Source organism: Stappia sp., assembly GCF_965276915.1.
Taxonomy (GTDB): domain Bacteria; phylum Pseudomonadota; class Alphaproteobacteria; order Rhizobiales; family Stappiaceae; genus Stappia.
This window is the reverse complement of sequence record NZ_OZ255709.1, coordinates 468,362-577,570: the sequence shown is the minus strand read 5'-3', so window position 1 is coordinate 577,570 and position 109,209 is coordinate 468,362. Positions and strand designations below refer to the sequence as shown.

General features: G+C 67.9%; 108 protein-coding genes and 1 tRNA gene (2 of these 109 only partly in view). 52 read left to right on the top strand and 57 right to left on the bottom strand.

The annotated features are described in order from the left end of the window. From ACQY46_RS02660 to htpX, 5 genes are all read right to left on the bottom strand, one after another. A protein-coding gene (locus ACQY46_RS02660; protein WP_428698775.1) for a YkvA family protein crosses the window boundary here: on the bottom strand, positions 1–357 show its 5' portion. 30 nt of this gene lie to the left of the window's left edge; 357 of the gene's 387 nt are visible here — the first part of the coding sequence; its start codon is at positions 355–357; its stop codon lies off the left edge, out of view. Positions 358–495: 138 nt separating this feature from the next. After that, complete coding sequence (gene purH / locus ACQY46_RS02655; RefSeq protein ID WP_428698774.1) at positions 496–2,112, bottom strand: bifunctional phosphoribosylaminoimidazolecarboxamide formyltransferase/IMP cyclohydrolase; 1,617 nt, start codon at positions 2,110–2,112, stop codon at positions 496–498. Between the two features lie 127 nt (positions 2,113–2,239). Then, positions 2,240–3,955: a heparinase II/III family protein gene (locus tag ACQY46_RS02650; protein WP_428698773.1), complete on the bottom strand. Its 1,716-nt coding sequence runs from the start codon at positions 3,953–3,955 to the stop codon at positions 2,240–2,242. Between the two features lie 204 nt (positions 3,956–4,159). Further along, positions 4,160–5,533: an RsmB/NOP family class I SAM-dependent RNA methyltransferase gene (locus tag ACQY46_RS02645; RefSeq protein ID WP_428700390.1), complete on the bottom strand. Its 1,374-nt coding sequence runs from the start codon at positions 5,531–5,533 to the stop codon at positions 4,160–4,162. A 213-nt stretch (positions 5,534–5,746) separates the two neighbouring features. Continuing rightward, positions 5,747–6,739: a zinc metalloprotease HtpX gene (gene htpX, locus ACQY46_RS02640; protein ID WP_428698772.1), complete on the bottom strand. Its 993-nt coding sequence runs from the start codon at positions 6,737–6,739 to the stop codon at positions 5,747–5,749. Between the two features lie 163 nt (positions 6,740–6,902). Between htpX and ACQY46_RS02635 the strand changes: the two genes are divergently transcribed. The 8 genes from ACQY46_RS02635 (at position 6,903) to ACQY46_RS02600 (ending at position 14,775) form a co-directional block, all read left to right on the top strand. After that, entirely contained in the window at positions 6,903–7,136 is a 234-nt protein-coding gene (locus ACQY46_RS02635) for a DUF1674 domain-containing protein (protein WP_428698771.1), read from the top strand. Positions 7,137–7,326: 190 nt separating this feature from the next. Then, entirely contained in the window at positions 7,327–8,580 is a 1,254-nt protein-coding gene (locus ACQY46_RS02630; RefSeq protein ID WP_428698770.1) for an aminotransferase class I/II-fold pyridoxal phosphate-dependent enzyme, read from the top strand. A gap of 3 nt (positions 8,581–8,583) precedes the next feature. After that, positions 8,584–11,358 carry a DNA translocase FtsK 4TM domain-containing protein gene (locus ACQY46_RS02625; RefSeq protein WP_428698769.1) on the top strand — a complete coding sequence of 925 codons (2,775 nt, stop codon included), beginning with the start codon at positions 8,584–8,586 and terminating at the stop codon, positions 11,356–11,358. Positions 11,359–11,484: 126 nt separating this feature from the next. Beyond that, the gene (locus ACQY46_RS02620) at positions 11,485–12,126 is read left to right on the top strand and encodes an outer-membrane lipoprotein carrier protein LolA (RefSeq protein ID WP_428698768.1); all 642 of its coding nucleotides are present in this window, start codon (positions 11,485–11,487) and stop codon (positions 12,124–12,126) included. Positions 12,127–12,178: 52 nt separating this feature from the next. After that, a complete protein-coding gene (locus ACQY46_RS02615) occupies positions 12,179–13,264 on the top strand; it encodes an ATP-dependent carboxylate-amine ligase (protein ID WP_428698767.1) in 1,086 nt (361 codons plus the stop codon). A 111-nt stretch (positions 13,265–13,375) separates the two neighbouring features. Further along, positions 13,376–13,642 carry a hypothetical protein gene (locus ACQY46_RS02610; RefSeq protein ID WP_428698766.1) on the top strand — a complete coding sequence of 89 codons (267 nt, stop codon included), beginning with the start codon at positions 13,376–13,378 and terminating at the stop codon, positions 13,640–13,642. After that, entirely contained in the window at positions 13,635–14,195 is a 561-nt protein-coding gene (locus ACQY46_RS02605) for a hypothetical protein (RefSeq protein ID WP_428698765.1), read from the top strand. The genes ACQY46_RS02610 and ACQY46_RS02605 overlap by 8 nt, the downstream gene beginning before the upstream one ends. Further along, positions 14,164–14,775, top strand: a complete 612-nt coding sequence (locus ACQY46_RS02600) for a hypothetical protein (protein ID WP_428698764.1) — start codon at positions 14,164–14,166, stop codon at positions 14,773–14,775. Before ACQY46_RS02605 ends, ACQY46_RS02600 begins: the two co-directional genes overlap by 32 nt. Positions 14,776–14,918: 143 nt before the next feature. On the opposite strand, the gene ACQY46_RS02595 is transcribed toward ACQY46_RS02600, so the two are convergent. Next, positions 14,919–14,994 (bottom strand) — tRNA-Ala (locus ACQY46_RS02595). A 463-nt stretch (positions 14,995–15,457) separates the two neighbouring features. On the opposite strand from ACQY46_RS02595, the gene ACQY46_RS02590 reads away from it, so the two are divergent. Genes ACQY46_RS02590 through folD form a run of 3 tightly spaced genes read left to right on the top strand, consistent with a single transcriptional unit; the run spans position 15,458 to position 17,072 of the window. Next, positions 15,458–15,748, top strand: coding sequence for a YggT family protein (locus tag ACQY46_RS02590; RefSeq protein WP_428698763.1), 291 nt, complete (start codon positions 15,458–15,460; stop codon positions 15,746–15,748). A 43-nt stretch (positions 15,749–15,791) separates the two neighbouring features. Continuing rightward, on the top strand, positions 15,792–16,148 hold the full coding sequence (locus tag ACQY46_RS02585; protein WP_428698762.1) for a DUF167 family protein: 357 nt from the start codon (positions 15,792–15,794) through the stop codon (positions 16,146–16,148). Positions 16,149–16,178: 30 nt separating this feature from the next. Beyond that, on the top strand, positions 16,179–17,072 hold the full coding sequence (folD, locus tag ACQY46_RS02580; protein WP_428698761.1) for a bifunctional methylenetetrahydrofolate dehydrogenase/methenyltetrahydrofolate cyclohydrolase FolD: 894 nt from the start codon (positions 16,179–16,181) through the stop codon (positions 17,070–17,072). 94 nt (positions 17,073–17,166) lie between these two features. Here the strand turns inward: folD and ACQY46_RS02575 are convergent, their stop codons facing one another. After that, on the bottom strand, positions 17,167–17,823 hold the full coding sequence (locus ACQY46_RS02575; RefSeq protein WP_428698760.1) for a VUT family protein: 657 nt from the start codon (positions 17,821–17,823) through the stop codon (positions 17,167–17,169). Between the two features lie 165 nt (positions 17,824–17,988). Next, positions 17,989–18,285: a 50S ribosomal protein L28 gene (rpmB, locus tag ACQY46_RS02570; protein WP_306030865.1), complete on the bottom strand. Its 297-nt coding sequence runs from the start codon at positions 18,283–18,285 to the stop codon at positions 17,989–17,991. Positions 18,286–18,788: 503 nt separating this feature from the next. Here rpmB and ACQY46_RS02565 point away from each other — a divergent pair. The 3 genes from ACQY46_RS02565 (at position 18,789) to ACQY46_RS02555 (ending at position 22,237) form a co-directional block, all read left to right on the top strand. After that, the gene (locus ACQY46_RS02565) at positions 18,789–19,646 is read left to right on the top strand and encodes a DUF3108 domain-containing protein (protein WP_428698759.1); all 858 of its coding nucleotides are present in this window, start codon (positions 18,789–18,791) and stop codon (positions 19,644–19,646) included. 193 nt (positions 19,647–19,839) lie between these two features. Beyond that, on the top strand, positions 19,840–20,793 hold the full coding sequence (locus ACQY46_RS02560; RefSeq protein WP_428698758.1) for an acetyl-CoA carboxylase carboxyltransferase subunit alpha: 954 nt from the start codon (positions 19,840–19,842) through the stop codon (positions 20,791–20,793). 241 nt (positions 20,794–21,034) lie between these two features. Next, positions 21,035–22,237 carry a L,D-transpeptidase family protein gene (locus tag ACQY46_RS02555; RefSeq protein WP_428698756.1) on the top strand — a complete coding sequence of 401 codons (1,203 nt, stop codon included), beginning with the start codon at positions 21,035–21,037 and terminating at the stop codon, positions 22,235–22,237. 34 nt (positions 22,238–22,271) lie between these two features. On the opposite strand, the gene ACQY46_RS02550 is transcribed toward ACQY46_RS02555, so the two are convergent. From ACQY46_RS02550 to ispG, 3 genes are read right to left on the bottom strand one after another with little or no spacing between them, the layout of a single operon-like run. Next, entirely contained in the window at positions 22,272–23,015 is a 744-nt protein-coding gene (locus ACQY46_RS02550; RefSeq protein ID WP_428698755.1) for a DUF429 domain-containing protein, read from the bottom strand. Between the two features lie 11 nt (positions 23,016–23,026). Continuing rightward, positions 23,027–23,896 (bottom strand): pyridoxal kinase PdxY, encoded by an 870-nt coding sequence (gene pdxY, locus ACQY46_RS02545; RefSeq protein ID WP_428698754.1) that lies wholly within the window; start codon positions 23,894–23,896, stop codon positions 23,027–23,029. Continuing rightward, complete coding sequence (gene ispG / locus ACQY46_RS02540) at positions 23,893–25,146, bottom strand: flavodoxin-dependent (E)-4-hydroxy-3-methylbut-2-enyl-diphosphate synthase (protein ID WP_428700389.1); 1,254 nt, start codon at positions 25,144–25,146, stop codon at positions 23,893–23,895. Before ispG ends, pdxY begins: the two co-directional genes overlap by 4 nt. A gap of 250 nt (positions 25,147–25,396) precedes the next feature. Between ispG and ACQY46_RS02535 the strand changes: the two genes are divergently transcribed. The 4 genes from ACQY46_RS02535 to ACQY46_RS02520 all read left to right on the top strand — a co-directional run bounded on the left by ACQY46_RS02535 (position 25,397) and on the right by ACQY46_RS02520 (position 29,232). After that, complete coding sequence (locus ACQY46_RS02535) at positions 25,397–26,308, top strand: 4-hydroxy-3-methylbut-2-en-1-yl diphosphate synthase (RefSeq protein WP_428698753.1); 912 nt, start codon at positions 25,397–25,399, stop codon at positions 26,306–26,308. Positions 26,309–26,348: 40 nt separating this feature from the next. Further along, on the top strand, positions 26,349–27,230 hold the full coding sequence (locus tag ACQY46_RS02530) for a hypothetical protein (protein ID WP_428698752.1): 882 nt from the start codon (positions 26,349–26,351) through the stop codon (positions 27,228–27,230). A 176-nt stretch (positions 27,231–27,406) separates the two neighbouring features. Beyond that, the gene (locus ACQY46_RS02525) at positions 27,407–28,189 is read left to right on the top strand and encodes a 3-hydroxybutyrate dehydrogenase (protein ID WP_428698751.1); all 783 of its coding nucleotides are present in this window, start codon (positions 27,407–27,409) and stop codon (positions 28,187–28,189) included. Continuing rightward, the gene (locus ACQY46_RS02520; RefSeq protein ID WP_428698750.1) at positions 28,186–29,232 is read left to right on the top strand and encodes a patatin-like phospholipase family protein; all 1,047 of its coding nucleotides are present in this window, start codon (positions 28,186–28,188) and stop codon (positions 29,230–29,232) included. The genes ACQY46_RS02525 and ACQY46_RS02520 overlap by 4 nt, the downstream gene beginning before the upstream one ends. A 385-nt stretch (positions 29,233–29,617) precedes the next feature. On the opposite strand, the gene ACQY46_RS02515 is transcribed toward ACQY46_RS02520, so the two are convergent. After that, positions 29,618–30,124, bottom strand: coding sequence for a L,D-transpeptidase (locus ACQY46_RS02515; protein ID WP_428698749.1), 507 nt, complete (start codon positions 30,122–30,124; stop codon positions 29,618–29,620). A gap of 236 nt (positions 30,125–30,360) precedes the next feature. Here ACQY46_RS02515 and ACQY46_RS02510 point away from each other — a divergent pair, with 236 nt between their 5' ends. Together ACQY46_RS02510 and gluQRS are read left to right on the top strand one after the other, a co-directional pair. Next, positions 30,361–31,218 (top strand): pentapeptide repeat-containing protein, encoded by an 858-nt coding sequence (locus tag ACQY46_RS02510; RefSeq protein WP_428698748.1) that lies wholly within the window; start codon positions 30,361–30,363, stop codon positions 31,216–31,218. 65 nt (positions 31,219–31,283) lie between these two features. Next, entirely contained in the window at positions 31,284–32,159 is an 876-nt protein-coding gene (gene gluQRS / locus ACQY46_RS02505) for a tRNA glutamyl-Q(34) synthetase GluQRS (protein WP_428698747.1), read from the top strand. A 27-nt stretch (positions 32,160–32,186) separates the two neighbouring features. Here the strand turns inward: gluQRS and ACQY46_RS02500 are convergent, their stop codons facing one another. Then, positions 32,187–33,140, bottom strand: a complete 954-nt coding sequence (locus ACQY46_RS02500; protein ID WP_428698746.1) for an AEC family transporter — start codon at positions 33,138–33,140, stop codon at positions 32,187–32,189. A gap of 124 nt (positions 33,141–33,264) precedes the next feature. Between ACQY46_RS02500 and ACQY46_RS02495 the strand changes: the two genes are divergently transcribed. Continuing rightward, on the top strand, positions 33,265–34,533 hold the full coding sequence (locus ACQY46_RS02495) for a response regulator (protein WP_428698744.1): 1,269 nt from the start codon (positions 33,265–33,267) through the stop codon (positions 34,531–34,533). 33 nt (positions 34,534–34,566) lie between these two features. Here ACQY46_RS02495 and ACQY46_RS02490 read toward each other — a convergent pair whose 3' ends face one another. From ACQY46_RS02490 to ccmA, 7 genes are all read right to left on the bottom strand, one after another. Next, entirely contained in the window at positions 34,567–35,454 is an 888-nt protein-coding gene (locus ACQY46_RS02490; protein ID WP_428698743.1) for a cation diffusion facilitator family transporter, read from the bottom strand. A 142-nt stretch (positions 35,455–35,596) separates the two neighbouring features. Then, positions 35,597–36,319: a DUF1223 domain-containing protein gene (locus ACQY46_RS02485; RefSeq protein ID WP_428698742.1), complete on the bottom strand. Its 723-nt coding sequence runs from the start codon at positions 36,317–36,319 to the stop codon at positions 35,597–35,599. A gap of 229 nt (positions 36,320–36,548) precedes the next feature. After that, a complete protein-coding gene (locus ACQY46_RS02480; protein ID WP_428698741.1) occupies positions 36,549–37,187 on the bottom strand; it encodes a DsbE family thiol:disulfide interchange protein in 639 nt (212 codons plus the stop codon). Next, positions 37,184–37,402: a heme exporter protein CcmD gene (gene ccmD / locus ACQY46_RS02475; protein WP_428698740.1), complete on the bottom strand. Its 219-nt coding sequence runs from the start codon at positions 37,400–37,402 to the stop codon at positions 37,184–37,186. The genes ACQY46_RS02480 and ccmD overlap by 4 nt, the downstream gene beginning before the upstream one ends. Beyond that, positions 37,399–38,157: a heme ABC transporter permease gene (locus ACQY46_RS02470; RefSeq protein WP_428698739.1), complete on the bottom strand. Its 759-nt coding sequence runs from the start codon at positions 38,155–38,157 to the stop codon at positions 37,399–37,401. Before ACQY46_RS02470 ends, ccmD begins: the two co-directional genes overlap by 4 nt. 101 nt (positions 38,158–38,258) lie before the next feature. After that, positions 38,259–38,948, bottom strand: coding sequence for a heme exporter protein CcmB (ccmB, locus tag ACQY46_RS02465; RefSeq protein ID WP_428698738.1), 690 nt, complete (start codon positions 38,946–38,948; stop codon positions 38,259–38,261). Beyond that, positions 38,945–39,589, bottom strand: coding sequence for a heme ABC exporter ATP-binding protein CcmA (gene ccmA / locus ACQY46_RS02460; protein ID WP_428698737.1), 645 nt, complete (start codon positions 39,587–39,589; stop codon positions 38,945–38,947). Before ccmA ends, ccmB begins: the two co-directional genes overlap by 4 nt. Before the next feature lie 364 nt (positions 39,590–39,953). Between ccmA and acnA the strand changes: the two genes are divergently transcribed. From acnA to acs, 4 genes are all read left to right on the top strand, one after another. Beyond that, the gene (gene acnA, locus ACQY46_RS02455) at positions 39,954–42,701 is read left to right on the top strand and encodes an aconitate hydratase AcnA (protein WP_428698736.1); all 2,748 of its coding nucleotides are present in this window, start codon (positions 39,954–39,956) and stop codon (positions 42,699–42,701) included. 146 nt (positions 42,702–42,847) lie between these two features. Then, positions 42,848–43,474, top strand: a complete 627-nt coding sequence (locus ACQY46_RS02450) for a hypothetical protein (RefSeq protein ID WP_428698735.1) — start codon at positions 42,848–42,850, stop codon at positions 43,472–43,474. A gap of 54 nt (positions 43,475–43,528) precedes the next feature. Further along, positions 43,529–43,927 carry a DUF1761 domain-containing protein gene (locus tag ACQY46_RS02445; protein WP_428698734.1) on the top strand — a complete coding sequence of 133 codons (399 nt, stop codon included), beginning with the start codon at positions 43,529–43,531 and terminating at the stop codon, positions 43,925–43,927. A gap of 180 nt (positions 43,928–44,107) precedes the next feature. Then, positions 44,108–46,048, top strand: coding sequence for an acetate--CoA ligase (gene acs / locus ACQY46_RS02440; protein ID WP_428698733.1), 1,941 nt, complete (start codon positions 44,108–44,110; stop codon positions 46,046–46,048). 802 nt (positions 46,049–46,850) lie between these two features. Here the strand turns inward: acs and ACQY46_RS02435 are convergent. The 11 genes from ACQY46_RS02435 to ACQY46_RS02385 form a co-directional block, all read right to left on the bottom strand. Then, on the bottom strand, positions 46,851–48,260 hold the full coding sequence (locus ACQY46_RS02435) for a pilus assembly protein TadG-related protein (protein WP_428698732.1): 1,410 nt from the start codon (positions 48,258–48,260) through the stop codon (positions 46,851–46,853). A gap of 170 nt (positions 48,261–48,430) precedes the next feature. After that, positions 48,431–49,003 (bottom strand): HNH endonuclease, encoded by a 573-nt coding sequence (locus tag ACQY46_RS02430; protein WP_417767884.1) that lies wholly within the window; start codon positions 49,001–49,003, stop codon positions 48,431–48,433. Positions 49,004–49,179: 176 nt separating this feature from the next. Beyond that, positions 49,180–50,592, bottom strand: a complete 1,413-nt coding sequence (gene leuC, locus ACQY46_RS02425) for a 3-isopropylmalate dehydratase large subunit (RefSeq protein WP_428698731.1) — start codon at positions 50,590–50,592, stop codon at positions 49,180–49,182. A gap of 105 nt (positions 50,593–50,697) precedes the next feature. Then, entirely contained in the window at positions 50,698–50,835 is a 138-nt protein-coding gene (locus ACQY46_RS02420) for a hypothetical protein (RefSeq protein WP_428698730.1), read from the bottom strand. A 203-nt stretch (positions 50,836–51,038) separates the two neighbouring features. Next, on the bottom strand, positions 51,039–52,331 hold the full coding sequence (locus ACQY46_RS02415; protein WP_428698729.1) for a TRAP transporter large permease: 1,293 nt from the start codon (positions 52,329–52,331) through the stop codon (positions 51,039–51,041). Between the two features lie 94 nt (positions 52,332–52,425). Continuing rightward, a complete protein-coding gene (locus ACQY46_RS02410) occupies positions 52,426–52,950 on the bottom strand; it encodes a TRAP transporter small permease (protein ID WP_428698728.1) in 525 nt (174 codons plus the stop codon). Next, positions 52,947–53,960 (bottom strand): TRAP transporter substrate-binding protein, encoded by a 1,014-nt coding sequence (locus tag ACQY46_RS02405; protein ID WP_428698727.1) that lies wholly within the window; start codon positions 53,958–53,960, stop codon positions 52,947–52,949. The genes ACQY46_RS02410 and ACQY46_RS02405 overlap by 4 nt, the downstream gene beginning before the upstream one ends. A gap of 32 nt (positions 53,961–53,992) precedes the next feature. After that, positions 53,993–55,534, bottom strand: coding sequence for an AMP-binding protein (locus ACQY46_RS02400; RefSeq protein ID WP_428698726.1), 1,542 nt, complete (start codon positions 55,532–55,534; stop codon positions 53,993–53,995). Beyond that, on the bottom strand, positions 55,531–56,817 hold the full coding sequence (locus tag ACQY46_RS02395; protein WP_428698725.1) for an acyl-CoA dehydrogenase family protein: 1,287 nt from the start codon (positions 56,815–56,817) through the stop codon (positions 55,531–55,533). The genes ACQY46_RS02400 and ACQY46_RS02395 overlap by 4 nt, the downstream gene beginning before the upstream one ends. Next, a complete protein-coding gene (locus ACQY46_RS02390) occupies positions 56,814–57,620 on the bottom strand; it encodes an alpha/beta fold hydrolase (RefSeq protein ID WP_428698724.1) in 807 nt (268 codons plus the stop codon). Before ACQY46_RS02390 ends, ACQY46_RS02395 begins: the two co-directional genes overlap by 4 nt. After that, on the bottom strand, positions 57,617–58,663 hold the full coding sequence (locus ACQY46_RS02385) for a peptidase M29 (protein ID WP_428698723.1): 1,047 nt from the start codon (positions 58,661–58,663) through the stop codon (positions 57,617–57,619). The genes ACQY46_RS02390 and ACQY46_RS02385 overlap by 4 nt, the downstream gene beginning before the upstream one ends. A 226-nt stretch (positions 58,664–58,889) precedes the next feature. On the opposite strand from ACQY46_RS02385, the gene ACQY46_RS02380 reads away from it, so the two are divergent. The 3 genes from ACQY46_RS02380 to ACQY46_RS02370 all read left to right on the top strand — a co-directional run bounded on the left by ACQY46_RS02380 (position 58,890) and on the right by ACQY46_RS02370 (position 60,855). Beyond that, entirely contained in the window at positions 58,890–59,378 is a 489-nt protein-coding gene (locus ACQY46_RS02380) for a flavin reductase family protein (RefSeq protein WP_428698722.1), read from the top strand. Then, on the top strand, positions 59,375–59,860 hold the full coding sequence (locus tag ACQY46_RS02375) for a MarR family winged helix-turn-helix transcriptional regulator (protein ID WP_428698721.1): 486 nt from the start codon (positions 59,375–59,377) through the stop codon (positions 59,858–59,860). Before ACQY46_RS02380 ends, ACQY46_RS02375 begins: the two co-directional genes overlap by 4 nt. A 203-nt stretch (positions 59,861–60,063) precedes the next feature. Further along, positions 60,064–60,855, top strand: a complete 792-nt coding sequence (locus tag ACQY46_RS02370; RefSeq protein WP_428698720.1) for a class I SAM-dependent methyltransferase — start codon at positions 60,064–60,066, stop codon at positions 60,853–60,855. A gap of 36 nt (positions 60,856–60,891) precedes the next feature. Here the strand turns inward: ACQY46_RS02370 and metW are convergent, their stop codons facing one another. Further along, on the bottom strand, positions 60,892–61,521 hold the full coding sequence (gene metW, locus ACQY46_RS02365; protein ID WP_428698719.1) for a methionine biosynthesis protein MetW: 630 nt from the start codon (positions 61,519–61,521) through the stop codon (positions 60,892–60,894). Further along, positions 61,518–62,741, bottom strand: a complete 1,224-nt coding sequence (gene metX / locus ACQY46_RS02360) for a homoserine O-acetyltransferase MetX (RefSeq protein ID WP_428698718.1) — start codon at positions 62,739–62,741, stop codon at positions 61,518–61,520. Before metX ends, metW begins: the two co-directional genes overlap by 4 nt. Positions 62,742–63,026: 285 nt before the next feature. Here metX and hisC point away from each other — a divergent pair, with 285 nt between their 5' ends. After that, positions 63,027–64,133, top strand: coding sequence for a histidinol-phosphate transaminase (gene hisC / locus ACQY46_RS02355; protein WP_428698717.1), 1,107 nt, complete (start codon positions 63,027–63,029; stop codon positions 64,131–64,133). 57 nt (positions 64,134–64,190) lie between these two features. Next, a complete protein-coding gene (locus ACQY46_RS02350; protein ID WP_428698716.1) occupies positions 64,191–65,123 on the top strand; it encodes a prephenate/arogenate dehydrogenase family protein in 933 nt (310 codons plus the stop codon). A gap of 15 nt (positions 65,124–65,138) precedes the next feature. Here ACQY46_RS02350 and folK read toward each other — a convergent pair whose 3' ends face one another. The 4 genes from folK to ACQY46_RS02330 form a co-directional block, all read right to left on the bottom strand. Then, positions 65,139–65,642 carry a 2-amino-4-hydroxy-6-hydroxymethyldihydropteridine diphosphokinase gene (gene folK, locus ACQY46_RS02345; RefSeq protein WP_428698715.1) on the bottom strand — a complete coding sequence of 168 codons (504 nt, stop codon included), beginning with the start codon at positions 65,640–65,642 and terminating at the stop codon, positions 65,139–65,141. Further along, positions 65,639–66,535, bottom strand: coding sequence for a dihydropteroate synthase (gene folP / locus ACQY46_RS02340; RefSeq protein ID WP_428698714.1), 897 nt, complete (start codon positions 66,533–66,535; stop codon positions 65,639–65,641). The genes folK and folP overlap by 4 nt, the downstream gene beginning before the upstream one ends. 119 nt (positions 66,536–66,654) lie before the next feature. After that, entirely contained in the window at positions 66,655–68,013 is a 1,359-nt protein-coding gene (locus tag ACQY46_RS02335; protein ID WP_428698713.1) for a multidrug effflux MFS transporter, read from the bottom strand. After that, positions 68,010–68,465: a MarR family winged helix-turn-helix transcriptional regulator gene (locus ACQY46_RS02330; protein WP_428698712.1), complete on the bottom strand. Its 456-nt coding sequence runs from the start codon at positions 68,463–68,465 to the stop codon at positions 68,010–68,012. The genes ACQY46_RS02335 and ACQY46_RS02330 overlap by 4 nt, the downstream gene beginning before the upstream one ends. 166 nt (positions 68,466–68,631) lie before the next feature. Between ACQY46_RS02330 and typA the strand changes: the two genes are divergently transcribed. Next, positions 68,632–70,455 (top strand): translational GTPase TypA, encoded by a 1,824-nt coding sequence (gene typA, locus ACQY46_RS02325; RefSeq protein ID WP_428698711.1) that lies wholly within the window; start codon positions 68,632–68,634, stop codon positions 70,453–70,455. Positions 70,456–70,521: 66 nt separating this feature from the next. Here the strand turns inward: typA and ACQY46_RS02320 are convergent, their stop codons facing one another. Beyond that, entirely contained in the window at positions 70,522–71,943 is a 1,422-nt protein-coding gene (locus tag ACQY46_RS02320; RefSeq protein WP_428698710.1) for an MFS transporter, read from the bottom strand. Continuing rightward, complete coding sequence (locus ACQY46_RS02315) at positions 71,940–76,736, bottom strand: NAD-glutamate dehydrogenase (RefSeq protein ID WP_428698709.1); 4,797 nt, start codon at positions 76,734–76,736, stop codon at positions 71,940–71,942. The genes ACQY46_RS02320 and ACQY46_RS02315 overlap by 4 nt, the downstream gene beginning before the upstream one ends. A 236-nt stretch (positions 76,737–76,972) precedes the next feature. On the opposite strand from ACQY46_RS02315, the gene ACQY46_RS02310 reads away from it, so the two are divergent. From ACQY46_RS02310 to ACQY46_RS02295, 4 genes are all read left to right on the top strand, one after another. Beyond that, positions 76,973–77,545 carry a peroxidase-related enzyme gene (locus tag ACQY46_RS02310; protein ID WP_428698708.1) on the top strand — a complete coding sequence of 191 codons (573 nt, stop codon included), beginning with the start codon at positions 76,973–76,975 and terminating at the stop codon, positions 77,543–77,545. Positions 77,546–77,668: 123 nt separating this feature from the next. After that, positions 77,669–78,619, top strand: a complete 951-nt coding sequence (argC, locus tag ACQY46_RS02305) for an N-acetyl-gamma-glutamyl-phosphate reductase (RefSeq protein ID WP_428698707.1) — start codon at positions 77,669–77,671, stop codon at positions 78,617–78,619. Between the two features lie 33 nt (positions 78,620–78,652). Next, positions 78,653–79,258, top strand: coding sequence for a 3-isopropylmalate dehydratase small subunit (leuD, locus tag ACQY46_RS02300; RefSeq protein ID WP_428698706.1), 606 nt, complete (start codon positions 78,653–78,655; stop codon positions 79,256–79,258). Between the two features lie 216 nt (positions 79,259–79,474). Then, on the top strand, positions 79,475–80,383 hold the full coding sequence (locus tag ACQY46_RS02295) for a sulfite oxidase heme-binding subunit YedZ (RefSeq protein ID WP_428698705.1): 909 nt from the start codon (positions 79,475–79,477) through the stop codon (positions 80,381–80,383). Here ACQY46_RS02295 and ACQY46_RS02290 read toward each other — a convergent pair. Then, entirely contained in the window at positions 80,343–80,834 is a 492-nt protein-coding gene (locus tag ACQY46_RS02290) for a MarR family winged helix-turn-helix transcriptional regulator (RefSeq protein WP_428698704.1), read from the bottom strand. The genes ACQY46_RS02295 and ACQY46_RS02290 overlap by 41 nt on opposite strands. Before the next feature lie 245 nt (positions 80,835–81,079). Between ACQY46_RS02290 and ACQY46_RS02285 the strand changes: the two genes are divergently transcribed. Further along, positions 81,080–81,502: an organic hydroperoxide resistance protein gene (locus ACQY46_RS02285; protein WP_428698703.1), complete on the top strand. Its 423-nt coding sequence runs from the start codon at positions 81,080–81,082 to the stop codon at positions 81,500–81,502. A gap of 6 nt (positions 81,503–81,508) precedes the next feature. On the opposite strand, the gene ACQY46_RS02280 is transcribed toward ACQY46_RS02285, so the two are convergent. Together ACQY46_RS02280 and ACQY46_RS02275 are read right to left on the bottom strand one after the other, a co-directional pair. Then, a complete protein-coding gene (locus tag ACQY46_RS02280) occupies positions 81,509–82,030 on the bottom strand; it encodes a cyclic nucleotide-binding domain-containing protein (protein ID WP_428698702.1) in 522 nt (173 codons plus the stop codon). 75 nt (positions 82,031–82,105) lie between these two features. Further along, a complete protein-coding gene (locus tag ACQY46_RS02275; protein ID WP_306030808.1) occupies positions 82,106–82,789 on the bottom strand; it encodes a response regulator transcription factor in 684 nt (227 codons plus the stop codon). 423 nt (positions 82,790–83,212) lie between these two features. On the opposite strand from ACQY46_RS02275, the gene ACQY46_RS02270 reads away from it, so the two are divergent. The 6 genes from ACQY46_RS02270 (at position 83,213) to ACQY46_RS02245 (ending at position 89,158) form a co-directional block, all read left to right on the top strand. Further along, positions 83,213–83,788 (top strand): L,D-transpeptidase family protein, encoded by a 576-nt coding sequence (locus ACQY46_RS02270; protein WP_428698701.1) that lies wholly within the window; start codon positions 83,213–83,215, stop codon positions 83,786–83,788. Between the two features lie 159 nt (positions 83,789–83,947). After that, positions 83,948–84,865 carry a pirin family protein gene (locus ACQY46_RS02265; protein ID WP_428698700.1) on the top strand — a complete coding sequence of 306 codons (918 nt, stop codon included), beginning with the start codon at positions 83,948–83,950 and terminating at the stop codon, positions 84,863–84,865. 175 nt (positions 84,866–85,040) lie between these two features. Next, a complete protein-coding gene (dapF, locus tag ACQY46_RS02260; RefSeq protein ID WP_428698699.1) occupies positions 85,041–85,949 on the top strand; it encodes a diaminopimelate epimerase in 909 nt (302 codons plus the stop codon). Then, the gene (gene mtaB / locus ACQY46_RS02255) at positions 85,946–87,232 is read left to right on the top strand and encodes a tRNA (N(6)-L-threonylcarbamoyladenosine(37)-C(2))-methylthiotransferase MtaB (RefSeq protein ID WP_428698698.1); all 1,287 of its coding nucleotides are present in this window, start codon (positions 85,946–85,948) and stop codon (positions 87,230–87,232) included. The genes dapF and mtaB overlap by 4 nt, the downstream gene beginning before the upstream one ends. A gap of 4 nt (positions 87,233–87,236) precedes the next feature. Next, complete coding sequence (gene ftsY, locus ACQY46_RS02250) at positions 87,237–88,499, top strand: signal recognition particle-docking protein FtsY (protein ID WP_428698697.1); 1,263 nt, start codon at positions 87,237–87,239, stop codon at positions 88,497–88,499. Further along, positions 88,499–89,158: a septation protein A gene (locus tag ACQY46_RS02245; protein ID WP_428698696.1), complete on the top strand. Its 660-nt coding sequence runs from the start codon at positions 88,499–88,501 to the stop codon at positions 89,156–89,158. Before ftsY ends, ACQY46_RS02245 begins: the two co-directional genes overlap by 1 nt. 7 nt (positions 89,159–89,165) lie before the next feature. Here ACQY46_RS02245 and ACQY46_RS02240 read toward each other — a convergent pair whose 3' ends face one another. The 3 genes from ACQY46_RS02240 to yddG all read right to left on the bottom strand — a co-directional run bounded on the left by ACQY46_RS02240 (position 89,166) and on the right by yddG (position 91,313). After that, entirely contained in the window at positions 89,166–89,372 is a 207-nt protein-coding gene (locus tag ACQY46_RS02240; protein WP_417767922.1) for a DUF1737 domain-containing protein, read from the bottom strand. A gap of 35 nt (positions 89,373–89,407) precedes the next feature. Beyond that, positions 89,408–90,301 (bottom strand): HpcH/HpaI aldolase/citrate lyase family protein, encoded by an 894-nt coding sequence (locus ACQY46_RS02235; RefSeq protein WP_428698695.1) that lies wholly within the window; start codon positions 90,299–90,301, stop codon positions 89,408–89,410. A gap of 94 nt (positions 90,302–90,395) precedes the next feature. Beyond that, positions 90,396–91,313, bottom strand: a complete 918-nt coding sequence (gene yddG / locus ACQY46_RS02230) for an aromatic amino acid exporter YddG (RefSeq protein ID WP_428698694.1) — start codon at positions 91,311–91,313, stop codon at positions 90,396–90,398. A 174-nt stretch (positions 91,314–91,487) separates the two neighbouring features. On the opposite strand from yddG, the gene ACQY46_RS02225 reads away from it, so the two are divergent. Beyond that, positions 91,488–92,876, top strand: coding sequence for an HD domain-containing phosphohydrolase (locus ACQY46_RS02225; RefSeq protein ID WP_428698692.1), 1,389 nt, complete (start codon positions 91,488–91,490; stop codon positions 92,874–92,876). 88 nt (positions 92,877–92,964) lie between these two features. Then, entirely contained in the window at positions 92,965–93,426 is a 462-nt protein-coding gene (locus ACQY46_RS02220) for a GNAT family N-acetyltransferase (protein ID WP_306030925.1), read from the top strand. Positions 93,427–93,444: 18 nt separating this feature from the next. Here ACQY46_RS02220 and ACQY46_RS02215 read toward each other — a convergent pair whose 3' ends face one another. Then, complete coding sequence (locus ACQY46_RS02215) at positions 93,445–94,491, bottom strand: DUF2125 domain-containing protein (RefSeq protein WP_428698691.1); 1,047 nt, start codon at positions 94,489–94,491, stop codon at positions 93,445–93,447. A gap of 165 nt (positions 94,492–94,656) precedes the next feature. Here ACQY46_RS02215 and ACQY46_RS02210 point away from each other — a divergent pair, with 165 nt between their 5' ends. Beyond that, the gene (locus ACQY46_RS02210; protein ID WP_428698690.1) at positions 94,657–95,202 is read left to right on the top strand and encodes a gamma-glutamylcyclotransferase; all 546 of its coding nucleotides are present in this window, start codon (positions 94,657–94,659) and stop codon (positions 95,200–95,202) included. Between the two features lie 6 nt (positions 95,203–95,208). Here the strand turns inward: ACQY46_RS02210 and ureG are convergent, their stop codons facing one another. The 10 genes from ureG to ACQY46_RS02160 all read right to left on the bottom strand — a co-directional run bounded on the left by ureG (position 95,209) and on the right by ACQY46_RS02160 (position 102,020). Continuing rightward, complete coding sequence (ureG, locus tag ACQY46_RS02205) at positions 95,209–95,838, bottom strand: urease accessory protein UreG (protein ID WP_428698689.1); 630 nt, start codon at positions 95,836–95,838, stop codon at positions 95,209–95,211. 50 nt (positions 95,839–95,888) lie between these two features. Continuing rightward, positions 95,889–96,671: an urease accessory protein UreF gene (locus ACQY46_RS02200; protein ID WP_428698688.1), complete on the bottom strand. Its 783-nt coding sequence runs from the start codon at positions 96,669–96,671 to the stop codon at positions 95,889–95,891. Beyond that, a complete protein-coding gene (locus ACQY46_RS02195) occupies positions 96,625–97,164 on the bottom strand; it encodes an urease accessory protein UreE (protein WP_428698687.1) in 540 nt (179 codons plus the stop codon). Before ACQY46_RS02195 ends, ACQY46_RS02200 begins: the two co-directional genes overlap by 47 nt. Further along, positions 97,161–97,769 carry a glutathione S-transferase family protein gene (locus ACQY46_RS02190; protein ID WP_428698686.1) on the bottom strand — a complete coding sequence of 203 codons (609 nt, stop codon included), beginning with the start codon at positions 97,767–97,769 and terminating at the stop codon, positions 97,161–97,163. Before ACQY46_RS02190 ends, ACQY46_RS02195 begins: the two co-directional genes overlap by 4 nt. Before the next feature lie 30 nt (positions 97,770–97,799). Beyond that, a complete protein-coding gene (gene ureC, locus ACQY46_RS02185) occupies positions 97,800–99,512 on the bottom strand; it encodes an urease subunit alpha (RefSeq protein WP_428698685.1) in 1,713 nt (570 codons plus the stop codon). A gap of 52 nt (positions 99,513–99,564) precedes the next feature. Continuing rightward, the gene (locus ACQY46_RS02180) at positions 99,565–99,999 is read right to left on the bottom strand and encodes a lysozyme inhibitor LprI family protein (protein WP_428698684.1); all 435 of its coding nucleotides are present in this window, start codon (positions 99,997–99,999) and stop codon (positions 99,565–99,567) included. Positions 100,000–100,018: 19 nt separating this feature from the next. Next, positions 100,019–100,324, bottom strand: coding sequence for an urease subunit beta (locus ACQY46_RS02175; RefSeq protein ID WP_428698683.1), 306 nt, complete (start codon positions 100,322–100,324; stop codon positions 100,019–100,021). Positions 100,325–100,331: 7 nt separating this feature from the next. Then, the gene (locus tag ACQY46_RS02170; RefSeq protein WP_428698682.1) at positions 100,332–100,634 is read right to left on the bottom strand and encodes an urease subunit gamma; all 303 of its coding nucleotides are present in this window, start codon (positions 100,632–100,634) and stop codon (positions 100,332–100,334) included. Between the two features lie 32 nt (positions 100,635–100,666). Continuing rightward, complete coding sequence (locus ACQY46_RS02165) at positions 100,667–101,446, bottom strand: urease accessory protein UreD (RefSeq protein WP_428698681.1); 780 nt, start codon at positions 101,444–101,446, stop codon at positions 100,667–100,669. Between the two features lie 181 nt (positions 101,447–101,627). Continuing rightward, entirely contained in the window at positions 101,628–102,020 is a 393-nt protein-coding gene (locus ACQY46_RS02160) for a hypothetical protein (protein WP_428698680.1), read from the bottom strand. A gap of 51 nt (positions 102,021–102,071) precedes the next feature. Between ACQY46_RS02160 and ACQY46_RS02155 the strand changes: the two genes are divergently transcribed. Further along, positions 102,072–103,454 (top strand): D-alanyl-D-alanine carboxypeptidase family protein, encoded by a 1,383-nt coding sequence (locus ACQY46_RS02155; RefSeq protein WP_428698679.1) that lies wholly within the window; start codon positions 102,072–102,074, stop codon positions 103,452–103,454. Positions 103,455–103,563: 109 nt separating this feature from the next. Next, positions 103,564–104,733: a CobW family GTP-binding protein gene (locus ACQY46_RS02150; RefSeq protein WP_428700388.1), complete on the top strand. Its 1,170-nt coding sequence runs from the start codon at positions 103,564–103,566 to the stop codon at positions 104,731–104,733. On the opposite strand, the gene tesB is transcribed toward ACQY46_RS02150, so the two are convergent. Then, entirely contained in the window at positions 104,734–105,612 is an 879-nt protein-coding gene (gene tesB / locus ACQY46_RS02145) for an acyl-CoA thioesterase II (RefSeq protein WP_428698678.1), read from the bottom strand. A 140-nt stretch (positions 105,613–105,752) separates the two neighbouring features. Between tesB and ACQY46_RS02140 the strand changes: the two genes are divergently transcribed. From ACQY46_RS02140 to ACQY46_RS02120, 5 genes are all read left to right on the top strand, one after another. Beyond that, positions 105,753–106,982: a ubiquinone biosynthesis hydroxylase gene (locus tag ACQY46_RS02140; protein ID WP_428698677.1), complete on the top strand. Its 1,230-nt coding sequence runs from the start codon at positions 105,753–105,755 to the stop codon at positions 106,980–106,982. A gap of 52 nt (positions 106,983–107,034) precedes the next feature. Beyond that, positions 107,035–107,913, top strand: coding sequence for an SDR family NAD(P)-dependent oxidoreductase (locus ACQY46_RS02135; protein ID WP_428698676.1), 879 nt, complete (start codon positions 107,035–107,037; stop codon positions 107,911–107,913). A 41-nt stretch (positions 107,914–107,954) separates the two neighbouring features. Then, positions 107,955–108,152, top strand: a complete 198-nt coding sequence (locus ACQY46_RS02130; protein ID WP_428698675.1) for a twin transmembrane helix small protein — start codon at positions 107,955–107,957, stop codon at positions 108,150–108,152. 31 nt (positions 108,153–108,183) lie between these two features. Then, on the top strand, positions 108,184–108,759 hold the full coding sequence (locus tag ACQY46_RS02125) for a cob(I)yrinic acid a,c-diamide adenosyltransferase (RefSeq protein WP_428698674.1): 576 nt from the start codon (positions 108,184–108,186) through the stop codon (positions 108,757–108,759). Positions 108,760–108,852: 93 nt separating this feature from the next. Further along, positions 108,853–109,209, top strand: partial view of a rhomboid family intramembrane serine protease gene (locus ACQY46_RS02120; protein WP_428698673.1) — the 5' portion only. Its footprint extends 336 nt past the window's final position; the window shows 357 of its 693 coding nt (coding positions 1–357); its start codon is at positions 108,853–108,855; the stop codon falls past the right edge of the window.

The window sequence follows — 109,209 nt, the reverse complement described above, 5'->3', positions numbered from 1 at the left end:
CAATGCTTCGCGGGCGGCCTCCAGATGCTCGTCGCGCACATGGGCGCGCACCAGCGCCATGACGCCGAGCAGGACGCTCGCGTCGTCGGTGAAGCCGATGCCGATAATCATGTCGGGAATGCCGTCGAGGGGCAGGACGAAATAGGCCAGCGCCGCGAGGATCGCGCAGCGCACGCGCGTCGGTGTCACCGGATCCATGGCGCAGTAATAGGCGGCAACCACGTCCTCCATGAAGGGGATCTGGCCGGCCGCCTTGCGCGCCACGTCGAAGAAGCGGGCGCGGACCTTTTTCTCGCGCTCGTCCTCGGGACCGAGAAAGTCCGTGTCGAACTCCGGATTGTCGTAGCTGCCGGTCATGGCCTCTCGCCTCCCTTCGCCGTGTGCGGACCCGCGATCGCAAATCCGCCCGTCGGGCTTCTGTTCGCCCGACGGGTTATATGGGAAGGGCGGCGGCGAAATGCAAAAGAGGGCGCGCCGCCGGTCATGCTCGCCGGATCAATGGCGGAAGTGCCGCATGCCGGTGAAGACCATGGCAAGTCCCGCCTCGTCGGCGGCTGCGATCACGTCCGCGTCGCGCATCGAGCCGCCGGGCTGGATGATCGCCGTCGCGCCGGCCTCGGCTGCGGCCAGAAGACCGTCGGCGAAGGGGAAGAAGGCGTCCGAGGCAACCACCGATCCGATCGTCCGGGGCTCGGCATGGCCCGCGGCCTCGGCCGCGTCCTGCGCCTTGCGGGCGGCGATGCGGGAGCTGTCGATGCGGCTCATCTGCCCCGCGCCAACGCCCACCGTCGCACCGTCCTGGACATAGACGATGGCGTTCGACTTGACATGCTTGGCGACGCGGAAGGCGAATTTCAGGTCGGCCATCTCGCGCTCGCTCGGCGCCCGCTTCGTCACCACCTTGAGGTCGAGATCGTCGACCGTGCCGGTGTCCCGGTCCTGGACGAGCAGCCCTCCGGAGACCGACTTGACGACCCTGGCTCCGGCGCGCGGATCGGCGAGGCCGCCGGTGACGAGCAGGCGCAGGTTCTTCTTCGCCGCGACGATGGCCATCGCCTCCTCGCTTGCCTCCGGCGCGATGATCACCTCGGTGAAAATCTTGACGATCTCCGTCGCCGCGTCCGCGTCGAGCGGCCCGTTCAGCGCGACGATGCCGCCGAAGGCGGAGACCGGATCGCAGGCGAGCGCCTTTTCATAGGCTTCCCTGAGCGTCGTCCCCGTGGCGACGCCGCAGGGATTGGCATGCTTGATGATAGCGACCGCCGGGGCGATGCCGGGATCGAACTCGCTGACCAGTTCGAAGGCGGCATCGGTGTCGTTGATGTTGTTGTAGGACAGTTCCTTGCCCTGCAGCTGGCGCGCGGTGGCGACGCCGAAGCGCTTTTCCGGGGTCAGGTAGAAGGCGGCCTTCTGATGCGGGTTCTCGCCGTAGCGCATGACGGAGGAAAGCCTGCCGCCAAAGGCGACATGGGCGGGCGCGTCCTCGCCGATAGCGGCGGCGAACCAGCCGGAGACGGCCGCGTCATAGGCGGCCGTGCGGGCGAAGGCCTTCTGGGCGAGGCGCTTGCGCAGGGCGAGCGGCACCTGGCCTGAGTGGCCCGTGAGGGCCTCGATCACCGCCGGATAGTCGGCCGGATCGCTGACCATCGTCACATAGGCGTGGTTCTTGGCCGCCGCGCGGGTCATTGCCGGGCCGCCAATGTCGACATTCTCGATCGCGGTGGCGAAATCGGCGCCGGAGGCAACCGTTTCCTCGAACGGGTAGAGATTGACGCAGACGAGGTCGATGCCGGCAATGCCGTGCTCGCGCATGGCGGCGGCGTGCTCGGCGTCGTCGCGAATGGCGAGCAGCCCGCCATGCACCATCGGGTGCAATGTCTTGACGCGGCCGTCCATGATTTCCGGAAAACCCGTGACCTCGGAAATGTCGATCACCTCAAGACCCGCGTCGGCGAGCGCTGCGCGGGTGCCGCCGGTCGACACCAGCTCGACGCCGAGCCCGGAAAGGGCAGTGGCGAAGTCGACGAGGCCGGTCTTGTCGGAGACCGACAGGAGGGCGCGCTTGACGGGAACGAGATCGGGAACGGGAACGTGTTTCGACACCACGGCCATTGCGGAGGGTCCTTCGAAGGTCGGCGGGCTGATGATGCCCTGCGCCTATCACGAAGCACGCCAAACAGGAAGGTGCGCAAGCGGTGCGGCGGCACTTTTGTGCCGTTTCAGTCGATGGCCGGAGGGGTCAAAGGTCGAGTTCGCCGCCGGTCGTGTCGCTGACCCTGCGGCGTGCCGCCTTGGGCGCGGCCGTGCGGCAGAACTGCCAGGCCGCCTCGCGGCGATGGGTGACACGGCCATAGATGACGATCTGCTCGCAGCGGCGATGGCCATAGCTGTCGGAGAGATAGATGGATTCCTCGATGGCCGTCTCGCAGCCGGGGGCCACGAACTCCCACGCTTCCCCGTCGGGTGCGACCAGCAGGATCGCCGTGCCCGAACGGATCGTGCTTGCCTTGATCGACGGGTGCAGGTGGAAGCGGATCGCGTATTCGTCGCCGCGCGAGGTCTTGCCAAGCGCGCGGAAGCGGTCGACGCCGTCGAGCACGCTGCCATCCTCGGACAGGGTCAGGTCCCGCTCGTGGATCAGCCGGTGGGTGTCCTGGTAGCCGTTGTGGCTGGCGACGATGCGGATGCCGGAGGGGCTTTCCTCGCGGTCGACCGGCACCAGGGTCGGGCCGGCGAGGATCGGCGCACCGAGCCAGCCGCCATAGCGGGTTTCCGGCAGGAAGCGGGCGGAGGAGGTGTCGTCGATTGTTGCCGTCGAATGGGCGGCGGTCGAGCGGGAGACGGCGCGCCAGACGCCGCGCTCGCTGTTGGAAACGCCGCAATTGACGATGATCCGGGTGCGGCGCGACGACATCTCGAAGGACAGGCAGCCGGCATGGGCGCCAAGGCTGAGGGGGGCTTCCGGCGGCGTGCCCGTTTCCATCAGCACCAGCGTGTCGCCGGCGGACAGGCGCTGGTAGCCGGAATAGGGCGCGTTGACCGGCGGGCTGCCGCGCGCGTCGTCATAGGCCAGGATGGTGGCAACGAGATCGGCCGGGGTCGAGCCCATGCCGTTGAAATGCGCGAAGGTGCCGTCGCCGTGCCGGAAGAAGCGGATCATCGGCATCATCCGGTCGATCGCCTGCATCACGGTCGGCGAGGCGGGCATGCCCTGCATGGTGAGCGCCTGGCGCACCGGCAGCAGGTCGACCAGGATGTCGAGAAGGGCCGCCGGGTTGCGCGAGACATGGCCGCCATCGGCGAGGATCTGGCGGGCCAGTTCCTGGTCGAGCCGCCTCAGGCTCTGGCGCACGAAGCGGCCCTGGCCGGACATGGAAACGGTGGCGGCGGCCACCGCGATCGCCGCCTGCAGGCGCGGCACCCCGTCGGGCGTCTCGTTCATGGTGCGGCGCAGGTAGCGCACCTGGCGGGCGAGAGAGCGCAGGAAGCGGCGGTAGAACTCGCGGTCGCACCCGTTGAGGATGAGCGGCGACTGCGACAGCCAGGCGAGCACGCGGCGGGCGACGACCGCCTGTTCCCAGGCGGTGTCCTGCCAGTAGCCGCAGCTGCGGATCCAGTCGTCGACAAGGGCGCGGGCGTTTTGTCGCGCGACCACCGTGTCGGCCGCCTTGAGATGGCGCAGCCAGCCGAAGCCGTGCAGCGCCCGGGCCCAGTCGGCGGAGGGGGCGGGGATCTCGAAGGGGGACTGGCCGGAGGCCTCGACCATCTGCCCGGCGAAGAGGAAGCGTCCGGCATAGATGTCGGCGGCGTTGGTGCCGTCGGCGGTCCTCAGGTCCTGCGGTGCGATGAGCAGCCGCGCCGGCGAGCCGGCGAACGGGCGCCAGCGGAACATCGGTCCGCCATGAACCCAGCGCAACAGGGATTGCCAGGCGGTCTGCGCGAGGAGACGCCACACCCGAGCCCTTTCGGCAAAGGAGAGAAGCGTCGCTTGCGTCAATGTACCCCCTCGCACCTGTCTCGTCGTACCGGAGCCCTTTCGCGAATCCGATTCATCCGTAACCTAAAGTGTCCGGGAACAGGGTTAGCGATCCGTTACCGATTTGAGCGCGATTCGAAACAACAGACCTGCACAAAATGCAGAGCTTGCCGGGATGGGCGCCTAGCTCCGCACCAGGCGGGCGGCGAAGAAGCCGTCGAGGCCACCTCCGGCGACCGGGTCCATGGGCAGCGAAACCGGCAGCGTGCGGAGTTCCCCGCGGGCCGTGATGACGCCCTCGATGCCGACATCCTCCGGCGTCAGCGCCGAGATCCGGTACTCGGGACGGGCGGCCAGGAAGCGGGCGATCACGTCCTCGCCCTCGCCGGGCTCCAGCGAACAGGTGCAATAGACCAGAACGCCGTCCGGCGAGAGCCAGTCGGCGGCGCGCTCCAGCAGGGCGAATTGCTGTTCGGCGAGCGCGGCGGTGTCGCCCGGGCGCCGGTTCCAGGCAACGTCCGGATGCCGGCGGATGGTGCCGGTGGCCGAACAGGGAGCGTCGAGCAGGATCGCATCGAACGGGGCATCCGGCGTGTATTCGGCAAGGTCGGCGGCGAGAACCTCGGCCTCGAAGCCGAGCCTTGCGAGGTTCTCCGACAGGCGTTCCAGCCGCCGGGCGGAGATGTCGATGGCCGTGACGCGGGCGCCCCGCGCGCAAAGCTGCGCGGTCTTGCCGCCGGGCGCGGCGCAGAGATCGGCGACGCGCTTGCCCGCGACATCGCCAAGCAGGCGGGCGGGAAGGGCGGCTGCCGCATCCTGCACCCACCAGGCGCCTTCATTGTAGCCCTCCAGCGCCTCGACGCGGCCGCCCGGCCGGGCAAGGCGGACGGTGTTGCCGGCGATGACGCGACCGCCAAGCCGTTCGGCCCAGCCGTCCGCACCGTCCTTGACGGCGAGGTCGAGATTGGGCTCGTTGAGGTGCATGGCGGCGATGGCGAGCGCGGTTTCCTCGCCATAGGCCTTCTGCCATGCGGCGAAGAGCCAGACCGGCACGTTGCGCCAGGGCGCGGCATTGGCGGCAAGCAGCTCCTCGCGCTCCGCCGTCATCCGCCGGAGCACGGCGTTGATCAGCCCCTTGTAGCGGCGGGAGCGCCCGTCCCTGTCGGCGATGGCGACGGCGGTGGCGACGGCGGCGCGGTCGGGGATGTCCATGAACAGGATCTGGGCGGCGGCCACATGCAGGATATCGACGACCAGGCCGGTCTTCTCCGGCACGGGACGTTCGAGCAGCCGGTCGACGATCGCCGCGATCTGGCCGCGCCTGCGCAAGGCGGTGCCGAGAATGGCGCGGACCAGCGCGCGGTCCCTGGCCTCCAGTGCGAACAGTTCGGGATGGCCGCCGGTCTCGCGCAGTTCCTCGTCCAGCGGGCGGCGCTCGCCGATCACCTTGTTGAGGATGTCGACGGCGATCTTGCGGGCCGGGATGCCCGTGGTTGCGTGCTCGGCCTTGTCGCGGGCCTGCAGACCGGGGGCGCGCGCTCCGGCGGCGGCCTTCATGCCGCGCTTCGGGCCGGGCTTGCCCCCCTGCCTGCCACCCGGTCCGGTGGCGCCGGGGCGACCGCCCTTGCGCGGCTTTCCTTTGGAATTGTCCTGGTTCGGTCCGGTCACGATGCCTGCGGTGTCTGGAATGCGAAAAACGGCGAAGGCGCGGGTATGCACCCGCACACAGCGCTTTCACAAGGAAAAAGGTTGCGGCCGGCGCTTCTGTGCCTAGCCCCAGGGGCCGCGGGTGTCCGTGTCGCGCCGCGCCGAGGACCGTCCCCAGGGACCGGGAGGGTCGGTGCGCGGCGGATTTCCTGCCGGGCCGCGCGTCAGCGTGACCCCGGCTCCTTCCGAGCGGTTCGGTGTGCCGCCGCCACCCATGCGGTCCGCCAGTTCCTGCAGCGCGCGGATGCGGTTGTCGGTGTTCGGATGGGTGGAGAACAGGTTGTCCATCCGCTCGCCCGACAGCGGGTTGATGATGAACATGTGCGCGGTCGCCGGATTGCGCTCCGCGTCCGGGTTGTGGATGCGCGCCGCACCGCCGGCGATCTTGTTCAGCGCCGAGGCGAGCCAGATCGGATTGCCGCAGATCTCGGCGCCCATGCGGTCGGCGGCATATTCGCGCGTCCGGCTGATCGCCATCTGCACCAGCATGGCGGCGATGGGGGCGACGATCATCGCCAGCAGCACGCCGACGAAGCCGAGCGGATTGTTGTTGTCGCGGTTGCCGCCGAAGAAAAAGGCGAAATTGGCGAGCATCGAGATCGCGCCGGCAATCGTCGCGGTGATCGTCATGATCAGGGTGTCGTGGTTCTTCACATGGGCGAGCTCGTGCGCCATCACGGCGGCGACTTCCTCGCGCGACAGGCTGTTCAGCAGGCCGGTCGTCGCCGCGACCGCCGCGTTCTGCGGGTTGCGGCCTGTGGCGAAGGCGTTGGGCTGCGGGTTGTCGATCAGGTAGACCTTCGGCATCGGCAGCTCGGCGCGGGCCGCGAGTTCGCGCACCATGTGGAACAGTTCCGGCGCCTGGGCTTCGCTGGCCTCCACCGCATTGTGCATGCGCAGCACCATCTTGTCGGAGTTCCAGTAGCTGAAAAGGTTCATCGCGGCTGCGACGGCGAGCGCGATCATCATGCCGCTCTCACCGCCGATCATGAAGCCGATGCCCATGAACAGCGCCGTCATCGCGGCAAGCAGCAGTGCGGTGCGGAAATAGTTCATGTCACCCGTCCGTCTGGTCGTCCGGAGGCCGGATCGCCTGTCTGTCACTGGCCGGAGCGGCCTGTTTCACCCTATATGTTGGCGGAGGCGCGATTTTCTGCAAGAGAGGACCGTGTCGAGCCGGCGCCGGAAGGCGCGTTTTTCCAGGATGAACGAGACGAGCATGAGCGATCGAAACGACACCGGCACGAGCGAGGATGCCCCGGACGGGATGCCGCGCCGCCGGCCCGAGGATCTTCCGCCCGCCGCCCGCCGGGCACTGGCGGAGGCGGAGGAACGCCGGCGCCAGATCGATGAACGCGGGAAGTCGATGCCGCGCGAGATCGACGGTCGCGGCGGGCTCGAGCCGACGCGCTACGCCGACTGGGAGATCAAGGGCATCACCTGCGACTTCTGATATGCGGGACGGATGCAGGTTCCGCCGCCTTGGTTAATGAGGGATTTACCATCGGGGGCTAGGCTTCGGCGTCACAAGCAGTCCTTTCCGGCGCTGCCGCTTGCGCGGTGGACCGGGAGGGAGCGATTTCCAGTGAGCTGGGGCAGGCGTCGGCGACGGGTCGGCCGCCCCGGGGAGTGGTACGAGCCGAATGTCCGTTTCTTCCGCCCAGACTTCCGCCGGCGCGCCTCCGCAAGGCGCGACCGGTACAGCGCTGCCTTCGGCCAATCCGTTCGAGCGGCTGGCGGCGCTGCTTGCGGGCCTTGCGCCCGGCGGCGAACCGATCGTCATGACGATCGGCGAACCGCGCCATGCGGTGCCGGACTTCGTCGGGCCCGTGCTCGCCGGCAATCTCAAGGATTTCAGCCGCTATCCGAACATTCGCGGCACGGACGCCTTTCGCGAATCGGTCGCCGGCTGGCTCGACCGGCGCTACGGCCTGGATGGCAGCCTCGATCCGGCACGCGGCATCCTGCCGCTCAACGGCTCCCGCGAGGGGCTGACCTTTGCCGCCATCGGCGCGCGCGACTATCTGAAGAAGACGGAAGGCGCGCGGCCGGGCGTCCGGCCGACGGTGCTGATGCCCAACCCGTTCTATCAGACCTACGCGGCGGCGGCGCATGTGGCGGATGCCGAGACGGTGCTGCTTGACGCGCGGGCGGAAACCGGATTTCTCCCCGACCTGGACGCCATCGACCCTGCCGTTCTGGAACGCGCGGTCGCCTTCTTCTACGCCTCGCCCGCCAACCCGCAGGGCGCGGCGGCAAGCCTTGCCGACTGGTCGAAGCTCATCGGCCTTGCCCGCAAGCACCGTTTCCTCGTGGTCGCCGACGAGTGCTATTCCGAGATCTATCGCAGCGCGCCACCGGTTGGCGTGCTTGAGGCCGCCCATGCGACGGGCGAGGGCTACGGCAACATCATCACGATAAACTCGCTGTCGAAGCGCTCGAATCTCGCCGGCCTGCGCTGCGGGTTTGCCGCCGGCGATCCGGACTTTCTCGATGCCTGGTCGCGGTTCCGCGGGCTTGCCGCGCCGCAAGTGTCGATGCCGCTGCAGGCGGTCGCGGCGGCTGCCTTTGCCGACGAGGCGCATGTGGTCGAGAACCGGCGGCTCTACAACGCCAAGTTCGCCCTTGCGGAGAAACTGCTGGCGCCGTTGTTCGGCGACGTCGTGCCCGAGGGCGGCTTCTTCCTGTGGCTGGACGTTGCCCGGTTCGGCGGCGGCGTCGAGGTGACGCGCCGGCTGTGGGCCGAGGCCGGGGTCAAGGTGCTTCCCGGGGCCTATCTGGCCATGGACGGGGTCGCCGGAAACCCGGGCGCGGACTATATCCGCCTTGCCCTGGTGGATGATGAAAAGACCGTCGAGGCGGGGCTTGCCCGCCTGGTCGACGTGCTGGGAGGCTGAAGGATGCGCCGCACCACTCCGATCCGAAGCGGCCGCGCCGCGGCCCTTGGCCTTGAAGACACGGAAGCCCCGTTCAAACGGTTCATGAGGCGCAACATGATCGGCGCCGCCGGTCTGGCGCTGATCGCGCTCTGCGCGGCGCTGGCCTCCGCGCTCGCCACCTGGTCGACGACGGACCCGAGCTTCAGTCATGCCACGTCCGGGCCGGTGCGCAATGCGCTGGGCCAGCCCGGCGCGATTGTCGCCGATCTCTTCATGCAGGCGATCGGCCTTGCCTCGGCGGTGTTCCTGGTGCCGGTGGTGCTGTGGGGCTGGCGGCTGGTCGCGGCGCGCGCCACGCGCATCGCGCCGCGCCGCATCGCCTTCTGGGGCGCCGGGACGCTGCTTGCCGCAGGTGCGCTCGCCGCCCTTCCCGTTCCCGCCAGCTGGCCGCTGCCGACCGGGCTTGGCGGATTCCTTGGCGATTTCATCCACCGCTTCCCGGCGATGCTCACCGGCGAGCTGACGCAGGGCATGGCGATGATCGTCGGCATGCTCGGGCTCGGCGTTCCCGCCGCGGTGTTCATGCTGCGCGCCGCCGGATGGCTCGGCCGCGACCCGCAGCCCGCGCTTCGCCCACTGCCCGAGCCGTCCCGCCATGCCCGTTCGGTCGGGGCCGTGCCGGATCACGACGAGGATGACGAGGACGAGGACGAAGGCGGCGGCCGCTTCTCCGCCTTTGCCGGGGCCGTTACCCATTTCGGCCTTCTGGCGCGCGCCAACCTGCGCCGGCTGACCGGTCGCGGCGGCAGTGCCCGCCGGCGCTCGTCCGACCCTTATGACGACGATTTCATCGATGACGGCCATGACGGCGACTGGGACGAGGCCGACGGCCCGGTCGAGGAGGACGACGATCCGGTGCACCGCCATGGCGGGTTCACGGCGCTGCGCCGCCGCCTCGCCAACCGCCTGTTGCCGCCTGAGGACGACGGGCTCGACGCCTTTTACGGCGGTGCGGCGCCGGCCGAGCCGGAAATCGAGGATCCTTACGCGGACGAGGCCGACTTCGGTGCTGGCCCGACCATCGACGACCTGCCGGATCTCGACGAGGATGACGGCTCGGGCGAGCTCGGCACGCCGCTGCCGCGCGCCATCGCCGGGCCCGCCGGTCGGACAGCGCCGCCGCCCGCCGGACGCGTCGTGCCGCCGGCCGGCCGGCCGAAGCCGGGACGCCGCGTCACGGAAGAGGCGCAGCCCTCCTTCCTGCGCAATCCGGGCGTCTACGAGCTGCCGCCGCTGCACCTTTTGTCGGAGCCCAAGGCGACCTCGAAGCAGACGGCCATCAACACCGACGCGCTGGAACAGAACGCCCGCATCCTGGAAGGGGTTCTGGAGGATTTCGGCGTGCGCGGAGAGATCATCGAAGTGCGCCCCGGCCCGGTGGTGACGCTTTACGAGCTGGAGCCGGCGCCGGGCATCAAGTCGTCCCGCGTCATCGGCCTGGCCGACGACATCGCCCGCTCGATGAGCGCCATCTCGGCGCGCGTCGCGGTGATCCCGGGCAAGAACGCCATCGGCATCGAGCTGCCCAACCAGCGCCGCGAGACGGTCTACCTGCGCGAGCTGCTGGCCGCCAACGACTATGAGAAGACCAAGGCCAAGCTGGCGCTGACGCTCGGCAAGACCATTGGCGGCGAGCCGGTGATCGCCGATCTCGCCCGCATGCCGCACCTTCTCGTTGCCGGCACCACCGGGTCGGGCAAGTCGGTGGCCATCAACACGATGATCCTGTCGCTGCTCTACCGGCTGGAGCCGGAGCAGTGCAAGCTGATCATGATCGACCCGAAGATGCTCGAACTGTCGATCTATGACGGCATTCCCCATCTTTTGACGCCGGTCGTCACCGATCCGAAGAAGGCGGTGGTGGCGCTCAAGTGGACCGTCCGCGAGATGGAGGAGCGCTACAAGAAGATGTCGAAGATGGGCGTGCGCAACATCGACGGCTACAACACCCGTGCTGCCCAGGCGATGGAGAAGGGCGAGGTCTTCACCCGGACCGTGCAGACCGGTTTCGATCGCAACACCGGCGAGCCGATCTTCGAGGACGAGGAGCTGCCGCTCGAGACGATGCCCTATATCGTCGTCATCGTCGACGAGATGGCCGACCTGATGATGGTCGCCGGCAAGGACATCGAAGGCGCCATCCAGCGGCTTGCCCAGATGGCCCGCGCCGCCGGCATTCACCTGATCATGGCGACGCAACGTCCCTCGGTCGACGTCATCACCGGCACGATCAAGGCGAATTTCCCGACCCGCATCTCCTTCCAGGTGACCTCGAAGATCGACAGCCGCACCATCCTCGGCGAGCAGGGCGCGGAGCAGCTCCTCGGCCAGGGCGACATGCTCTACATGGCCGGCGGCGGCCGCATCCAGCGCGTCCACGGTCCCTTCGTCGCCGACGAGGAGGTCGAGCACATCGTCAGCCACCTGAAGCGGCAGGGCACGCCGCAATATCTGGAGGCGGTGACGGAGGAGGACGAGGTCTCCGACAGCCCCTATGACGCGCTCGCCGGCGGTGGCGACGGCGACGAGGGCAACGACCTCTACGACAAGGCTGTGGCCATCGTGCTGCGCGACAAGAAGGCCTCGACCTCCTATATCCAGCGCCGCCTGTCGATCGGCTACAACCGCGCCGCCTCGATCATCGAGCGGATGGAGAACGAGGGGCTTGTGGGTCCGGCCAATCATGCCGGCAAGCGCGAGATCCTCGTGCAGAACGGGGTCGAGGACGATTATTGACGGTGACGGGCGGCAAGCCGGCGATGCGTCGCAACTTTGCCACAGGCGCCTGTTAGCGCATTCTGACAATTGACGGCGCAGGCGCGACCCCGCGTCCGCCTTGCCAAGCCGACGGAGCCTTTTGCAATGACCATTGCTCGCCGCACTTTCCTTGCCCTGGCCACGGGCGCGTTTCTCACGCTTGCCGGCGGCGTCCCGGCCAAGGCCGCCGCGCTTGATGCCGAGCAGAAGAAGACGCTGGCCGAGGTGAATTCCTATTTCAACTCGGTGAAGACCATGCATGGCGACTTCATCCAGTTCGGCCCCAATGGCGAACGGGCGGAAGGCAAGTTCTACATGGCCCGGCCGGGCAAGATCCGCTTCTACTACAATCCGCCGGCCAAGGTGGACATCGTCGCCGACGGCAAGTCCGTCTCGGTGAAGGATCGCAAGCTCGCCACCCAGGACATCTGGCCGCTGAACGAGACGCCGCTGCGTTTCCTTCTCGCCGACAAGATCAACCTGGAGGCCGATGCCGAGGTCGCCAATGTCTCGGTCGAACCGGACCTGGTCACCGTGGTGCTGGCCGACAACTCGACCTTCGGCACCGGCAAGCTGACGCTGATCTTCGATGCGGCCTCCATCGCGCTGAAGCAGTGGACCGTGACGGACGCGCAGGGCTACGACACCTCGGTGGCGATCTACAACACCACGGTCAACGGCCCGACCAATCCGAAGCTCTTCCATATCGACTACAACGCCAACCTGATGCAGCGCCGCGGCAACTGAGCCGCGCGGGCAGGGCTTGCGCGAAAGAAGGCCGCGGGGGGCGGACCAGGGCGTGCGTGACGCGAAACGGAATGCGCCGGCAACGCGCCGGGCGCCGGTCTTCGTTGAAATCCTTCAACGGCTTGCAGGCGCGCGCGGCGCGCGCGTCGAGGTCGAGCCGGTCTATGGCTATGCCGGAGCGCTGATCGACGCGGCCGGCCGCCGACATTTCTTCAAGGGCACCCATTTCGACATCAACCGGGCCGGCGCCGCGGCGCTCGCCCGCGACAAGGACTATGCGGCCAGGTTTCTTGACGCCGCCGGTCTTGCCGTGCCGCGCGGATTGCTGCTGCACAGCCCGCGCCGCGCGGCCCAGCTTGCCCTGAAAAACCCCGACGTCGCCGCGCGCCTGCCCGCCCGCGAGGCGGCGCACGCCTTTGCCGACGAGGCCGGCTATCCGGTCTTCGTCAAGCCGAACGAGGGGTCGGAGGGAGAGGACGTCACCCGGGCCGGGGATGCCGCGGCGCTCGACCTGGCGCTCGACACGCTGTTTGCGGTGCATGAGAGGGTGCTGGTGCAGCAGGCGGTGGCGGGCACCGACATTCGCGTCGTCGTGCTCGACGGAAGGGTGGAGGCCGCCTTCCTGCGCCGCCCGCTTGCGGTCACAGGCGACGGGGTGACACCGCTTTCCGCGCTGATCGCCGCCGGGATCGCCGGCTTTGCCAGCGGCGGCAAGGGCAGCCGGATCGCTCCCGATGATCCGCGCATTCTCGGCCATCTGGCCTCGGCGGGCCTCTGTCCGGAGAGCGTGCCGGCGGCCGGCGTCACGGTGCCGCTCTTGGCCAATGCCAACCTTTCGACCGGCGGCAGCGCCCGCGACATCACCAGCGGCCTGTCAGCGGAACTGGCGGATGCCGCCATCCGCGCCTGCGCCGCGCTGGGCCTGCGCTTTGCCGGTGTCGACCTCTTGCACGACGGGGAAGTGGAACGCTCCGCTGCCGGCGGGACGATGGTCGGAAGTGTGACTGGCGGCAAAGCGCCCGTGGTGCTCGAGGTCAACGCCGCGCCGGGCCTCTCGTATTTCCACCGGCTGGGACCCGAGGCCGCCGCCCGCGTCGAGGCCATCTATGCCCGTCTTCTCGACGCGCTGCTGGGGTAGGCGGCGCATCCGCCGAATGCGCTGGCGCAGGTCGAACAACCGGGTCATGGTACGAGCAGCGGCCGTTTTTATTTTGTCATTTGACAATTTAATATTCTTGGAGCATTGCTGTTGGCGCGCGACCGTCATCCGAAGAAGGAAATCGAGAAGGTTCTGCGCGAGCTTGAGCAGCTTGGTTGGACCGTCGAGCGGCGCGTCGGCAAGGGTCATGCCTGGGGGCTGTTGCGCTGTCCGAAGCCCCGTGAGGATTGTCGGTGCGGCCTGTTCTGCCAGATGACGATCAATTCGACACCGCAGAACCCGTCGAACCACGCGGCAAAGCTGCGGCAGAAGGCGCTCGGATGCATCGGGGCAGGGAAGGAGCAAGATGATGGCTGAACTGCTGGAGTTCGAGCTTGTTTTTGCGCTGCCCTCGGGCACCCATGATCCCTTCATGCTATCCGATACGGTGTTCGAGGCGGGCTTTGAGGATGCGGTCATCGGTTCCGGAGACCGGCGCCTGCTGGCCGTGCAGATCGAGGCGGCGGGGGAGGATCCGGAGCGTGTCATCCTGGATGCCGCGCGTGCCATTCTGGCAGGCCTGCCTGCCGGAAGCCGGATCCGTGAGGTCCGGCCGGATCTCGTCAGCCTCTCGGATGTTGCGGAGAAGCTGGATGTGAAGCGGCAGGCGCTGCAGCAGCGCGAGATGCCGCCGCCCGTCGCGGGGGGGCTCTATCGCATTGACGAGATGCTGGAGGTCCTGACGCGTGCCCTGGAGCCGCAAGCCGGCCGTCGTCGTCCCCGTTTCGATCTGGAGGCGGCGCGCAAGTGGTTTGTCGCCGGCCGCGCCGCGCGGCGAATCAATGCCCGGCTGACGATGCGCGAACTCGACCCGGGGACGCTCGAGACCGTGCCCGGCGGTGCTGGCGGTGGGCGCCGGAAGGCAGGCTGAGGGGCGATCCGGCCGCGATACATGGAGATATATTTCCATCAATTTTGAGGTTGCATTGAAAAATACTGCAGATCATGAGCGTCAGGCAGTAATTTGGAGATTTTATAAACCGCGCCATACCCACGCGTGGAACATGCTTGTATTGTCCTGGCGAGCATTTGATGCACCATCTGACGCCGATATGCCATTTGAAGACGAGTATCTATGGGAGAACTTCATAATTCGACTGTGGTTGTATCGGAGTACGGTAAAAACGTTGACACGATTGAGTTCTGTAAGTGCAGACGCAAGAGACATCCTTGCGAAGTTTGATCGGAGTTTCGAGGCCAGCGGTCAGAATGGCCTAAAAGCCATCCGCGATATGATCGAGCATTTCGATGACTACGCGGCGGGTATTGGTCACGGTCCAGCGACACGTGAAGACGAACTCGACCCGTGGCGAAAAGTTTCGCGCGACATGTTTGAACGTGGAAGATTTGTGATCTTCAGGACATCCGCATATGACGCTGCAATACAGTTGCGGTCGGATGCAAAGCGGGTAAGTGATGCTTTCATAACGTGGTACAAAGCTTCATGTTGAAACATTATTACACGTGCATGGCCACGTCTTCATGCTTCTTCGCAGAGTCTCAAACGAAGACAGGCCTTAAAATAGCCAAGCTGAACTTCAAATTGAAGCTGCGGAACTTGGCGTAAAAAACTGGCGTGAATGATTTCAGAGCTTGGTGGAGCCGAGGGGAATCGAACCCCTGACCTCTGCAGTGCGATTGCAGCGCTCTCCCATCTGAGCTACGGCCCCGCGCTCGTCGAGCGTGAGCGGCATTTAGGAGAGGCCGGGTGTCGCTGTCAAGCGATTCCCCGGATGCCTCGGCAGGACCGTGTTGAGCGCATTTCCCGCCCGAAGGAGGTGCGGCCAGGGGGCGGCGGCCGGGTGAGCCAGGCGCCGGCAGGCGCGGAGCCTCTGGTGTTGCCGCCTTGCCATCCCGGTCTGCCCGCCGCCGGAGGGGATTGCGGCGGCCATGCAAGGCGGCCTGCGGTTTTGTCTCTCCTGTCTGCAAACCGGGCGCGGTCCGCCTTGTGCCTTTCACGGGGCGCGCGGAGGAAGGACGCGCGGTTGCGCGCGCCGGTGCGGCTTGGGCGGTGCGGGTCCTTGCTCCGCGCAACCGGCGGAACGCCCCCGCGAGAGCCTTGCGGGCCGCGTCCGTCGCGGTTACATGAGGGGAAACCGTCCGACCCGCCGCCAAGCCGGAGCCCCGACCTTCATGCGCGCCATTCTCGACGTCATCCTCATCATCCTCAATCTCTATACGTGGGTGATCATCGCCAGCGCGATCTTCTCCTGGCTCTATGCCTTCAATGTGATCAATTCGAGCAACCAGTTCGTCGGCATGATCGGTCAGGCGCTCTACAACCTGACCGAGCCGCTGCTGCGCCCGATCCGCCGCGTCGTGCCGGCCATGGGCGGGCTCGATATCTCGCCGATCGTGCTGCTGCTCGGTATCTTCCTGCTGCAGCGGGTCATCGCCTATTACATCTATCCCAACGTCTTTTGACGCCGTCGGCATCCCGTGAGGCCCTGAGGCGACGGTCCTTGCGATGAGCGCGGAGGATGCGGCATCGCTCGCGTGGAGCGTTGCCGGCAGCGAGGTCCGGCTTTTCGTGCGGGCGAGCCCGCGCGCCTCGCGCGATGCGGTCGAGGGTGTCAGGCTGCTCTCCGACGGGCGCGCCGTGCTGGCGGTCAGGGTGCGGGCCGTTGCCGACAAGGGCGCGGCCAATGCGGCCGTCGCGGCGCTTCTTGCCGCGACGCTGGGCCTGCCGAAGAGTGACGTGCGGCTCGTCTCGGGGGCGAGCGCGCGGCTGAAGACCTTCCTGTTGAGCGCCCGCGATGACGCGGATGCGCAAGCGATTGCCGCTCGCCTTGCCGACATGGCCGGCGCGGGCCGGCTAGAATGACCTGAGTTCGGCGGTTTTTCCGGAGGTTTCATGACTGCAAAGCTGATCGACGGCAAGGCGCGGGCCGCGCGCCTGCGCGGCGATGTCCGCGAGGCGGTGTCCGCGCTGAAGGCGGCCCACGGGCTGATGCCGGGGCTGGCCGTGGTGCTGGTCGGCGAGGACCCGGCGAGCCAGGTCTATGTGGCCAACAAGGTGCGCCAGACCGAGGAATGCGGCATGCGCTCGATCGAGCACCGGCTCGACGCTGCGACGCCCGAGGACGAACTTCTGGCACTGGTCGCAAGGCTCAACGCCGATCCGGATGTCGACGGCATTCTGGTGCAGATGCCGCTGCCCGCCCATATCGACACGGACAGGATCGTGCTCGCCATCGACCCGGCCAAGGATGTCGACGGACTGCACCCGACCAATGCCGGGCGCATCGTGCTCGGTCGCCCGGGGCTGGTGCCCTGCACGCCGAAGGGCTGCGTCCTCTTGGCGCGCGAGGCGATGGGGGATCTTTCCGGCGTCAATGCCGTTGTGCTCGGCCGCTCCATCCTCGTGGGCAAGCCGGTCGCCCTTTTGCTGCAGAACGAGAATTGCACCGTGACCATGGCGCATTCGCGTTCGCGCGACGTCGCCGCGCTCTGCCGCCAGGCGGATCTTCTGGTGGCCGCCGTCGGGCGCCCGGAAATGGTGCGCGGCGACTGGATCCGGCCCGGTGCGACGGTGATCGATGTCGGCATCAACCGGATCGCCGCGCCGGAGCGGGGCGAGGGCAAGACGCGGCTTGTCGGCGATGTCGCCTTCGGCGAGGCGTTGCAGGTGGCGGGCGCGATCACGCCGGTGCCCGGCGGTGTCGGGCCGATGACGATTGCCTGCCTGCTCGCCAACACGGTGCAGGCGGCCTGCGGACGGCGCGGCATCGCGGCGCCGACGCTTTAGGCAAAAGGCACGGACTGAACTGAAAAGACCCCGGTGCGGAACCGTCCGCGCCGGGGTCTTTTGTTTTTTCGAGTGGGGCGGCGCGTCAGGCGCGTCAGGCGCGTCCGGCACTCCGGCCTGCCGGCACCAGCCAGGCGAGCAGCAGGCGGTAGGGCAGCAGCAGCGCGGCGGCGACGAGAAGCTTCACCGTCATGTCGCCGGCGGCCCAGGAGAGCCAGCGCGGCGCTTCCAGCGCGAAGACGCCGAGGAACGGCGCGACCTCGGTCGCGAAGGCATCGTCGAAGCCGAGCAGGGGCGCTGCCGCGGCGGAAAAGGCGAGGCCGAAGAAGAGCGCGGTGTCGAGCGCCGAGGCGATCACCGAGGAGACCGCGGGCGCCAGCCACCAGGCGAAGCGGCGCAGCCGGTCGAAGACGGCGATGTCGAGCAGATGCGCCATCAGGAAGGCGGAGCCGGAGGCAATGGCGATGCGCGGTGTCGCCAGCCAGACGGAAAGCGCCAGGGCAAGGGCGAAGCCGACGAGCACCACCTTGCGCGCCGCCGTCGGTCCGAAGCGGCGGTTGGTCAGGTCGGTGACCAGGAAGGCGGCCGGATAGGTGAAGGCGCCCCAGGTCAGGAGGTCGGCCAGGTCGATGCCGCCGAGCGTGCCATGCACCGGATACTGGACCAGCACGTTGGAGGCGACGATGACCACCGCCATGGCGGCGATGGCCGGCACGAAGCGGTTCAGGGAAAAGCGTTCTGCGTCCGACATCTTGCCAGGGCTCCGGGCCAGTCAGGGAAGGTATCCGCCATCACGGTGTCGACAAGGCGGTGGCGACAAGGCGGTGGCGACAAACGCCAAAAGAGGCGCGAAGGGCGCCTCTTGCGGGTGTTTTCTCTGTGCGGTGTGTCCGGCCACTGGCAGGACACGTCCGGATCAGGCCGCGGCGGCTGCCGCCAGGCGACGCTTGATCTCGGTGCGCAGGATGCGGGCCTTCGGCGACAGCTCGCTCTCGGCGGCCTTCATGAGGAAGGCGTCGAGGCCGCCGCGATGCTCGACCGAGCGCAGCGCATGCGCCGAGATGCGCAGCTTGTAGGTCTCGCCAAGCGCGTCGGACAGAAGCGACACGTTGCACAGGTTCGGCAGGAACCGGCGGCGGGACTTGTTGTTGGCGTGGCTGACGTTGTTACCGGTCATCACGTCCTTGCCGGTGAGTTCGCAACGGCGTGCCATGGGACACCTTTTTCTTTCTCTCGGGGTCAGGCCCCGAACGTTTCAACGATTAGGGCGCTTGCCCCGCTTTCAAGACTGCCGGATCGCTATTGCGGGAGCGTTCGCGGACCCGCATGGCCCGGCGCCCATTCACCGGCAATGGATGAAAAAGTCGGCCTGCTATACGGGGCGATGCCCGCGCCGTCAAGGCATGTTGCGCGCGAATGGGCGTGGTTCGTCGATGCGCGGGAGGGCGTGCCGCGATTATTTCGGGCGTGAGCGGGATCATTTGCAGTCCGTTAACCATGCGGTTACCGTGTGTGCGGACAATGATGCGTCAAACCCGGGCGTGTCCCGGACCTGCGGGGACGGCTGAGGGTGGCCATCCGGCTCCGCATTGCCGCCCGGTACGGGCGGCCTCCGTTCAAAGGCGCGTGTCCTGCCGGATGCCGCGATGGCGGATGTGATTGGAAAAGCGTGTTGTCTGTCCGGCCGGCCGTGGCCGTGCGGTGTGTGAGGTTCCCATGTCCAGGCTCTCCCTTTCCAGCTTCCTGCCACGCTCCGGCGCCGGCCCGCTGCTCGGTGTCGCGCTCGCGGCCCTCGTGGCGGCTCCCGTCGTGCCGGCGCTGGCCGAGACGTCCCGCCTCGGCGGCGTCTACGATATCTCGGTCTCGGGCTTCAAGATCGCCCGCGGCTCGCTGTCCCTGGTGCTCCAGAAGAACGCCTATTCGGCCAAGGTCGGCATGGAGCCGGCGGGCATCGGCACGCTGTTTTCCGCCGGCAAGGGCGGCGCGCAGGCGTCGGGCTGGGTGTCCAGCAAATCGGTGGTGCCGTCGAGCTACAAGATGGCCTCGCGTGCCGCCGACCGGGATTTCTTCGTCGACCTGGCGCAGGGTTCGGGCAAGGTGCACTCGATGCGCGTCACCCCGAAGTTCAAGCCGAACGCGGAGCGGATCAAGGTCACCAACAAGCACACCCGCAACGTGGTCGATCCGCTCAGCGCCATCCTGATGCCGGCGAAGGCCGCCCGGGGCAAGCCGGACGCCAGCGTTTGCAACCGGCGCATTCCGGTCTTTGACGGCTGGACCCGTTTCGACATCCAGCTCAGCTACAAGGAAATGCGCGACGTCTCCGGCAAGGGCTATGACGGCCAGGTCGTCGTGTGCACGGCGCGCTGGATCCCGGTCGCCGGGCACCGCCCGTCGACGGCGTCGGTCAAGTACATGGCGGAGAACCGCAAGATGGAAGCGTGGCTCGCGCCGATCGGCTCGCAGGGCGTCTTCGTGCCCTACCGGGTGGAAATGGGCACCAAGAGCGGCACGCTGGTGGTCGAGCCGCGCAAGCTGAAATTCACCAACGGGCGGGACCAGGCAGCCAACTGACCAGGCCGCGCTTTCCGGAAACGGCATCACGCCGGTGCGGGAGATCCGCGCCGGCGCTTGCTTTTTCGCCCGCAACGCGCCATCTCGTGAGGGCGCGCGGCTTGACAGGGCCTGCCGGTCTCGCCAGTGTCGCGCCGCAATTCACCCGGGAGCGGATCCGCCCGCCCCGGCCAGCCTTCGGACCCGTTTCAAGATGCACAGCTTCCTCGAATTCGAAAAACCCGTCGCCGACCTGCAGGGCAAGGTCCACGAGTTGCGGGCGGTGGCCGGATCGGGCGAGGCGGTCGAGGTGTCGGACGAAATCGAGCGGCTGGAGACCAAGGCCGAACAGACGCTCAAGGACATCTATTCCCGCCTGACGCCCTGGCAGAAGACGCTGGTCGCCCGTCATCCCGACCGGCCGCACGCTGTCGACTACATCGCCGGGCTGATCGAGGATTTCACGCCGCTGGCCGGCGACCGGAACTATGCCGAGGACGCGGCGGTGATCGCCGGCATCGGCCGGTTTCGCGGGCGCTCCGTGGCGATCCTCGGCCAGGAGAAGGGCGCGGACACCCAGTCGCGGCTGAAGCACAATTTCGGCATGGCGCGGCCCGAGGGCTACCGCAAGGCGGTGCGCATCATGGGCATGGCCGAGCGGTTCGGCCTGCCGGTGGTTTCCTTCGTCGACACGGCCGGCGCCTATCCCGGCATCGGTGCCGAGGAACGCGGCCAGGCGGAGGCGATCGCCCGCTCGACCGATGCCTGCCTGGCGCTGGGCACGCCGAACGTTTCGCTGATCATCGGCGAGGGCGGCTCGGGCGGCGCCATCGCCATTGCCACGGCCAATCACGTGGCGATGCTCGAGCATGCGATCTATTCCGTCATCTCGCCGGAAGCCGGCGCCTCGATCCTGTGGCGCGACAGCGCGCGGGCGCAGGACGCGGCCACCAACATGAAGATCACCGCCCAGGACCTGATCCAGCTCAAGGTGATCGACGAGATCGTCGAGGAGCCGCTCGGCGGCGCGCATCGCGCCAAGGCGATCGTCGTCGACCGGGCGGGCACCGTCATCGACAAGGCGCTGGCCCGCTTCGAGGGGCTTGACGCGGCCGCGATCCGCGACCAGCGGCGCAAGAAGTTCCTGGCCATCGGCCGCTCGATCTGAGCCGCCGGCGCGATCTTCCTGCCGCAAATCCCGGGTCTGCCGCCAAAACGCCCGAATCTTGCGCCAACCAGAACGTGGTTGGGCGTGCGCGCCAGTTCCGCGTGACCGGAGGGTTCCGGGCGCGGTAACCTCGGGTAAACCCTAAGTGACTAGCCTTTCAGACCGGAGCGGGCGATGTTTGACCCGGCCGGAACGACAGCCAGACGGGCGGGTCGCCTCATTCTTTGAACGGACGGGCATCATGGCGCAGGGTATCGCGCGGTTCGGCAGGACAACACGCAGGGCGCTTGCCGCCCTGGCACTTGCGACGGTTCTCGCAGGCTGTCAGGCGGACGAGCTCGGCTACGGGCCCAAGCACCAGCGACCGGTCAGCAGCGACGTCAAGAGCAAGCTGACCAGTCTCGGCATGAGCCTGACCAGCCCGATCATGCTGCGCATCTTCAAGCAGGATTCGACGCTCGAGGTCTGGAAGCAGACCAAGTCCGGCCGCTATGCGCTGCTGGAAAGCTTCGAGATCTGCAAGTGGTCCGGCGAGTTCGGTCCGAAGAAGAAGGAAGGCGACCGTCAGGCGCCGGAGGGCTTCTACGAGATCACCCCGGCCTTGATGAATCCGAATTCCAGCTATCACCTGGCCTTCAATCTCGGCTACCCGAACAAGTTCGACCGGGCGTATAACCGCACCGGCTCGCACCTGATGGTGCATGGCGCCTGTTCCTCGCGCGGCTGCTACGCGATGACCGATGCCCAGGTGCAGGACATCTACGCGCTTGCCCGGGAGAGCTTCAAGGGCGGGCAGCGCTCGTTCCAGGTTCAGGCCTTTCCCTTCCGCATGACGGCGGAGAACATGGCCGCCCATCGCAATTCCGAGCATTACGACTTCTGGAAGATGCTGAAGCGCGGCTACGATCATTTCGAGGTGACGAAAGTCCCGCCGAAGACCGAGGTCTGCGAGAAGCGCTATGTCTTCGACGCGGTGCCGCTGGTCGAGGGCGTGCCCTTCCGTGCCACGGCGAAGTGCCCGGAATACAAGGTGCCCGACAGCGTCGAGATGGCGGTGCTGAAGAAGCAGCAGCAGGACGAGCAGAAGATCATCGAGATCGCCGAGGCCGAGGCGCGCGCCGAGAAGCGCAAGGCGCAGATCGCGGCGATCTTCGGCAACGCTCCCGAAGACGTTGCCCAGTCCGAGGCGGCGCAGGCAACAACCGCCACTGCGGCGACCGCCGTTGCCGCGACCTCTGCCGCTCCGGCGGAAGCAGCGAGCCAGACCGCCAACATGACGCCGGTTCCGGCGGACGCGCCCTCGCAGCAGACCGCCTTCGCGCCGACGGAGGAGAAGTCCTCCGGCGGGTTCTTCGGGCGCCTGTTCTCCGGCGGATCGCCCGACGAGGCGAAGGCGCAAGGTCCGGCGGACCCGAACGCGCCGGTCCCCCCGGCCAAGCCCTGACATTTCGCTCCGGCACCGCGCGGCCGGAGCTCTCTCACGCCCAGATCGCCATCCGCAATCCCCTGCCGTCGCGCTGAAAGTCGCGGGGAAAGCTCTCCGCGTCTCCCGCCGCGATCCGTTCGGCGATCACCGCGTTGACACAGGCGTCGACGAGATCGTCGCGTCCCGCCCCCTTCGGCGGGCGTTGTTCCAGGAATTCCGACTCGAAACCGTGACGACGCAACAGGGCGGCGCGCTCCTCGATGCCGGGCATGCTTGCCGCGCTCCTCACCTTTTTCGGCAGGCGCATCGCCTGCTCGCCATTGAGGCGCCAGAAGGCGAGCTCGGGATGCACCTCGAAGACGCGCGCCTCCAGCTCCGGCGTCAGCAATGTGTCGATCTCGCGGATCCTTGGGAACAGGTGGAAGGCCTGTTTCGAGACCTTGCGCGGCGGCTCGGACGTCGCCAGCGCCACCCGGCAGGCCTCGCCGTAATCCTGGCAGGCAACGGCGGCGCGGGAGGGAACGGAGAAGACGGAGGACTGGCGTGCGCCGAGCAGCGGCCGCACGACCCGCTCCGGACCGCGTCCGCCGGGGCCGGCCCGTTCCGGCAGGCCCATCGGCATGTCGACCGCGATGGCCTCCAGCGTCGCGTCACCAATGAGCGCGGCGATGCCTTCGGCGAGGATGAGTGTGTGGCGCGGGTTCGCGTCCGGGTGTCGCGCGTCCCGCTCGCGAATGACGGCGATCCACCCCGTGCGGCACCCGTCGACACCGGCAACGCGAAGGCCGGCACGCATCGGGCCGTCCTTCAGGCGCGCAGCGGCGCGTCGAGCACCCGCCGGCAGGAGACGAGCGCCATCGGGTTGACGAGGGCGGCCTGTTCGGCGGCGATCAGCAGGTCGCGCGCGCCGCGCTTGACGGAGCGGGCCACCAGCTCGAACACCGATGCGGCGGCGCGCTTCAGGGCGGTCTCGTCGTCGAGGCCGGCGAGCAGGTTGGCCGTCAGAAGGGCGGCGATCAGGTCGCCGGTGCCTTTCGGTGCATCCGGCACCAGGCCGTGCTCGGCGGCGATGGCGCCGCGCGCGGTGACCAGCAGGTTGGCGACCGAATTGCGGCGCAGGGCCGGCGACGAGGTGACCAGCACCCGTGCCGGGCCGAGCGCGCGGGCGGCGGCAATCGCCTGCGCCTCGCTCTCCAGCCGGCCACCGGTCATCCACTCGAGCTCGAAGAGGTTGGGGGTGGCGACATCGGCCAGCGGCAGAAGCCGGTCGCGGATCGCGCCGGCGGTCGCCTCGGGCACATAGAGGCCGGACTGGTCGCCGATCACCGGATCGCAGAGATAGAGGGCGTCGGGATTGGCCTTGCGCACGGCGGCGACGAGACGCGCCACCTCGTCCGCCTGGCCCGGGCTGCCGAGATAACCGGAGATCACCGCGCCGACATTGGCGAGCGTGTCCGCCCCGGCGATATTGGCGGCAAGCGCCGCGAAACTGGCGTCGTCCGGCACCTCGCGGTGGCCGATGCCCTGCTCGGGCTGCCAGGGCAGCAGCACGGTGGGCAGGAACCACACGGGGAAGCCGAGGCGTTCCAGCGCGAACACGGACGGGCGGCCGCCGACGGCACCGCGCACGACCTGCGAGGTGATGACGAGGATCTCGCCTCCCGGCCGCGCGCTCATTCGGCCGCGCTGCGCCCGGCGCCGCCGAAGCGGGCCTCGATATAGTCGTCGACCATCGTCTTGAAGTCGTCGGCGATGGTCGGTCCGCGCAGGGTCGCGACCTTCCTGCCGTCGACGAAGACCGGCGCTGCCGGGCTCTCGCCGGTGCCCGGCAATGAGATGCCGATATCGGCGAACTTGCTCTCGCCCGGCCCGTTGACGATGCAGCCCATCACCGCGACGTTGAGCGCCTCGACGCCGGGATATTTTTTGCGCCACACGGGCATCGAGACGCGGATGTTGTCCTGGATGTCGCGGGCCAGCTCCTGGAACACGGTCGAGGTGGTGCGGCCGCAGCCCGGGCAGGCGGCGACGATCGGCACGAAGGCGCGGAAACCCATCACCTGCAGCAGTTCCTGCGCCACCTGCACCTCGCGGGTGCGGTCGCCGCCGGGCTCCGGCGTCAGCGACACGCGGATCGTGTCGCCGATGCCCTGCTGCAGCAGGATGCCCATCGAGGCGGCGGAGGCGACGATGCCCTTGGTGCCCATGCCGGCCTCGGTGAGGCCGAGATGCAGCGCGTAGTCGCAGCGCGCCGCGAGATCCGCATAGACCTGGATCAGGTCCTGCACCTGGCTGACCTTGGCCGACAGGATGATCTTGTCGCGGCCCATGCCGAGATCCTCGGCGCGGGCGGCGGAGAGCAGGCCCGAGCGGATGATCGCCTCGCGCATCACCGCGGAAGCGGAGACGGGGGCGGCGCTCCTGGCGTTCTCGTCCATCAGGTGGGTGAGGAGTTCCTGGTCGAGCGAGCCCCAGTTGACGCCGATCCGGACCGGCTTGTCGTGTTTCAGGGCGATCTCGATGATGTCGGAGAACTGCCGGTCGCGCTTGTCCTTGAAGCCGACATTGCCCGGGTTGATCCGGTATTTCTCCAGCGCCTCGGCGCAGGCCGGATGATCGGAGAGCAGCTTGTGGCCGATATAGTGGAAGTCGCCGACCAGCGGTACATGGCAGCCGATGCGCGCCAGCCGGTCGCGGATCTTCGGCACGGCGGCGGCGGCCTCGTCGCGGTCGACGGTGATGCGCACGATCTCCGACCCGGCCTGCGCCAGCGCCGAGACCTGGGCGACGGTGGCATCGATATCGGCCGTGTCGGTGTTGGTCATCGACTGGACGACGACGGGCGCGCCGCCGCCGACGGTCACCGAGCCGATCTTCACGGGCACGGAGACGCGGCGCGGCGCGGGACCGGCAAGCGTCTCCCTCATCGGGGTCTCCACCGCCGGCAGGTTTCCGGCCAGTGCTCCGGGATTGGAAATGCCGCTCTGCATGGTGCCGGTCCGTCCGATCTCGCGGCGCGTCGCCTTGCGCCGCCAACTGGGGGTACTGCCGATTGAATAGGGCGCGCCGGGCCTCCTTGCAAGGCGGGCGGCCCGTGTGTTCTTGACGCGGCGGCTGCGAGACCGCATCTGAGAGAGGCCCAGACCGCTTCTGAAGGAGGCAAAGGAGCCCCGCCGCATGCTGCTTGTCGTTCTCAGTCGCACGCTCGATCTTGCGCGCCACCGGTTGCCCACGCTGTTTTCCGCCGGCTGGGGCTACATGCTGGTGCTCGTCGCGCTGAATGTCGCGATCAGCCTGCAGGCGATGCCGGAAAACGGCTTCACCACCGGCTCCTACATGATGGAGCCGCTGACGGCAACGGGTGACGCGGCCGCCCGGGAGAAGGCGCTGCGGGGCCTTGCGGTGCTCGCCAATATCCTCGCCGGCTTTTCGATCTCCGTGGCCTATCTGCGCCGCATCCTGCTTGGCGAACGCGGATTTCCGCTGGCCTTCGGGGCGCGCAACTTCCGCGTCGCCTGGAAGCTAGCGGTGCTCGGCATTCTCGGCGTGCTGATGTTCCTGCCGCTGCTGCTGCTCGGCGGGCTGCTGACGCCGCTGACCGGACCGGTCGGGGCGCTGGCGATCCTGGCAAGCCCCTTCGTCGCCCTGATGCTGGTGCAGCGCATGTCGCTGGTGCTGCCGGCAGCGGCGCTCGATGACGAGATGTCGCTGAAGGAGTCCTGGCGGCTGACCTCTGGCATCGGCTGGGCGCTGGCGATCGCGGCCGTCGTCGTCTCGCTGCTTGCCGGGCTCGGCATCGGCGTCCTTGCCGGCGTGCTGGCGCTCACCGATCTCTTCCTGTCCGGCACCGGACCGCTGGCGCCGTTGCGTTCGGCGCTGTTTCCCATGGGGGCGATGGTCATCCTCACCTGGCTTTTCGCCTCGCTGCATGCGACCGCCTACGCCCTGACGCGCGAGCGCTTCGTCGAGAAGGCGGGCCTGCGCATGGCGGACGCGGAACGAGCGGCGGCGCGGCGGGAGGCGGCGCAGCGCGACAAGGCACGGCAGGCGGTGCGCTCGGTGCTTGGTTCCCGGTCGCGGCGCGACTGAGGTTTCCGCCCGCCCCGCCTCAAGGGCCAATCTGCTTGCCTTGACCGCTCTCCGGTTGCAATTTGTCATTCGTGAATTGTGCAGCGCGGCTGTCGCGCGGCGAAAGTCATTGGGGGCGCATGTGTTTGCAAGGACAACCGGCCGGCTTTTCACCGGCACGTTCAAGGCATTGTTTTCGAATTTCGAGGACTTCCTCAGGATCGTCTGGGCCTGGTTCGCGCTTATTATCCTGGGCGTGCTGGCGTTCAACGTGCTGGGTCCGCAATCCCTGCATACACCGGGGCCTGAGCTTGTGCCGAATCTGGTCCATGTGCTCGCGATCTTTGTCTCCGTGCTGGTCGTCACCGTAGCAAACTCCTCGATCGCCGTTGCCTGGCATCGATGCCTGCTGCTTGGCGAGCGACCCGGCGCAGTACATCTGAGGGTCGGGCGGCGGGAGTTGGCCTATGTCCGGAAAACGGTGTTGATCTTTCTGATCAGCGGCGTGGCCGTGATCCCCCTCTCTCTCGTCTTTATTATGGTCAATCGTCTGATGGGCCCGGGATTCGGAATCCTCGTCGTCGTCATCGGTGTCCTGGGGCTCTGGTTGCCGATCCTGATGCGTCTGATGCTGGCCTTGCCGGCAACCGCCGTTGACGAGCGGCTGGGCCTGCTCGACGCCTTCCGGCAAAGCCGGGGGCTGGGCTGGCCGATGGTCGTTGCAAGTGTGGGCGTCTCCCTTGTCATCTTTCTCCCGATGGTGCTGCTCATTGTGATCGCCGCTTTCGCTGGCGGCGTCTTCTCGGCGGTTGCCGGTGTTCTTCTCGAAATCGGGGCGCAGATTGCCAGCGTTGCCCTGCAGATCGGCGTGCTCACCGGCGGCCACTACATCCTGCGCGAGCGCCAGATGGCGCAAGGGGCAGGCCCCCCGGCCGCCGGCTGAGCCGCGATCCCGGCCCCGCCGGGCGTTGCCAGCCCCTTGTTGCAGTGCAGCGCGATCTCATGTTCTATGTGGCGGGTTTTCCCCGGAGGCGCCGGACGGGCGCCGGCCAGGCAGAAGGCGCCGCAAGGGCGCCGGCCGGGGCTTTCGCGACCCGGCAGGACAGGAGATCGTTTCGCATGCTGACCAACAAGACCGCCCTCGTCACCGGCTCCACCTCGGGCATTGGCCTCGCCATCGCCCGCATCTTCGCCGCCAATGGCGCCAACGTGGTGATCAACGGCTTTGGCGAGGCGGATGCGATCGAGAAGGAACGTTCCGGGATCGAGAGCGAGTTCGGCGTCACCTGCCACCACTCGGGCGCCGACATGACGAAGCCGGACGAGATCGCGGCGATGATGGCGGACGCCGAAAAGGCCTTCGGTGGCGTCGACATCCTCGTCAACAATGCCGGCATCCAGCACGTCTCGCCGGTCGAGGATTTTCCGGTCGCGAAATGGGACGCGATCATCGCGATCAACCTCTCCTCCGCCTTCCACACGACGCGGGCCGCCGTGCCGGGCATGAAGAAAAAGGGCTGGGGGCGGATCATCAACACCGCCTCGGCCCATGCACTGGTCGCCTCGCCCTTCAAGAGCGCCTATGTGGCGGCCAAGCACGGCATCGCCGGCTTCACCAAGACCATCGCGCTGGAAGTCGCGCAGTCGGGCGTCACCGTCAACGCCATCTGCCCGGGCTATGTCTGGACGCCGCTTGTGGAAGCCCAGATCCCCGACACGATGAAGGCGCGCGGGATGACCGAGGACGAGGTGAAGCGCGACGTGCTGCTCGCCGCCCAGCCGACCAAGGAATTCGTCACCGTCGACCAGGTGGCGGCGCTGGCGCTTTATCTCGCCGGCGACCAGGCGTCGGCGATCACCGGCGCGATGCTGCAGATGGACGGCGGCTGGGTCGCCCAGTGACGTCCGGCAAGGGTCGGGAGACGGAGACGGCCGGCGCGCCCAAGCCGATCAATCTCGCCCTGCAGGGGGGCGGTGCCCATGGCGCCTTCACCTGGGGCGTGCTCGACTGGTTGCTGGAGCGCGAGCTGTTCACCATCGAGGGCGTCAGCGGCACCTCGGCCGGCGCGATGAACGCGGTGGTGCTGGCCGCCGGCATGCACGAGGGCGGCGAGGAGGGCGCGCGCGCGGCGCTCCACCGCTTCTGGAAGGCGGTCAGCGACCGCGCCTGGCTGAGCCCCATCCGCCGCACGCCGCTCGACGTGATCATGGGCCAGTGGAGCCTCGACATGTCGCCGAGCTTCCTCGCCTTCGACATCGCCTCGCGCTTTGCCTCGCCTTACGAGTTCAACCCGCTCAACATCAACCCGCTGCGCGAGGTGGTGGCCGAGACCGTCGATTTCGACGCGGTCAACGCCTGCCAGGCGATCCGGGTCTTCATCAGCGCGACCAATGTCCATAGCGGCAAGATCAAGGTCTTTTCCGGCGAGGAGATCACGCTCGACGCGGTGATGGCGTCCGCCTGCCTGCCGCATCTCTTCCAGGCGGTGGAGATCGACGGCGTGCCCTACTGGGATGGCGGCTACATGGGCAATCCGCCGCTGTTCCCGCTGTTCGGCAACACCGGCACGCCGGACACGGTGCTGGTGCAGATCAACCCGGTGGAGCGCAACGAGACGCCGCGCACGGCGCGCGAGATCCTCAACCGGCTGAACGAGATCACCTTCAACTCGACGCTCTTGCGCGAGATGCGCGCCATCGAGTTCGTCACGCGGCTGATCGAGGACGGCAAGCTCGACCGCAAGGACTACCAGAAGGTCCATATCCACCGCATCTCGGCGGAGGGGCTGAAGCCGCTGCAGTCCTCCTCGAAGGTCAATGCGGAATGGCGTTTTCTCACCCATCTGCGCGACATCGGCCGGCAGGCGGCCGAGCAATGGGCGGGCGCGCATTATGATTCGGTCGGCACCCGCTCCAGCGTCGATCTGCGCGAAGAATTCATGTGAATCCCGCTTCCCGGGGGCCTGACCAACGGCTTCGTTAACGCACCTTAACCCGAACCCGCATCCCGCCTTGCGAAATGCGTCGCAGGAGAGGTTAGCGAACCCCTAACAGCCTCAACATGTTGTGTGGATGGTCGGTCGCGCGCACAGATCCTGTGGGATCGGCGTGCCAACGATTTGGCAAGGGTTTTGCTCCATCATTGGCACGCTGATAGTAGGTAGTGCGTCGTCAGCGATTGGCGGACGAGGGAAGGCGGCAAATGCGACCCCGCTGTCTTCCTTCGTCCCGCCAGCCTCCTCCCGCTTGCGCGGCGGGAGACCGATCCCGTCACTTTATGCGCCGCGCGGCATTCCGCAAAGGGGCGTTACGCGCGATCGCCGGTAAAGGTTACCGGGTGATAACGATTCGCGCATTGTGTTTTCCCGACTGCCGGATCATCGAAAAGAGCTGCCGTGCGTTGCCGGGATGCAGGCGGATGCAGCCATGCGAGGCCGGCTGGCCGAGCCTGCGGATCTGGTCGGTGCCGTGGATGGCGTAGCCGCCATGGAAGAACACTGAATAGGGCATCGGCGCGCCATTGTATTTCTTCGAGAAATAACGCTTGTGCATGCGCCCGGGCCGAAAGGTTCCGACAGGCGTGCGGTAGCCGCGCCGGGCGGTGGAAACCGGCCAGGAGTGTGCCCGCCGGCCGTTGACATAGACGCTCATGCGCTGGTCGGACAGATCGATGCGCGCGACGATCTCCGCCGCCTGCGCCGGTGCCGGCCCCGCGCCGGCCGCGGCGAGCACAACGAGGCCCGCGGCGAGCAGGACAGCAAGATGCCGCACCGGTTTTCGCACCCGACGCCCGCCCCGGCCGCGCGTTTCCTTCAGGAAATCCAGAAGTCCCTTCATGGCGACCGCCCCCCGGTTCGCTTGGCAGAATCCACAGGATATTAACAAGTTGCCGGACGGGAGTCCTCAGCTTCTTTCACAGGGCCGCAACTGTACGGAGGTTGCGTGGTTAAACCGATTTGCAACGGGCAAGCCCTTAAAATGGCCGCGGTCGTCGCCTACCTGAAAAGATATGTCGAGGGTGACGTGACGCGTTCCGGCTTGGGGAGGCCGGACGCATGGGAGGAATATCCGGGATGGCTTTGGGTTCACGTGTTGGTCGTCTTGGCCGCCTCGCCCCGGCGATGGCGCTTGCCGGGTTCATGGGCACGGTGCTTGCCGGCATGGCGGCGGCGGAGACCGATGTCGAGCGCCTGAAGCGCACGGGTGAATGCGCGCGCTGCGACCTGCGCCTGTCGGAACTGCGCGGCCTCAAGCTGCAGGAGGCGAAGCTTTCGCGGGCGATCCTGCGCGAGGCGGACCTGAAGGAGGCCGCGCTTGTCGGCGCCGACCTGAAGGACGCCGACCTGCGCCGCGCCGAGGTCGAGCGGACGGATCTTTCCGGCGCGGACCTCACGGGCGCCTCGATGCGCGGCGTCGACATGGAAAAGGCGGTGCTGGTCAAGGCCAGGCTCGATGGAGCGGACCTGCGCAATGCCGACCTGATCGAGGCGAAGCTTGCCGGCGCAAGTCTTGCCGGCGCGGACATGCGGCTGGCGCTGCTGATCCGGGCCCAGGCCGCCGGCGCGAGTTTTCGCGAAGCCAAGATGGATGGCGTAAACCTGGAACGCGCCGACCTGATGAATGCCGACCTGTCCGATGCCCGGCTTCCCTATGCCGATTTCGACCGGGTGAAGGCCGTCGGCGCGATCTTTCGCGGGGCGGATCTTTCCGGCGCGCATTTTTCCAGCGCCGACCTGACCGGGGCCGATCTGTCGGATGCCAATCTGGAAGGCGCGTTGATGCGGCGAACGCGGCTGGTCGGGGCGGATCTTTCCGGTGCGCGCGGGCTCGACGCGGCGCGCATGGTCGGGGCTTGCGGCGATCCGACGACGAAGCTGCCGAAGGGCGTCTACCTGAAGACCTGCAGCGACATGGACGATGCCGATCGCTGAACCACGGTTCCCGGGCCCGACCGGCCATTGACCGGATACCGCCAGTGCCGGACAACTGGGGCGACATGACACGCCCGGTTTTCCGTTTCGCCCCCTCGCCCAATGGCCGCCTGCATCTTGGCCATGCCCTGTCCGCCCTGCTCAACGCCGACATGGCGCGGCAGGCGGGCGGCCGTCTCCTTCTCCGGATCGAAGATATCGACCGCGCGCGCTGCACGCGGGAACTCGAGGCGGCAATGCTGGCCGATCTCGCCTGGCTCGGCCTCGCTTGGGAGGAGCCCGTGCGACGGCAATCGGAGCATTTTTCCGACTACGCGGCGGCTCTCGACCGGCTTGAGGCGACGGGGCTTTTGTATCGCGGCTACCTGACGCGCGGCGAGATCCGCCAGGCGGTTGCCGATTTCGAAGCGCGCGAGGGAACCCCCTTTCCCCGCGATCCCGACGGGGCGCCGCTTTATCCGGGGGACGCCGCCGTGCTGCCTGACGAGGAGATCGGTGCCCGCGCGGCCAGCGGGGCACCTTTCGCGCTCAGGCTCGACATGGACGCGGCGCTGGCCCGTCTGTCCGCGCCGCTTTCCTGGCAGGAGCTTGGCGAGGACGGCCGTATCGCGCGGATCGCCGCCGATCCGGCGCGCTGGGGCGATGTGGTGCTGGCGCGCAAGGACACGCCGACCAGCTATCATCTTTCCGTTGTCCTCGACGATGCGCTGCAGGGCGTCACCCATGTGGTGCGCGGGCGCGATCTCTTCGAGGCGACCGCCGTCCACCGGGTGCTGCAGATGCTGCTTGGCCTGGCCGAGCCCGTCTACCTTCACCACCGGCTGGTGCTGGGCGAGGACGGGCGCAAGCTGTCGAAATCCCGGGGAGACACGGCGCTGGCTGTGCTCAGGGCGCAAGGGGCGGAACCGAAGGACATTCGCGCCCTGGTCGGGCTCGCCTGATTGCGGCGTGCGCCGTGCGACCGGGCGTCAGAGCCCGAGAAAGGCCATCCAGGCACCGGTGGCGACCACGGCGAGCGCCGTCGTCAGGGTGATCGAGTTGGCCGACATGGCGTGGCCGGTGCCGTAGCGATTGGCGAAGAGGAAAGCGTTGATGCCGGTCGGGCAGGCCGCCGTCAGCGTCGCCACCGAGATCCACAGCGGCGGCAGGTGCACCACATGGGCCGCCATCACATAGACGACGGCCGGCATCACCACGATCTTCAGCGCGCCAAGGACGAGGCCCGGGGCGAGATTGCCGCGAATGCCGTAGGCGACCATGCTCATGCCGAGCGAGAACAGGGCGATGGGGATCGCCGCCCCGGCGATGCGGCCGAGCACGTCGGCGAAGATACCCTCGACCGGCAGTCCGGTGACGCGCCAGATGCCGCCGGCGATGATGCCGATGACGATCGGGTTGGTCGCAAGATTGCGGGCAATGCCGGCGAGCAGTTCGCCCAGCGGCTTCGCCTCCTGGGTGCCATCGAGCACGGCGGCCCGCTCCATCAGCACGGCGCAGACGACCGTCAGCACCGGCAGGTGGATGGAGATCAGCACGAAGAGCGGCACGAGGCCGGCCTCGCCGTGCAGCGCGGTGATCAGCGGGATGCCGACCAGAACGGTGTTGGCGAAACCGGCATTGATGCCGCCGATGACGCCGGCGCGTGCCTCGCGCTTGAACACCTTGCGGATGATCAGCGTGCCGGCGGTCCACACGACGGCGACGCCGGTGAAGTAGGAAATCCAGAAGCCCCAGGGCGAGACGCCGTCGAGCGAACTCGTCGCCAGGGTCCGGAAGATCAGCACGGGGATCGCGATCACATAGACGAACTGGCCGAGCGCGTCGCCGATGCGGGCGTCGAGCAGCTTGATGCGCGCGGCGATATAGCCGATCGCGATCAGCGCGAAGACCGGCAGGACGATGGCAAGGATCTGGTCAACCATGTTGGCTCTTTCGCATGGGCCGGCCCTGGCGACAAGATGTAGGCTTGATTCGGCGCGCGGCTCGGTCACAGTGCGCAGCGTACCGTGCTGACGCGAGCGCGCCCGCACCACCGAAGGAGACGGCATGTCCGCAACGACCGGAGGCGACGACGAACGGCGCGCGGCAGGATCGCACGAGGGTCCGACAGGCCCTCTCGACGGCCCGTCGGACACGTCGCTGTCCGCTGGCGGCGCCGGCGAGGATGCGCGCATCTCGGTCCTGCTGCATGACCTGCGCACGCCGCTTTCGGCCATGCGCACGGCGGTCGAGATCATCGACACCGAGCCGACGACACCGCGCCAGACCTCCGCGATCCGCACGCTGGAGATGGCGATCGACGCCCTCCTGTCGATGACGGCGGAGGGGCTTTCGGGCGCGCAGGCCCCGCGCGCGGACGATGCGCGCGACCTGGTCGGGATCATCCGGTCGGTCACCGACCTGTTTGCCGCCGATGCCCGCGCCAGGGGCCTTGCCAGCCGGTGCGAGATCGCCGGCGCGCTCGACGCCTACAGCGTCGCCGATCCGCTGGCGCTCAGGCGCATTCTCTCCGTGCTCTATGACAACGCGCTCAAATATACCGGGGAAGGGGGCATAGCGCTCACCGCCGCGCTCGTGCCGGGCGGGGCCCGTCCGGCCGTGGCGATCCGGCTGGCCGATACCGGGATCGGCATTCCGCCGGAGGAGCGGCCGCTGCTGTTCAGGGCGCGGCAGCGGGGCGATCTGGCTCGCGGCACCGCGTCCGGCACCGGGCTCGGCCTTTGGAGCGCGGCGCGGCTGGCGGCTGCGCAGGGCGGGGGGCTGACGCTTTTTGAAAGTTCGCCGCAGGGCAGCTGCTTCGAGCTGCGCCTGCCGCTTCTCGCTCCGGCGGCCGACGTGACAGGCGCCCGCGATCCGGAAGGCGAGGATCGTCCGGCGACCGGCTGGGCGGCCGGCTGGCGGGCTGGGGGCGCGGCGCGCGGGAACGTCCGTCCCGTCGCCCGGCGGCGGCTGCTCGTCGTCGACGACAACGAGGCCAACCGGCGGATGATGGAGGCGATTCTCGGGGCCTTCGGTTGCGACACGGTGCTGGCCGAGAGCGGCGAGGCGGCGCTTGAACGTCTTGCCGAAGAACCTTTCGACGCGGTGCTGCTCGATATCAACATGCCGGGAATGGACGGGGTCGCGACGCTTGCCGGGATCCGCGCGCGGACGGCCACCGCCCGGCTTCCGGTGATCGGCATCACCGCGGCGACGCTGGCCGATCGTCCCGGCCTGGAGGCGGCCGGTTTCGACGCGCTTATGGAAAAGCCGGTGCTGCCGGCGATGCTGTTCTCCGCGCTCGACCGGGCGATCCTTGGCCGCGCCCCCGGTTGAAGTCCGGCTGACGGGCTGTCTTGCGCCTGCCGTTCAGATGACGACGATGCCCGTGTGCTTGGCCTTGTGCTCGGGCTCCACATGGATGGTGCTGCGGGCGCCCGGCACGTCGGTGGAGATGGCCTCCTCGATCCGGTCGCAGATCTCGTGGGCGCGCTCGACCGTCATGTCGGCGGGCACCACCAGATGGAAATCCACGAAGATCACGTGTCCGGCCGAGCGGGTCCTGAGGTCATGCGCCTCGATGGCGCCGTCGCCGGCCGAGGAGATCACGTCGCGGATGCGATCCTGCAGCGCCGGGGCGACGGCCTCGTCCATCAGCCCGCCGAGCGATTCCTTCATCAATCCCCAGCCCGACCACAGGATGTTGAGGGCGACGAGCCCGGCAAGCAGCGAATCGAGCGCCTGTATCCCGGTCAGGAAGACCAGCAGCACGCCGATGAGCACGGCGAGCGAAGAGACGACATCTGTGGTCAGGTGCTTGCCGTCGGCGACAAGCGCCATCGACCGGTGGCTTCGCCCGACGCGGATCAGCACGAAGGCCCAGATGCCGTTGATCACGCTGGCGAGCGCGTTCATGCCAAGGCCCTCCGGCGTGAAGGAGACCGGCGGCGGGTCCTGATAGGCAAGCCAGGCCTCGCGGGCGATCGACAGGGCGGCGAGCACGATCATCACCCCGACGAGCACGGCGGCCATGTACTCGGCCTTGTGATGGCCGTAGGGGTGGTTGCTGTCGGCGGGCTTGGCGGCGAACCAGACCGCAAGGAAGGCGGCGATCGCGGAGGCCACGTTGACCACCGATTCGAGCGCGTCGGAATAGAGCGCGACCGAGCCCGTCCACCAGTAGGCGAGGAATTTCAGCCCGAGCACGATCAGGCCGACAAGGATGCTGGCAAGCGCGACGCGCAGGCGAAGTGACATGGCGGGCGGCCTTCAGCACGAAACCGGGGACGCCGGCCTGCCGGAAGGCTCGGGCGTCGGGAACAGCTCGCCGGCATGCCGGCGGCGGCAAAGGCCTACCCTGTTTTCCCGGGAATGACAAACCCGCGCGCGTCGGCGGAATTCAGTGGATCGCGGCGCCGAGGATCGCGCCCGGGCGCCCGCTGTCCTCGATCTGGACGAGCACCGCGCAATGTCCGGCCTTCATCTTGGCCATCTCGCTTTTCGGCAACCGGTAGGTGGCCGTCCCGCCTTCCCACATGCCGACGGCGCGAATGCCGCGCACGACATGGTGATAGGTCACCGCGCGGCCGCCATTCTCGCCGCGGCCGATGTCGACGGTGAGGGGGTCGGCGACGAAGACGAAATAGACGGTGGCCATCCTGGCGCGCTGCGGCAGTATCCCGTTGACCCGCGCTTCCAGCAGGTCCCCGGCCATGCGCAGGTCGACCGTGACCGGCAGCGACGGGCGGCGGGAGAGTTCGCGCTTCAGCGCCGCGCGGTCGCTTCCGATGACATGGGCGGCGCCGTTGACGACGATCTGCGGGGTGTAGACGGAGCGGTCGCCGCGGGCCTCGGCATAGGCGCGCTGGCGGGCGCTGTTGTCGGGCGAGGCGAGCGTGTCGCGCCAGCCGAGATAGTCCCAGTAGTCGACGGGATAGGAGAGCGCGACGAGATCGCGGCGTCCGGCCAATTCGCCCATCAGCTTGTCGGCGGGCGGGCAGGAAGAGCAGCCCTGGCTGGTGAACAGTTCGACCACGGCGCGCTGGTCGCCGGCATGGGCGGCGCCGGCCGTCATGACCAGCGGCAGAAACACGAAAGCAAGGAACCGGGAGACTGTCCGCATTGGGCCTGCCGCACTTGTTGTCCGTCGCCGCGAGGCCTGAAAGCCTGCGTCGTCCGGTTGACCTTCGGCGCCGGCCCCTTGCCGGTGCGCCGCCCTCGATCCGGACAATAGGTTGCGTTGCCGGCGAAGGCCACTCACGAGGACTTGAGATCACGCAAACGGGAAGATCGCGCGCGGAACCGTGCCCGTCTCGCGCATGCCGGCGGGGGGTGCCGGCCCGTCCGGAGTATCACCCTTGCGGTGTCGCGAGGATCTTTTCCAGCTCCGGCAGGAATGTGCCCTCGTAGGCCTCCGGCGAAAGCGGGCCTATGAACTTGTAGCGGATCGTGCCGCGTGCATCGACGATGAAGGTTTCCGGGACGCCGTAGACGCCCCAGTCGATGGCGGCGCGGCCGTTTTCGTCGGCGCCGACCAGGTCGTACGGGTTGCCGAGCGTGCCGAGGAAACGGCGGGCGTTCTCCGCCTTGTCCTTGTAGTTGATGCCGATCATCTGCGCCTTGCCGGAGCGGGCGAGATCTTCCAGCAGGGGGTGTTCCTGCCGGCAGGGCACGCACCAGGAGGCGAAGATGTTGACGACGCTGACCTTGCCGAGAAGGTCGGCGCGCGACACGCCGGCCACGGCCGTGCCGTCCCTCGTGAGCCCGTCGACCGGCGGCAGCGTGAATTCGGGCGCGGGCTTGTCGATCAGCGCGGAGGGCACCTGGGAGGTGTCCTTGCCGCTCAGCAGCTGCACCAGGAAGAGCAGCGCCAGCAGCGAGAAGACGATCAGCGGCAGCAGCGCCAGCAGCGGGATGCGGCGGCGCGCGGTATCCTTGCCGTCTGTCGACATGTTGCTTTCCGGTGTGCCGGTCGTCTCCGTCTTGCTCATCGTTCGGCTCCGGCAGAGGAGGGGGTGCCGTCATCGGCCGCGGCGCGCCCGGAGCGCCGGCGCACGCCCTGCGCCTCGAGCCGTGCGAGCGTGGCGACCAGCCTTGCCCGGTCGGCGCGCAGCCAGACGAAAAGGCCGGCGACGGTCGCCAGGGTGATCGCGTAGCAGGCAAGGATAAAGCCCGCGTGGGGGCCGAGGTCGGGAAGAACGGTCATTCGGCGGCCTGCGGACGGGCTGTGGCGGTGCGGGCGCTGGCCGCGCCCAGCTGCAGGGTGCGCAGCCGGCGGCGCAGCACCTCGTTGCGCATCGCCATCATGTGCATGGTGAAGAACAGCAAGGTGAAGGCGAGCGCCATCACCAGCAGCGGCCACAGGATGGTCGGGTGGATGGCCGGCCCGTCGAGGCGCATGACGCTCGCCGGCTGGTGCAGCGTGTTCCACCAGTCGACGGAGAACTTGATGATCGGCAGGTTGATGGCGCCGACCAGCGTCAGCACGGCGGTCGCCTTGCCGGCGCGGATCGGATCCTCCACCGTGCGCCACAGTGCGATCAGGCCGAGATACATGATGAACAGCACCAGAACCGAGGTCAGCCGCGCGTCCCACACCCAGTAAGCGCCCCACATCGGCTTGCCCCAGAGCGAGCCGGTGATCAGCGACAGGAAAGTGAAGGCGGCGCCGATCGGGGCGGCCGCGCGGGCCGAGACGTCGGCGAGCGGGTGCTTCCAGATCAGTGTTCCCAGGGCGGAAACCGCCATCACCGAGTAGCACATCATGGCGAGCCAGGCGGCCGGCACATGCAGGAACATGATCTTGACCGTGGCGCCCTGCTGGTAGTCGTCCGGGGCGACGAAGAACGTCATGTAGAGGCCGGCGGCGAAGGCGAGCGCACAGGCAATGCCCAGCCACGGCAGCAGCTTGCCCGAAAGGGCCATGAAACGGGTCGGATTGGCGAGGTCTGCGATTGCCATGGAACTGTTCTAGTCTCGGGGCGGTTCGCTTTCAATGCGGCATGCGGCGCACATGCGCGCTGATCTCGATCAAACCGGCGCGAGGCCCGGGGAGGCGCCGGTCAGTCGGAGGAAAACCGCAGCGCCATTGCGGCGGCAACGGGGCCGACGACCGAGGCGACCAGCGTCAGCGCGCAGAGAAACAGAAACGGCGTCAGGAACGGTGTCGGATCGGTGATCGCCGCGTCGGCGGCGCTGACGCCGAAGATCAGCACCGGAATGCTGAACGGGATGACGAGCACCGCGAGCAGCAGCCCGCCGCGGCGCAGGGAAACGGTCAGCGCCGCGCCGATCGCGCCGATCAGCGTGAGCGCCGGGGTGCCGACGGCGAGGGTCAGCGTCACCGCGCCGGTGGCCAGCGGCTCCAGGTTGAGGAAGATGGCGAGCACCGGGGCGGCGATCACCAGCGGCAGTCCGGTTCCGGCCCAGTGGGCCAGGCACTTGACCAGCACGACGAGTTCCAGCGGCCGGCCCGCCATCAGCATCAGGTCGAGCGAGCCGTCGTCGCGGTCGGCCTGGAACAGCCGGTCGAGGCCGAGCAGGGTTGCGAGCAGCGCGCCGATCCACAACACGGCCGGCCCGATGCGGGCCAGCAGCTTGAGGTCGGGGCCGACGCCGAAGGGGATCACGGCGATCACCGCGAGGAAGAACAGCACGCCGATCAGCGCACCGCCGCCGACGCGGACGGAGAGGCGCAGCTCGCGCGCGAACAGCGCGCCGACCCAGGAGCCGCCTTGCGCCGGGTCGCTCATATGGTCGCCTCCAGGTGCAGCGTCGCGACCAGGTCGGGATCCGGGCCGAGGTCGAGCGGCTGGTGGGTGGCGGCGACGATCATGCCGCCGGCTTTCACATGGGCCCGCATCAGCCCCGTCAGGGTCTCCTCGGACGCTGCATCGAGGGCGGCGGTCGGCTCGTCGAGCAGCCAGACCGGGCGGGCGGTGACGAGAAGTCGGGCCAGTGCCAGCCGCCGGCGCTGGCCGGCGGACAGATAGGCTGCGGGCAGGTCGGCGACATGGCCGATGCCGACGCGCTCCAGCGCCGTGTCCGGATCGCACGGGGCAAGGCCAGGGGATGCCGGCGCTGCCGGTACCGAGAGGAAGCTGCGCCAGAAGAGAAGGTTCTCGGCAACGCTCAAGGCCGGCTTCAGCGCGTCGAGATGGCCGGAATAGTGGCAATGCTCGCCCGGCGTTGCCTCGCGGTCGCCGTCCTCGATGGCGACGCGCCCCTCGGCCGGCTGGACGAGCCCTGCGAGCACCCGCAGCAGGCTCGACTTGCCCACGCCGTTGGGGCCGGTGACGACGAGGGCCGCACCGCTTTCGAGGGAAAGCCGGACACCGGCGAAGACACGGCGGCCGCCCCGGTCGCAGGCAAGATTGTCGGCAATCAGACGCATGGCGTTCCGGTTTCAAGGGCGGCGAGCCGGGGCGAAGGTTTCGCCCGCGTGTTTCGAGCCATTGCATGGGCGCACGGGGCGATCAAGGCGCAAAGCGACGCGGTTGCGGCTCTGGATTTCGCGCCACCGGGACCTAACCTTATTGGGAATGCGCGTCGTGGCGCTATCCACTGGCCCCGGGCGCTGAAATTCGCTATACGGGCGCCGACCCGTGCGCGGATGCTCAAGTCCGCGCGCGCGAGACGGCGAGCCCGGCTTCCGGCGTGTTTCCAGGACGGTAACCGCGAGGCGGGCGAGCGCATTCGTTGGGCGCGACGCGGCCATGGGGTCAGCCGCGCCCGAGACAACAAGGGGACCGCCAGCCGTGACCAAATCGCTCGACAGTTTCAAGGCCAGGAAAACGCTTCAGGTCGGGGACAAGACCTACACCTATTTCTCCATTCCCGAGGCCGAGAAGAACGGGCTGGAAGGCGTTTCCAGGCTGCCCTACTCGCTCAAGGTCGTGCTGGAGAACCTGCTGCGATTCGAGGACGGGCGGACGGTCACCAAGCAGGACATCCTGGCCTGTGCCGAATGGCTGAAGACCCGCAAGTCCAACCACGAGATCTCCTACCGCCCGGCGCGTGTCCTGATGCAGGACTTCACCGGCGTTCCGGCCGTGGTCGACCTTGCCGCCATGCGCGATGCTGCCGTCAAGCTCGGCGGCGACCCGAAGAAGGTCAACCCGCTGGTGCCGGTCGACCTGGTCATCGACCACTCGGTGATGGTCGACTATTTCGGCACGGCGGCTGCCTTCAAGCGCAATGTCGAGCTTGAATACGAGCGCAACAGCGAGCGCTACGAGTTCCTGCGCTGGGGCCAGTCCGCCTTCGACAATTTCCGCGCCGTGCCGCCGGGAACCGGCATCTGTCACCAGGTCAACCTGGAGTATCTGGCCCAGACCGTGTGGACCAAGGACGAGGACGGCGAGACGGTCGCCTATCCGGACACGCTGGTGGGCACCGACAGCCACACGACCATGGTCAACGGCCTCGCCGTCCTGGGCTGGGGCGTCGGCGGCATCGAGGCCGAGGCCGCGATGCTCGGCCAGCCGATCTCCATGCTCATTCCCGAGGTCGTCGGCTTCAAGCTGACCGGCGAACTGAACGAGGGCATCACTGCCACCGACCTGGTGCTGCGCGTCGTCGAGATGCTCCGCCAGAAGGGCGTGGTCGGCAAGTTCGTCGAGTTCTTCGGCCCGGGTCTCGACAACCTGAGCCTCGAGGACGCGGCGACGATCGCCAACATGGCGCCGGAATATGGCGCCACCTGCGGCTTCTTCCCGGTCGATGGCGACACGCTCGAATACCTGCGTTCCACCGGCCGCGACGCGGAGCGCGTCGCGCTGGTCGAGGCCTATTCGAAGGCGCAGGGCATGTACCGCTCGGGCGGCGAGGAGCCGGTCTTCACCGACACGCTCGAGCTCGACATCTCCACCGTCGTGCCTTCGCTTGCCGGCCCCAAGCGCCCGCAGGACCGTGTCGCGCTGGACGAGGCGGCGGTGAAGTTCGCCGAGGCGCTGAAGGAGATCAAGGGCGGCGGCAAGGACCCGGCGGCGACGCCGGAATCGCGCGGCGAATCGCGTTTCGTCGGCGAAGGCGCCACCGGCGTTCTCGACAAGGCGCGCCAGCGCTACGACGTCAACGGCCGCGATCACGGCCTGGCCGACGGCGACGTGGTGATTGCCGCGATCACGTCCTGCACCAACACCTCCAACCCGAGCGTGCTGATCGGCGCCGGGCTTGTCGCCCGCAACGCGCTGAGGAAGGGCCTCAAGGTCAAGCCGTGGGTGAAGACCTCGCTGGCGCCCGGCTCGCAGGTGGTCACCGACTATCTGGAAAAGGCCGGCGTCCAGGCCGATCTCGACGCGCTGGGCTTCAACCTGACCGGCTATGGCTGCACCACCTGTATCGGCAACTCGGGTCCGCTCGATCCGGCCATCTCGCAGACCATCAACGACAACGACCTGGTCGCCTGCTCGGTGCTTTCGGGCAACCGCAATTTCGAGGGCCGCGTCAATCCGGACGTCCGGGCGAACTACCTCGCCTCGCCGCCGCTCGTCGTCGCCTACGCGCTTGCCGGCTCGATGCACATCAACGTCGCCGAGGATTCCCTTGGCGAGGACCAGGACGGCAACCCGGTCTACCTCAAGGACATCTGGCCGACCAACGAGGAGATCACCGACCTGATCCGCTCGTCGATCACCGAGGAGATGTTCCGCACCCGCTATTCCGACGTCTTCAAGGGCGACGAGCACTGGCAGGGGATCAAGGTCGAGGGCGGCATGACCTACGGCTGGCCGGGCGGCTCGACCTATGTGCAGAACCCGCCCTATTTCGAGGGCATGACCATGGAGCCGAAGCCGCTCGAGGATATCGAGGGCGCCGCGGTTCTGGGCCTTTTCCTCGATTCGATCACCACCGACCACATCTCCCCGGCCGGTTCGATCAAGGCGGAGGCGCCGGCGGGCACCTACCTGCAGGAGCACCAGGTCGCCCGCAAGGACTTCAACTCCTACGGCGCAAGGCGCGGCAACCACCAGGTCATGATGCGCGGCACCTTCGCCAATATCCGCATCAAGAACCAGATGGTGCCGGGCGTCGAGGGCGGCGTCACCATGAAGGACGGCGCGCAGAAGTGGATCTATGACGCGGCGATGGAGTACCAGGAGGCGGGAACGCCGCTGGTCATCTTCGCGGGCAAGGAATACGGCACCGGTTCCTCGCGCGACTGGGCGGCCAAGGGCACCCGCCTGCTCGGCGTGCGCGCGGTGATCGCGCAGTCCTTCGAGCGCATCCACCGCTCCAACCTGGTCGGCATGGGCGTCCTGCCCTTCACCTTCAAGGACGGCGAGAGCTGGCAGTCGCACAAGATCGCCGGCACCGAGAAGGTGACGATCAAGGGCGTCGCCGACCTGAAGCCGCGGCAGATGGTCGATGTCGAGGTGGAATATGCCGACGGCACGAAGAAGACCATCGAGCTGCTCTGCCGCATCGATACCGAGGACGAGCTGGAATATGTCCGCGCCGGCGGCATCCTGCACTACGTGCTGAGGAATCTCGTCACCTCCTGATCCGCTGTGCGGACGGGACTGCACTGATCGACAGGCCGCCGGCGGGATTCCGCCGGCGGCTTTTTTTCCGCCGCGCCCGGCCGTCGCTGCCGCTCTTGCGATTTTTTGCACTGGCGAGGGTTCACGATACGTTCTAGATTGTCGGCATGAAACAACCGGCCTTACCGGTGCGGCAGGCTCCCGGCGAAGGCGGGGCGCTCCGCGCCGCCGACGCGCTGCCTTCCTCCGACCTGCCCGTCCCGGCGGGGATGCCGGCGCTCGCCGACAGTGCCCCTGCCGACAGCGCCCTTGCCGACAGTGCGCCCGACGACAGTGCACCTGCGGCCGGGCGGGCCAATGCCGCCGAGGCGCCGCGAGCGGCGGAAGATCTCGGGCTTGGCGACCGCTACCGCTATCTGGCCGGCGCCTCGGGCGCCCGCTACCTGTTTTCCGTGGTGCCGGCCGACACGCTGGAGGATTTCCGCAACGCGGTCGTGCTGATCGAACTCGGCGCCCGCCGCCGCCGCGGCAAGGCGGAAGGACAGAGGGCGAAGGAGCGGACGCCGGGCGGGCAGGCTCCCGGCGATGACCGGCCCGATCCGCCGCGCACCCTGTGGATCGGCGAGATCGACCGTTACGGGACACGGCGCGGGCCGCCGCTGTCGGCGGCCGAGCTGCGCGGACGCGAGGCGCTGGTTCATCTGCTTGCCGGCCGCTCGGCCGAGCGCCGCCAGGTGCTGGAGGACCTTGTGGCCGCGTTCGGCAGCAGTGCCACGCGGATCCTCTTCGGCTGACAGGAAAATGGGTGAGCGGCCGCGCGGAGAGGCTTTTCAAGGGAGGTATCGGGGATGATGTTCGACGGGATCAATCTTCTGGCGGTGCTGGTCGCCGCGGTCGCTTCCTTCGCGGTCGGGGCGCTGTGGTACGGGGTTCTCGGCAAGGCCTGGATGCGCGCGGCCCGGCTTGGCGAGGACGATGTCCGGCCGAACCCGCTGCTGTTCGCCGGCACCTTCGCCTGCCAGCTGGTGATGGCCTTCGTCTTCGCCGGGATCATCTATCACGCCGGTCCGGTGACGCTTGCAAACGGCGTCCTTTCGGCGGTGCTCGTGTGGGTCGGCCTGCTCGCCACCAGCCTCATCGTCAACCACCGCTTCCAGGGCCAGTCCTGGGCCCTGACGGTGATCGACGGCGGCCACTGGCTTGCCGTCCTCATCGTCCAGGGTTTTGTCATCGGCCTGTTCGGCTGACGTCATCGCGTCCGGCGCGTGACGCGGGCCTTCCGCCGGGTCGCCGGCGCTTCCCGCGAGCCTACGAAAGAACGATTTCAGCGATGTGGACGGCCCGGGCCGCGATCCTCATAATGCGCGGCGATCATCAGGGGCGCGGATGGCCAGCCGACGCCCCGAAAACACCTCGGGAGGGTCCGTATGTCCGAAAATCTTTATCCGGTCCCGGCGGAAATCGCCGCCGCCGCCTATGCCGACTATGACAAGTACCAGGAGATGTATGCGGCGTCCGTCTCGGACCCGGATGCGTTCTGGGGCGAGCACGGCAAGCGGATCGACTGGATCAGGCCCTATTCCAGGGTCAAGAACACCTCCTACGACCCGCACAACGTCTCGATCAAGTGGTTCGAGGACGGCACGCTCAACGTCTCGGCCAATTGCGTCGACCGGCATGTGGCGAGCCGCGGCGACAAGCCGGCGATCATCTGGGAGGGGGACGATCCGTCCGAGCACAAGGTCATCACCTATCGCCAGCTCCATGACGAGGTGAACCGCTTCGCCAACGTGCTGAAGGATCTCGGCGTTTCCAAGGGCGACCGGGTCACGCTGTACCTGCCGATGATCCCGGAAGCGGCCTATGCGATGCTCGCCTGCGCCCGGCTCGGCGCGGTTCACTCGATCGTCTTCGGCGGCTTTTCCCCCGACAGCCTGGCGCAGCGCATCACCGGCTGCGACAGCAAGGTGGTGATCACCGCCGACGAGGGCCTGCGCGGCGGCCGCAAGGTGCCGCTCAAGGCCAATGTCGACAGGGCGGTGGAAAAACTCGATGTCGACAAGGTGCTGGTCGTGCGCCGCACCGGCGGCGAGGTCGCCATGAAGGACGGCCGCGACGTGTGGTATCACGAGGCGGCGGCCGGGGTCGCGGCCCGTTGCGAGCCGGTCGAGGTGAATGCCGAGGACCCGCTCTTCATCCTCTACACCTCCGGCTCCACCGGCCAACCGAAGGGCGTTTTGCACACGTCGGGCGGCTACCTGGTCTATGCCTCGATGACGCATCAGTATGTCTTCGACTGCAAGGACGAGGACATCTACTGGTGCACCGCCGATGTCGGTTGGGTCACCGGACACTCCTATATCGTCTACGGACCGCTCGCCAACGGCGCCACGACGCTGATGTTCGAGGGCATCCCGACCTATCCCTCCCCGGCGCGCTTCTGGGAAGTCGTCGACAAGCACAAGGTGACGATCTTCTACACCGCGCCGACGGCGATCCGGGCGCTGATGGGCGCCGGTGACGAGCATGTGCAGTCGACCGACCGCTCCTCGCTGAGGATCCTCGGGTCGGTCGGCGAGCCGATCAATCCGGAAGCCTGGATCTGGTATCACGAGCAGGTCGGCGACAAGCGCTGCCCGATCGTCGACACCTGGTGGCAGACGGAGACGGGCGGTATCCTGATCACGCCGCTTCCCGGCGCCACGGCGCTCAAGCCGGGCTCGGCGACGCGACCCTTCTTCGGCGTGCAACCGGCGCTGGTCGATGCGGAAGGCACCATCGTGGAGGGCGCCGGCGAGGGCAACCTGGTGATCACCGACAGCTGGCCGGGGCAGATGCGCACGGTCTATGGCGATCACGAGCGGTTCGTGCAGACCTATTTCTCCACCTACAAGGGCATGTATTTCACCGGCGACGGCTGCCGGCGCGACGAGGACGGCTACTACTGGATCACCGGCCGCGTCGACGATGTCCTCAATGTCTCCGGCCACCGCATGGGCACGGCCGAGGTGGAATCGGCGCTGGTCGCCCATCCCAAGGTCTCGGAAGCCGCCGTCGTCGGCTATCCGCACGATCTCAAGGGGCAGGGCATCTATGTCTATGTGACGCTGATGGCCGGCGAGGAGCCGAGCGACGAACTTGCCAAGGAGTTGCGCTCCTGGGTGCGCCAGGAAATCGGCCCGATCGCCTCGCCGGACCTGATCCAGTTCGCGCCGGGCCTGCCGAAGACCCGTTCGGGCAAGATCATGCGCCGCATCCTGCGCAAGATCGCCGAGGACAGCTTCGACAATCTCGGCGACACCTCGACGCTGGCCGATCCGGCCGTCGTCGACGACCTGATCCAGAACCGGCAGAACCGCGGCGCCTGAGCATGTCGACGCGCACCCCTTGCCGCCTTCGAGGCGGCAAGGGGGGCGTCGGTACGGGACGAAGGGCGAGCAACCTCGGCCGGGGCGGGGCGCGGCGACCGCTGCGCGTAGCCCCGCCCGCTCGAGGGGCAGAGGGGGCCGTGGCAACTCTCAACTCCGCCGCGATGGAGGCGCAAGGCCCCTGCCTCCCTCCCGGACGTCATCCCGGCCGCAGGCGAAGCCGGAGAGCCGGGAACCATTGGCACCTCGGCCGGGACGGGGCGCGAGGCGCATCCTCCCTCTCGGACGTCATCCCGGACCTGATCCGGGATCCATTGGCAACCTCGGCGGATGTTTCCGGCGCCGGCGGTCGCGGCAGGCGCGGAGCCCTGCGCCATTGGCGGACAGGACCGGCGTGTAGCCGGGTCCCCGTCGCCGCCGCTCTGGAAACGAATGGGCCCCCGCTCTGCGCTGCGCTTCGGCGGGGGTGACGGCCTGTGTGTGGGGTGACTGCCGAGTGTTGTCGGCTGGTTCAGGTTGACGGATTGAGGGTGGAGCGACCACAGAGGGCCGCCTCCCTACCCCGGTGAGAGAGAAACGCAGGGTGCTTTGCGGCACCCTGGCATCATCCCTCCGTGCTGCCAACCTCAACCAGCCTTGCCTCCCCACGGAGGTCATCCCCGCCTCCGAGCGGGGATCCATTGGCAATCGCGGCGGATGTTTTCGGCGCGGACGGTCGCGGCAGGCAGGTGCCGAGACCTTCTCAAGCAGGTGCCCACCCGCCGCGCGGCATCCGGTGCCAGCGGGCCGTCACACGGCCGCCTCAGCGCGACAGGTAGGTCGTCTTGATCTGGTTGGCGATGGCCGAGAAGCGCGCGTTCAGTTCCGCATCGTCCTCGGCAAGATAGTAGTCGCCGGGCGAGGATGCGCAGTCGTTCATGACCTTCTTTGCCTGGCTGTTGCTGCCGATCTGGAAGCCGACGGTGATGATCTTGATGCCGGCCTGCTTGATGGCGGCGCAGAGTTTGAGGGCGCGGTCGGTGGATTCAGAGCCATAGTCCCGTACCAGCCAGTCGTAGGTCGTGCCCTTGATCTTGCTCGGACCGTCAAACCAGTTGTTGAAGTCGCCATCGGTCATCAGCAGCATGTATTTCAGCACGCGTTCGTCGGTATAGGGGGCCGGCTTGCTGTCCGCCGGCCACAGGCCCGACCAGGCGTTGGAGAGTGTGTACCAACCCCAGGCGACACCGGTCTGGCCGGCGGTGCCGCCGCTTGCCGACAGCTTCGAGATGGTGTGAAGCGGCGTGCCGGCCTTCGACGTCGAGCCGGGATCGAGCGTCAACGGCACCAGTTCCGCATTCGGGCAGACATAGCCGGCATGGCTGGTAACGTTTGAGCTCGCGCTATTCGGCTGGGCGTAACCCTTCTTGTAGCTGGCCTGCTGGGTGCCGGGTCCGATCGAGGCGGTGATGTAGCTTGCATCCGTATAGGCCTGTGCGCCTGTGCGCTCGGAGACGCAATAGGTATAGGAGGATCTGCTCGCATTCGCGCCCTTGGTGGCAAGCGTCGCCCGGGTTGTGCCGATATTGACACCGGTGGCATAGGGGACGACGGCGATCTTGACCTTCTCGTTGGTGGCGACTGCGTCCGGGGGAACCAGCGTGTTGACGAAGGTTGCCGCGGCGGTGCGCAGGGCCTGGATCTTGCTGCCGCCCATCGAGCCGGTGACGTCGAGCACGAGTGCCGCCTCGACGCTCTTGGGATAGACCGCCTGCGCCGAAACACTGACATTCAGGGCGTCCGGTCCGAAGCCCGCGAGATGAATGAAGTAGGTCGGCACCCGCGAGCTTGCCGAGACCTCGATTTTCCGCGTTTCCGTGTTGATCTTCGGAGCATCGATGACGACCGTCGCGCCCTTGATGCCGGAGCCTTCCGCGTTGGCGCCGAAATAGGCCTCGTAGTTGCTGTCGAGATAGGCCTTGATCTCGCCGGAAGACATGTTGCGAACGGAGAGCTCGCGCGCCACGGCGAGCATTGCCGCGTCGAGGCCGCGCGCGATCGCCTGGCGCTGGTTGATGGCGCGGCCGAAGTCGAGCCCGGAGCCGGCCGCGACGATGATCACGATGATGACGATCGCGAGAAACGGCAGGATTGCGCCCCGGCGGTCCTGGCGGAAGGCGGTAAGGAGACCTGCGGCCCGCTTCAGGGCCGGATGCATGTCGCGCGCGTTCATCTCTCGTCCCATTCTCGTTGCCGGTGCCCGGCGACGTCCCTGGGGCAGAAAATGGCAGCAAGAAACAACCGGTTGGTTAAACCGGTCGCATAAACCCGGGCCTTCCGGCGACTGGGTTGAGAAAGCGTAAACGGGAAGGGGACCGCAGGCGCAGGGCCTCGGGACGGGGTTTACGGTTCCAGCTCGGTGTCCCAGTAGAGAAAGTCGAGCCAGCTGTCGTGCAGGTAGTTTGGCGGGAACATGCGGCCGTTGTTGTGCAGGTCCTGGACCGACGGCGGGAAGGGCATGTGCATCGGCCACATTCCGATGTCGGAGCAGGCCTTGTTGGCCTTGCGCAGGTTGCAGGGCGAGCAGGCGGTGATGACGTTGTCCCAGGTGGTCTGGCCGCCCCGGGAGCGGGGAATGAGATGGTCGAAGGTCAGTTCCTCGCGGGAGCCGCAATACTGGCACTGGAACCGGTCGCGAAGGAAGACATTGAAACGGGTGAAGGCGGGGTGGCGGCTCGGCTTGATGTAGCTCTTCAGCGAGACGACGCTGGGAAGGCGGAACTCGCTGCTCGGACTTCGGACCGTAACGTCATACTCGGAAACGATGTTGACGCGGTCGAGGAACACGGCCTTCACGGCATCCTGCCACGCCCATAGCGACAGGGGGTAGTAGGCCAGCGGTCGATAGTCAGCGTTAAGCACCAGGGCCGGGTGAGCACCTGGAGAGATGGCGACATTCACACCTTCGCTCCTCATGCCTGTTCGCCGGAATCACCTGGATCAGGCAATCCGGACGCGGCGATAGTGTAGAGCGACAGTGACAGTCTTGTGAAGCCCGGCAAACGGCGTGAAACGGCCGCGCCATGCGGAAAGGGCGCAGCTTGCGCCGCGCCCTTCGCTCAAAGCATGCCGGAGGCCGCCAGCGGCGTCGCTCAGGCCTTCGGCCACTCGCGGATGTCGACGAAGTGTCCGGCGATCGCGGCCGCCGCGGCCATGGCCGGGGAGACGAGATGGGTGCGGCCCTTGAAGCCCTGGCGTCCCTCGAAATTGCGGTTCGAGGTGGAGGCACAGCGCTCGCCCGGCGACAGCTTGTCGGCATTCATGGCAAGGCACATCGAACAGCCCGGCTCGCGCCAGTCGAAGCCGGCCGCCTTGAACACCTTGTCGAGGCCCTCGGCTTCCGCCTGCGCCTTCACCAGGCCCGAACCCGGCACGACCATGGCGCTGACGCTGCCGGCGACCTGGCGCCCGCCGATGACGGCGGCGGCGGCCCGCAGGTCCTCGATGCGCCCGTTGGTGCAGGAGCCGATGAACACCCGGTCGACGGCGATCTCGGTGATCGGCGTTCCGGCGGTCAGGCCCATATACTGCAGCGCGCGGCGCTTGGAGGCGCGGCGGTTCTCGTCGCCGATCTCTTCCGGGTCGGGCACGCTGCCGGTGACGGCGATGACGTCTTCCGGGCTCGAGCCCCAGGTGACGATCGGCGGCAGGTTGGCCGCGTCGAGGCGGATTTCCTTGTCGAAATGCGCGCCCTCGTCGGTGAACAGCGTCTTCCAGTAGGCGACGGCCTGGTCCCAGGCGGCGCCCTTGGGGGCCTTCGGGGTGTCCTTGATATAGGCGAAGGTCTTCTCGTCCGGCGCGATCAGGCCGGCGCGCGCGCCACCCTCGATCGACATGTTGCAGACGGTCATGCGGCCTTCCATCGACAGGGCGCGGATCGCCTCGCCGGCATATTCGATGACATGGCCGGTGCCGCCGGCGGTGCCGATCTCGCCGATGATGGCAAGGATGATGTCCTTGGCCGTGACGCCCTCGGGCAGGATGCCGTCGACCGTCACCCGCATGTTCTTCGCCTTCTTCTGGATCAGCGTCTGGGTGGCGAGCACGTGCTCGACCTCCGAGGTGCCGATGCCGTGGGCGAGCGCGCCGAAGGCGCCATGGGTGGAGGTGTGGCTGTCGCCGCACACGATGGTCATGCCCGGCAGGGTGAAGCCCTGCTCGGGGCCGACGATGTGGACGATGCCCTGGCGGGCGTCGGTCTCGCTGTAATACTCGACGCCGAACTCGGCCGCGTTGTTGGCCAGCGTGTTCACCTGCAGCGCCGATTCCGGATCGTCGATGCCGTGGCTGCGGTCCGTGGTCGGCACGTTGTGGTCGACGACGGCGAGCGTCTTGCCGGGCTGGCGCACCTGGCGGCCGGTCATGCGCAGTCCCTCGAAGGCCTGCGGGCTCGTCACTTCATGGACGAGGTGGCGGTCGATATAGAGCAGCGAGGTGCCGTCCTCCTGCGTCTCGACCACATGGTCGTCCCAGATCTTGTCGTAAAGGCTGCGCGGGCTGCTCATCTGTCTCTCCTGAAGGACGTGTCGGGGGGCTTGCTGGAGCCTTGGCCCCGGATGCCGCCGGGGCGGTGATGCGGCCGGGCGGCGAAACGGTCGGATGCGGGCGTGTCAGCCGCTGCGCGCGAGGCCGTAGACGGCGGCGAAGCGGGCATGGAAGCGCGCGGGAAGCCGGTGGCGGTCGCAGATCTCGACGCGCCGCCAGCGGCGCGCGCGGCGGCGGGCCGCCGTTGCGGTGCGGGCAGTCATCGGGGGTGTTGCCGTGGCGACCTGCATGGGCTCCAGCTTCCGGCCGTTCTGCCCCGTCCGACACTGGCGGGCGGGCCGACCTTTCTCCGAAACGGGCACAAGCATCGAGCCCGCGCCCCGAAAGGGAGCGGAGAGTGCCCGTTTCCTTTCATTTGCGCGCAATGACGGCCCGGGTCAAGACCGGAATCGCCGCGCGGGCCGCTTCAGCGCATCAGGTTGGGCAGGGCGAGGACCAGCGCCGGGAAGGCGACGATCACCGCCAGGCGAACGATGTCGGCGAGGATGAAGGGCACGATGCCGCGGAAGATCCGGCCGAGCGGCACGTCCGGCATCACCGTCTTCAGCACGAAGACGTTGAGCCCGACCGGCGGGGTGATCAGGCTGATTTCCGTCACCACCACCACGACGATGCCGAACCAGACGAGGTCGTAGCCAAGCGCCGCCATCATCGGCGCGAAGATCGGCACCGTGAGCAGCACCATCGAGAGGCTTTCCAGCACCATGCCGAGGCAGAGATAGACGCCGAGGACGGCAAGCAGGATGGCCCAGGGCGGCAGGTCGGACGCATCGGCCATGCCGGAAAGCGCCGACGGCAGGCCGGCGATGTTGACGAAATTGGAGAAGATCAGCGCGCCGATCAGCACCATGAACATCATCGTCGTCGTGGCAGCCGTATCTGAAAGCGTCTCCAGCAGGGTCGACCATGTCAGCCTGCGGCGGGCGAGGGCGATGGCGAAGGCGCCGCTGGCGCCGATGCCGGCGGCCTCGGTGGCGGTGAAGATGCCGGCATAGATGCCGCCGATGACGAGGACGAAAAGCGCGGTGATGCCGGCGACACCGGACAGCGCGCGGAACCGCTCGCGATAGGGCAGGCGCTCGGCCGGCGGGCCGGCCTCCGGGCGGTACCAGCAGACGAGGCGCACGGCGGCCATGTAGCCGAGAATGCCGAGAATGCCGGGCACGATGCCGGCGATGAACAGCCTGGCGATGTCCTGCTGGGCGGTGACGCCGTAGAGCACCAGGATGACGGAGGGCGGGATGAGAATTCCCAGCGTGCCGCCGGCGGCGATGACGCCGCTGGCCAGCCCGTCATCGTACTTGTAGCGGCGCATCTGCGGCAGGGCGACCTTGCCCATCGTCGCGGCGGTGGCGAGCGAGGAGCCGCAGACGGCGGAAAATCCGCCGCAGGCGACCGCGGTGGCCATGGCGAGCCCGCCCCTGCGGTGGCCGAGCCAGGCATGGCAGGCGGCGTAGAGCTCGTCGGACAGGCCCGCCCGGGTGACGAGATTTCCCATCAGCACGAACAGCGGCACCACGGAGAGCGAATAGGACAGGCCGGTGTCGAACGTGGTCTGGCCGACGATCGCCATGGCGGGCGTGAAGCCGAGGATCATCGTCAGGCCGAGGCCGCCGACGGCGGCCATCGCGACGGCGATGGGCACGCCGGCGAACATGACGACGACGAGTATGACGAGGCCGGGAAGCCAGGTTTCCATGGTCTTGCGGTGTCCGGTCGCGCGGGGTGGGGGAGGAGGGGCGGCGGTGCCGCCCCCGGAACTCGTGCGTTGCGGCTGCCTGTCCGGTCTCGTCCTATTGCCGCCGGGCGAGAAGCACGGCGGCGACCAGTGCCGCCAGCCCGGTAAGGCCGGCCATGATGCCGGCCACCGGCCCGAGCGGAATGCCGAGATAGACGGTGGCGTCGCCATAGGCGGAGAAGTCGCGGGCGCTCAAGGCCAGCCGCCACGCCAGCAGCGCCAGCACCGCGCCGGTCGCCAGTGTCGCCAACCAGGCCAGCGCCGCCCGCGCACCGTCCGGCAGCTTGCCGGTCAGAAGATCGACCGTGACGTGCTCGCGCCGTGCGGTGACGATCGGCAGGCCGACGAAGACGATGAGCGCCAGCAGCACCTCGGTCAGCTCGAAGGCGCCGGGGAGCGGGGCGTTGAACAGGTAGCGGCCGATGACGTCGACAAAGGTCACCGCCATCATCGCCAGCAGCAGGACGGCTGCCACCAGCTGCAACGCGCGCGTTCCCGCGCCAAGAAGGCCGGCAACGAGCCGGGCGGGGAGGGAGGTCTCCCGCCCGGCCGCCGCGCTGTCGGGGGTCTCCCGGCTCATTTCGCCGCGGCGATCTCGGCCTTGAGCATCCCGATCGCGGCCTTGCCGTCGATGCCGCCGGCCGTGGCCGCCTCGAGGAAGCCGTTCTCGACGCCGGCGAGCTTTTCGGTGATCGCCGCGGTCATCGCCGCGTCGGCCTCTGCCAGGGCGACGCCCTTGTCGGTCATCACCTTGGTGCCGGCCGCGTCCGCCGCGTCCCATGCCTTGCCGGCCATGCGGGCCATCGCCTCGCCGGAGACCCCGTCGATCGCCGCTTTGTCGGCGTCGGAGAGCTTGTCCCAGCTGGCCTGGTTCATGACGACGAAGAAGGAGGTGTTGTAGAGCCCGCCGGGCACGGAGACGCCGTTGCGGATCACCTCGTCGATGCGGAAGAAGGGCACGGATTCAGCCGGGAACAGGATGCCGTCGGCGACGCCGTTGGAGAGGATCTCGTAGACCTGCGGCGACGGCGCCTGGACGCCGACCATGCCGAGGCGCGAGGCGATCTCGGCGACGATGCCACCGCCGATGCGCATCTTCAGACCCGAAAGGTCGTCGACCGAGGCGACCTTCTTGTCCGTCGTGTAGATCATGCCGGGGCCGTGGGTGAAGACGGTCAGGAGCTTGACGCCGTCATGCTCGTTGGCCTTGGAGAGCATCGCGTCCTGTACCTTCCAGTAGGCGACGGACAAGGCTTCCGCGCTGTCCGACAGGAACGGCCCCTCGACCAGCGGCGTCAGCTTGAAGCGGCCGGGCGTGTAGCCGTGCACGCCATAGCCGACATCGGCTGCGCCGGAGCGGACGAGGTCGAACTGTGCCGGCGGCTTGCCGATCGGCGAGGCCATGATCTCGACCTTGACGCGGCCGTCGGTCGCGGTCGCCACCTGCTCGCCCCAGGGCACGAGGATGTCCTTGACGATCGGATGGGAGGGCGGCAGCCAGTTGGAGACCCGAAGCGTGGTCTCTGCGGATGCGGCGCCGGCAAGTCCCAGCGCCGCGACGGCGGTCAGCATCCCGATGAATTTGCGCATGCTAGTCCCCTCTGTCTTCTGGTTCGGTTCGGTCAGGCTCGTTGTTTTTCACTATCCTTGCCGAGGGCATCCTCAGCCATTTTCCTGACCTTATCCAGTTGGATCTTGCCGAGCGCGTTGCGCGGCAAGGCCTCCACGAATACGACGGATTTCGGGTGCTTGTAGCGCGCCAGATGTCCGTCGAAGCCTTTCAGCACCGTTTCCGCGCTGATTTTCCCCTGTTCCTGCGGCACCACGACGGCGACCGGGCTCTCGCCCCAGCGCAGATCGGCGACGCCGACGACGGCGGCCTCCTTCAGTCCCTCGATCTCGCCCAGCACCCGCTCCAGCTCGGCCGGATAGATGTTCTCGCCGCCGGAAATGATGACGTTCTTCAGCCGGTCCTTGAACCAGAAGACGCCGCCCTTGTCGGCGAGCGCCAGGTCGCCGGTGCGGAACCAGCCGTCCTGGAAACTGCCGGCATCGGCCTCGGGCCTGTTCCAGTAGCCTGCCGTGATGTTGCCGCCCTTCAGCTCGATCTCGCCGATCTCGCCCGGCTCCGCCCGGCGCCCCTCGACCATGATGCGGGCGCGCGTGTGCAGGCCGGCACGGCCGATCGCGCCGAATTCCTCCTCGCTGTCGCCGCGCCGCTGGTAGATGGCGACAGGTCCTGTCTCGGTCGCGCCATAGACCTGCAGCACCGGCACGCCGCGGCGGATGAAGGCGCGCATCAGCATGTGCGGCACGTCGGAGGACCCGGTCGCCACGGCGCGCAGCGACGACAGATCGGTTCTCTCCCAGTCGGGGTGGGCGATCATCGCCGACAGGGTGGCGGGCACCAGCACGGTGAGGTCGGGCCGCTCGTCGCGGATGGCGGCAAGCGTTGCCGCGGGCGTGAAGCGGTCATGCAGGATGACGCGGGCGCCGGCATAGAGCGCCGGCGTCGTCTGGATGTTGAGCCCGCCGACATGGAACATCGGCAGCACCGTCAGGATCGTGTCGGTGGCGGCGATCTCCTGCATGTGCACCGCGTTGAGCGCGTTGGTCTCGAGCGCCTTTTGCGTCAGCACCGCGCCTTTCGGCCGGCCCGTCGTTCCGGAGGTGTAGACGATCAGCAGCGGGTCGGCGACGGAACCGCCGCCGGCGGCACCGGCCGCGACCGGAAGCCTGTCGGCGGTGCTTGTGGCCAGCCCGCCGGTCGCGGGATCGGCGAGATGGGCGGGCGGCATTGCCTCGATCGCGCCCATTGCCGACAACGTGGCGGCGAAGGCCGGTTGGTGGATGATCAGCGACGCGCCGCTGTCGGCGACCGCATGGGCGAGTTCCGGCGGGGCAAGGCGCCAGTTGAGCGGCACCAGAACCGCGCCGATCCGGGCGGCGGCGAAGAGCAGCAGCAGCTGGTCCGGCGCATTCAGGCCCAGATACGCGATCCGCTCGCCATGGCCGATGCCGCGCGTGTGCCTCAGCCAGGCGGCGACCCGGCCGATCGCGCCGGCCATGTCGCCATAGGTCAGTGTCGCGCCTTCGAAGACCAGCGCCGGCCTGTTCGGCGTGAAGCGCGCATGCGCCTCGATCCAGTGGTCGATCGACGTCACTCGTCCGTCTCTCCGGGCAGGTAGAGGCTCTCCCGGCCGATCCTGTCGAGGCAGATCTCGGCTGTCCAGGGCAACATCAGCGCGCCGCAGCGGCTGTCGCGGAAAAGGCGCTCCAGCGGCAGCGATTTCAGCATCGACTGGCCGCCGCAGGTGCGGATGGCAAGCTGGCAGATCTCGTTGGCGTTTTCCATCACCGTGTAGTGCGCCGCCCAGGCGCGCAGCATCTGCTCGCGCGTCGGGTCGGGGCCGGCCTCGGTGATTGCCTGGAACCACAGCGCCTTGGTCTGTTCCAGCATCAGGTGCATCTGGGCGACACCCATCTGCTTGGTCGGGAACATGCGGCGCTTGACCGGCGGCAGGCCGGGCCATTCGCCGCGCAGGTACTTGACCGTGAAATCGAAGGCGGCCTGGGCGATGCCCATATAGGTCGGCGACAGGGTCATGAACATGTGCGGCCAGCGGCTTGCGGCCTGGTAGTAGACGCCGCGCGGCATCAGTTCCTCGTCGTCGGGAACGAAGACATCCTTGAACAGCAGCGTGCGCGAGACCGTGCCGCGCATGCCGAGCGGGTCCCAGGGTCCGACGACCTCGACGCCCTCGGCCGTTGCCGGCACGGCGATATACATCGTGTCGCGGCGCGAGGGCCGCTCCCCCTCCTTCATCTCGCCGCACAGGATGCCGTAATAATCGGCATGGCCGGACAGCGAGGCGAAGATCTTCTTGCCGTTGATCAGCCAGCCGCCGTCGACCTTGCGCGCCGCGGTCGAGAACGGCGCCGCGCCGGCCGCCGCCGCGCCGCCTTCCGAGAAGGGCTGCGAGTAGATGGCGCCGTCCTTGAGGATGCGCTGATAATGCTTCGAGCGGCGTTCCAGGTGGGTTTTCCGGTCGCCCTCGCTCATGTCGAGATCGTCGGTCAGCGCGCCGGTCCACAGGCAGGAGCACACATGCATGTTCCAGGTCAACGCGGTGGCGCCGCAATAGCGACCGATCTCGGCCGCCGTCATCATGTAGGCGCGGAACGGCGCGCCGTGGCCGCCATCCTCCTTCGGCACGCAGATGCCGAGCAGGCCGGTCTCGTGCATGTCGCGGTAATTCTGCGTGGGGAACGCCGCGTCCCGGTCGACGGCTTCAGCGCGCGGCGCGAAACGCGACTTCGCCACCTGGCGGGCCAGTGCGGTCAGCTCGGCTTCCTGTCCGGTCAGGCGAAAGGCGGCCGGATCGAAGATCGGACGGTCGGCATCGAGCCCGTCGAGGTCGGGCGTGTCCAGTGCGGCGATGGTCATCGGTCGGCTCCCCTTTCGGACGCGTTCGCGTCTCCGGTTTCCTGAAGAAAGGCCCTGATTTCGGCCGTGTAGGCGTCGGCGCATTCGAGCGGCGCCAGATGGCCGATGCCGGCCAGCTCGATGATGCGCGCCCCGGCGATCTTCTCCGCCATCCGCCGCATGGTGGGAGCGGGCGCGTTGCGGTCCTCCTCGCCGGCGACCAGCAGCGTCGGTACCGCGATTTGGCCAAGCGTCTCGCGGGCGTCGAATGTGGCAAGGCAGCGGATCGCCTCGCGATAGGTTGCCTCGGGCACCTCGCTCATCGCGGCGATGGCGGCGGGAACGGCGTTCGGGGAGGCGGCCGAGCCGACCAGGTCGGGGACGAATTCGCGGGCAAGTTCGGGCACGGTGCGGCCGGCATCGAGCGGGGCCAGACGCTCGGCGACGAAGCGCTTCTGGAATTCGCCGTCGCGGCTGCCGAAGGCGGCGGTTGTGGCGGACAGAACCAGGGTGCGCACGCGCTCCGGATGGCGGGCGACGAAGTCCTGCGCCAGCATGCCGCCGATGGAATGGCCGAGAAGATCGACCTTTTCCAGCCCGAGTCCGTCGAGAAAGGCAAGGAGCGCCACTGAGAGACCCGGGAAGGTCATCGGCGCGAGAAGCTCCGTTCCGCCATAGCCCGGCAGGTTCCAGCCGATGGCATCGTGCTCCCGTCCGAGCGCGTCGACCTGCGGCGCGAACATTTCCGCGCCGGCGCCGATGCCGTGCAGCAGGACGATGGCGCGAGGACCGCCGGTCTTGCGGACATGGCCGGGCCGGCTCATCGCAGCGCCTCGATCAGCTCGCCGTCGACCACCACGGGCTCGCCGTCGAGCGCGATGGTGCAGCCGCGTACGGGTATGTCGAAATGGCCCTTGGTGAAGCGGCCGGCGAATTCGTTGGCGCCGGTGGAGAACAGGAAATTGCCGGAATAGGCGCGCACTTCCGTGCCGTTGGTGTCGCGCTGGTCGTACATGGTCAGCGCCTCGTAGCGCGCGGCCTGGTTCATGCCGAAGCCGACATGGGCGACCGCATAGGCTTCGCGCTCGCCCCAGGCGGCAAGGTAGCGCCGGGTCAGTTCGGCGTCGGTTCCCTCGCCCTCGATCTCCGTCACGTAGTCGTCGACGATGGTGAGGCGCACGGGGCGTTCGAGATAGCGCTTGAAGGTCAGGTTGATGTCACCGGCATCGAGCACCAGCGTGCCGTTGACGCTGTGGGCGGCGGGGAAGGAGACGACGAGACCGGCGGGCCAGTGGGCGACAGAGCCGGGCCGGTCGCACCAGCCCCAGACGCCGACGGTGGAGGCGCCGGCCATCGCGACCGTCAGGTCGGTGCCGGCGGCGGAAGTCACCGTCATCTCGCCGGCGGCGCGGATCCGTGCGACCGCGTCCCGCACCCGGGTCTTGTCGCGCTCGGCCGGCAGCAGCCGCTCCAGCGCATCCGGGTGCTCGTTGGAAATCATCAGCATGCGCGCGCCATTGCCGATGACGCGCGGCAGCTCGGGGGCGTGCAGCAGGCCCTCGACCGTCAGGTCGACGACGAGGCCGCTCGCCGCCAGCGCGGCGATTGCCGCGTCCTGGCCGGTCAGCGCGGCACTGGCCCCGGTGGAGCGCACCGGCACCGGCGTGTCCTGGCGGGGTGTCGGCACCACCACGTGGAAGGCCCTGGCGCCAAGGCGCAGCAGGGCAAGCTCGGCGATATGGACGTTGAGCGGGCGGGACTGGGTTTCGGAGAGGATCGCGACGGTTTCGCCCGGCGCCACCTTGCACATGGAAAAGACCGCCGCGAAGGCGTCGATCCATTTCCCCTCGATCCTGTCGGCGAGCATGCGATCCCTCCTGATCCCGTGTCGGCCTGGACCCTTCCGGGTCCGTCCTGTTGCCTGCCGGATCGTGCCCGGCAAGCGAATGTTGCGCGCCGAGCTGATTTTTCGCAGCAAGCGAAAAGAACTTGGAGGAGCGTAGCAATTTCGTTATTATATGAAAAGGAATATTTTTAGGCATGAACTTGATTGCCGGCATCCGGCCGGAGCCCTAACGCGAGGACGAGCCATGATGAGCGATCACCGCAGCTTCAGGAACGCGCTGGGGCGTTTCGTCACCGGCGTCACCATTGTCACCACGCTGGACGAGGCGGGGCGGCCGGTCGGGCTCACCGCCAATTCCTTCAATTCGGTCTCGCTCGATCCGCCGATGGTGTTGTGGAGCCTTGCGCTGCGCTCGCAGAACCGGCCGGTCTTCGAGACGGCACGGCACTATGCGGTCAACATCCTCGCCTCCGACCAGCATGCGCTGTCCGATCGCTTCGCCCGGCCCGTCGCCGACCGTTTCGCCGGCGTCTCCTGGCGGGCCGGCCACTGCGGCGTGCCGGTTCTCGACGGCGTCACCGCCGTCTTCGAATGCGTCAACGCCACAAGGATGGAAGGGGGCGACCATCTCGTCTTCCTTGGCCGGGTCGAGGCCTTCGACCATTTTGACAAGGAGCCGCTGATCTATCATTCGGGCCGCTACGCGACGCCGGACTACCTGCCCGTGCCGCGATGAGCGGGACGCCGGGAAAGGGGACGCCTGCGGATGCGGGCGCTGCGGGCGAGACACGGTTCGTCGACACCTATCTGCTCTATCTGCTCGCCCGCGCCTCGAGCGTTGCCAGCGCCGAGTTCCACGAGGAGGTCCGCGCCCGCGGCGTTCCCGTCACGGTCTGGCGTATCCTCGCCTCGCTGAAGGGGACACGCGGTCTGACCGTCGGCGATCTGGCCAGGAGTTGCCTTGCCAACCAGCCGGCGATCTCCAAGATGGTCGACAAGCTGGTCATGCGGGGATTGCTGTCGCGCCAGACCGATGGCGACGACCGTCGCCGGGTCTGGGTGCGGTTGACCAGGGCCGGCGAGGGGGAGGTGGACGATCTCATCGACGCCGCCGAGCGGCATCAGGCGCGACTGCTGGACGCGATCGGTCCGGGCGAGGCCGAGGTGCTGAAACGGGCGCTGACGCTCTTGATCGAGCGGGCCGCGCCCGACCCTTGAAACGCGACAAGCATGCGGCAATTTCGATCGAAAATCGGACAATATCGCGCAAATTCTGCGCAAGACTTGTCGCAATTGAGTGACGGCCAGGCGGTCCGGAAACACAGCCGGCATGCGCCTAGCTCGCGTGCCTGTTGCATCTCGTCCCCGCAGCGGGTTCAATTGGCCCGCAGGCCCAGTGGGGGCGGTCGCAGCGGATCTCCATGTATCTCGACGTCCAACACCAGCGCACCTTCTACGACCTGCCTCTCGGCCGCATGCTGCGGGTGCTGGTCGGCGCGCGAATCCGCGCCCGCTGGCCGGAACTGGCCGGGCGCAGGCTGCTCGGCGTCGGTTATGCCGCGCCCTACATGCGTCCCTATCTGGAAGAGGTCGAGCGCTGCGTCGCGGCGATGCCGGCGGCGCAGGGCGTCGTCGCCTGGCCGCGCGGGGGCCGCAATTCGGCGACGCTGGTCGAGGAAACCGACCTGCCGTTCCCCGACCACGTCTTCGACAACGCGCTGATCGTCCACTGCCTTGACCATTGCGGCGATGCGGAGGCGCTTTTGCGCGAGATCTGGCGGGTGCTTGTCCCCGGCGGGCGGATGATCGTGGTGGTGGCGAACCGGCGCGGATTGTGGGCGCGCTCGGAACTGTCCCCCTTCGGCTATGGCCGGCCGTTCTCGCGCGGCCAGATCGAGGGGCTGCTCAGGGCCTGCCAGTTCCGGCTGACGGCGAGCGACGAGGCGCTGTGCCTGCCGCCGACCCGCTCGCGGTTGCTGCTGCGCGGCGCGCCGGCCTGGGAGCGGATCGGTCGCCAGGCGTGGCCGGCCTTTGCCGGGCTTCTGGTCATCGAGGCGGAAAAGCAGGTGTTTCGCGGCGTGCCGGCGGGCGAGAAGCGGCTGATCAAGGCGCTGCGACCGATGTTCGTGCCCGAGGGCGCGGCCCCCGGACTGAACAGAAGCGAACTGAACGGAAGCGAACTGAGCAGGGAAACCCGGACCGGGAGGGGCTGAACCGGCGGGCCGGTCCGGGTCCCGGAACCCCTGTCCTCAGGAGCGTTTCAGCAGGAACAGTGCCTGTTCGCCGATCAGGTTCCACACCCACCATGGCGCGGTGAAGCCGACCGGCTCGCCGCGCGCGTTCAGCGCCATCGAGCGGACCATGCGGGCATCGACCTCGCCGCACATCGAGACGAAGTCGCGGATCGTGCAGAAATGGATGTTCGGCGTGTCGTACCAGGAGTAGGGCAGGTAGTCGGTGACCGGCATGCTGCCCTTGAACATCAGCTGCAAGCGGTTGCGCCAGAAGCCGAAATTCGGGAACGAGACGATCACGTTGGAGCCGATGCGCAGCAGCTCCTGCAAGACCTGGCGCGGGGCATAGGTTGCCTGCAGCGTCTGGCTGAGAATGACGAAATCGAAGGCGTCGTCCGGATAGTCGGAAAGATCGCGGTCGGCATCGCCCTGGACCACGGACAGGCCCCTTGCCACGCAGGCATTGACGCCGGCCTGGGACAGTTCGATGCCGCGCCCGTCCACCTGCTTCTCGCGCACCAGAAGATCCAGCAGTTCGCCGTCGCCGCAGCCGATGTCGAGGACGCGGGCGCGGGGCGTGACGAGATCGGCGACAAGGCGGTGATCGCCGCGCACGGTTCCCGAAGGAGCGGGTTGCAGGTTCATGCAAGGCCTCCCGCCGGCGGCGGGGCGATGCCGCGCGCATGCGCCGCGCCGGTCAGGAAGCCGGTCACGGTGCGGAACATTTCCGGCTCGTCGAGCAGGAAGGCGTCATGGCCGCGATCGCTCTCCACCTCGACGAAGGAGACGTTGGCGGCGGCCGCGTTCAGCGCGCGCACAACCGCCTTGCTCTCGGCCGTGGGGAACAGCCAGTCGGAGGTGAAGGACATCACGCAGAACCGGGTCGGCGAATGCAGGAAGGCCCGGGCGAGCGATCCGCCATAGTCGGCGCCGAGGTCGAAATAGTCCATCGCCCGCGTGACATAGAGATAGGAGTTGGGATCGAAGCGGTCGACGAAGGTCATGCCCTGGTGGCGCAGATAGCTCTCGATCTGGAAATCCGCGTCGAAACCGAAGGTTATGGCGTCGCGGTCCTGCAGGTTGCGCCCGAACTTGCGGTGCAGCGCCGGGTCCGACAGATAGGTGATATGGGCGGCCATGCGCGCCACCGCGAGCCCCTTGGAGGGGCGCACGCCGCGCTCGAAATAGCGCCCGCCGCACCAGTTCGGATCGGCCATCACCGCCTGGCGGCCGACCTCGTGGAAGGCGATGTTCTGCGAGGAATGGCGCGCGGCGGCGGCAATCGGCAGGGCCGAGAACACCCGCTCGGGATAGCTCACCGCCCATTGCAGCACCTGCATGCCGCCCATCGAGCCGCCGACGACGGCGAACAGCGTCTCGATGCCGAGATGGTCGAGGAGCACCGCCTGGGCGCGGACCATGTCGCGGATGGTGACCAGCGGCAGGTCGAGGCCCCAGCGACGGCCGCTCTCGGGGTTGGTCGAGGCCGGTCCGGTGGTGCCGAGACAGCCGCCGAGCACATTGGCGCAGATGACGAAATAGCGATCCGTGTCGACCGGCCTGCCGGGGCCGACCAGCATCGACCACCAGCCGGGCTTGCCGGTCAGCGGATTGGGGGAGGCGACATACTGGTCGCCGGTCAGCGCGTGGCACACAAGCACGGCGTTGCTGCGCTCGGCATTGAGCGTGCCATAGGTCTCGTAGGCGATCTGCCAGGGATCGAGCAGGGTGCCGCAATCGAGTTGCAGGGCCTTGTCGCCACCGAACCGCTCGACCTTGCTGGACGGGGTGTCGGCCTCGTTGGCCGGCGCGGAAAGCGGCTCGCTCGTGCCCGCGGCCGGGTCGACGGTCGTCTCGTTCGTCATGATGCGCCGGGTATCCTCCTGGCCGCGCGGTCCCGTCCCGCCATCGCCCGCGATCGCCGGCCGAGGGCCGGTGTCGGGCTTCGGAGCCAACGAGAGGTAGGAGCCCGTCCGGGCGCCGTCAATGTTTTCTTTTGCCTTCCCATTCCGCTCTGCCTATGAGTAGGCGCGGGTGCGCGACGCGTCTATTGTCCGGGTTTCCGGGCTGCAGCCCGCGCTTGCCGGCCCAGTGGACAATACGTCTTTTCCGGGAATTCGGAGAAGAACATGCAACCAGAGAGTTCATCCATGCTCCAGCCTGCCGAGAGCCGTCCCCTTCCTCGTCCCGGCGTCCTCGACATTGCCCCCTATGTGCCCGGTCGCACCAAGTCGACCGGCGGCGGCAAGCTGCACAAGCTGTCTTCCAACGAGACGCCGCTGGGGGCGAGCCCCCGCGCGATCGAGGCTTACGGCGCGTGCAGCGGGCATCTGGAGCTTTATCCCGACGGCGGCTCGACGGCCCTGCGCGAGGCGATCGCCGACGTCTACGGCCTCAACGCCGAGCGGATGATCTGCGGCAACGGCTCGGACGAGATCCTGGAGCTTGTGGCGCGGGCCTATATCGGGCCGGGCGACGAGGGGCTGTTCACCGAGCACGGTTTCCTCGTCTACAAGATCGCGGTGCTGGCCGCCGGCGGCACGCCGGTGATCGCACCCGAGCGTGACCTGACCACCGATGTCGATGCGCTGCTGGAGCGCGTCACGCCGCGCACCAAGGTGGTCTTCCTCGCCAATCCGAACAATCCGACCGGCACCTACATCTCCTTTGACGAGATCCGCCGGCTGCATGCGGGTCTGCCGCCGCATGTGCTGCTGGTGCTGGACGCGGCCTATGCCGAATACGTGCGGCGCAACGATTACGAGGCGGGGGTGGAACTGGCCGCGACGGCCGAGAACGTGCTGATGACGCGCACCTTCTCCAAGATCTACGGGCTTGCCGCGCTGCGCATCGGCTGGGGCTACGGGCCGGCGCATGTCATCGACGCGCTGAACCGGATCCGCGGGCCGTTCAACGTCTCGGCCGCGGCCCAGGCCGCGGGCATTGCCGCCGTGCGCGACCGCGCCTTCCTGGAAACGGCGGTGGCGCATAACGAGACCTGGCTGCCCTGGGTGACGCGCGAACTCGAGGCGCTGGGCCTGAGCGTGACGCCGAGCGTGGGCAATTTCGTGCTGGTGCATTTCCCGCAAGTGCCGGGCAAGTCGGCCGCCGATGCCGACCTCTATCTGAGCGATCGGGGATGCGTGCTGCGCGCGGTGAACGCCTACGGGCTGCCGGACGCCCTGCGCATGTCGATCGGCTCGGAAGAAGCCAATCGCGAGGTCGTTGCCGTGCTGAAGGAATTCCTCGCGGCCTGATTGCCAGACCTGACGGGCGGCCTCGTGTTGCGCCGCCCGCAACAGCAAGCCTGTTTCATGCCCGAACCGAAGTTTCGTCGTCTCGCCCTGATCGGCATCGGCCTGATCGGCTCCTCCCTCGCCCATGTGGCGCGGCGCAACGGGCTTGTCGGGGAAATCGCCATTTCCTCCCGCTCGGCGCAGACCCTGCGGCGGGCGGAGGAGCTTGGCCTCGGCGACAGCTATCACCTCGATGCAGCCGATGCGGCGAGCGGCGCCGACCTCGTCATTCTCTGCGTTCCGGTGGGAGCCAGCGAGGCGGTGGCGAAATGGATCGCGCCGGTGCTGGCGCCGGGCGCCATCGTCACCGATGTCGGGTCGACCAAGGCCTCGGTCGTGCGCCAGATGGCGCCCCACCTGCCCGCCCACGCGCATTTCATTCCCGGACACCCGATCGCGGGCACGGAGGAATCCGGTCCCGATGCGGGCTTCGCCGAGCTGTTCCAGAACCGCTGGTGCATCCTGACGCCGCAGCCGGACACCGATCCGCAGGCGCTTGACCGGCTGACCGCCTTCTGGACCGCCTGCGGGTCGATGGTCGACACGATGGATGCCGAGCATCACGACCTGGTGCTGGCCATCGTCTCGCACCTGCCGCATATCATCGCCTACAACATCGTCGGCACGGCCGACGACCTGGAGACGGTGACCAAGTCCGAGGTGATCAAGTATTCCGCCTCGGGTTTCCGCGACTTCACCCGGCTTGCGGCCTCCGACCCGACCATGTGGCGGGACGTGTGCCTGCACAACAAGGACGCGATCCTGGAGATGCTGGCCCGGTTTTCCGAGGACCTTGCCGCCCTGCAGCGGGCGGTGCGCTGGGGCGACGGCGAGGCGCTGTTCGAGCTCTTCACCCGCACGCGCGGCATTCGCCGCTCGATCGTCGAGGCGGGGCAGGACACCGACAGCCCGAATTTCGGCCGCGACGCGGCCAAGTCGGGCGCGGACTGAACAGGCGGCGCCCCTTCAGATCTCGCGGATTTCGTCCTGCCCGGGACAGGTGGCCAGCGCCTGGCTTGCCGTGCGCCCGTCGCCGAGCGGTGCGTCCGGCCAGATCTCGGCAAGCGGCACAAGCACGAAGGCGCGCTCGCCCATGCGCGGGTGGGGGATCGTCAGTCCCTCCTCCTCGACGGTCTCCTTGCCATAGACGAGCACGTCGATATCGATGATGCGCGGTCCCCAGCGAATGTCGCGGACGCGGCCGAGCTCGCGTTCCACCACAAGGCAGCGGTCGAGCAAGGCACGGGGCGAAAGCCGTGTCTCGATGACCACGCAGGCATTGCGGTAGTCGTCCTGCGGCACCGGCCCCCAGGGCGGGGTGCGGTAGTCGGACGAGCGGGCGACGACGACGAGGCCGGGCGTCGCCGCGAGCGCGGCCAGCGCGGCGTCGAGATGGGCACGGGTGTCGCCGATGTTCGAGCCGAGGCCGAGGGCAGCGCGCACGAGATCTCCGTTCCCGGTTTCGGTCATCCGACATGCTCGCGCAAGGTGGCATGGGCGATGCGCGCGGCATCGACATGCGGCTGGACATTGTGCACGCGGACCATGGCGGCTCCCTTTACAAATGCGATCGTGTGCAAGGCGAGCGAGCCATACAGCCGGTCGTCCGTGTCGACGTCGAGAACGGCGCCGATCAGCCGCTTGCGCGAGGCGCCGACGAGCAGCGGCAGGCCGTGGCGGGCGAAATGGTCGAGCCGGTTGACGACCATGTAGTTCTGGTCGAGCGTCTTGCCGAAGCCGATGCCCGGGTCGAGCATCTGCCGTTCGGGCGGAATGCCGGCGCGTGCGGCGAGTTCCATCGAGCGTTCGAAGGAGCGGTCGATGTCGGCGAGAATGTCGAGATCCGGATCGGCGCCCTTGCGGTTGTGCATCATGATCACCGCGGCGCCGGCCGCGGCCACCGTGTCGGCCATGGCCGGGTCCTTCTGCAGGCCCCAGACGTCATTGACGATGACGGCGCCGGCCGCGCAGGCCCGCGCGGCGATCTCCGCCTTGTAGGTGTCGATGGAAACAGGGGCGCCAAGGGCGACGAGTTCGCCGATTGCCGGCTCGAGCCGTCGCCATTCCTCGTCGAGCTCCACGGGGACCGCGTCGGGGCGGGTGCTTTCGGCGCCGACGTCGATGACGTCGACGCCATGGGCGATCATCTTGCGGGCGCTGGCGAGCGCGTCCTCGCGGGCCATGAAGCGGCCGCCGTCCGAAAAGGAGTCCGGGGTGACGTTGAGAATGCCCATCACGCGCGGCCGGTCGAGCGGCAGGCCGCCGCCATGCCAGGCAAGATGCGCCGGAGTGCCGGCCGGGCGCGCGCCCGGTTCTCCTTCGGGCCTGTGCGGCCCGGCATCGTTCGTGCTGGATGAAGTCATGCGCTTGCCCCGGCGCTGGAATCCGGCTCCCGTGCTCGATCGGCCCGGGTTGCCCGTATGCCGGGTCTTGCGACGTTCCCGCCGCCGCGTCAAGGCAGAAAGACGACCTTGCGCCGGTCTCAGGCGACGCCGGGGGCCGCCGCCCGGCGGGCGTTGACCCGACCGAGCCAGAGATAGGCGCCGACGCCGGAAAACAGCATCGCCGGCGGAACCAGGACGATGCCGGTGAGCGGATCGCCGATTGCCGCGATCACGAGGCTGCCGAGCAGGCCGGCCCCGAACTGCAGGAAGCCCATCAGCGCGGACGCCGCACCGGCCATCCGGGGGAAGCCCTGAAGCGCGGCGGTCGAGACGGCCGGCAGCGACATGGCAAGGCTGAAGGCGAAGACGCCGACGGGCAGCATGGTGCCGAGGAAGCTCGGCGGGAGCAGGGAGAGCGCGCACAGCATGGCAAGGCCGGCAACGACCATGCCGCCCATGCCGAAGGGGAGCAGGCGCTCGGCGTCCATGCGGCGCATCATCCGCCCGGTGACGATGGTGCCGGAGATGAAGGAGCCGGACTGGATCATCATGCCGAAGCCGAACTGGGTCGCCGTCAGGCCGACCCGGTCGATGAGCACGAAGGGCAGGACGGAGGCGAGCGTATAGATCGTGCCGATGCTCAGGCCCACAAGCAGGCTCGACTGCATGTAGAGCGGACTGGCGAGCAGGGTCGCGTAGTTCCTCAGCAGCGTGCGGGGGCGGAGGTTGGCGCGGTCGATATAGGCGTTCGTCTCCTTCAGGCCGAAGATGGTGGCGGCCGACAGGACAAGTCCGTAGACCAGCATCGCCCAGAAGATTTCGCGCCAGCCGAACAGCTCCAGCGTCACGCCGCCGATGGTGGGGGCGATGGCCGGGCCGATGGCCAGCATCATGGCGATGGTGTTCATGATCCGCGCCGAGGTCTGGCCGGTGAACTGGTCGCGGACGATGGCGCGCGACACGGCGACGCCGACGGAGGCGCCGATGCCCTGGAGGGTGCGCGCGACCAGCATCCACTCGATGGTGGGGGCATAGGTGGCGACGATGGTAGAGGCCAGATAGAGCACCAGGAAGGCGATCGTCACCGGCCGTCGGCCGAACGCGTCGGTGAGCGGGCCGCAGACAAGCTGGGTCAGCGCGAAACCGGCGAAATAGGCGGTCAGTGTCAGCTTCACCATCGATTGCGAGGTGCCGAACACATCCGCCAGGACCGGCATGGCGGGGGTGTAGAGCGCCATGGTGATCGGCCCGATGGCAACGAGTGCGGCGCCAAGGGCGGCGGTGCGCAATTCGGTCATCGGATTGGACGCCGCGGCCGGCGTGCCTCCGGCGGCGAGCGTCATGGCGGGTGCGGAGGCGGGCGAGGAGCTCATGTCGGGGGCGGCGCTCGTTGCGGAGTGCGCCTGAAGCGCGGATGGCTGTGCGGGGGTTGCGGTGCCGGCGGTCGTGTCGGTCATTGTTCGGCCTCCGCCAGGGCGCCCAGATTTGCGCGCATGCGCTCCAGAAGACTGTAGGCGGCCTCCATCTCCGCCCGGCTCATCCCCTGCAGGGCGGCGCGACGGATGGCGATGGCCTCGTCGTGGATGCGTTCGAGAACGGGCTCGGCGGTCGGCGACAGCGCCACCAGCTTGGCCCGCCGGTCGCTCGGGTCCGGCCGGCGCTCGACCAGGCCGGCGGTCTCGAGGCGGTCGAGAAACCCGCAGAGCGTCATGGGTTCGACGCCGAGACGTTCGGCGAGCGCCCCCTGGCGCTGGTCGGGATAGTGCTCGATGAAGGCGAGCGTGCGGGCCTCGGCCGCGGTCAGTCCGGTGTCGGCGGCGGTCAGCGCGCGCTCGAAGCGGCGGCGCAGCAGGCGCGCGATATCGCCGACCAGAAAGCCGAGCGGCCGCGTGGGGAGATCGGTATCCATAAGTCTTCCATATAATATGGTTTCCTTAGTAAATGCGCGCGCCCCGTCCGCATGTCAAGGCTGACCTGCGTTTGCTGCGTTGCAAGAATCGGGTCCGGGGTTTATAGAGGGCGCGAAAATGCGCGGGTCCGAGGGGCCCGCGTTCTCATTTCCGGAGCACTTACACATGGACCTGCGTAATATCGCCATTATTGCCCACGTCGATCATGGCAAGACGACGCTGATCGACGTGCTCCTGAAGCAGTCAGGCTCCTTCCGCGACAACCAGCGCACGGAAGAGCGGATGATGGATTCCAACGACCTGGAGCGCGAGCGCGGCATCACCATTCTCGCCAAGGTCACCTCGCTGAACCACGGCGACACGCGGATCAACATCGTCGACACGCCCGGCCACGCCGATTTCGGCGGCGAGGTGGAGCGTATCCTGCACATGGTCGACGGCGTCGTGCTGCTGGTCGACGCGGCCGAAGGGCCGATGCCGCAGACCAAGTTCGTGCTCGGCAAGGCGCTGAAGCTCGGCCTGCGCCCGATCGTGGCGATCAACAAGATCGACAAGCCCGACCAGCGCGCCGAGGAAGTGCTCGACGAGGTGTTCGACCTGTTCGCGGCGCTCGATGCCAACGAGGAGCAGCTCGACTTCCCGGTTCTCTACGGTTCGGCGAAGCAGGGCTGGATGGCGTCCGACCCGTCGGGTCCGCAGGATTCCATGGACCCGCTGTTCGATCTGGTGCGCGCCCATGTGCGCCCGCCCGAGGCCGAGCCGGGCGCGTTCCGCATGCTGGCGACGACCGTGCAGGCCAATCCGTTCCTCGGCCGCATTCTCACAGGGCGCATCGTTTCGGGCGAAGCGGTGCCGAACATGGCGGTCAAGGCCCTGTCGCGCGACGGCAAGGTGGTCGAGACCGGCCGCATCTCCAAGGTGCTCGCCTTCCGCGGGCTCGAGCGCCAGCCGATCGACAAGGCCGTGGCGGGCGACATCATCTCCGTCGCCGGCCTCTCCGAGGCGACCGTTTCCGACACGATCTGCGCGCCCGAAGTGCCCGACGCCCTGCCGGCCCAGCCGATCGATCCGCCGACCCTGTCGATGACATTCCGCGTCAATGACGGGCCGCTCGCCGGCACGGAAGGCGACAAGGTGCAGTCGCGCGTCATCCGCAAGCGGCTGATGGACGAGGCCGAGGGCAACGTCGCGCTGAAGATCGAGGACAGCGCCGAGGCGGATGCCTTCGTCGTGGCGGGCCGCGGCGAGCTGCAGCTCGCCATCCTGATCGAGAACATGCGCCGCGAGGGTTTCGAGATCTGCGTCGGGCGTCCGCGCGTCGTCTTCCAGACGGGCGAGAACGGCGAGCGGCTGGAGCCGATCGAGGAAGTGATCATCGACGTCGACGAGGAGCATTCCGGCATCGTCGTGCAGAAGCTCTCCGAGCGGAAGGCCGACCTTCTGGAGATGCGCCCGTCGGGCGCCGGCCGCACCCGGCTCGTCTTCCACGCGCCGACGCGCGGGCTCATCGGCTACCAGTCGGAGCTTCTGTCGGACACGCGCGGCACGGCGATCTTCAACCGCCTGTTCCACGCCTATGCGCCCTACAAGGGCGAGATCCCCGGCCGTCACACGGGCGTGCTGATCTCCAATGGCGACGGCGAGGCGGCCGCCTACGCGCTGTTCAACCTGGAAGACCGGGGCCCGATGCTGATCGATCCGGGCGTCAAGGTCTATCGCGGCATGCTGATCGGCGAGCACATGCGCGGCAACGACCTCGAGGTCAACGTCTTGAAAGGCAAGCAGCTCACCAACGTGCGCGCGTCCGGCAAGGACGAGGCGGTGCGCCTGACGACGCCGATCCGGCTGTCGCTGGAGGCCGCGCTGTCCTACATCAATGACGACGAGCTGGTCGAAGTGACGCCGAAGAACATCCGCCTGCGCAAGGCGCTGCTCGATCCGAACGATCGCAAGCGGGCCGAACGCGCCTCGACCAAGCAGAGCGCCTGACGCATTCGGCGCGCTGCCGTATCATCGCTTTCGGACGGGCGGGGGAAACCCCGCCCGTTTCGCGTTTCAGGCGCCGGCCCGGGTGTCGTCGATGCGGGCGAGCAGCAGCAGGCCGGCGCTGAAGAAGACGAGGATCACCGCCATGCCGGCCGCCTGGCTGGCGGTGGCGGCGGTGACGAGGCCGACGGTGAGCGGCGCGAGGAAGCTCGTCACCTTTCCCGAGAGCGCGAAGAGGCCGAAATACTGGGTCAGCCCGCCGGGCGGCGACAGGTGCACCAGCAATGTGCGCGAGGCCGCCTGCAGGGGGCCGGCGGCGGCGCCGAGAAAGCCGCCGAGAACCAGGAACACCTGTTCGGGCAGGGTCGAGAACAGGCCGGCGCCGGGCACGGGCGCCGCCGTCTTGACGACGAAGAACACCGTGTCGCGGTCGACGGAAACGAGGCCGAGACCGCAAAGGATCAGCACCACGAGGGCGCCGGAGATCACCCGCTTCGAACCGATCCGGTCGTCGAGCCGGCCGCCGATAACGGCACCGAGCGTGCCGGTGACGGTGAGCAGGATGCCGAAACTGCCGATCTCGATGGACGACCAGCCGAGCACGCCGCCGGCATAGATGCCGCCGAAGGCGAAGAGCGCGACCAACCCGTCCTTGTAGACCATGTTGGCGATCAGGAAGGTCATCACCTGCCGGTTGGCCCGCGCCTGGCGAAGGGTGGCGGCAAGGTCGTGCAGGCCCTGCCGCACCGCTCCCGACAGCGGGATGGCCCGGCGCGGCACGTCCGGCACGAACAGGAACAGCGGCAGCACGAAGACGAGATACCAGATCGCCGAGAAGGGTCCCGAGGCCCGGTCGCCGGCGCGGGTCGCGGGATCGAGGCCGAAGAGGGGGTCGAGGCCGAGCAGGGTGAGCCCGGTCGTCGGGCTGGCGGCCATCAGGCCGAGCGCGATGACCAGCGAGACAAGCCCGCCGGCATAGCCGAGTGCCCAGCCGTTGCCCGAGAGCCGGCCGAGGCGGGCGCGTGGCACCAGATCCGGCATCATCGCGTTGGTGAAGACGGTGGCGAATTCGACGCCGAGGGTGGCGAGCGCGAAGGCCGCGAGCGCGATGGCGATGCTCCCGGGTTCTCCCGGCACGGCGAACCACAGGGCAAGCGAACCGACGACCAGCGGCAGCGAGAAACCGGCGATCCACGGCTTGCGCGCCCCCGTCCGGTCGGCGATCGCGCCGAGAACGGGAGCCAGCAGGGCAATGGCGAGGCCGGCGGCGGCCGTCGCATAGCCCCACAATGCCTGACCTTCAGCCGGCGTCGCGGCCAGCGCGGAGGCGAAATAGGGGGCGAAGACGAAGGTCGTCACCAGCGTGAAGAAGGGTTGCGCCGCCCAGTCGAAGAACAGCCAGCTTGCGACCGCGCGGCCCCTGACCGGCGCCGGTTGCCCGGCGCCGTCATCCCGTTCGGCCCGCCTTGCGGCGGCTGCCATGTCGTTCATCGCGCGAGTTCGGCGAGCAGGCCGGCCGCGACGGAGAATTTCGACACGGAGAGGTCACCCTCGATGATCTCGCCGGCGGCGCGTGCCGTGCGGCCGACCCGTGTCTCGTTGGCGGCGAGCCAGGCATCGAAGCCGCCGGCGGCCAGCGCCTGCGCGGTGACATCGCGATGGGCTCCGGCCAGCGTCGCCCGGGCGCGGTCGAGCGCCAGTCCGTCGTAATAGTCGGAGATGCGCAGGCCGCGAGCCTTGGCGTCCATCGCGCCAAGCCGGAAATGGCCGGCGACCTTGAAGAACACGTCCGCCACCTCGGCAAGGTCGCGGTCCGTCTGCTCGGCGATCAGGATGATGTCGGGCAGTTCGGCCTCCACCGGCAGCCGGGCGATGCGCGCGGCCAGCGGTTCGGGCACATCCGCCTCGCAAAGGCGGGTGGCCTCGGCCTCGATCTCCGCCTTGAGCGAGGGCTGGACGAGATTGGGCAGCGCCGGGGCAAGCGCGTCGATGCCGGCGCCGAAGCGCGCGATAACGGCCTCCAGGCCTGTCTCGAAGGTGACGTTGCGCAGGAACCAGACGGTCTGTTCGAGCACAAGGTCCTGAACGGCGCGGTAGAGGGCGAGCTGCAACTGGCCGTCGATGCGTGTGTCGAGCGCGTCGATCTCGCCGTTGAGGGCGGTCAGCCCGTAGGCATCGCGCACGGCGGCGAAGGCCTGCGCGATCTGGGCGGGATCGGCGCCGGTCTGATCGGCGATGCGGGTCAGGAAGGTCGGGCCGCCGCGGTTGATCATCGAGTTGGCGAGCATGGTCGAGATGATCTCGCGCCGCAGCCGGTGTCCCTCGATCTCCCCGGCATAGCCTTCCTGCATCTGCACGGGGAAATAGCGGAACAGCTCCCGGGCCAGATAGGCGTCGTCGGGCACGGTGCTGCCGAGCAACCGGTCGAACAGGGTGATCTTGGCATAGGCAAGCAGCACGCCGATCTCGGCGCGGGTGAGGCCGGTGTCCGCCGCCGCCAGTTCGTCGAGCGCCGCCTCGTCGGGCAGTTGCTCGACGCTGCGGTCGAGCAGGCCTTCCTGCTCGAGCTGGCGCATCATGCGGCGCTGATAGCCGAAATCCTCCATGGCACGCGCTTCGGTCAGGCTGATCGCCAGCGTCTGCAGGTAGTTGTTTCGCAGGACGAGAGCTGCGACCTCTTCGGTCATCTCGGCAAGCAGGATGTTGCGGTCGGCGAGCGACAGGCGGTTGCCGCGCACGGCCGCGCCGAGCGCGATCTTGATGTTGACCTCCATGTCGGAGGAGTTGACGCCGGCCGAATTGTCGATGGCGTCCGAATTGCTGCGGCCGCCGCGCCGGCTGAAGGCGATGCGCGCCAGCTGGGTCATGCCCAGGTTGGCGCCCTCGCCGATCACACTGGCGCCAACCTCGGCGGCGGTGACGCGGATCGCGTCATTGGCGCGATCGCCGACATCGGCGTCGCTTTCCGAGGCGGCGCGGATATAGGTGCCGATGCCGCCGAACCACAGCAGGTCGACCTGCATCCTGAGGATGGCGTTCATGACCTCCTGGGGGGTCGCCTTCGCCTTGGCGAGGCCGAGCAGGGTCTGCATCTGCGGGCTCAGCGGGATCGACTTGGACTGGCGCGAGAAGATGCCGCCGCCTTCCGAGATCAGCGCGGTGTTGTAGTCGTTCCAGGACGAGCGGCCGAGATCGAAGACGCGCTTGCGCTCCTCCCAGGTCGTTTCCGGATCCGGATCCGGATCGATGAAGATGTCGCGATGGTCGAAGGCGGCAATGAGACGGATCGCCTTCGACAGCAGCATGCCGTTGCCGAACACGTCGCCGGACATGTCGCCGACGCCGGCGACCGTGAACGGCTCGCTCTGGATGTCGCGGTTCATCTCGCGGAAGTGGCGCTTGACCGCTTCCCAGCCGCCGCGCGCGGTGATGCCCATCTTCTTGTGATCGTAGCCGGCGGAGCCGCCGGAGGCGAAGGCATCGCCGAGCCAGAAGTTGCGGCTTTCGGAAATGCCGTTGGCGGTGTCGGAGAAGGTCGCAGTGCCCTTGTCGGCGGCGACGACCAGATAGGGATCGTCATCGTCGTGGCGCACGACCCGTTCCGGCGGCCAGACATCGTCGCCCGAAAGGTTGTCGGTGACGTCGAGCAGCGAGGAGATGAAGATCTTGTAGGCCTTCGTGCCTTCCGCGAAGATCTCGTCCCGGCTGCCGCCGGCGGGCAGGTGCTTGGGCACGAAGCCGCCCTTGGCGCCGACCGGCACGATGACGGCGTTCTTCACCTGCTGGGCCTTGACCAGGCCCAGCACCTCGGTGCGGAAGTCCTGGGCACGGTCCGACCAGCGCAGCCCGCCACGCGCGACCTTGCCGAAGCGCAGGTGGACGCCCTCGACCCGCGGGCTGTAGACGAAGATCTCGCGGAAGGGGCGCGGCAGCGGCAGCTCTTCCACGCGGTGCGGGTCGAGCTTGAAGGCGAAGGTCTGCTTGGGCAGGCCATGGGCGTCGAGCTGGAAGAAATTGGTCCTCAGCATCGCCGCGATGATGTTGCCGAAGCGGCGCAGGATGCGGTCGTCATCGAGGCTGTCGACATGGTCGAGCGCGTCGGAGATCTCCTGCTCGACACGCGCCGCGCCGAGCGAGCGGTCGGAGCCTTCCAGCGAAGGGTCGAAGCGCAGGTGGAAGAGCTCGACGAGCTTGCCGGCGATGTCGCTGTAGCGGTTGAGCGTCCGCCACATGTAGTCCTCGGAAAAGCGGATCCCGGCCTGGCGCAGGTAGCGCGACAGGGCCCTGAGCATGGCGATGTCGCGCCAGGCAAGGCCGGCGTTGAGCACCAGGGCGTTGTAGCCGTCGGACTCCGCACGACCGCGCCAGATCGCCAGGAACAGGCTCTCCAGCCGGCTCCTCAGATCGTCCGTCAGGTCGATGTCGCTGCTGCCGGCCGGCTCCAGCGACAGTTCGTGCAGATAGGCAAGCGGCCGGTCGGCCGGGGTGATGCGGTAGGTGCGCTCGTTGATCACCCGGAAGCCCATGTTCTCCAGGATCGGGACGCGGGCGGAGAGCGGGATCGGCACCAGGTGATGATAGACCTTGAGAACGACGCGGTTGGGCGCGTCCTGCTGGCGCCTGGAGAAGGTGAGGGCGGTGTCGGCGCTGTCGTCGAGTTTCTCGACGATGCGGATGTCCTCCAGCGCGGTCTCGCCGGCATAGACCTCGCGGTAGCCGGCCTGGAAGGCATCGCCGTAGCGGGTCGCCTGCTCCAGCGCCTTGTTGCCGCCATAGGCGGCGCGCAGCGCCTCGCGCAGGCCGTCGGCCCAGGTGCGCACGATGCCCGTGACGGACTGTTCCAGGTCTTCCTGCGCCGGATCGGGCGTCTCGCCCTGGTCGCGGCCGACGATGAAATGGACGCGGGCGAGCGGTCCTTCCGGATAGGACACGTACCAGGCCGACAGGCGGCCGTCATAGATCCCGGCCAGATAGGCGCCGATCCTCAGGCGCACCTCGGTCGTGTAGCGGTCGCGCGGCACGTAGCAGAGGATCGAGACGAAGCGGTCGAAGCGGTCGCGGCGGGCAAGCACGCGGATGCGCGGACGCTCGTCGAGCTGCAGGATCGCGGTGGAGAAATGGTAGAGGAGGTCCGGATCGATCTGGAACAGCTCGTCGCGCGGATAGCTCTCCAGCACGTTGGTCAGCGCCCGGCCGGAATGGCTCTCGGGATCGTAGCCGGCGCGGGCCAGGACGCTGTCGACCTTGCGCCGCAGGAAGGGAATGCTGCGGGTCGACAGCGTGTAGGCGGTTGCCGTCAGCAGGCCGACGACGCGCAGCTCGCCGGCCAGCTCGCCGTTGTCGTCGAACAGCTTGATGCCGACATAGTCCATGTGAACGCGGCGGTGGACGCGGCTCTTGACGTTGGCCTTGGAGACGATCAGCGGCTCCGGCTTCATCAGGAACTCGCGGATCTCGGGCGTGATCACCACGAATTCCGAGCCGCGGCGCAGCACGCGCACGTCCGGGTCGGCGAGCAGGCCCAGACCCGTGCCCTTGCGGTGCGACAGCTCGCCCTTGGCGACGCCGCCCTCGAAATAATACTCGCGCATGCCGAGCAGGATGAAATTGTCGGCGGCGATCCACTCCAGGAACTGGATCGCCTCGCCGAGCTCGTCGACCGGCACCGGCGGCGGCGTGTTCTTGTAGGTGTTGATGGCGGCGGCGAGGCGGTCGCGCATCGGCTCCCAGTCGCGCACGGCCGAGCCGACATCCTTCATCACCAGCTCGAGCCGCTCGGCCAGCTGCTCGCGCTCGAGGCTGGTGTCGATGCGCGCCACGTGGATGTGGATGAGGCTCTCGCGGCGGATGCCGGCCTCTCGCGCCTTGCTGGTGCCGTGGAAGGCCGTGAGCTTGCCGGCGTCGTCGCGCTCGACGGCCAGGATCGGGTGCAGCACCAGTCGGGCCTCGAAGCCGCTCGCCTGCAGCTCGCCCATCACCGAATCGACCAGGAAGGGCATGTTGTCGTTGACGATCTCGACGACCGTGACGTCATCGGCGCGGCTGCCCTCGCCCGTCGGCTGCGGATTGTAGATGTGGACCCGGTGCGTGCCGAGCGGATGGTTCGCCATCTCCGACCAGGCGGTGCGCGCGATCGCGACGAGGTCCGCCTCCGTGTAGCTGACGATGTCCTCCGCCGCGCCGCGGGCGAACAGGTCGCGCGCGAAGGCGCCGATATCGGGCTCGAGCCCCGCGACCACCGTTTCGATCAGTCGGGCTTTTGCGTGCTCACGTGCTTCGGGCATTGGTCCCCCATCATCCGGGTCTGTCGATACGCGATCGTTCTCAAGCGCATCCGCCCGGTTCCGTTGTTTCCGCCGCGCTTTTTTCCCGCGAACCGTCTCGCGGTCGCCGCCGGTAACACGGCATGCTAGAGCGAGATGGCACGGGATGGAATCATTTCCGAGGCGGGATACACGGTATTCGGGTTGGTCCGTGCGGGAGTGATGCGCGCCGGCAACCCTTAAGGGAGGAGCATGACATGAGCGATACGAAACGGCCGATTGCGCTCGACATCGCGGACGAGACGCCGCTTGGCGATGCCACGCTCGCCTATTTCGACAAGTGCCGGGAAAAGCTCGGCATGGTGCCCAACGTGCTGGCCGCCTATGCCTTCAACGAGGCGAAGCTTTCCGCCTTCACGCAGATGTACAACGACCTGATGCTCGCCGACAGCGGGCTTTCCAAGCTGGAACGCGAGATGATCGCCGTGGCGGTGTCGGCGGTGAACCGCTGCTACTACTGCCTGACCGCCCATGGCGCGGCCGTGCGCCAGATCTCCGGCGATCCCGAGCTTGGCGAGCTGATGGTGATGAACTACCGCGTCGCCGACCTGTCGGACCGCCACCGGGCGATGCTCGACTTCTCGGTCAAGCTGACGGAGGCACCGCACGAGATCGTCGAGACAGACCGCCAGGGGCTGCGCGATGCCGGGTTCTCGGAGCGGGACATCTGGGACATCGCCTCGGTCGCCGCCTTCTTCAACATGTCGAACCGGGTGGCGGCGGCAACCGACATGCGCCCCAATCCCGAATATCACGCGATGGCGCGCTGAGCGGGGCACGGACCGGCGCCCGCCGCCCCTCCCGAGGGGCATGACAAGAGGGCCTGACGTGGTGTAGAAAGCCCCCCTTGCCGGGGGATTTCCCCGGCTGCCATCCTATCTGGAGTTGGAGCCATGGTCGCGAAAGTGTTCATCGACGGCGAAGCCGGCACGACGGGTCTGCAGATCCGCGAGCGCCTCGCCCGTCGCCGCGACATCGAACTCCTGTCGATCGCGCCCGAGCGGCGCAAGGATCTTGGCGCGCGCGCCGAGCTGCTCAACAGCGCCGATGTCGCCATCCTGTGCCTGCCGGACGATGCGGCGCGCGAGAGCGTGGCGCTGATCGAGAACGGCACGACACGCGTGATCGACGCTTCCACCGCGCATCGGGTCGCCGAGGGCTGGGACTACGGCTTTGCCGAGATGACGGCCGGGCAGGGCGCGGCGATCGCCGCCTCGAAGCGCGTCGCCAATCCGGGCTGCTATCCGCAAGGGGTGATCGCATCGTTGCGTCCGCTGATCGATGCCGGCCTGCTGCCGGCGGATCATCCGGTGAGCGTGAACGCCATTTCCGGCTATTCCGGCGGCGGCCGGCAGATGATCGAGACCTACGAGGCGGCTGGCGCGCAAAAGCCGGCCTTCCTGCCCTATGCGCTGAGCCTCAACCACAAGCACCTGCCCGAGATGACCCGCTATGCGGGACTTGCCTCGACGCCGGTGTTTGTGCCGGCGGTGGGCAATTTCGCGCAAGGCATGGTGACGGCGGTGCCGCTCAGGCTCGAGGGCTTGGCACGGGTTCCGACCGGCGCCGAGATCCATGCGGTTCTCGATGAGCACTTCCGCTCGCTCGCTCGCTCCTTCGTCGATGTCGCGCCGCTGTCGGGCGCCGACAAGGCGCCGGATCTCGATCCGGAGACGTTCAACGGCAGCAACCACATGCGCCTGCATGTGTTCGGCAGCGACGCGCGTGCCCAGGTCGTGCTGATGGCCGTCTACGACAATCTCGGCAAGGGCGCCTCGGGCGCCGCCGTGCAGAACCTCAACCTGATGATCGGCGTCGATGCTGCCACCAGCCTCGCCGCCTGATCGCGCCCGTTTTCGCAGGAGACCGAAGAGACAATGGAAAAGTTCGACAAGCTGACGGGTGTCGCCGCACCGCTGCCGATCATCAATATCGACACGGACATGATCATCCCGAAGCAGTTCCTGAAGACGATCAAGCGCACGGGCCTCGGCTCGGCCCTGTTCCACGAGATGCGCACCAATGACGACGGGTCGGAGAACCCGGATTTCGTGCTCAACCAGCCGGCCTACAAGGGCGCCAGCATTCTTGTTGCCGGCGACAATTTCGGCTGCGGCTCGAGCCGCGAGCACGCGCCCTGGGCGCTGCTCGATTTCGGCATCCGCTGCGTGATCGCCACGAGCTTCGCCGACATCTTCTACAACAACTGCTTCAAGAACGGCATCCTGCCGATCGTCGTTTCCGAGGACGACCTGGAGAAGCTGATGGACGACGCGCGGCGCGGCGCCAACGCGACGCTGACGGTCGATCTCGAGACCCAGGAGATCCGCGGCCCCGACGGCGGCACGATCACCTTCGACGTCGATCCGTTCCGCAAGCACTGCCTGATCAACGGCCTCGACGATATCGGCCTGACCATGGAAAAGGCGCCGTCGATCGACCGTTTCGAGAAGGTCACGGCGGAAAGCCGTCCCTGGGCGTAACACCCTCGCACAAGAAACGAAGGTCGGCGGTTTCGCCGGCCTTTTCTTTTGCGGCCGTGCGCGATTTCCTCAGCCGTCCCGGGTGCCAAGCGGGAGGGCGCAAGCCCCGCGCACATTCGCTTCACCAAGGCTTGAACAGGCGTGCCGCGACCTGCGGCTTGCAAAAGACTATCTGTCCGGTGACAGGCGCCCGCCACATGAGCGGACGAGACGCGAATGGACAGGCAGATGCAGGCATCCGGATTTCAGGTGAGAGAATACAGGGCCTATATCCCCTGGCGGGAGCGCAACGGCCGGTTCTCGCCGCTCGGGCTGGCGGTCTTCGTCGTCGTTCTGGCCCCCGGCCTCTGGCTTGGCGGCGGGCTGTTTGCCGACGCGCTCGGAGCAAAGCCCGTGACGGTGCTCTTGCACGAGAGCGGTACCTGGGCGATCCGTTTCCTGTTCCTGTCGCTGGTGGTGACGCCGCTTCGCCGGATCGCGGACTGGAACCGCCTGATCGGCATCCGCAGGATGCTCGGCCTCGCGGCGGCGGCCTATGCTGTCCTGCATTTCGGGCTCTACACCGTCGACCAGGCGTTCGACCTTGCCAAAGTGGCAAGCGAGATCGCGCTGCGCGTCTACCTGACCATCGGTTTCGTGGCGCTCCTGGGGCTTGTCGCCCTCGGCGTCACCTCGACCGACGGGGCCATCCGAACGATGGGGCGGAACTGGCACCGGCTGCATGCGCTCACCTACGGCCTGGCGTTTCTCGCCACCGTGCATTTCTTCCTGCAATCGAAGGCGGATGTCACCGAGGCAACGCTGATGGCGGGGTTCTATGTGGCGCTGATGAGCTGCAGGGTCGCGCGGAAACGGGGTTTCAGCCTCTCCTCGCCGGTCGTTCTCGCCGCGATCGCGGTTCTGGCGGGCCTCGCCACGGCGGGGATCGAGTATCTCTGGTACGCGCTGGCGACGGGCATTCCGGCGGAGCGGGTGCTGGCCGCCAATCTCGACTTCCGCTTTTCCATCCGTCCCGCCTGGTGGGTGCTTGGCTGCGGGCTCGCGCTTGCCGCGGTGCCGCTCGCGCGGCGTTTGCCCGGGCAGATCAGACGGGCTCTTCCCCGCTCGTCGTCAGCACGGACCTGAGCGCCTCAAGGTCTGCCTTGAACCGGTCGAGATCGACGCCGGAGCCACCGCAGGCGGCGAAAATGGCCGCCGGGATGCCGGCCGCCTCCTGGCGCAGGGCAAGGCCTGAAGGCGTCAGTTCGACCAGCACCCGGCGCTCGTCGCGCGGATCGCGCGCGCGGCGGACACGGCCGGCCTGTTCGAGGCGCTTGAGCAGCGGCGTCAGGGTGCCGCTGTCGAGAAGCAGTGCCTCGCCGAGATCTCCGACCGAGAGGCGGTCGCGCTCCCACAGGACCAGCATCGCCAGATATTGCGTGTAAGTGAGGCCGAGCGGCGCCAGCACCTTCTGGTAGACGCGGCCGAGGGCCAGCGTCGTCGAATGCAGTGCGAAGCAGAGCTGGCGCGACAGCAGCAGCTCCTGCGTGTCGTGCGGGGCGGTTGCCGCCGGTTCCGGTGTCTCGATGTCGTTCATTGGCGTACCGTTTCTTCCGCGGCCCTTCCTGCGGCCTTCTGGCGACCCTTGTGGCGGCGCTCCGCCGCGCGGCTGCCGGGGGCGAAGACTGCTTTGCGGCAGCGGCCGTTCGTGTCAAGGATTATCGCTCATAAATATATTGCATGCAATTAAATTGTACACTATGTAATTGACGGCGGCCCGGAGCCGCCTGCATCGATCAGCAGGATCCCGCAAGGGGGTCCCACGCGAGAAAGGAAAACGTGATGGCCATTCTCTACACCGCACACGGATCGGCAACCGGTGGACGCACCGGCGACGCGAAGTCCGACGACGGCCGGCTCGCCGTGACCCTGTCGACGCCCAAGGAGCTCGGCGGCGACGGCGGCCAGGGCACCAATCCCGAGCAGCTTTTCGCCGCCGGCTATTCGGCCTGTTTCCTGGGAGCGATGAAGTTCGTCGCCGGCCAGCAGAAGCTGAAGCTGTCGGAGGAGACAAGGGTCGCCGCCGATGTGGGCATCGGCCCGCGTGACGACGGTACGGGTTTCGGGATCGCGGTGACGCTCAACATCACAGTTCCGGGGCTGGACAAGGCCGAGGCGCAGGCCCTGGTCGACAAGGCCCATGTCGTGTGCCCCTACTCGCATGCGACGCGGGGCAATATTCCGGTGACGCTGAACCTCGCCTGAGGCGGCTCAGTTGCCCTCGTCGCCGATGCCGCCGGCGCGGCGGCGGTCCTCGCGAAAGGCCTGGTGCTCGCGCTCGATCTGCTCGAGCACCGTGCCCACCCGGGCAAGCGCCCCGGCGGTCGCCCGGAAATGCGCGGCACGCGCCTCGAACAGGCGCCGGGCGATGTCGGGGAATTCCTGCAGCATGCGCTTGAACAGGGCCCGGCGGATGCGGATCACTTCCGTCGGACCGACAGCCACCGCGCGGGCCGGCCGGCGCGTCTCCACCAGCAGTGCCGTCTCGCCGATCAGGCTGCCGGGTCCGTAGGTGCCAAGGTCCGCGCGCTCCTCGCCGTCGCCCTCGAGCGCGACCGAGCCGGAGGCGATCACCAGCCCGGCGTCGGCGCGTTCGCCGGCGATGAACAGCACCTCTCCGTCGCGATAGGAGACGTTCTCCGCGGAGAAGGCGAGCAGACGCATCTGCTCGTCCGGGAATTCGGAGAGCAGCGGCACCTGTCGCAGGAGATCCATGTCCCGGGCAAGACTCATGCCTTGAGCATTACGCCGAAGCCGCCGATTTGCACAAGTCCCGAAACAGCCTCCGGTCCCCGGCGGGTGCGCTGGTCAGGGGACAAGCTTGTAGCCGCCGGCCTCCGTCACCAGCAATTCGGCGTTGGACGGGTCGCGCTCCACCTTTTGCCGCAGGCGGTAGATATGGGTTTCGAGCGTGTGCGTCGTGACCCCGGAATTGTAGCCCCAGACCTTGGTCAGCAGCACGTCGCGGGTGACCGGCTTCTCGCCCGCGCGGTAGAGAAACTTGAGGATCGAGGTTTCCTTCTCGGTCAGGCGGATCTTGCCGCCCTTGTCGTCGGTCATCAGCTTCTGTGCCGGACGGAAGGAGAACCGGCCGATCGTGAAGACTGCATCCTCGCTCTGCTCGTGGCTGCGCAGATGGGCGCGCAAGCGGGCGAGCAGCACCGCGAACTTGAACGGCTTGGCGACATAATCGTTGGCGCCGGCCTCCAGGCCGAGGATCGTGTCGCTGTCGGTGTCGTGTCCGGTCAGCATGATGATCGGCGCCTTGAAGCCTTTCTTGCGCAGCAGCTTGACGGCCTCGCGCCCGTCGATGTCGGGCAGGCCGACATCCATCAGCAACAGGTCGACATGGCCGCCTTCGGCCGCCTGGATGCCGCTTGCCGCGGTCGCCGCCTGTTGGGTCTCGAACTCGTCATAGAGCGAAAGCTGCTCCACCAGGGCCTCCCGCAGATCGTCGTCATCGTCCACGATCAGGATCTTGCGTGCGCTCATGGCCGGGTCCTTTCCTCTACACTGCTTCGGAATCAAAGCGATTTTCCTCACTTAAGCAAGCGGACACGATTGCGCGAGCACGGATTGACGAGTTCACGTCAATCCGACAACACATCTGCTCACGCGCACTTGATGCGCCGGTGATGGAGAGCCCAAGGGTCAGGACCCATTAAATTGACGAAGATGGCGTTCGATATGACAAGAGATGCCAGGAAAAGCTCGAAGAGCGGGGTTGGTGCCCCGGTCGAGAGCTGTGACGCGTCAGATCGCCGTCAGATCGAACGTCCTTCGGATCGGGCGAATTTGCACGGGCGTCAGCGTCGCAAGGCCTTGAAAGGCTTCAGCCTTCCCGCGGCCTTGCTCCTTGCCTCCGCACAAATTCGTTCCGACCATGTCCGCCAATTTAATGGGGCCAGACCCTAGATGTCCGTTGAACTTTTCGCCCCCCGTCTTGCCGCTCTGTCGGGTCAGGGCCGCGAAAGGGCACCGGAACTGGAAGTCGGGGCCCTTTCCGCGCGCCGCACCTCCGGCTGGCTGCGCTCCGGGGAGCTCACGTTTGCGTGCGCGCTCGGGCGCGGCGGAATCTCGCACGCCAAGCGCGAAGGCGACGGCGCGACGCCGGCGGGAACGTTTCGCCTGCTGCATGTCTATTACCGCCCCGACCGGGGCGTGCGTCCGCGCACCGCCCTGCCGGTTTCGTCGCTGCCGCGCGCCGCAGGCTGGTGCGACGATCCCGGCCATGCACGCTACAACCGCATGGTGCCGCTGCCCTTCGATGCCTCGCACGAGGTGCTGTGGCGGGACGATCCTCTTTATGACATCGTCGTGGTGCTCGACTGCAACCTGTTTCCGGCGGTCAAAGGCAAGGGCAGCGCCATCTTCTTTCACCTGGCGCGCCCCGGCTACACGCCGACGGAGGGCTGCGTGGCGCTGGCGCGCCGCGACATGGAGAGCGTGCTGGCCCGCTGCTGCCCGGGAAGCGCGATGCGGATCGGTTGAGCCGAACTGTTCGACCAACGGAAACCCGCGATCCGATTGTTCATCCCTGGCTGAACACTGCGTCCAGTGTGCGGTGTCTGGTCCGCCGTGCGAACACACCTATCTTGGGAGCAGGATGTTCAAGGAAGCTCGCGTGATGCGCGAGAGAAAGGCAGACAGATGTCCGTCAGACCCGTCACCCATCTCGAAACCGCCAAGCCGACACTGGAAGGCGCCGGCGTGCATTTGCACCGCGCCTTCGGTTTCGGCGACCCGACTGCGCTCGACCCGTTCCTGCTGTTCGACGATTTCCGCAACGAGCGGCCCGAGGACTATGAGGCCGGCTTTCCCTGGCACCCGCATCGCGGCATCGAGACGATCACCTATGTGCTCGCCGGCACCGTCGATCACGGCGACAGCCTGGGCAACCGGGGCTCGCTTGGCGCCGGCGACATCCAATGGATGACGGCCGGCAGCGGCATCATGCACCAGGAGATGCCGCAGGGCGATGCTGCGGGCCGCATGCACGGCTTCCAGCTCTGGGCCAACCTGCCTTCGGCGCTGAAGATGACCAGTCCGCGCTACCAGGACGTGCCCTCGGCCGAAATCCCGGAGATCACCGACGATGACGGCACCCATGTGCGGGTCGTGTGCGGCGAGTTCTGGGGCAGGCGCGGCCCGGTCGACGGGATCGCCGCCGACCCGAGCTATCTCGACATCTTCGTGCCGGCCGGGCGCACGAAGCGCTTCAAGGTCGACACCTACCGCAAGGCCTTCGCCTATATCTTCGAGGGATCGGGAACGTTCCGCGATGCCTCGCGGCCCTCCGGTGTGCTGCTGGAGAAGGAGGTCGACGGCGAGGAGGTGCATGTCCGTGACGAGAGCGGCGACCGGACGCTGGTGCGTTTCGGGACGGGCGACGAGGTGACGGTGACCGCCGGGCCGCTCGGCATCCGCTTCCTGCTGATCTCCGGCGCGCCGATCCGCGAACCCGTCGCCTGGCACGGACCGATCGTGATGAACACCCGGCAGGAGCTGGTCCAGGCGGTGAGCGAGCTGCAGAACGGCACGTTCATTCGCGAGGGCGCCGCCCGCTGAGGCATCCTGGGGCGGTTCCGTCCGCTCCCTGCTAACGGCATTGCGCGCGCGGCACTGGAACCGCGCGCGCTTTTCCGCCATATAGTCGGGAAACGGCAGGGCGTGCGAGACGCGCCCGCGAGTGGCCGTCCGCGCGCGACTGTGGCGCGGACCGGCGAGATGGACGAATTTCGCTATGAGCGAGCGCAACATACCCTTTCTGAAGATGAACGGGCTCGGCAATGATTTCGTTGTCTGGGACGCCCGCGAGGCACCCGTGCGGCTTGGCGCGGAGGCGATCCGCCAGATCGGCGACCGCGAGACCGGCATCGGTTTCGACCAGATGATCACGGTCGAGAAGAGCCCGGCCGGGGCGGATGCCTTCATGCGCATCCACAATCGCGACGGCAGCGAGGTCGACGCCTGCGGCAACGCAACGCGCTGCATCGGCCGCCTTTTGATGGAGGAGAGCGGGCTTGCCGCGGCCACCATCGAGACCAATGCCGGCCTGCTCAAGGCGGCGGCGACCGGGATGGCGCACAGGGTGACCGTCGACATGGGCGAGCCGCGCTTTGCCTGGCACGAGATCCCGCTTGCCGAGGAGTTCCACGACACGCGCGCCATCGAGTTGCAGATCGGGCCGATCGACGCGCCGATCCTGCACACGCCCTCGGTGGTCAATGTCGGCAATCCGCATGCGATCTTCTGGGTGCGCGATCTCGACGCCTATGACATGTCGCGTATCGGGCCGATGCTGGAAAACCACCCGATGTTTCCCGAGCGCGCCAACATCTCGATTGCCCATGTGTTGTCGGACGACGAGATCGAGGTCCGGGTCTGGGAACGCGGCGTCGGACTGACGCGGGCCTGCGGGACGGCGGCCTGTGCCGTCGGCGTCGCCGCCGCGCGCGACCGGCGCACGGGCCGCAAGGTGACCGTGCAGCTTCCGGGCGGACCGCTGCTCATCGAATGGCGCGAGAGCGACAACCACATCCTGATGACCGGCGACACGGAAGTGGAATACGAGGGCATGCTCGATCCCGACACGCTCGCCTTCGAGAAGACGGCGCCCGGCGACCGTCCGGTTCTCGAGGTGGTCAAGTGAGCGTCGACGTCGTCACATTCGGCTGCCGCCTCAACGCCTACGAGTCCGAGGTGATGAAGCGCGAGGCGGAGGAGGCGGGCCTCAAGGACGCCATCCTGATCAACACCTGCGCGGTGACGGCGGAGGCCGTGCGCCAGGCGCGCCAGTCGATCCGCAAGGCGCGGCGCGACAATCCGCATGCGCGCATCATCGTCACCGGCTGCGCGGCGCAGACGGAGGCGGAGACCTTCGCCGGCATGGAGGAGGTCGATCTCGTCCTCGGCAATGCCGAGAAGCTGGAGCGCGCCTCCTATGGCCGCGTCGCGCAATTCGGCATCGAGGAAACCGAGAAGGTCCGCGTCAACGACATCATGAGCGTGCGCGAGACGGCATCGCACCTGATCGACGGGCTCGAGGGCCGGGCGCGTGCCTTCGTGCAGGTGCAGAACGGCTGCGATCATCGCTGCACCTTCTGCATCATCCCCTTCGGGCGCGGCAATTCCCGCTCGGTGCCGATGGGCGTGGTCGTCGACCAGATCGCGCGGCTCGTCGACAACGGTTACCGGGAAGTGGTGCTGACCGGGGTCGATATCACCAGCTACGGCGCCGACCTGCCGGGCGCGCCAAAGCTCGGCGATCTCGTTGCCAAGATCCTCAAGCTTGTGCCCGGCCTCGACCGGCTGCGGCTCTCCTCGATCGATTCGATCGAGGCCGATCCCGCCCTGATGCGGGCGATTGCCGATGAGGAACGGCTGATGCCGCATCTGCATCTTTCCCTGCAGGCGGGCGACGACATGATCCTCAAGCGGATGAAGCGCCGGCACCTGCGCGCCGACACGATCCGCTTCTGCGAGGAGGTCCGCAGCCTCAGGCCCGATGTCGTCTTCGGCGCCGACATCATCGCCGGCTTCCCGACCGAGACGGAGGAGATGTTCGCCAACAGCCTTGCCATCGTCGACGAGTGCGGGTTGACGCATCTGCATGTCTTCCCCTTCTCGCCGCGCAAGGGCACGCCGGCGGCGCGCATGCCGCAACTGCCCCGGCAACTGGTCAAGGAGCGCGCGGCGCGGCTGCGCGACAAGGGCGAGGCCGCTCTTCTTGCCCATCTGGAAGCGGAAGTCGGCCTGACCCGGCGGGTGCTGATCGAGCGCGACGGGCTGGGGCGCAGCGAGCAGTTCACCCAGGTCGAGTTTGCCGCCGAGCGGTTCCCGGACAAGGGGGCGGGCGATCTTGTCACGCTGCGCATTGCCGGTCATACCGGGCGGCATCTCTTGGGCGAAATCACCAATCGACAGGCGGCATGACGGCATGAGCGAGCAAAAGCGCGGCTTCCTCGGACGCCTCTTCGGCGGACGGGACGAGCCCCCGCGCCCCGAAACGCAGGACGAGGCCGCGAAGAAGGCTCCGGACGCGCCGGACGCGGGCGAGACGCCGGTTGTCACGCCCGACGAGGCGGCGGTAGAGATTGTCGCCGACGTGCTTTCCGAAGAGCAGGCCGCTCCTGCGGCGACCGGTGCTGAAGACGAACCGGCACCGGAAGAGAGCCTGTCAGCGGATCTGACGCGGGAGGATCCGTCACCGGAACCGGAGCAGACCGAACCGGCTGCCAACATTCCGGCGAGCGCTGCCGCAGGGGACGCACCGCGCGGCTCCTGGCTGTCGCGCCTGACGGCCGGCCTGTCGCGCTCCTCGTCCACGCTGACCGGCGGCATCACCTCGCTTTTCACCAAGCGCAAGCTCGACGCCGCGACGCTGGAGGAGCTCGAGGACCTGTTGATCCAGTCTGATCTCGGTGTCGAGACGGCGATGACGATCACTGAACGGATCGCCGAGGGCCGCTTCGACAAGCAGATCGAACCGAACGAAGTCCGGCGGATCCTGGCGGAAGAGGTGGCCAAGGTGCTGGCGCCCGTTGCCCTGCCGCTGACGATCGATGCCGCGCGCGCGCCGCATGTGATCCTTGTCGTCGGCGTCAACGGCACCGGCAAGACCACCACCATCGGCAAGCTCTCCGCCAAGTTCGCGGCGGAGGGGCGCAAGGTGATGCTGGCCGCCGGCGACACGTTCCGCGCGGCCGCCGTCGAGCAGCTGAAGATCTGGGGCGCGCGCACCGGCGCCGATGTGATCGCGCGCGACACCGGCGCGGATGCCGCCGGCCTTGTCTTCGACGCGATGCAGGCGGCACGCGAGGCGAAGTGCGACGTGCTGATGATCGATACGGCCGGACGGCTGCAGAACCGGGCCGAGTTGATGGCGGAGCTGGAAAAGGTGGTGCGCGTCATCCGCAAGCACGATCCTTCCGCCCCGCACAGCGTGCTTTTGACGCTGGACGCGACAACCGGGCAGAATGCCATGAACCAGGTCGAGATCTTCGGCCGGACGGCCGGCGTCACCGGCCTCGTCATGACCAAGCTCGACGGCACCGCGCGCGGCGGCATCCTTGTCGCCATCGCCGCCCGGCACAAGATGCCGGTTCACTTCATCGGCGTCGGCGAGGGGGTCGAGGATCTCGAACCCTTCACCGCCGAGGACTTCGCCAACGCAATCGCCGGCAAGGGAGCGGGCACCTGATGGAATTCGAGCACGGTCCCAACGCTGCCGACCGCAAGGAACTGGCGCCGCTTTTGAAACTGGCGCTGGAGCTGGGGCCACTCGTCCTGTTCTTCTTCGCCAACGCGCGCGGCGAAGCGCTGGCCGAACGGTTTCCGGTGCTTGCCTCGGTCGGCGACCCGATCTTCCTGGCCACCGCCGTCTTCATGGTGGCGATCAGCGTATCGCTGATCGTCTCCTATGCGTTGACGCGCCGGCTGCCGGTGATGCCGGTCGTTTCCGGCGTCGTCGTGCTGGTCTTCGGCGCGCTGACCCTGTGGCTGCATGACGAGCTGTTCATCAAGCTGAAGCCGACCATCGTCAACATCCTGTTCGGGTCGGTGCTGCTCGGCGGGCTTTTCTTCGGAAAGGCGCTGCTCGGCTATGTCTTCGACAGCGTCTTCCGGCTCGATGACGAGGGCTGGCGCAAGCTGACCTTCCGCTGGGGCGTGTTCTTCTTCTTCCTGGCGCTGGTCAACGAAGTGGTCTGGCGCAGCTTCTCGACCGACTTCTGGGTGTCGTTCAAGGTGTTCGGCGTGATGCCGATCACCATCGCCTTCACCTTGTCGCAGCTGCCGCTGATCCAGCGCCATACGCTGGACAGCGAGCGCGATGCCGGCGGAGACGGGCCCCGCCGATAGGACCGCGTCAATAGTCGCCGAGCTTGATGTCGGGCGTGTAGTCGACGCCCTCGACCTCCTTGACGACGGCCTGACCGCAAACCGTGACGCCGCGTACGGCATCGAAGGACAGCTGCGGCGAACCCTGCAGCATCCAGCCCTTGTTGAGTGCGGCGGTGACCCGGTGGCAGAAGGCGCTGTCGTCGGGGCCGGTGATGAAGCGGTAGAGTTTCATGGTCTGGTCTTCCGTTCGTGTTCGGGGTCGTGTCGTCACCGGCTCCGGGCGGCGATCGCATCGGCGATGGCGACGAGCCTTGCGCCCATCTGCGCGTGCAGCCGCTCGACCATCCGGCCCTCGACCTGGATCGCGCCTTTCGAGGCGTTCTCCGGTTTTTCGAATTCGGCGATGATGCGCCGCGCCCAGGCGATGTCCTTGTCCGCCGGCGAGAAGGCGGCGTTGCAGGGTGCGACCTGCCTCGGGTGGATCAGCGTCTTGCCGTCCATGCCCATCTCCACACCCTCCTGGCACTCGGCGGCAAAGCCCGCCTCGTCGTCGAGCGTGTTGTAGACGCCGTCGACAATGTCGATGCCGTAGGCGCGGGCCGCCGCCACGCAGGTCATCAGCCAGGGGCGCATCGGGGCGCGGCCCGGCACGAGTGCCGCGCGCGTTTCCTTGGCAAGATCGTTGGTGCCCATGACGAAGCAGGCAAGCCGCGTCTCCGGATTGGCGGCGGAGGCGGCGATCGCGGCGGCATTGAGCATGGCGAGCGGCGTTTCCATCATTGCCCAGAGCGCGGTGCGCGCCGGCACGCGGGCGGCGTTGAGCTTGTGGGCGACGCGCTCCAGATCGGCGGGCGAGGAAACCTTGGGCAGCAGGATCGCGTCCGGCCTTGCGGCGATCGCCATGTCGAGATCGGCGGCTCCCCAGGGAGTGGCGGGCCCGTTGACGCGGATGACGAGTTCGCGCGATCCGTAGCCGCCGGCGGCAACCGCCGCACGGACCTGATCGCGGGCGATGTCCTTGGCATCGGGGGCAACAGCGTCCTCGAGGTCGAGGATGAGCGCGTCGACATCAAGCGCCCTGGCCTTTTCCAGCGCGCGGGCGTTGGAGCCCGGCATGTAGAGCACGCTGCGGCGGGGTCGGATGCTGGCTTCTCGTGTCATTCGGCCTCGGCTCCTTCGCTGTTGTCCGGCGCTGCCTGTCTCGCGGCTTCGTCACGGCCTGCCGGAGTGGCGCGCGGCGCGCCTCTGTTTCCGTCTAAGGGCTGGTTCCGTCTTCGGCCAGTCGTCTTTTCGTCGAGCCGGGGAAAAACATGTCACGCGCTGCAATGAACGCGCCGACCGTGACGAGACCGCAGGCGATGGCGACAACGAGCGTGAAGTCTCCGAACCCGAAGACGATGAGCAGCAGCGTCGACAGGAGGGGGGCGGCATAGGCTCCGGCGCCCAGCACCTGGATGTCGCCGCGCTTGACCCCGTGGTCCCAGACGAAAAAGGCAAGGCCGACGGGAAAGGCGGCGAGCGCCAGCACCGCGCCCCATTCGCCCGCGCCCTGCGGCCAGACCGTCGTCTCGAAGGCGAAATGGGCGGCAAGCGACAGGAGCGATGTGCCGAGGCAGAAACCGGCAACCGCTTCCGTCGGCACCGCTCCCAGCCGCCGCGACAGCACGGAGTAGCTCGACCAGAACAGCGCCGAGGCACAGGCCGCGAGGTAGCCCGGAACCTGCTGCGGGTCGAGTTGCAGCCCGGTGCCGCGGGTGACGAGCAATGCCGCCCCGGCAAGCCCGAGCAGCGTGCCGACAACGTGATGCGCCTTCAGCCTTTCGCCCGGCAGGAAGGCGGAAAACACCACGATCAGCAGCGGCCAGGTGTAGTTGATCAGATTGGCATCGACGGGCGGGGCGTTGCGGATCGCGGTGAAATAGAAGAAGTGGAAGCCGAACAGGCCGAGTATGCCGAAAGCCAACACCCTTGGCGGCTGCCGCAACAGGGAAAGGCGGCCGCGCGCCGCAAGCCAGACCGTCGCCGCGATGCCCGATATCCCGAAGCACAACGCGTTGAGCAGGAACGGTGGCACCTCGCCGGATGCCGCGCCGAAGAGGCCCAGCGTCGACCACATGAGGACGGCCGTCAGGCCGATCATCGTGGCGCGCAGGCGGGAGGCGGGACTGGACATCACGGGGTTCCGGCTCGGCGGGAGGACAACACGGGAGCGCGACTATGTCCGGCACACCCGTGTCCGTCAATTGCACCATGAAGCGCGCGCCCGGCAGCTGTTACGGAAGATTAGGCTGTTCCGGCTATCTTTCGAGCGACCGCCTTCATCCGGCGGGAACCGCAGGGAGGCGGCATGGTTCGCAGTCACTATCTGGACAGTGCCGGCCAGCGCGCAGGCCGGAGGCTCGACCTGGCCGAACTGCTCGGTTCTCTCAGCTATGCGCTCGACATGACAGAGGGACAGCCCGAGGGCCATTGCATCCGCTGTTGCTGGATCGGTTCGGCTGTGGGCGCGGAACTCGGCCTTGAAGCGCGGGCGCGGGCCGACCTCTACTACACGCTGCTGTTGAAGGATCTCGGCTGCAGCAGCAATGCGGCGCGCATCTGCGAGCTCTATATCGCCGACGACATCACCTTCAAGCGCGACTTCAAGACCATCGACGGCTCGCTGAGTGCCGCCCTTCGTTTCGTGTTCAGGAAGACCGGCATGAAGTCCGGCCTGAGCGAGCGCATCCGCGCCATAGTCCACATTCTGCAAAATGGCGGCGAGATTTCCAGGGAACTGATCGAGACACGCTGCCACCGCGGCGCCGACATCGCCGCCAAGATGCGCTTCTCCCCGGCCGTGCAGGACGGCATCCGTTCTCTCGACGAGCACTGGGACGGGTCCGGCAAGCCGGAGGGGCTTTCCGGCGAGGCGATCCCGCTCGTGGCAAGCATTGCATTGCTTTCCCAGGTCGCCGACGTCTTCTACCAGGAGCACGGCCGCGAGGCGGCGACAGCGGAAATCGCGGCGCGGGCCGACGGCTGGTTCTCGCCCGAACTGGTCGCGGCGTTTCTGGCGGCGGCGGCGCGGCCGGGGTTCTGGGAAGGGCTCGGATCGCAGGATCTTGCCGGCGAGGTGTTCGCCATGGCCCCCGCGATGGAGGTCTCGTCCGTCGACGAGGACTATCTCGACGAGGTAGCGGAGGCCTTTTCCGATGTCGTCGACGCAAAGAGCCCCTACACGGCCGACCATTCCAACCGGGTGACGCTCTACACGGACCTGATTGCCGAGGAACTGGGGCTGTCCGACGATCATCGCCGCTGGTTGCGACGGGCGGCATTGCTGCATGATCTTGGAAAGCTCGGCGTCAGCAACCAGGTGCTCGACAAGCCCGGAAAGCTCGACGAGGCGGAATGGGCGGCGATCCGCAGCCATTCCTATCACAGCGAACGCATTCTGGAGCGGGTCTCGGCCTTCGCCGACATTGCCCCGGTGGCGGGCGCCCATCACGAACGCCTCGACGGCAAGGGCTATCCTTATGGTCTTGCGGGCGAGGAGATCTGCCTGGAGGCGCGCATCCTGACGGTTGCCGACGTGTTCGATGCCCTGTCGGCGGAGCGGCCCTACCGGGCGGCGATGCCGATCGCGCAGGCACTGGCCATTCTCGACAAGGACACGGGCACAGCCTTCGATGCCGGCTGTGTCGCTGCGCTCAAGGCAGGGCTCGCGCGCCTGGATGCCGCGGTCGCCGCGTAAGCGGGCAGTTGAAATCTCCGTGCCATTCGGGGAAGGTGTCGACCCGGTTCGGCCCTTCGCGGGGTCGTCATCCTTTCTCGGAGATTTCATGAGCAAGATCGCCATCAAGCAGCTCGGCCCCGACGATGCCCTGTCGCTCGCCCCGCTCATCGCGGAATATGCGCAGGCGCTCAAGCGCGGCGCGCCGCGCCGTCCCGACCAGTTCTACGCCGAGCGCATCCTGGGCGACCGTACCGCCGAGGTGATCGGCGTGGAGACGGACGGGCGGCTTGTCGGCTTCGCCATCTATTTCGACCTTCCGGAGATCGTCTCGGGGCTGCGCACCGGGCAGCTCGACGAGATCTATGTCCATCCGGACGCGCGCAACAAGGGGCTCGCCCGGCGGATGATCGAGTGGCTGGTCAGCGAGGGCGGCAAGCGCGGCTGGTACGAATTGCGCTGGATCGTGCCGGGCAAGAACGTGCCGGCGGTGGCGCTTTACGACCAGATCGCCGAGCCGGCCGACTGGAAGGGCTACGTGCTGGCGATCGAGCGCGGCGGCGCCGAATGAGCGCCCCGCCCCGGCGCCTCAGCGCAGGGGCGGAACCGTTCCAAGGGGAATGATGCCGATGCGGGCGGTGCCCGCGTCGAAGGCGAGGGGCACGGTGACCGCGGGTGCGCCGTCGAGCGTCGCGGGCTTGCCGAACCCCATCACCGCCCCGGCAAGGCTTGCCGGCACGTTCGAGCCTTCGGGGAAATAGGGCGCGAGCAGCGCCGGCAGCCTGTTGGCGCCGGCAATGGTCAGCGGCAGGGAGCCGTTGAGGCGGCCGGCCGGATCGATCCACAAGGTGCCGGCGGCGGCCACTGTCACATCGCCGGAGGAGACGCGCGCGTCGCTCACCTCGACCGCCTCCTCGTTTTGCAACAGGGCGATCAGGTCGGCACCGCGTCCCGAGAGCAACACGGCGCCGCCCTTCAGGGTGAGGTTTGCCTGCGCATCCAGGGCAAGCATCACGCCGGGCACCGCCGCGCCGCTCAGCGCGACGGCCATGTCCGCATCCGCGTCCCGCTGCGGCGTGCGGCGAAGGTGGAGGCTCGCCGTTTCCGCCGCGAGCGACGCGTTCGCCCCCGGAAGCGCAAGGGCGAGGTCCGGCGCGGTCAACTCGAAGTCGGCACGTTCGATCGACGAGGTGCCGACGCGAAAGCTCGCCCGCGCCGTCTCCCAGGTGCCCGCGAGCCGGCTGGCCGGCGCGAAGTCGACCGTGGCCGGGCTTTCCGCCTCGAGAATCACATGCCAGGGATTGTAGGCTAGGGCCACGGCGCGGAAGGCGTCGAAGCCGGCGCTTTCGCCGCGCGGCGAACGGAGCGAGAGCGGCGCGCAATCGAGCTGCAGGTGGAACGGGAACCCGCCGAGGCGCTGGCCGCCGCAGGCGATCTCGCCGCCCTCGACACGGGCTGCCTCGGTGACGTTGCGCAGGACATCCACCGCCATGCCGCGGGCAACGGTCCAGTAGGCGCTCCACAGGGCGATACCCAGCACGACGAGGGCGATGAGCCAAATGTAGCCGCGCCGCGAACCCTTGCGCCTGGGTGCTTGCGGGGCGGCGGGTTCGGCACTGGCCGGCGTGTCGGTCATGGGCGGTCTTTCGCTGGATGGACGATTGCATGCCTGTAAGCATGGCCGGGCGGCCAATTCAAGGCGGAAGCTACGGGCCGGCCATGTCGCGGTGGCGGTTGCCTTGGGCGAGACGGCTTGCTAGGGCGTTGGCTGTCGATTGCAACGAAGCCGCAAGGGACCGGGATGCAGGATCTGTGGGTGTTCGGCTACGGCTCGCTGATGTGGCGGCCGGGTTTCGAGTTCGAGGAGGCGGTGCCGGCGCTGCTCAACGGCGCGCATCGCTCGCTCTGCATCTATTCCTGGGTTCATCGGGGGACCGAGACGCGCCCCGGCCTCGTCCTCGGGCTCGATCGGGGCGGGGCCTGCCGGGGGATGGCGTTCCGTGTTGCCGGTCGCAACCGCGATTCCGTGGTCGCCTATCTGCGCGAGCGCGAACAGGCGACGATGGTCTATCTCGAGGCGCATCGGCGGGTGCGCCTCGCCGGCGGGCCGGCCGAACCGGTCACCGCGCTTACCTATCTTGTCGACAGGGCCCACCCGCAATATGCCGGCGTCCTGTCGCTGGAGCGCCAGCTCGAGCTGGTCCGGGGCGGCGTCGGCCAGTCGGGGGCAAATCCCGACTACGTGCTCAACACCGTCGATCATCTTTCGGAACTCGGCATCCGCGACCGCGGGCTCGAGGAGCTGGGGCGGCATCTGCGCCAGAGCGTGCCGGCCGCCGCCGGCTGACGGGGGTCACGCGGCGCCGGCGGATACCAGACCGCCGCGCGCGACGATGAAGTCCAGCACCTCGTCGACGCCCTTGCCGTCCTTGACGTTGGTGAAGACGAAGGGGCGTTCCTTGCGCATCAAGCGGGAGTCGCGGTCCATCACCTCCAGCGAGGCGCCGACCAGCGGGGCAAGGTCGGTCTTGTTGATGACCAGCAGGTCGGAGCGGGTGATGCCCGGCCCGCCCTTGCGCGGGATCTTGTCGCCGGCCGACACGTCGATGACGTAGATCGTCAGGTCGGCAAGCTCTGGGGAAAAGGTCGCCGCGAGATTGTCGCCGCCGGATTCGATCAGGATCAGGTCGAGCGCGGGAAAGGCTGCCTCCAGATCGGCGATGGCGGCCAGGTTGATCGAGGCATCCTCGCGGATCGCCGTATGCGGGCAGCCGCCTGTTTCCACACCGCGAATGCGCTCGGGCGCCAGCGCGCCGGAGCGGGTCAGGAACTCCGCGTCCTCCTTGGTGTAGATGTCATTGGTGATGGCGGCGATCTCGAAACGGTCGCGCAGGCGCTTGCACAGCGCGTCCATCAGCGCCGTCTTGCCGGACCCGACGGGACCGCCGATGCCGACGCGCAAGGGGCCGTTCAGGGATGTCATGCGGAGCTCCTTTATTGTCCGGTGCGGATGCGCCTGGCGCCGGGCGGATCCTATGACCGGAACAGGCGGGTGTACTGGACCTCGTGGTTCATCGAGGCGATGTCGGCGGCGAAGGCACAGCCGCCAATGTCGGAAAGCGGGGCAAGGAGCGCCTCTTCGGCGACATTGCTGATGGTGTCGCCGAGCCGGCTGAGAACGCGCTGGCCGTCGGTCTGGCCGAGCGGCACGGCGCGCACGGCCGCCGAAACGAGATTGGCGGCGAAAGCGTGCAGGCCGGCGGAGACGACGGTGCCGGCCGGCAACTCCCAGGCGGCCGCGGCGGCGGCGAGGGCCGCGCAATAGGTCCAGCCGCCGCGCGGGACCGCATCGGGGCCCGTTGTCAGCCGGGCGAAGAGCCGGCTGGCGGCCGTGTCGCAGGGCGGTGCCCAGGCTGCGGCGACGGCGGAGGCGAACGCATCACCCTGGGCGCTGGCCTCCAGCCGGCGTTCGCTCGAGGGCTGCAGGGCAAGCGACAGTTCCAGCAACTCGCGAAAGGTCTTTTCGTCGCCGTGCGTGGCGGCGGACATGGCATGGGCCAGCAGCACCGCATCGCTTCGTCCGGCGCCGTGGCGCAGGACGCCATCGAGCCAGGCGTGAAGTGTGGCGGCGTCGGCGACAGTTCCGTCCTCGATGACGCGCTCGAGACCGTGGCTGTAGGTGTAGGCGCCAACGGGGAAGGAGGGCGACATCCAGGCCAGCAGCGCGTGCAGCCCGCCCGTGGGGAGAGCGCCGCCCGCCGGCCCGCCATCAGGTGTCATGCAGGGAGGACGGGTCATGGTCGTGTGAATGGGCATGTGCGTGATCGTGGGCGTGCCCGTGCCCGTGAGAGTGTGCGTGGTCGTGCCCCGAGACCGTGCCGTGGCCATAGGCCCCGCCTTCCGGGTCGAAGGGCGCGACAAGCGGCATCATGCGGCCGCCGAGACGCGCCACCAGGTCCTCGATGACATGATCGCGGCGGATGCGCAGCGCGCCGGGGACCAGTTGCGTCGGCAGGTGGCGGTTGCCCAGATGCCAGGCGATGCGCAGAAGGTCATCGGCGCTGGCCGCCTCGATCTCGACGAGGTCCTCGGCCGCAGCCAGAATGGCGACCAGCCGCCCGTCCTCGAGCACCAGCGCATCGCCATGGTGCAGGTGAACCGCCTTGGGCATGTCGAGCAGCACATTGGTGCCACCGGCGCAGTCGAGCACCGCGCGGCGACGATGCCGGTCCTCCCGGTCGAGCACGACGCTGTCGGCCGGTGCCCCTTCCCAGGTCCCGGCCGCGAGAATTTCCCGCACTCTCATCATGACGTGGCGTCCGCCCCCCGTTTCCGCGCCGCCTGAAACGCCGGACGGCTGGTGACGCGCGCGAAATAATCGGCAAGCGCCCCTTCAGACGGCAGCGCGAACTTGGCCGCCTGCGCCCATTTGCTGCAATGGCCGAGCAGGAGATCCGGCACGGTGAAGGTCTCGCCCATGACGTAAGGTCCGTCGCCGAGCATTGCCGCCAGATGCGCCAGCCCGCTCTCGAACTCCGCCGCGCAAACCGGCTTCACGGCCGGAACCCGCAGGTCCTTCGGGTGGATGAAGCTGTTCTTGGCCGCCGTCCACAAGGCGCCTTCAAGCACGTCGACGGAAAACTGCGTGAAGCCGTCCTGGCGGGCGCGCTCCACGGTGCCGGCGGGAAAGGTCAGCTTGCCGTGCCGGTCGGCGAGGAACTGGCAGATGGCGACCGATTCCGTCAGCACCCGGTCGCCGATCTTCAGCACGGGCACCTTGCCCGACGGGTTCAGCGCCGTGACCTCCGGGCTGTGCGGCACGGACGGCACGAGGTCGTAAGGCTCGCCCAGTTCCTCCAGCATCCACATCACGCGCATGGCGCGTGTGGCCGGATTGCCGATGACTGTGTACATGCACGTTTCCCCCCGTTCCATCTCCCGAGCCTAGAACAGGAAGTAGCGCTGGGCCATGGGCAGGGTCTCCGCCGGCTCGCAGGTCAGCAACTCGCCATCGGCGCGCACTTCATAGGTCTCCGGATCGACCTCGATCACCGGCGTCGCGTCATTGAGCACCATGGAGGCTTTCGAGATCCCCGAACGGGTGTTGGAGACCGGCAGCACCAGCCGGTCGAGCCCCAGCCGGTCCCGGATGCCGGCGTCAAAGGCTGCCTGCGAGACGAAAGTGACGCTGGAGGCGGTCATCGAGCGGCCATAGGCGCCGAACATCGGCCGGTAGTGAACCGGCTGCGGCGTCGGGATCGAGGCGTTGGGATCGCCCATCGGGGCGGTGACGATGGTGCCGAGCTTGAGGACGAGGTCGGGCTTGACGCCGAAGAAGGCGGGGTCCCACAGGACGAGATCGGCGAACTTGCCGACCTCGACGGAGCCGATGTGCTCGGCAAGGCCATGGGCGATGGCCGGGTTGATCGTCACCTTGGCGATGTAGCGGCGGACGCGCAGGTTGTCGTTCTCGCCGCTCTCGCCGGCAAGGCGCCCGCGTTGCACCTTCATCTTGTGGGCGGTCTGGAACGTGCGGATCAGCACCTCCCCGACGCGGCCCATGGCCTGGCTGTCGGAGGCGATGATGGAAAAGGCGCCCATGTCGTGGAGGATGTCCTCGGCCGCGATCGTCTCCTTGCGGATGCGGCTTTCGGCAAAGGCCACATCCTCGGGGATAGAGCCGTCGAGATGGTGGCAGACCATCAGCATGTCGAGATGCTCGTCGATGGTGTTCACCGTGTAGGGACGGGTCGGGTTGGTCGAGGAGGGAATGACATTCGCCTCGCCGCACAGCTTGATGATGTCGGGCGCATGGCCGCCGCCCGCCCCTTCCGTGTGGAAGGCGTGGATGGTGCGACCCTTGAAGGCGGCGGTGGTGTTTTCCACGAAGCCGCTTTCGTTGAGCGTGTCGGTGTGGATCATCACCTGGATGTCATGCGCGTCGGCGACCGCCAGGCAGCAGTCGATGGCGGCCGGCGTCGTGCCCCAGTCCTCGTGCAGCTTCAGCGCGCAGGCGCCGGCCAGAACCTGTTCCTCCAGCGCCGCCGGCAGCGCGGCGTTGCCCTTGCCGGCAAAGGCGAGGTTCATCGGAAAGGCCTCGGCCGCCTGCAGCATGCGCTCGATATGCCAGGGTCCGGGCGTGCAGGTGGTGGCGTTGGTGCCGGTGGCCGGCCCCGTGCCGCCGCCGAGCATGGTGGTGACGCCCGAGGTCAGCGCCTCGTCGATCTGCTGCGGGCAGATGAAATGGATATGCACGTCGAGCGCGCCGGCGGTGACGATCTTGCCCTCGCCGGCGATGGCCTCCGTGCCGGGGCCGATGATGATGTCGACGCCGGGCTGGATGTCCGGGTTGCCGGCCTTGCCGATACCGGCGATCCGCCCGTCCTTCAGGCCGATATCGGCCTTGTAGATGCCGGTGTGATCGACGATCACCGCGTTGGTGATCACCGTGTCGACCGCGCCTTGCGCGCGGGTGCGCTGCGACTGGCCCATGCCGTCGCGGATCACCTTGCCGCCGCCGAACTTCACTTCCTCGCCGTAGAGGGTGAAGTCCTTCTCGATCTCGATGAAGAGTTCGGTGTCGGCGAGACGCACCCGGTCTCCCGTGGTCGGTCCGAACATGTCCGCATAGGCGGCGCGGGGCATCTTGAAGGGCATGTTCGTCTCCGGCGTTTGCCCGTCTCGGGCGTTTGCTGGTCCTGGGGCGGGATCAGTTTCCCAGTCCGGTGGCGAGTTGCTCCAGTTCCCCGGTGCGGTTCGTCGTCAGGTCGGCGTAGCAGCCATAGATCAGCATAGGTTCCATCGACCCGCCGCGGGCGAGGAAGCCGTAGGCGGCGCAGGCCTTGTCGCGATAGGCGATCCAGGCGCGCTGGGCCTCGCGCAGCGTCTTGACCGCTCCCTTCATCTCGGGCGGCAGGTCCGTGTCCATGCTGCGCATGGCGGCGGTTGCCCGGGCGTAGGCGGCATTCAGATCCTTGTCGGCGGCCTGCCATGCCTGTTCGGCGCAATAGGTCATTTCCATCTGCGCCTGCGGCGCGTCGCAGTCGACAGCCTGCTGGGCGCCGAGGGGAACGGTCGATGCCTGCAGCACGCCTGCCGCGAGAAGGCCGGACATCAGCATCATGGTGGCGGTAAAGCGGGACATGCGGGGTCCTCCTGTTCGATCAGAGCGTGCCCATCACCTTGCCATTGAAACCATAGACCGTGCGATCCCCCACATAGGCGACCAGGGAGACCTTGCGCGTCTGCCCGGGCTCGAAGCGGATGGCGGTGCCGGCGGGGATGTCGAGACGGAGGCCCCGGGCGGCCGCCCGGTCGAAGGCGAGCGCCGGGTTGGTTTCCGCGAAATGATAGTGGGAGCCGACCTGCACCGGCCGGTCGCCGGTATTGGCGACCTCGATCTCGACCGCGCGGCGCCCGGCATTGAGCTCGATGTCGCCCTCGGCGGGGATGATTTCTCCGGGGATCATGGCAGCCTCAGCGGATCGGTTGATGGACGGTGACGAGCTTGGTGCCGTCGGGAAAGGTCGCCTCGACCTGGACGTCGTGGGTCATCTCGGCGACGCCCTGCATCACCTGGTCGCGGGTCACCACATGGGCGCCGGCGCTCATCAGGTCGGCGACCGTGCGTCCGTCGCGGGCGCCCTCGACGACAAAGTCGGTGACAAGCGCCACGGCCTCCGGATGGTTGAGCTTCACGCCGCGGGCGAGCCGGCGGCGGGCGACCTCGGCGGCCATGGAGACCAGCAGCTTGTCCTTTTCCCGGGGGGTGAGTTTCATCCGGCAATCCTCATGTGGTCAGCATCCAGCCTTCAGCAATACCATGTTCGCGGCAGCGCCGCGCCGCGCCAGCGTTCCAGCAGCGCGACAAGCCCGGCCCGCAGGTCATGCCCGGTGTCGGCGAGAAAACGGAAGACGAGCAGGCCGGGAAGCGCGCTGACGCCGCCGCGAAACTTTTCGCCTCGCAGCGTGTCGACGAGGTCGCGCGCGGCGGCGATCATGCCGCCGGCATCCTCGCGGCAGTCGACCAGGGTGGCGAAGGCGCGCGCCCCGGCCGCCGTCGCCGGGCCTGCGAGTATGTCGGTCGCGTCGCCGTCGATGCGGGCCTCGTCGGCGAAGACGAGACGGCCGTCCCGGCGGATCCGCCAGCGGTCGCGAAAGGCCAGCGCATGCACGTCCTCGCCCATCGCCTGGCGGCCGAGCACGACGCTTTCCACGGCGAGCAGTCTCGCCCCGGGGGCAAGATCCACACTCAGCGAGCGGGTGAGCGAGGCGCGATCGAAGAGGATCGTTTCCTGCGGCAGCCATTCGAGAAGGGCGTCTTCCGCGGCCGACAGGGCGCTTGCCACCTCGGCCGGCCCGTCCGGGCTGCGGTAGATGCGTTCCGCCGCCTGGGTCGTCAGGATCGCATGGGTGCCGGATCCGGTGGCGGCGTCGAAATCCAGCCGGTCGCCCCCGGTCAGGCCGCCGGCCGTGTTGAGGAAAACCGCGACCGGAGCCCCGCCATGGGTCTTCGGCAGGCGGATCTTGGCCGACCCGCTCTGCTCCAGGTCCGCCAGCCGGGTGACGCCGCCGCCCAGGGCGAAGCGCACGCGTGCCCTCCCCCGGACCCGCTGCAGGGCAGGGGGCGATGCATGGGCCGGCACGGCGGAATCGAAGGTCATGCTGGGCCTTTTCGGTTGTTTGCCAGAACCGTCCGGGATGAACGAATGGCGCAGCCTGGGCCGCTTCCGGGAGCGGGTCGACCCCTCCGTTCGGCGGTTGTGGTCGCGGCTATCTGCAAAGCAAGAGTGAGGCCAGTTGCCCCGCGCGGCCGCGGATGATGGCGGGCCGGGCCGCCGCCGCGACCGGCATGTCCACCTGCCCGCCGCGCGATTGCCGTATTTTTGCGCAATTGCCGAAACGGCAGGCAGTGATGCCGGGGTGGCGCCGGCCGAAAGCCTGGCTGTTGTTGTCAATACTTGCGGATTTTTGCATTCCGCCGCCCGGATCGGCTACATATGTGGAAAGGTCCTGCATGACGCGGCGTGTGCCGGGACAGGCAGGCACGGCGATAACGACGCGTACCGACACACAGGCGCGCCAAAAAAATGCGGGCGCGCCAAAATGCAGGTGCGCCGAAATACGGGCGCCTTGAAACACTGGCGCCTTGAAACACTGGCGCATCGCGATGAGCAGGCACCGCCCGCGACGGCGGCGGAGAACCGGAGGCTGAACGTGCTGTTTTCCCCTGCAGGCAGGACGTCGCGCTTCGCGCGATGGATCGCGACGGCCGCGTTTCTCGCCGCGCTTTGCAGCGCGGGAGGCAGCACCGGCGCCCGGGCCGATATTGCGTCCTGGATCGTCATCGACGCGGAGACGGGCGCGGTGCTGGAGCAGAAGGATGCCCTCCGGCAATGGTATCCCGCCTCGATCACCAAGCTGATGACCGCCTATCTGGCCTTCAAGGCGATCCGTGACGGACGCGCGACGCTCGACAGCGCCGTTGCCATCAGCGTCAACGCGCGGGCCCAGCCGCCGAGCAAGATGGGCTTCAAGCCGGGCACGCAGATGACGCTCGACAGCGCGCTGAAGATGCTGATCGTCAAGTCGGCGAACGACATTGCCGTGGCGGTCGCCGAAACCATCGGCGGATCCGAACCCGCCTTCATCGAGATGATGAACGCGGAGGCGCGCCGGCTCGGCATGACGTCGACGCGGTTCGTCAACCCGCACGGGTTGCCCGACAACCGCCAGGTCTCCTCCGCCCGGGACCTTGCCGTGCTCGGCCGCACCCTGTGGCGCGAATTTCCGCAGTATCGCAGCTATTTCGGGCTGAGCGCGATCCGCGTCGGCAAGAAGACGCTGCGCTCGGCCAACCGCGAATTCCTGGCGCGGGTGCGCGGCGCGAACGGCATGAAGACCGGCTATATCTGCAATTCCGGCCTCAACGTGGTCGTCTCCGCGACGCGCGGGGGACGCACGGTGATGGCCGTCATCCTGGGATCGGCCTCCGGCGTGGAGCGCGCGGCCAAGGCGCGCAAGCTGATCGACGACGGTTTCCGCAAGCGGTCGGGCCGCAATATCGATGCGCTGACCGGCTCTGCCGGCGGGCCGCCGGCAGACGGATACTGCAAGCGCAACGCCCGGCCGAGTGCCGAGGAACTGATGGCGACCTTCTCCGGACCGCAGTTGCGTCCTTCCTCGGCTTTGTCCTTCGCGCAGGGAGACCTTGCCTCGGGCGGCGTGCGCCGTCCGATCGTGATGCAGGCCCCGGCTGTCGAGGCCGACGGGGACGACGACGTGCCGACCCGCGAGGATGGCAAGACCGACTGGGGCAAGGTGATGGACGAGATCATCGGCCCGCGCCAGCGCGGCATCGAGGCCGTTCAGGTCAGCCTCGGCATTCCGAAGGGCAAGGTCGGGACGGCCGCCGCCGTGGCCGCCATCGTCAATGCACCGCTGCCGCGCGACAAGCCGATGGCGGAAAACGCCTCGCTGCTGCCGGCATCGGCCGTTGCGGCGGAAGCGCCGTCCGCCGGCTCCCCCCTGCCGGGAGCGATCTTTCGCGGCAAGCCGCTCTTGATCGCGCCGGTTCCGCCCCCAAATCCCCGTCCATGACGTCGCCGCCGGCCCTGGCGGCGGACGCATGAGGAACACAGCCGTGACAGATACCCTCGATGCAGCTGCGGCTCCCGCGCGGCCGCGCGGCCCGAAGCCGCCGATCCCGCTGACCGTGATCACCGGCTTTCTCGGGGCCGGCAAGACCACACTGCTCAACACCCTGCTGAAGGACCCGGCGCTGTCCGACGCGGCGGTGATCATCAACGAGTTCGGCGAGGTCGGGCTCGACCATCTCTTCGTCGAGGGCGGCAGGGAGGGCATCGTCGAGCTGTCCTCGGGTTGCCTTTGCTGCACCATTCGCGGCGATCTGGTGACGACGCTGGAGGACCTCCTGCGCCACCTCGACAACGGTCGGACCGAGCGCCTGTCGCGGGTGGTGATCGAGACGACCGGGCTCGCCGATCCCGCGCCTGTCCTGCACACGATCATGCAGCATCCCTATCTGGTGATGCGCTACCAGCTCGACGGTGTCGTCACCCTGGTCGATGCGGTCAACGGGCTGGCGACGCTCGATACGCAGGAAGAGGCGGTGAAGCAGGTGGCGGTTGCCGACCGTATCGTGCTGACCAAGACCGATCTGGCCGAAGGGGCCGCTGGGCGCGATGCCGGCAGCGCGCTCCGCAAGCGCATCGCCCGCCTCAACCCGGCGGCGGCGGTGTTGCTTGCCGCCGAAGGCGAGGCAGAGGTGCCGTCGCTGATCGGCACGGGTCTCTACGATCCGGCAACCAAGACCGCCGACGTGGCGCGATGGCTCAACGAGGAAGCCTATCGCGACGATCATCATCACGGGCATCACGACCACGCACACGATGATCACGACCACGGTCACGATCATGACCATCACCACGGGCATGACCATCATCACGGGCACGGCCACGACGTGAACCGGCACGGCGACGATATCCGCGCCTTCTCGCTGTCGACCGACAGGCCGATCACGGCGGGCGCGCTGGAGATGTTTCTCGACCTGCTGCGCTCGGCGCACGGGCCCAAGTTGCTGCGCATGAAGGGGATCGTGCGGATCGCCGAGGATCCGGAGCGGCCGGTGGTGCTGCACGGGGTGCAGCACGTGTTTCATCCGCCGGCAACGCTTGCCGCCTGGCCCGATGCGGACCGGCGGACGCGTCTCGTGTTCATCACCCGCGACCTGCCCGAAGGATTCGTCCGGCGGCTGTTCGACGCCTTCACCGGAACACCTGCGACCGACACGCCGGATGTGGCCGCGATGACCGACAATCCGCTGGCGATCACCGGCTTCAGCGGCGGTTTCCGCTGATCAGGAGGCGTCGCCGCGCTGCTTGCGGACGCGGATCAGGCCTTCCTGCGCGACCGAGGCGACAAGCTGGCCGTCGCGGGAAAACAGCGATCCGCGGGTGAAGCCGCGCCCGCCCGAAGCGGACGGGCTGTCCTCGGCATAGAGCAGCCAGTCGTCGGCGCGGAACGGGCGGTGGAACCACATGGCGTGGTCGAGGCTCGCCACCTGCAGATCCGGGTCGAAGACGCTGGTGCCGTGGGCGAAGAGCGAGGTGTCGAGCAGCGTCATGTCGGAGGCGTAGGCCAGCACGCAGGAATGGATGCGCCGGTCGTCGGGCAGGGCTGCGCTGGCCCGGACCCAGACGTTCTGAGCCGGCGTCAGTTTCTTGCGGCTGAAATAATGTGTCATGTCCACGGGGCGCAGCTCGATCGGCCGGTCGCGCTCCCAGTAGCGGCGCACAGGTTCGGGGGCGTTGGCCAGGAACTTTTCCTTCAGTTCCGCCTCGCTCGGCAGGTCCTCGGGCGCAGGCACATCGGGCATCTCCGCCTGGTGGGCGAGGCCGTCCTCGAAGGCCTGGAAGGAGGCCGACATGGAGAAGATCGCGCACCCGTGCTGGATGGCGACGACGCGCCGCGTGGTGAAGCTGCCGCCGTCGCGAATGCGGTCGACCTCGTAGATGATCGGCACGGCGGGGTCGCCGGGGCGCAGGAAATAGGCGTGCAGGGAATGTACGAAGCGGTCTTCCGGCACGGTGCGCGAGGCGGCGACGAGCGACTGGCCGATCACCTGGCCGCCGAACACCCGCTGCCAGCCGACCTGCGGGCTCATGCCGCGGAAGAGGTTGTGTTCCAGCGGCTCGAGATCGAGTATCGAGAGAAGGTCGTCGACGGCTGAGCGCATCAGGGCACCTGTTCGCGGAGAAAAAGGATAGGGTCGCCAGCGAGCCTTCCGGCCGGCAGGCGGCAAAGTCAAGATTGACCCAAGGTCATGCGGCGCGCCCGATCGGCCGCGCCGGACGAAACTGCAAGCGGAGTGGGACGATGGCGGAGCGCGGCGAACTTCTGGACGTGCTGGTTGGCGGCGGCGGTTATGTCGGCCTGTCGCTCGGCGTTGCCCTGAAGCAGGCGGATCCGGCGATGAAGGTCGCTGTCGTCGACATGCGGCCGCGCGCCGCGCTGGAGAACGATCCGCGCGCCTCGGCGGTGGCCGCCGCCGCCAGCCGCATGCTGGCGCAGCTTGGCGTGTGGGACGAGATCGCGCCGGAAGCGCAGCCGATGACGGAGATGATCGTCACCGATTCGCGCCTGCGCGATGCGGTGCGGCCGGTCTTCCTGACGTTCGACGGCGAGGTCGAACCGGGCGAGGCCTTCGCCCATATGGTGCCGAACGGACGCATGGTCGCGGCGCTTGCGGACCGCGCGGCGGAACTCGGCGTCGAGCTGATCGCGCCCGACACGGTGCAGGGCTATTCAAGCGGTGCCTCGGATGTCGAGATCCGCCTCGGATCCGGCAAGGTAAGGCGGGCGCGGCTGCTGGTGGCCGCCGACGGGGTGCGCTCGAAGCTGCGCGAGCTTGCCGGTATCGGCACCGTGCGCTGGGAGTATGACCAGTCGGGCATCGTCACGACGGTGCGCCACGAGCGCCCGCATAATGGCCGCGCCGAGGAGCATTTCCTGCCCTCCGGCCCCTTCGCCATCCTGCCCCTGAAGGGCAACCGCTCCTCGCTGGTCTGGTCGGAGAAGCGGCTGGAGGCCGAGCGTCTCGTCAAGGGCGATGCGTTCACTTTCGAACTGGAGCTGGAGCGCCGCTTCGGCCATCACCTCGGCAAGATCGAGCTCGACGGCCCGCGCCATGCGTTTCCGCTCGGGCTGACCCTTGCGCGCGGCTTCGTCAAGCCGCGCCTGGCGCTTGCCGGGGACGCGGCCCACGGCATTCATCCGATCGCCGGCCAGGGGCTCAACCTGGGTTTCAAGGATGTGGCCGCCCTTGCCGAGGTGCTGGTCGAGGCCCGGCGCCTTGGCGAGGATATCGGCGCGCTCGACGTGCTTGAGCGCTACGAGCGCTGGCGCCGCTTCGACACGTTCCAGATGGGGGTTGTCACCGATGTCTTGAACCGCCTGTTTTCCAACGATATGGATGTGGTGCGCGCAGTGCGCGACGTCGGTCTCGGGTTCGTCGACCGGTTGCCGTCGCTGAAGCGGTTCTTCATCCGGCAGGCGGCCGGTCTGGAGGGAGCCGTTCCACGCCTGCTCGCCGGCGATCCGATTTGAGGATTGGCGGGGATCCGATCCAAACGACGGGACGTGGGAGAAGACCGGAGACATGGACGGATCACAGGCCGCCAAAGAGGATCGGCCGCAAAGGATCATCCTGATCACCGGCTGTTCGTCCGGGATCGGCGCGGCTGCCGCGCATACCTTGCGGGGGCGCGACTGGCGGGTTTTCGCGACGGCGCGCAACCAGGATGACGTGGAGCGCCTCAAGGACGCGGGCTTCGAGAGCTTCCGTCTCGACTACGAGGACGAGGCCAGCATCCTTGCCGCGGCAGAGGCCGTCCTGGAGCGCACCGGCGGACGTCTCGACGCGCTTTTCAACAACGGGGCCTATGCCATTCCCGGCGCGCTGGAGGATATTCCCTCCGACGCGATGCGGTCGTTGTTCGAGGCCAACTTTCTTGGCTGGCACACGCTGACGCGGGCCGTGCTGCCGCATATGCGCCGGCAGGGCCATGGCCGCATCGTCCAGTGCTCGTCCATCCTCGGCTTCATCGGCATGCCGTTTCGCGGTGCCTACAATGCCTCGAAATTCGCGCTTGAAGGTTACAGCGACACTTTGCGCCTGGAACTTGCCGGCACGGGGATCCATGTCTCGCTCATCGAGCCGGGGCCGATCGCAACGCGCTTCACCGAAAACGCCCTGTCCAATTTCGACCGGGTGATCGGCGAGGCGGGCATGGCAGCTTCTCCGTATCGGGACGCTTACGAAAGGCGGCTGGACCGCATGCGGGCGGGCGAGCCCTCGCCCTTCAAGTTGCCGGCGCGCGCGGTGGTGAAGCATCTGGTTCATGCGGTCGAGCAGCCGCGCCCGAAGGCACGCTACCGCGTCACCGTGCCGACGACGGTGATGGCGATCGCGAAGCGGCTTCTGACCTCGCGCGGGCTGGACCGCGTGCTGGGCAGGGCGGCGAAATCCGAGGAATAGTTGCCGGCGGCAGGCATGCCCCCGGCCCGAAAGGACGTTGGATGGCTGAATTCCTTCGCATGGTGGTGCCCTTCGCTGTGGGCGCGGTGGCGATCGTCTTGCTGCTCGGCCTGTGGAACATGATGCGCGGCGGCTCGTCCTCGCGCTCGCAACTGCTGATGCGCTGGCGTGTCGGCCTGCAGTTCCTCGCCATCGTCATCGTGATGGCGGTGCTCTATCTGTCGGGAACGACACCGTGACCATGTCGCACAGGCTCCGGGAGGCAGGACAATGGTAGTGCTGAACAAGATCTACACGAAGACCGGCGATGGCGGCACGACGGCGCTCGCCTCCGGCGATCGCCGTCCCAAGCACGACCTGCGCGTCGAGGCCTACGGGACGGTCGACGAGACCAACGCCGTGCTCGGCCTGGTGCGGCTGGTGACGGGCGGGGCCCATCCCGAGCTCGATGCGGTGCTGGCGCGGATCCAGAACGATCTCTTCGATCTCGGCGCCGACCTTGCGACGCCGGAGACCGACGAGCCGCCGGCCTATCCGCCCCTGCGCATGACGGGGCCGCAGGTCGCCGCCATCGAGGCGGAGATCGACCGGTTCAACGCCGACTTGCAGCCCTTGCGGTCCTTCGTGCTGCCGGGCGGTTCGGCGGCCGCTGCGCATTTGCACGTGGCGCGGACCGTGTCGCGCCGGGCGGAACGGCTGATGACGGCGCTCGCCGAGCGCGAGCCGGTCAACCGCGAGGCCGTCGTCTACATGAACCGCCTGTCGGACTTCTTCTTCGTCGCCGCCCGCTGGGCGAATGCGCGCGGGGAGGGGGACGTGCTCTGGGTGCCGGGCAAGAATCGCTGATCAAGGCCGCGGAGTTCGTCATGCCCCACGCGACTTGACGCAGGCGCGGGGGCGGCGAAAGCTGCCGCGTCGCAACAGGACGGGCTCTCGCGCATGTTCATTCCGCTCTACGACCACAAGCCGCTCGTCCACTTGCGGCGACAATATGTCACATGGGGTCTGATCCTCGCCAATGTGGCGGTCTTCGCGCTGCTGCAGCGGGGCGGGCTTTCGGACCCGGCGATGCAGGCCTCGAGCCTCTCCTTCGGCCTGGTTCCGGCGGTTCTTTTCGACCATCGCGACCTCGCCGCCGAACTTGCGGTGCTGCCGGAAATGGCATCGCTCGTAACCTATGCGTTCCTGCACGGAAGCTGGATGCATCTGGGCGGCAACATGCTGTTCCTCTGGGTGTTCGGCGACAATGTCGAGGACGCGATGGGGCATTTCCGGTTTCTCGTCTTCTACCTGCTT

What these genes read in the sequence shown, in the direction of transcription:
- purH (WP_428698774.1), bottom strand. Translation starts at nt 2,112, where the DNA reads ATGGCCGTGGTGTCGAAACACGTTCCCGTTCCCGATCTCGTTCCCGTC.
- ACQY46_RS02645 (WP_428700390.1), bottom strand. Translation starts at nt 5,533, where the DNA reads ATGAAGGCCGCCGCCGGAGCGCGCGCCCCCGGTCTGCAGGCCCGCGAC.
- htpX (WP_428698772.1), bottom strand. Translation starts at nt 6,739, where the DNA reads ATGAACTATTTCCGCACCGCACTGCTGCTTGCCGCGATGACGGCGCTG.
- ACQY46_RS02635 (WP_428698771.1), top strand. Translation starts at nt 6,903, where the DNA reads ATGAGCGATCGAAACGACACCGGCACGAGCGAGGATGCCCCGGACGGG.
- ACQY46_RS02630 (WP_428698770.1), top strand. Translation starts at nt 7,327, where the DNA reads ATGTCCGTTTCTTCCGCCCAGACTTCCGCCGGCGCGCCTCCGCAAGGC.
- ACQY46_RS02625 (WP_428698769.1), top strand. Translation starts at nt 8,584, where the DNA reads ATGCGCCGCACCACTCCGATCCGAAGCGGCCGCGCCGCGGCCCTTGGC.
- ACQY46_RS02620 (WP_428698768.1), top strand. Translation starts at nt 11,485, where the DNA reads ATGACCATTGCTCGCCGCACTTTCCTTGCCCTGGCCACGGGCGCGTTT.
- ACQY46_RS02605 (WP_428698765.1), top strand. Translation starts at nt 13,635, where the DNA reads ATGGCTGAACTGCTGGAGTTCGAGCTTGTTTTTGCGCTGCCCTCGGGC.
- ACQY46_RS02590 (WP_428698763.1), top strand. Translation starts at nt 15,458, where the DNA reads ATGCGCGCCATTCTCGACGTCATCCTCATCATCCTCAATCTCTATACG.
- ACQY46_RS02585 (WP_428698762.1), top strand. Translation starts at nt 15,792, where the DNA reads ATGAGCGCGGAGGATGCGGCATCGCTCGCGTGGAGCGTTGCCGGCAGC.
- folD (WP_428698761.1), top strand. Translation starts at nt 16,179, where the DNA reads ATGACTGCAAAGCTGATCGACGGCAAGGCGCGGGCCGCGCGCCTGCGC.
- ACQY46_RS02575 (WP_428698760.1), bottom strand. Translation starts at nt 17,823, where the DNA reads ATGTCGGACGCAGAACGCTTTTCCCTGAACCGCTTCGTGCCGGCCATC.
- rpmB (WP_306030865.1), bottom strand. Translation starts at nt 18,285, where the DNA reads ATGGCACGCCGTTGCGAACTCACCGGCAAGGACGTGATGACCGGTAAC.
- ACQY46_RS02565 (WP_428698759.1), top strand. Translation starts at nt 18,789, where the DNA reads ATGTCCAGGCTCTCCCTTTCCAGCTTCCTGCCACGCTCCGGCGCCGGC.
- ACQY46_RS02560 (WP_428698758.1), top strand. Translation starts at nt 19,840, where the DNA reads ATGCACAGCTTCCTCGAATTCGAAAAACCCGTCGCCGACCTGCAGGGC.
- ACQY46_RS02555 (WP_428698756.1), top strand. Translation starts at nt 21,035, where the DNA reads ATGGCGCAGGGTATCGCGCGGTTCGGCAGGACAACACGCAGGGCGCTT.
- ACQY46_RS02550 (WP_428698755.1), bottom strand. Translation starts at nt 23,015, where the DNA reads ATGCGTGCCGGCCTTCGCGTTGCCGGTGTCGACGGGTGCCGCACGGGG.
- pdxY (WP_428698754.1), bottom strand. Translation starts at nt 23,896, where the DNA reads ATGAGCGCGCGGCCGGGAGGCGAGATCCTCGTCATCACCTCGCAGGTC.
- ispG (WP_428700389.1), bottom strand. Translation starts at nt 25,146, where the DNA reads ATGAGGGAGACGCTTGCCGGTCCCGCGCCGCGCCGCGTCTCCGTGCCC.
- ACQY46_RS02535 (WP_428698753.1), top strand. Translation starts at nt 25,397, where the DNA reads ATGCTGCTTGTCGTTCTCAGTCGCACGCTCGATCTTGCGCGCCACCGG.
- ACQY46_RS02525 (WP_428698751.1), top strand. Translation starts at nt 27,407, where the DNA reads ATGCTGACCAACAAGACCGCCCTCGTCACCGGCTCCACCTCGGGCATT.
- ACQY46_RS02515 (WP_428698749.1), bottom strand. Translation starts at nt 30,124, where the DNA reads ATGAAGGGACTTCTGGATTTCCTGAAGGAAACGCGCGGCCGGGGCGGG.
- ACQY46_RS02510 (WP_428698748.1), top strand. Translation starts at nt 30,361, where the DNA reads ATGGCTTTGGGTTCACGTGTTGGTCGTCTTGGCCGCCTCGCCCCGGCG.
- gluQRS (WP_428698747.1), top strand. Translation starts at nt 31,284, where the DNA reads ATGACACGCCCGGTTTTCCGTTTCGCCCCCTCGCCCAATGGCCGCCTG.
- ACQY46_RS02500 (WP_428698746.1), bottom strand. Translation starts at nt 33,140, where the DNA reads ATGGTTGACCAGATCCTTGCCATCGTCCTGCCGGTCTTCGCGCTGATC.
- ACQY46_RS02495 (WP_428698744.1), top strand. Translation starts at nt 33,265, where the DNA reads ATGTCCGCAACGACCGGAGGCGACGACGAACGGCGCGCGGCAGGATCG.
- ACQY46_RS02490 (WP_428698743.1), bottom strand. Translation starts at nt 35,454, where the DNA reads ATGTCACTTCGCCTGCGCGTCGCGCTTGCCAGCATCCTTGTCGGCCTG.
- ACQY46_RS02485 (WP_428698742.1), bottom strand. Translation starts at nt 36,319, where the DNA reads ATGCGGACAGTCTCCCGGTTCCTTGCTTTCGTGTTTCTGCCGCTGGTC.
- ACQY46_RS02480 (WP_428698741.1), bottom strand. Translation starts at nt 37,187, where the DNA reads ATGAGCAAGACGGAGACGACCGGCACACCGGAAAGCAACATGTCGACA.
- ccmD (WP_428698740.1), bottom strand. Translation starts at nt 37,402, where the DNA reads ATGACCGTTCTTCCCGACCTCGGCCCCCACGCGGGCTTTATCCTTGCC.
- ACQY46_RS02470 (WP_428698739.1), bottom strand. Translation starts at nt 38,157, where the DNA reads ATGGCAATCGCAGACCTCGCCAATCCGACCCGTTTCATGGCCCTTTCG.
- ccmB (WP_428698738.1), bottom strand. Translation starts at nt 38,948, where the DNA reads ATGAGCGACCCGGCGCAAGGCGGCTCCTGGGTCGGCGCGCTGTTCGCG.
- ccmA (WP_428698737.1), bottom strand. Translation starts at nt 39,589, where the DNA reads ATGCGTCTGATTGCCGACAATCTTGCCTGCGACCGGGGCGGCCGCCGT.
- ACQY46_RS02450 (WP_428698735.1), top strand. Translation starts at nt 42,848, where the DNA reads ATGAAACAACCGGCCTTACCGGTGCGGCAGGCTCCCGGCGAAGGCGGG.
- ACQY46_RS02445 (WP_428698734.1), top strand. Translation starts at nt 43,529, where the DNA reads ATGATGTTCGACGGGATCAATCTTCTGGCGGTGCTGGTCGCCGCGGTC.
- acs (WP_428698733.1), top strand. Translation starts at nt 44,108, where the DNA reads ATGTCCGAAAATCTTTATCCGGTCCCGGCGGAAATCGCCGCCGCCGCC.
- ACQY46_RS02435 (WP_428698732.1), bottom strand. Translation starts at nt 48,260, where the DNA reads ATGAACGCGCGCGACATGCATCCGGCCCTGAAGCGGGCCGCAGGTCTC.
- ACQY46_RS02430 (WP_417767884.1), bottom strand. Translation starts at nt 49,003, where the DNA reads ATGAGGAGCGAAGGTGTGAATGTCGCCATCTCTCCAGGTGCTCACCCG.
- leuC (WP_428698731.1), bottom strand. Translation starts at nt 50,592, where the DNA reads ATGAGCAGCCCGCGCAGCCTTTACGACAAGATCTGGGACGACCATGTG.
- ACQY46_RS02420 (WP_428698730.1), bottom strand. Translation starts at nt 50,835, where the DNA reads ATGACTGCCCGCACCGCAACGGCGGCCCGCCGCCGCGCGCGCCGCTGG.
- ACQY46_RS02415 (WP_428698729.1), bottom strand. Translation starts at nt 52,331, where the DNA reads ATGGAAACCTGGCTTCCCGGCCTCGTCATACTCGTCGTCGTCATGTTC.
- ACQY46_RS02410 (WP_428698728.1), bottom strand. Translation starts at nt 52,950, where the DNA reads ATGAGCCGGGAGACCCCCGACAGCGCGGCGGCCGGGCGGGAGACCTCC.
- ACQY46_RS02405 (WP_428698727.1), bottom strand. Translation starts at nt 53,960, where the DNA reads ATGCGCAAATTCATCGGGATGCTGACCGCCGTCGCGGCGCTGGGACTT.
- ACQY46_RS02395 (WP_428698725.1), bottom strand. Translation starts at nt 56,817, where the DNA reads ATGACCATCGCCGCACTGGACACGCCCGACCTCGACGGGCTCGATGCC.
- ACQY46_RS02390 (WP_428698724.1), bottom strand. Translation starts at nt 57,620, where the DNA reads ATGAGCCGGCCCGGCCATGTCCGCAAGACCGGCGGTCCTCGCGCCATC.
- ACQY46_RS02385 (WP_428698723.1), bottom strand. Translation starts at nt 58,663, where the DNA reads ATGCTCGCCGACAGGATCGAGGGGAAATGGATCGACGCCTTCGCGGCG.
- ACQY46_RS02380 (WP_428698722.1), top strand. Translation starts at nt 58,890, where the DNA reads ATGAGCGATCACCGCAGCTTCAGGAACGCGCTGGGGCGTTTCGTCACC.
- ACQY46_RS02375 (WP_428698721.1), top strand. Translation starts at nt 59,375, where the DNA reads ATGAGCGGGACGCCGGGAAAGGGGACGCCTGCGGATGCGGGCGCTGCG.
- ACQY46_RS02370 (WP_428698720.1), top strand. Translation starts at nt 60,064, where the DNA reads ATGTATCTCGACGTCCAACACCAGCGCACCTTCTACGACCTGCCTCTC.
- metW (WP_428698719.1), bottom strand. Translation starts at nt 61,521, where the DNA reads ATGAACCTGCAACCCGCTCCTTCGGGAACCGTGCGCGGCGATCACCGC.
- metX (WP_428698718.1), bottom strand. Translation starts at nt 62,741, where the DNA reads ATGACGAACGAGACGACCGTCGACCCGGCCGCGGGCACGAGCGAGCCG.
- hisC (WP_428698717.1), top strand. Translation starts at nt 63,027, where the DNA reads ATGCTCCAGCCTGCCGAGAGCCGTCCCCTTCCTCGTCCCGGCGTCCTC.
- ACQY46_RS02350 (WP_428698716.1), top strand. Translation starts at nt 64,191, where the DNA reads ATGCCCGAACCGAAGTTTCGTCGTCTCGCCCTGATCGGCATCGGCCTG.
- folK (WP_428698715.1), bottom strand. Translation starts at nt 65,642, where the DNA reads ATGACCGAAACCGGGAACGGAGATCTCGTGCGCGCTGCCCTCGGCCTC.
- folP (WP_428698714.1), bottom strand. Translation starts at nt 66,535, where the DNA reads ATGACTTCATCCAGCACGAACGATGCCGGGCCGCACAGGCCCGAAGGA.
- ACQY46_RS02335 (WP_428698713.1), bottom strand. Translation starts at nt 68,013, where the DNA reads ATGACCGACACGACCGCCGGCACCGCAACCCCCGCACAGCCATCCGCG.
- ACQY46_RS02330 (WP_428698712.1), bottom strand. Translation starts at nt 68,465, where the DNA reads ATGGATACCGATCTCCCCACGCGGCCGCTCGGCTTTCTGGTCGGCGAT.
- typA (WP_428698711.1), top strand. Translation starts at nt 68,632, where the DNA reads ATGGACCTGCGTAATATCGCCATTATTGCCCACGTCGATCATGGCAAG.
- ACQY46_RS02320 (WP_428698710.1), bottom strand. Translation starts at nt 71,943, where the DNA reads ATGAACGACATGGCAGCCGCCGCAAGGCGGGCCGAACGGGATGACGGC.
- ACQY46_RS02315 (WP_428698709.1), bottom strand. Translation starts at nt 76,736, where the DNA reads ATGCCCGAAGCACGTGAGCACGCAAAAGCCCGACTGATCGAAACGGTG.
- ACQY46_RS02310 (WP_428698708.1), top strand. Translation starts at nt 76,973, where the DNA reads ATGAGCGATACGAAACGGCCGATTGCGCTCGACATCGCGGACGAGACG.
- argC (WP_428698707.1), top strand. Translation starts at nt 77,669, where the DNA reads ATGGTCGCGAAAGTGTTCATCGACGGCGAAGCCGGCACGACGGGTCTG.
- leuD (WP_428698706.1), top strand. Translation starts at nt 78,653, where the DNA reads ATGGAAAAGTTCGACAAGCTGACGGGTGTCGCCGCACCGCTGCCGATC.
- ACQY46_RS02295 (WP_428698705.1), top strand. Translation starts at nt 79,475, where the DNA reads ATGGACAGGCAGATGCAGGCATCCGGATTTCAGGTGAGAGAATACAGG.
- ACQY46_RS02290 (WP_428698704.1), bottom strand. Translation starts at nt 80,834, where the DNA reads ATGAACGACATCGAGACACCGGAACCGGCGGCAACCGCCCCGCACGAC.
- ACQY46_RS02285 (WP_428698703.1), top strand. Translation starts at nt 81,080, where the DNA reads ATGGCCATTCTCTACACCGCACACGGATCGGCAACCGGTGGACGCACC.
- ACQY46_RS02280 (WP_428698702.1), bottom strand. Translation starts at nt 82,030, where the DNA reads ATGAGTCTTGCCCGGGACATGGATCTCCTGCGACAGGTGCCGCTGCTC.
- ACQY46_RS02275 (WP_306030808.1), bottom strand. Translation starts at nt 82,789, where the DNA reads ATGAGCGCACGCAAGATCCTGATCGTGGACGATGACGACGATCTGCGG.
- ACQY46_RS02270 (WP_428698701.1), top strand. Translation starts at nt 83,213, where the DNA reads ATGTCCGTTGAACTTTTCGCCCCCCGTCTTGCCGCTCTGTCGGGTCAG.
- ACQY46_RS02265 (WP_428698700.1), top strand. Translation starts at nt 83,948, where the DNA reads ATGTCCGTCAGACCCGTCACCCATCTCGAAACCGCCAAGCCGACACTG.
- dapF (WP_428698699.1), top strand. Translation starts at nt 85,041, where the DNA reads ATGAGCGAGCGCAACATACCCTTTCTGAAGATGAACGGGCTCGGCAAT.
- ftsY (WP_428698697.1), top strand. Translation starts at nt 87,237, where the DNA reads ATGAGCGAGCAAAAGCGCGGCTTCCTCGGACGCCTCTTCGGCGGACGG.
- ACQY46_RS02245 (WP_428698696.1), top strand. Translation starts at nt 88,499, where the DNA reads ATGGAATTCGAGCACGGTCCCAACGCTGCCGACCGCAAGGAACTGGCG.
- ACQY46_RS02240 (WP_417767922.1), bottom strand. Translation starts at nt 89,372, where the DNA reads ATGAAACTCTACCGCTTCATCACCGGCCCCGACGACAGCGCCTTCTGC.
- ACQY46_RS02235 (WP_428698695.1), bottom strand. Translation starts at nt 90,301, where the DNA reads ATGACACGAGAAGCCAGCATCCGACCCCGCCGCAGCGTGCTCTACATG.
- yddG (WP_428698694.1), bottom strand. Translation starts at nt 91,313, where the DNA reads ATGTCCAGTCCCGCCTCCCGCCTGCGCGCCACGATGATCGGCCTGACG.
- ACQY46_RS02225 (WP_428698692.1), top strand. Translation starts at nt 91,488, where the DNA reads ATGGTTCGCAGTCACTATCTGGACAGTGCCGGCCAGCGCGCAGGCCGG.
- ACQY46_RS02220 (WP_306030925.1), top strand. Translation starts at nt 92,965, where the DNA reads ATGAGCAAGATCGCCATCAAGCAGCTCGGCCCCGACGATGCCCTGTCG.
- ACQY46_RS02215 (WP_428698691.1), bottom strand. Translation starts at nt 94,491, where the DNA reads ATGACCGACACGCCGGCCAGTGCCGAACCCGCCGCCCCGCAAGCACCC.
- ACQY46_RS02210 (WP_428698690.1), top strand. Translation starts at nt 94,657, where the DNA reads ATGCAGGATCTGTGGGTGTTCGGCTACGGCTCGCTGATGTGGCGGCCG.
- ureG (WP_428698689.1), bottom strand. Translation starts at nt 95,838, where the DNA reads ATGACATCCCTGAACGGCCCCTTGCGCGTCGGCATCGGCGGTCCCGTC.
- ACQY46_RS02200 (WP_428698688.1), bottom strand. Translation starts at nt 96,671, where the DNA reads ATGCCCATTCACACGACCATGACCCGTCCTCCCTGCATGACACCTGAT.
- ACQY46_RS02195 (WP_428698687.1), bottom strand. Translation starts at nt 97,164, where the DNA reads ATGATGAGAGTGCGGGAAATTCTCGCGGCCGGGACCTGGGAAGGGGCA.
- ACQY46_RS02190 (WP_428698686.1), bottom strand. Translation starts at nt 97,769, where the DNA reads ATGTACACAGTCATCGGCAATCCGGCCACACGCGCCATGCGCGTGATG.
- ureC (WP_428698685.1), bottom strand. Translation starts at nt 99,512, where the DNA reads ATGCCCTTCAAGATGCCCCGCGCCGCCTATGCGGACATGTTCGGACCG.
- ACQY46_RS02180 (WP_428698684.1), bottom strand. Translation starts at nt 99,999, where the DNA reads ATGTCCCGCTTTACCGCCACCATGATGCTGATGTCCGGCCTTCTCGCG.
- ACQY46_RS02175 (WP_428698683.1), bottom strand. Translation starts at nt 100,324, where the DNA reads ATGATCCCCGGAGAAATCATCCCCGCCGAGGGCGACATCGAGCTCAAT.
- ACQY46_RS02170 (WP_428698682.1), bottom strand. Translation starts at nt 100,634, where the DNA reads ATGAAACTCACCCCCCGGGAAAAGGACAAGCTGCTGGTCTCCATGGCC.
- ACQY46_RS02160 (WP_428698680.1), bottom strand. Translation starts at nt 102,020, where the DNA reads ATGCGCCAGTGTTTCAAGGCGCCAGTGTTTCAAGGCGCCCGTATTTCG.
- tesB (WP_428698678.1), bottom strand. Translation starts at nt 105,612, where the DNA reads ATGCGCTCAGCCGTCGACGACCTTCTCTCGATACTCGATCTCGAGCCG.
- ACQY46_RS02140 (WP_428698677.1), top strand. Translation starts at nt 105,753, where the DNA reads ATGGCGGAGCGCGGCGAACTTCTGGACGTGCTGGTTGGCGGCGGCGGT.
- ACQY46_RS02135 (WP_428698676.1), top strand. Translation starts at nt 107,035, where the DNA reads ATGGACGGATCACAGGCCGCCAAAGAGGATCGGCCGCAAAGGATCATC.
- ACQY46_RS02130 (WP_428698675.1), top strand. Translation starts at nt 107,955, where the DNA reads ATGGCTGAATTCCTTCGCATGGTGGTGCCCTTCGCTGTGGGCGCGGTG.
- ACQY46_RS02125 (WP_428698674.1), top strand. Translation starts at nt 108,184, where the DNA reads ATGGTAGTGCTGAACAAGATCTACACGAAGACCGGCGATGGCGGCACG.